The 114,180-nt window shown below is 66.3% G+C and carries 105 protein-coding genes, 2 tRNA genes and 1 pseudogene (1 of these 108 cut by a window edge); 60 read left to right on the forward strand and 48 right to left on the reverse strand.

Going from position 1 to position 114,180, the window contains the following annotated elements:
* A protein-coding gene (rpsP, locus tag Verru16B_RS16440; protein ID WP_069963308.1) for a 30S ribosomal protein S16 crosses the window boundary here: on the reverse strand, positions 1-144 show its 5' portion. The gene continues 126 nt to the left of window position 1, outside the view; the window shows 144 of its 270 coding nt (coding positions 1-144); it begins with the start codon at positions 142-144; its stop codon lies beyond the left edge, outside the window.
* Positions 145-272: 128 nt separating this feature from the next.
* Here rpsP and ychF point away from each other — a divergent pair, with 128 nt between their 5' ends.
* The 4 genes from ychF (at position 273) to Verru16B_RS16460 (ending at position 7,484) form a co-directional block, all read left to right on the forward strand.
* Positions 273-1,376, forward strand: a complete 1,104-nt coding sequence (gene ychF, locus Verru16B_RS16445; RefSeq protein WP_069963789.1) for a redox-regulated ATPase YchF — start codon at positions 273-275, stop codon at positions 1,374-1,376.
* A 182-nt stretch (positions 1,377-1,558) separates the two neighbouring features.
* Positions 1,559-3,496 (forward strand): beta strand repeat-containing protein, encoded by a 1,938-nt coding sequence (locus Verru16B_RS19150; protein WP_169829305.1) that lies wholly within the window; start codon positions 1,559-1,561, stop codon positions 3,494-3,496.
* A gap of 146 nt (positions 3,497-3,642) precedes the next feature.
* A complete protein-coding gene (locus tag Verru16B_RS19155; RefSeq protein ID WP_169829306.1) occupies positions 3,643-6,771 on the forward strand; it encodes a beta strand repeat-containing protein in 3,129 nt (1,042 codons plus the stop codon).
* A 71-nt stretch (positions 6,772-6,842) separates the two neighbouring features.
* On the forward strand, positions 6,843-7,484 hold the full coding sequence (locus Verru16B_RS16460) for an autotransporter-associated beta strand repeat-containing protein (protein WP_069963311.1): 642 nt from the start codon (positions 6,843-6,845) through the stop codon (positions 7,482-7,484).
* Here the strand turns inward: Verru16B_RS16460 and Verru16B_RS16465 are convergent.
* The 3 genes from Verru16B_RS16465 to pxpB are packed head-to-tail and all read right to left on the reverse strand — an operon-like array spanning position 7,465 to position 9,912.
* Positions 7,465-8,214 (reverse strand): 5-oxoprolinase subunit PxpA, encoded by a 750-nt coding sequence (locus Verru16B_RS16465; RefSeq protein WP_069963312.1) that lies wholly within the window; start codon positions 8,212-8,214, stop codon positions 7,465-7,467. The two genes, Verru16B_RS16460 and Verru16B_RS16465, sit on opposite strands and share 20 nt — an antisense overlap.
* Before the next feature lie 4 nt (positions 8,215-8,218).
* Positions 8,219-9,208, reverse strand: coding sequence for a 5-oxoprolinase subunit C family protein (locus Verru16B_RS16470; RefSeq protein ID WP_069963313.1), 990 nt, complete (start codon positions 9,206-9,208; stop codon positions 8,219-8,221).
* Positions 9,205-9,912 (reverse strand): 5-oxoprolinase subunit PxpB, encoded by a 708-nt coding sequence (pxpB, locus tag Verru16B_RS16475; protein ID WP_069963314.1) that lies wholly within the window; start codon positions 9,910-9,912, stop codon positions 9,205-9,207. The genes Verru16B_RS16470 and pxpB overlap by 4 nt, the downstream gene beginning before the upstream one ends.
* Before the next feature lie 127 nt (positions 9,913-10,039).
* Between pxpB and Verru16B_RS16480 the strand changes: the two genes are divergently transcribed.
* The 3 genes from Verru16B_RS16480 to Verru16B_RS16490 are packed head-to-tail and all read left to right on the forward strand — an operon-like array spanning position 10,040 to position 13,792.
* Entirely contained in the window at positions 10,040-10,705 is a 666-nt protein-coding gene (locus Verru16B_RS16480) for a hypothetical protein (RefSeq protein ID WP_069963315.1), read from the forward strand.
* 4 nt (positions 10,706-10,709) lie between these two features.
* Positions 10,710-11,876 (forward strand): cytochrome c biogenesis ResB family protein, encoded by a 1,167-nt coding sequence (locus Verru16B_RS16485; protein ID WP_069963316.1) that lies wholly within the window; start codon positions 10,710-10,712, stop codon positions 11,874-11,876.
* Complete coding sequence (locus Verru16B_RS16490; RefSeq protein WP_069963317.1) at positions 11,873-13,792, forward strand: cytochrome c biogenesis protein; 1,920 nt, start codon at positions 11,873-11,875, stop codon at positions 13,790-13,792. The genes Verru16B_RS16485 and Verru16B_RS16490 overlap by 4 nt, the downstream gene beginning before the upstream one ends.
* Here Verru16B_RS16490 and Verru16B_RS16495 read toward each other — a convergent pair whose 3' ends face one another.
* From Verru16B_RS16495 to recN, 11 genes are all read right to left on the reverse strand, one after another.
* On the reverse strand, positions 13,793-15,331 hold the full coding sequence (locus Verru16B_RS16495) for a methyl-accepting chemotaxis protein (RefSeq protein ID WP_069963318.1): 1,539 nt from the start codon (positions 15,329-15,331) through the stop codon (positions 13,793-13,795).
* Between the two features lie 142 nt (positions 15,332-15,473).
* A complete protein-coding gene (locus Verru16B_RS16500) occupies positions 15,474-17,642 on the reverse strand; it encodes a cytochrome b/b6 domain-containing protein (protein WP_069963319.1) in 2,169 nt (722 codons plus the stop codon).
* Between the two features lie 90 nt (positions 17,643-17,732).
* The gene (locus Verru16B_RS16505) at positions 17,733-19,931 is read right to left on the reverse strand and encodes a cytochrome c3 family protein (RefSeq protein ID WP_069963320.1); all 2,199 of its coding nucleotides are present in this window, start codon (positions 19,929-19,931) and stop codon (positions 17,733-17,735) included.
* Positions 19,932-20,216: 285 nt separating this feature from the next.
* Positions 20,217-21,716 (reverse strand): NapC/NirT family cytochrome c, encoded by a 1,500-nt coding sequence (locus tag Verru16B_RS16510; RefSeq protein ID WP_069963321.1) that lies wholly within the window; start codon positions 21,714-21,716, stop codon positions 20,217-20,219.
* Between the two features lie 82 nt (positions 21,717-21,798).
* Positions 21,799-22,140: a c-type cytochrome gene (locus tag Verru16B_RS16515; RefSeq protein WP_157772507.1), complete on the reverse strand. Its 342-nt coding sequence runs from the start codon at positions 22,138-22,140 to the stop codon at positions 21,799-21,801.
* A 28-nt stretch (positions 22,141-22,168) separates the two neighbouring features.
* Positions 22,169-24,274 carry a hypothetical protein gene (locus Verru16B_RS16520; RefSeq protein ID WP_069963322.1) on the reverse strand — a complete coding sequence of 702 codons (2,106 nt, stop codon included), beginning with the start codon at positions 24,272-24,274 and terminating at the stop codon, positions 22,169-22,171.
* A 21-nt stretch (positions 24,275-24,295) separates the two neighbouring features.
* Entirely contained in the window at positions 24,296-25,075 is a 780-nt protein-coding gene (locus Verru16B_RS16525; protein ID WP_218918789.1) for a cytochrome c3 family protein, read from the reverse strand.
* A 225-nt stretch (positions 25,076-25,300) separates the two neighbouring features.
* Complete coding sequence (locus tag Verru16B_RS16530) at positions 25,301-26,221, reverse strand: ThuA domain-containing protein (protein ID WP_069963323.1); 921 nt, start codon at positions 26,219-26,221, stop codon at positions 25,301-25,303.
* A 108-nt stretch (positions 26,222-26,329) separates the two neighbouring features.
* Positions 26,330-27,244, reverse strand: coding sequence for a hydroxypyruvate isomerase family protein (locus tag Verru16B_RS16535; RefSeq protein WP_069963324.1), 915 nt, complete (start codon positions 27,242-27,244; stop codon positions 26,330-26,332).
* A 65-nt stretch (positions 27,245-27,309) separates the two neighbouring features.
* A complete protein-coding gene (locus tag Verru16B_RS16540) occupies positions 27,310-28,491 on the reverse strand; it encodes an aminotransferase-like domain-containing protein (RefSeq protein WP_069963325.1) in 1,182 nt (393 codons plus the stop codon).
* 176 nt (positions 28,492-28,667) lie between these two features.
* Positions 28,668-30,335 (reverse strand): DNA repair protein RecN, encoded by a 1,668-nt coding sequence (recN, locus tag Verru16B_RS16545; RefSeq protein WP_069963326.1) that lies wholly within the window; start codon positions 30,333-30,335, stop codon positions 28,668-28,670.
* Between the two features lie 141 nt (positions 30,336-30,476).
* Between recN and Verru16B_RS16550 the strand changes: the two genes are divergently transcribed.
* From Verru16B_RS16550 to Verru16B_RS16590, 9 genes are all read left to right on the forward strand, one after another.
* Positions 30,477-30,553 (forward strand) — tRNA-Val (locus Verru16B_RS16550).
* 329 nt (positions 30,554-30,882) lie between these two features.
* The gene (locus Verru16B_RS16555; RefSeq protein ID WP_069963327.1) at positions 30,883-32,751 is read left to right on the forward strand and encodes an ATP-binding protein; all 1,869 of its coding nucleotides are present in this window, start codon (positions 30,883-30,885) and stop codon (positions 32,749-32,751) included.
* 3 nt (positions 32,752-32,754) lie between these two features.
* Complete coding sequence (locus Verru16B_RS16560; RefSeq protein WP_069963328.1) at positions 32,755-33,432, forward strand: SOS response-associated peptidase; 678 nt, start codon at positions 32,755-32,757, stop codon at positions 33,430-33,432.
* A 130-nt stretch (positions 33,433-33,562) separates the two neighbouring features.
* The gene (pyrR, locus tag Verru16B_RS16565) at positions 33,563-34,126 is read left to right on the forward strand and encodes a bifunctional pyr operon transcriptional regulator/uracil phosphoribosyltransferase PyrR (RefSeq protein ID WP_069963329.1); all 564 of its coding nucleotides are present in this window, start codon (positions 33,563-33,565) and stop codon (positions 34,124-34,126) included.
* Between the two features lie 39 nt (positions 34,127-34,165).
* On the forward strand, positions 34,166-35,113 hold the full coding sequence (locus Verru16B_RS16570) for an aspartate carbamoyltransferase catalytic subunit (protein WP_069963330.1): 948 nt from the start codon (positions 34,166-34,168) through the stop codon (positions 35,111-35,113).
* A gap of 106 nt (positions 35,114-35,219) precedes the next feature.
* Entirely contained in the window at positions 35,220-36,509 is a 1,290-nt protein-coding gene (locus tag Verru16B_RS16575) for a dihydroorotase (RefSeq protein ID WP_069963331.1), read from the forward strand.
* A 181-nt stretch (positions 36,510-36,690) separates the two neighbouring features.
* On the forward strand, positions 36,691-37,107 hold the full coding sequence (locus Verru16B_RS16580) for a DUF5069 domain-containing protein (RefSeq protein WP_069963332.1): 417 nt from the start codon (positions 36,691-36,693) through the stop codon (positions 37,105-37,107).
* Between the two features lie 84 nt (positions 37,108-37,191).
* Positions 37,192-37,620: a PH domain-containing protein gene (locus tag Verru16B_RS16585; RefSeq protein WP_069963333.1), complete on the forward strand. Its 429-nt coding sequence runs from the start codon at positions 37,192-37,194 to the stop codon at positions 37,618-37,620.
* An 82-nt stretch (positions 37,621-37,702) separates the two neighbouring features.
* The gene (locus tag Verru16B_RS16590; RefSeq protein ID WP_069963334.1) at positions 37,703-38,053 is read left to right on the forward strand and encodes a glyoxalase/bleomycin resistance/extradiol dioxygenase family protein; all 351 of its coding nucleotides are present in this window, start codon (positions 37,703-37,705) and stop codon (positions 38,051-38,053) included.
* A gap of 18 nt (positions 38,054-38,071) precedes the next feature.
* On the opposite strand, the gene Verru16B_RS16595 is transcribed toward Verru16B_RS16590, so the two are convergent.
* Entirely contained in the window at positions 38,072-38,497 is a 426-nt protein-coding gene (locus Verru16B_RS16595; RefSeq protein WP_069963335.1) for a response regulator, read from the reverse strand.
* Between the two features lie 123 nt (positions 38,498-38,620).
* On the opposite strand from Verru16B_RS16595, the gene Verru16B_RS16600 reads away from it, so the two are divergent.
* The 3 genes from Verru16B_RS16600 (at position 38,621) to Verru16B_RS16610 (ending at position 41,716) form a co-directional block, all read left to right on the forward strand.
* Positions 38,621-39,649: an ankyrin repeat domain-containing protein gene (locus tag Verru16B_RS16600; protein ID WP_069963336.1), complete on the forward strand. Its 1,029-nt coding sequence runs from the start codon at positions 38,621-38,623 to the stop codon at positions 39,647-39,649.
* Between the two features lie 112 nt (positions 39,650-39,761).
* Positions 39,762-41,039 (forward strand): phosphopyruvate hydratase, encoded by a 1,278-nt coding sequence (eno, locus tag Verru16B_RS16605; RefSeq protein WP_069963337.1) that lies wholly within the window; start codon positions 39,762-39,764, stop codon positions 41,037-41,039.
* 188 nt (positions 41,040-41,227) lie between these two features.
* Positions 41,228-41,716: a hypothetical protein gene (locus tag Verru16B_RS16610; RefSeq protein WP_069963338.1), complete on the forward strand. Its 489-nt coding sequence runs from the start codon at positions 41,228-41,230 to the stop codon at positions 41,714-41,716.
* A gap of 71 nt (positions 41,717-41,787) precedes the next feature.
* On the opposite strand, the gene Verru16B_RS16615 is transcribed toward Verru16B_RS16610, so the two are convergent.
* On the reverse strand, positions 41,788-42,960 hold the full coding sequence (locus Verru16B_RS16615; protein WP_069963339.1) for a class I SAM-dependent rRNA methyltransferase: 1,173 nt from the start codon (positions 42,958-42,960) through the stop codon (positions 41,788-41,790).
* 130 nt (positions 42,961-43,090) lie between these two features.
* Positions 43,091-43,294 (reverse strand): hypothetical protein, encoded by a 204-nt coding sequence (locus Verru16B_RS16620; protein ID WP_157772509.1) that lies wholly within the window; start codon positions 43,292-43,294, stop codon positions 43,091-43,093.
* A gap of 296 nt (positions 43,295-43,590) precedes the next feature.
* Here Verru16B_RS16620 and Verru16B_RS16625 point away from each other — a divergent pair, with 296 nt between their 5' ends.
* The 8 genes from Verru16B_RS16625 to Verru16B_RS16660 all read left to right on the forward strand — a co-directional run bounded on the left by Verru16B_RS16625 (position 43,591) and on the right by Verru16B_RS16660 (position 50,826).
* Positions 43,591-45,243 (forward strand): peptide chain release factor 3, encoded by a 1,653-nt coding sequence (locus Verru16B_RS16625; protein WP_069963341.1) that lies wholly within the window; start codon positions 43,591-43,593, stop codon positions 45,241-45,243.
* A 79-nt stretch (positions 45,244-45,322) separates the two neighbouring features.
* Positions 45,323-45,847 carry a methylated-DNA--[protein]-cysteine S-methyltransferase gene (locus Verru16B_RS16630; RefSeq protein ID WP_069963342.1) on the forward strand — a complete coding sequence of 175 codons (525 nt, stop codon included), beginning with the start codon at positions 45,323-45,325 and terminating at the stop codon, positions 45,845-45,847.
* A 28-nt stretch (positions 45,848-45,875) separates the two neighbouring features.
* The gene (locus Verru16B_RS16635) at positions 45,876-46,508 is read left to right on the forward strand and encodes a DNA-3-methyladenine glycosylase family protein (RefSeq protein WP_069963343.1); all 633 of its coding nucleotides are present in this window, start codon (positions 45,876-45,878) and stop codon (positions 46,506-46,508) included.
* A gap of 16 nt (positions 46,509-46,524) precedes the next feature.
* Positions 46,525-47,538 (forward strand): magnesium transporter, encoded by a 1,014-nt coding sequence (locus tag Verru16B_RS16640; protein WP_069963344.1) that lies wholly within the window; start codon positions 46,525-46,527, stop codon positions 47,536-47,538.
* A gap of 127 nt (positions 47,539-47,665) precedes the next feature.
* Positions 47,666-48,706: an L-threonine 3-dehydrogenase gene (tdh, locus tag Verru16B_RS16645; protein WP_218918790.1), complete on the forward strand. Its 1,041-nt coding sequence runs from the start codon at positions 47,666-47,668 to the stop codon at positions 48,704-48,706.
* A gap of 86 nt (positions 48,707-48,792) precedes the next feature.
* Entirely contained in the window at positions 48,793-49,983 is a 1,191-nt protein-coding gene (gene kbl, locus Verru16B_RS16650; protein WP_069963345.1) for a glycine C-acetyltransferase, read from the forward strand.
* Between the two features lie 89 nt (positions 49,984-50,072).
* Entirely contained in the window at positions 50,073-50,477 is a 405-nt protein-coding gene (locus Verru16B_RS16655; protein ID WP_069963346.1) for a cytidine deaminase, read from the forward strand.
* 22 nt (positions 50,478-50,499) lie between these two features.
* Positions 50,500-50,826, forward strand: coding sequence for a hypothetical protein (locus Verru16B_RS16660; RefSeq protein ID WP_069963347.1), 327 nt, complete (start codon positions 50,500-50,502; stop codon positions 50,824-50,826).
* 124 nt (positions 50,827-50,950) lie between these two features.
* Here Verru16B_RS16660 and Verru16B_RS16665 read toward each other — a convergent pair whose 3' ends face one another.
* The 3 genes from Verru16B_RS16665 to Verru16B_RS16675 all read right to left on the reverse strand — a co-directional run bounded on the left by Verru16B_RS16665 (position 50,951) and on the right by Verru16B_RS16675 (position 53,534).
* Positions 50,951-51,739, reverse strand: coding sequence for an alpha/beta hydrolase (locus Verru16B_RS16665; RefSeq protein ID WP_157772510.1), 789 nt, complete (start codon positions 51,737-51,739; stop codon positions 50,951-50,953).
* A gap of 101 nt (positions 51,740-51,840) precedes the next feature.
* Complete coding sequence (hisS, locus tag Verru16B_RS16670; RefSeq protein ID WP_069963349.1) at positions 51,841-53,151, reverse strand: histidine--tRNA ligase; 1,311 nt, start codon at positions 53,149-53,151, stop codon at positions 51,841-51,843.
* Positions 53,152-53,168: 17 nt separating this feature from the next.
* Entirely contained in the window at positions 53,169-53,534 is a 366-nt protein-coding gene (locus tag Verru16B_RS16675) for an HU family DNA-binding protein (RefSeq protein ID WP_343125092.1), read from the reverse strand.
* 82 nt (positions 53,535-53,616) lie between these two features.
* Here Verru16B_RS16675 and ubiE point away from each other — a divergent pair, with 82 nt between their 5' ends.
* Positions 53,617-54,312, forward strand: a complete 696-nt coding sequence (gene ubiE, locus Verru16B_RS16680; RefSeq protein ID WP_069963351.1) for a bifunctional demethylmenaquinone methyltransferase/2-methoxy-6-polyprenyl-1,4-benzoquinol methylase UbiE — start codon at positions 53,617-53,619, stop codon at positions 54,310-54,312.
* Between the two features lie 67 nt (positions 54,313-54,379).
* Here the strand turns inward: ubiE and erpA are convergent, their stop codons facing one another.
* Entirely contained in the window at positions 54,380-54,697 is a 318-nt protein-coding gene (gene erpA / locus Verru16B_RS16685) for an iron-sulfur cluster insertion protein ErpA (protein ID WP_069963352.1), read from the reverse strand.
* A gap of 132 nt (positions 54,698-54,829) precedes the next feature.
* Between erpA and Verru16B_RS16690 the strand changes: the two genes are divergently transcribed.
* Both Verru16B_RS16690 and rpoN read left to right on the forward strand, forming a co-directional pair.
* Positions 54,830-55,813, forward strand: a complete 984-nt coding sequence (locus tag Verru16B_RS16690; protein WP_069963353.1) for a serine/threonine protein kinase — start codon at positions 54,830-54,832, stop codon at positions 55,811-55,813.
* A gap of 20 nt (positions 55,814-55,833) precedes the next feature.
* Positions 55,834-57,291, forward strand: coding sequence for an RNA polymerase factor sigma-54 (gene rpoN / locus Verru16B_RS16695; protein ID WP_069963354.1), 1,458 nt, complete (start codon positions 55,834-55,836; stop codon positions 57,289-57,291).
* A 140-nt stretch (positions 57,292-57,431) separates the two neighbouring features.
* Here rpoN and Verru16B_RS16700 read toward each other — a convergent pair whose 3' ends face one another.
* Both Verru16B_RS16700 and Verru16B_RS16705 read right to left on the reverse strand, forming a co-directional pair.
* Positions 57,432-59,042 carry an ABC transporter substrate-binding protein gene (locus Verru16B_RS16700; protein ID WP_069963355.1) on the reverse strand — a complete coding sequence of 537 codons (1,611 nt, stop codon included), beginning with the start codon at positions 59,040-59,042 and terminating at the stop codon, positions 57,432-57,434.
* 16 nt (positions 59,043-59,058) lie between these two features.
* The gene (locus tag Verru16B_RS16705; RefSeq protein ID WP_069963793.1) at positions 59,059-60,132 is read right to left on the reverse strand and encodes an ABC transporter ATP-binding protein; all 1,074 of its coding nucleotides are present in this window, start codon (positions 60,130-60,132) and stop codon (positions 59,059-59,061) included.
* Positions 60,133-60,315: 183 nt separating this feature from the next.
* Here Verru16B_RS16705 and hpt point away from each other — a divergent pair, with 183 nt between their 5' ends.
* Positions 60,316-60,885, forward strand: coding sequence for a hypoxanthine phosphoribosyltransferase (gene hpt, locus Verru16B_RS16710; RefSeq protein WP_069963356.1), 570 nt, complete (start codon positions 60,316-60,318; stop codon positions 60,883-60,885).
* A 96-nt stretch (positions 60,886-60,981) separates the two neighbouring features.
* Here the strand turns inward: hpt and Verru16B_RS16715 are convergent.
* A tRNA-Ser gene (locus Verru16B_RS16715) sits at positions 60,982-61,071 on the reverse strand.
* A gap of 208 nt (positions 61,072-61,279) precedes the next feature.
* Between Verru16B_RS16715 and Verru16B_RS16720 the strand changes: the two genes are divergently transcribed.
* Positions 61,280-62,077, forward strand: a complete 798-nt coding sequence (locus Verru16B_RS16720) for an ABC transporter ATP-binding protein (protein WP_069963794.1) — start codon at positions 61,280-61,282, stop codon at positions 62,075-62,077.
* Positions 62,078-62,251: 174 nt separating this feature from the next.
* Here the strand turns inward: Verru16B_RS16720 and ahcY are convergent, their stop codons facing one another.
* Both ahcY and metK read right to left on the reverse strand, forming a co-directional pair.
* Complete coding sequence (ahcY, locus tag Verru16B_RS16725) at positions 62,252-63,679, reverse strand: adenosylhomocysteinase (protein WP_069963357.1); 1,428 nt, start codon at positions 63,677-63,679, stop codon at positions 62,252-62,254.
* 9 nt (positions 63,680-63,688) lie between these two features.
* Positions 63,689-64,861 (reverse strand): methionine adenosyltransferase, encoded by a 1,173-nt coding sequence (gene metK, locus Verru16B_RS16730; RefSeq protein ID WP_069963358.1) that lies wholly within the window; start codon positions 64,859-64,861, stop codon positions 63,689-63,691.
* A 137-nt stretch (positions 64,862-64,998) separates the two neighbouring features.
* On the opposite strand from metK, the gene Verru16B_RS16735 reads away from it, so the two are divergent.
* The 6 genes from Verru16B_RS16735 (at position 64,999) to Verru16B_RS16760 (ending at position 69,633) form a co-directional block, all read left to right on the forward strand.
* Complete coding sequence (locus tag Verru16B_RS16735; protein ID WP_069963359.1) at positions 64,999-66,120, forward strand: hybrid sensor histidine kinase/response regulator; 1,122 nt, start codon at positions 64,999-65,001, stop codon at positions 66,118-66,120.
* Positions 66,117-66,518 (forward strand): response regulator transcription factor, encoded by a 402-nt coding sequence (locus tag Verru16B_RS16740; protein ID WP_069963360.1) that lies wholly within the window; start codon positions 66,117-66,119, stop codon positions 66,516-66,518. The genes Verru16B_RS16735 and Verru16B_RS16740 overlap by 4 nt, the downstream gene beginning before the upstream one ends.
* Positions 66,515-66,718 carry a hypothetical protein gene (locus Verru16B_RS18475; RefSeq protein WP_069963361.1) on the forward strand — a complete coding sequence of 68 codons (204 nt, stop codon included), beginning with the start codon at positions 66,515-66,517 and terminating at the stop codon, positions 66,716-66,718. The genes Verru16B_RS16740 and Verru16B_RS18475 overlap by 4 nt, the downstream gene beginning before the upstream one ends.
* Positions 66,693-68,405 carry a GspE/PulE family protein gene (locus Verru16B_RS16750; RefSeq protein WP_069963362.1) on the forward strand — a complete coding sequence of 571 codons (1,713 nt, stop codon included), beginning with the start codon at positions 66,693-66,695 and terminating at the stop codon, positions 68,403-68,405. Before Verru16B_RS18475 ends, Verru16B_RS16750 begins: the two co-directional genes overlap by 26 nt.
* A 20-nt stretch (positions 68,406-68,425) precedes the next feature.
* Positions 68,426-68,770 carry an Hpt domain-containing protein gene (locus Verru16B_RS16755; RefSeq protein WP_069963363.1) on the forward strand — a complete coding sequence of 115 codons (345 nt, stop codon included), beginning with the start codon at positions 68,426-68,428 and terminating at the stop codon, positions 68,768-68,770.
* A 215-nt stretch (positions 68,771-68,985) separates the two neighbouring features.
* Complete coding sequence (locus Verru16B_RS16760) at positions 68,986-69,633, forward strand: DUF1573 domain-containing protein (RefSeq protein WP_069963364.1); 648 nt, start codon at positions 68,986-68,988, stop codon at positions 69,631-69,633.
* Between the two features lie 15 nt (positions 69,634-69,648).
* Here the strand turns inward: Verru16B_RS16760 and Verru16B_RS16765 are convergent, their stop codons facing one another.
* The 6 genes from Verru16B_RS16765 to Verru16B_RS16790 all read right to left on the reverse strand — a co-directional run bounded on the left by Verru16B_RS16765 (position 69,649) and on the right by Verru16B_RS16790 (position 76,129).
* Positions 69,649-70,158 (reverse strand): DUF456 family protein, encoded by a 510-nt coding sequence (locus Verru16B_RS16765; RefSeq protein WP_069963365.1) that lies wholly within the window; start codon positions 70,156-70,158, stop codon positions 69,649-69,651.
* Between the two features lie 80 nt (positions 70,159-70,238).
* The gene (gene mdoH / locus Verru16B_RS16770) at positions 70,239-72,389 is read right to left on the reverse strand and encodes a glucans biosynthesis glucosyltransferase MdoH (protein ID WP_069963366.1); all 2,151 of its coding nucleotides are present in this window, start codon (positions 72,387-72,389) and stop codon (positions 70,239-70,241) included.
* A 2-nt stretch (positions 72,390-72,391) separates the two neighbouring features.
* A complete protein-coding gene (locus Verru16B_RS16775) occupies positions 72,392-72,979 on the reverse strand; it encodes a hypothetical protein (protein ID WP_069963367.1) in 588 nt (195 codons plus the stop codon).
* Positions 72,955-74,541, reverse strand: a complete 1,587-nt coding sequence (locus Verru16B_RS16780; RefSeq protein WP_218918791.1) for an OpgD/OpgG family glucan biosynthesis protein — start codon at positions 74,539-74,541, stop codon at positions 72,955-72,957. The genes Verru16B_RS16775 and Verru16B_RS16780 overlap by 25 nt, the downstream gene beginning before the upstream one ends.
* A complete protein-coding gene (locus Verru16B_RS16785) occupies positions 74,541-75,527 on the reverse strand; it encodes a uracil-DNA glycosylase (protein WP_069963368.1) in 987 nt (328 codons plus the stop codon). The genes Verru16B_RS16780 and Verru16B_RS16785 overlap by 1 nt, the downstream gene beginning before the upstream one ends.
* A complete protein-coding gene (locus tag Verru16B_RS16790) occupies positions 75,524-76,129 on the reverse strand; it encodes a riboflavin synthase (RefSeq protein ID WP_069963796.1) in 606 nt (201 codons plus the stop codon). The genes Verru16B_RS16785 and Verru16B_RS16790 overlap by 4 nt, the downstream gene beginning before the upstream one ends.
* Positions 76,130-76,294: 165 nt before the next feature.
* Here Verru16B_RS16790 and leuS point away from each other — a divergent pair, with 165 nt between their 5' ends.
* From leuS to Verru16B_RS16830, 8 genes are all read left to right on the forward strand, one after another.
* Positions 76,295-78,865, forward strand: coding sequence for a leucine--tRNA ligase (gene leuS / locus Verru16B_RS16795; RefSeq protein ID WP_069963369.1), 2,571 nt, complete (start codon positions 76,295-76,297; stop codon positions 78,863-78,865).
* 110 nt (positions 78,866-78,975) lie between these two features.
* Positions 78,976-79,959, forward strand: a complete 984-nt coding sequence (locus tag Verru16B_RS16800; protein ID WP_069963370.1) for a FecR family protein — start codon at positions 78,976-78,978, stop codon at positions 79,957-79,959.
* Between the two features lie 2 nt (positions 79,960-79,961).
* Positions 79,962-81,122, forward strand: coding sequence for an outer membrane beta-barrel protein (locus Verru16B_RS16805; RefSeq protein ID WP_069963371.1), 1,161 nt, complete (start codon positions 79,962-79,964; stop codon positions 81,120-81,122).
* 8 nt (positions 81,123-81,130) lie between these two features.
* A complete protein-coding gene (locus Verru16B_RS16810; RefSeq protein ID WP_069963372.1) occupies positions 81,131-81,730 on the forward strand; it encodes a polysaccharide biosynthesis/export family protein in 600 nt (199 codons plus the stop codon).
* A 9-nt stretch (positions 81,731-81,739) separates the two neighbouring features.
* A complete protein-coding gene (locus Verru16B_RS16815) occupies positions 81,740-83,917 on the forward strand; it encodes a GumC family protein (protein WP_069963373.1) in 2,178 nt (725 codons plus the stop codon).
* Positions 83,918-84,110: 193 nt separating this feature from the next.
* Positions 84,111-84,950, forward strand: coding sequence for an LpxI family protein (locus Verru16B_RS16820; protein ID WP_069963374.1), 840 nt, complete (start codon positions 84,111-84,113; stop codon positions 84,948-84,950).
* Positions 84,951-85,176: 226 nt separating this feature from the next.
* Entirely contained in the window at positions 85,177-85,647 is a 471-nt protein-coding gene (locus Verru16B_RS16825; protein ID WP_069963375.1) for a bifunctional nuclease family protein, read from the forward strand.
* 211 nt (positions 85,648-85,858) lie between these two features.
* Positions 85,859-86,872 (forward strand): tRNA-dihydrouridine synthase, encoded by a 1,014-nt coding sequence (locus tag Verru16B_RS16830; RefSeq protein ID WP_083270546.1) that lies wholly within the window; start codon positions 85,859-85,861, stop codon positions 86,870-86,872.
* A 35-nt stretch (positions 86,873-86,907) separates the two neighbouring features.
* Here the strand turns inward: Verru16B_RS16830 and Verru16B_RS16835 are convergent, their stop codons facing one another.
* Positions 86,908-87,450, reverse strand: a complete 543-nt coding sequence (locus tag Verru16B_RS16835) for an iron-sulfur cluster assembly protein (RefSeq protein WP_069963376.1) — start codon at positions 87,448-87,450, stop codon at positions 86,908-86,910.
* Between the two features lie 9 nt (positions 87,451-87,459).
* Positions 87,460-89,307, reverse strand: coding sequence for a signal peptide peptidase SppA (sppA, locus tag Verru16B_RS16840; protein ID WP_069963377.1), 1,848 nt, complete (start codon positions 89,305-89,307; stop codon positions 87,460-87,462).
* A 181-nt stretch (positions 89,308-89,488) separates the two neighbouring features.
* On the opposite strand from sppA, the gene Verru16B_RS16845 reads away from it, so the two are divergent.
* The 5 genes from Verru16B_RS16845 (at position 89,489) to dapF (ending at position 94,001) form a co-directional block, all read left to right on the forward strand.
* Complete coding sequence (locus tag Verru16B_RS16845) at positions 89,489-91,003, forward strand: nicotinate-nucleotide adenylyltransferase (RefSeq protein WP_069963378.1); 1,515 nt, start codon at positions 89,489-89,491, stop codon at positions 91,001-91,003.
* Between the two features lie 55 nt (positions 91,004-91,058).
* Positions 91,059-92,006 (forward strand): alpha/beta fold hydrolase, encoded by a 948-nt coding sequence (locus tag Verru16B_RS16850; protein WP_083270442.1) that lies wholly within the window; start codon positions 91,059-91,061, stop codon positions 92,004-92,006.
* A 361-nt stretch (positions 92,007-92,367) separates the two neighbouring features.
* A complete protein-coding gene (locus Verru16B_RS16855; protein ID WP_069963380.1) occupies positions 92,368-92,757 on the forward strand; it encodes a glycosyl-4,4'-diaponeurosporenoate acyltransferase CrtO family protein in 390 nt (129 codons plus the stop codon).
* A gap of 39 nt (positions 92,758-92,796) precedes the next feature.
* The gene (locus Verru16B_RS18145) at positions 92,797-93,051 is read left to right on the forward strand and encodes a hypothetical protein (protein WP_179947400.1); all 255 of its coding nucleotides are present in this window, start codon (positions 92,797-92,799) and stop codon (positions 93,049-93,051) included.
* Between the two features lie 98 nt (positions 93,052-93,149).
* Positions 93,150-94,001, forward strand: coding sequence for a diaminopimelate epimerase (gene dapF / locus Verru16B_RS16865; RefSeq protein WP_069963382.1), 852 nt, complete (start codon positions 93,150-93,152; stop codon positions 93,999-94,001).
* Between the two features lie 41 nt (positions 94,002-94,042).
* Here dapF and Verru16B_RS16870 read toward each other — a convergent pair whose 3' ends face one another.
* Positions 94,043-94,564: a DUF192 domain-containing protein gene (locus Verru16B_RS16870; protein WP_069963383.1), complete on the reverse strand. Its 522-nt coding sequence runs from the start codon at positions 94,562-94,564 to the stop codon at positions 94,043-94,045.
* 90 nt (positions 94,565-94,654) lie between these two features.
* Between Verru16B_RS16870 and Verru16B_RS16875 the strand changes: the two genes are divergently transcribed.
* From Verru16B_RS16875 to Verru16B_RS16890, 4 genes are all read left to right on the forward strand, one after another.
* Complete coding sequence (locus Verru16B_RS16875) at positions 94,655-95,791, forward strand: M24 family metallopeptidase (protein WP_069963798.1); 1,137 nt, start codon at positions 94,655-94,657, stop codon at positions 95,789-95,791.
* An 83-nt stretch (positions 95,792-95,874) separates the two neighbouring features.
* The gene (locus Verru16B_RS16880) at positions 95,875-96,720 is read left to right on the forward strand and encodes an Fpg/Nei family DNA glycosylase (RefSeq protein WP_069963384.1); all 846 of its coding nucleotides are present in this window, start codon (positions 95,875-95,877) and stop codon (positions 96,718-96,720) included.
* A gap of 68 nt (positions 96,721-96,788) precedes the next feature.
* A complete protein-coding gene (locus Verru16B_RS16885; protein WP_069963385.1) occupies positions 96,789-97,550 on the forward strand; it encodes a TlyA family RNA methyltransferase in 762 nt (253 codons plus the stop codon).
* Between the two features lie 102 nt (positions 97,551-97,652).
* Positions 97,653-98,495 carry an NAD(+)/NADH kinase gene (locus Verru16B_RS16890; RefSeq protein WP_069963386.1) on the forward strand — a complete coding sequence of 281 codons (843 nt, stop codon included), beginning with the start codon at positions 97,653-97,655 and terminating at the stop codon, positions 98,493-98,495.
* Positions 98,496-98,572: 77 nt separating this feature from the next.
* On the opposite strand, the gene Verru16B_RS16895 is transcribed toward Verru16B_RS16890, so the two are convergent.
* The 3 genes from Verru16B_RS16895 to Verru16B_RS16905 all read right to left on the reverse strand — a co-directional run bounded on the left by Verru16B_RS16895 (position 98,573) and on the right by Verru16B_RS16905 (position 102,210).
* Complete coding sequence (locus Verru16B_RS16895; protein ID WP_069963387.1) at positions 98,573-98,935, reverse strand: hypothetical protein; 363 nt, start codon at positions 98,933-98,935, stop codon at positions 98,573-98,575.
* Between the two features lie 71 nt (positions 98,936-99,006).
* A complete protein-coding gene (locus Verru16B_RS16900) occupies positions 99,007-101,565 on the reverse strand; it encodes a M16 family metallopeptidase (protein ID WP_069963388.1) in 2,559 nt (852 codons plus the stop codon).
* Positions 101,566-101,781: 216 nt separating this feature from the next.
* On the reverse strand, positions 101,782-102,210 hold the full coding sequence (locus Verru16B_RS16905; RefSeq protein ID WP_069963389.1) for a Minf_1886 family protein: 429 nt from the start codon (positions 102,208-102,210) through the stop codon (positions 101,782-101,784).
* A 147-nt stretch (positions 102,211-102,357) separates the two neighbouring features.
* Here Verru16B_RS16905 and Verru16B_RS16910 point away from each other — a divergent pair, with 147 nt between their 5' ends.
* Complete coding sequence (locus Verru16B_RS16910; protein WP_083270443.1) at positions 102,358-102,888, forward strand: Fur family transcriptional regulator; 531 nt, start codon at positions 102,358-102,360, stop codon at positions 102,886-102,888.
* On the opposite strand, the gene Verru16B_RS16915 is transcribed toward Verru16B_RS16910, so the two are convergent.
* Positions 102,880-103,248, reverse strand: a complete 369-nt coding sequence (locus Verru16B_RS16915) for a (2Fe-2S) ferredoxin domain-containing protein (protein WP_069963390.1) — start codon at positions 103,246-103,248, stop codon at positions 102,880-102,882. The genes Verru16B_RS16910 and Verru16B_RS16915 overlap by 9 nt on opposite strands.
* A 77-nt stretch (positions 103,249-103,325) precedes the next feature.
* Positions 103,326-104,060 (reverse strand): superoxide dismutase, encoded by a 735-nt coding sequence (locus Verru16B_RS16920; protein WP_083270444.1) that lies wholly within the window; start codon positions 104,058-104,060, stop codon positions 103,326-103,328.
* Between the two features lie 277 nt (positions 104,061-104,337).
* Here Verru16B_RS16920 and Verru16B_RS16925 point away from each other — a divergent pair, with 277 nt between their 5' ends.
* Positions 104,338-105,087 (forward strand): PilZ domain-containing protein, encoded by a 750-nt coding sequence (locus Verru16B_RS16925; protein WP_069963391.1) that lies wholly within the window; start codon positions 104,338-104,340, stop codon positions 105,085-105,087.
* A 50-nt stretch (positions 105,088-105,137) separates the two neighbouring features.
* Here Verru16B_RS16925 and gatB read toward each other — a convergent pair whose 3' ends face one another.
* The 3 genes from gatB to gatC all read right to left on the reverse strand — a co-directional run bounded on the left by gatB (position 105,138) and on the right by gatC (position 108,448).
* Complete coding sequence (gene gatB / locus Verru16B_RS16930; protein ID WP_069963392.1) at positions 105,138-106,583, reverse strand: Asp-tRNA(Asn)/Glu-tRNA(Gln) amidotransferase subunit GatB; 1,446 nt, start codon at positions 106,581-106,583, stop codon at positions 105,138-105,140.
* A gap of 102 nt (positions 106,584-106,685) precedes the next feature.
* Positions 106,686-108,155, reverse strand: a complete 1,470-nt coding sequence (gene gatA / locus Verru16B_RS16935) for an Asp-tRNA(Asn)/Glu-tRNA(Gln) amidotransferase subunit GatA (RefSeq protein WP_069963393.1) — start codon at positions 108,153-108,155, stop codon at positions 106,686-106,688.
* A gap of 2 nt (positions 108,156-108,157) precedes the next feature.
* On the reverse strand, positions 108,158-108,448 hold the full coding sequence (gene gatC, locus Verru16B_RS16940; RefSeq protein WP_069963394.1) for an Asp-tRNA(Asn)/Glu-tRNA(Gln) amidotransferase subunit GatC: 291 nt from the start codon (positions 108,446-108,448) through the stop codon (positions 108,158-108,160).
* Positions 108,449-108,575: 127 nt separating this feature from the next.
* On the opposite strand from gatC, the gene Verru16B_RS16945 reads away from it, so the two are divergent.
* The 3 genes and pseudogenes from Verru16B_RS16945 to Verru16B_RS19325 all read left to right on the forward strand — a co-directional run bounded on the left by Verru16B_RS16945 (position 108,576) and on the right by Verru16B_RS19325 (position 109,674).
* Positions 108,576-109,379, forward strand: a complete 804-nt coding sequence (locus Verru16B_RS16945) for a hypothetical protein (RefSeq protein WP_069963395.1) — start codon at positions 108,576-108,578, stop codon at positions 109,377-109,379.
* Between the two features lie 58 nt (positions 109,380-109,437).
* Positions 109,438-109,557 (forward strand): annotated as a pseudogene (locus Verru16B_RS19320) (L-type lectin-domain containing protein); the annotation flags it as partial.
* A 33-nt stretch (positions 109,558-109,590) separates the two neighbouring features.
* Positions 109,591-109,674, forward strand: a complete 84-nt coding sequence (locus Verru16B_RS19325) for a PEP-CTERM sorting domain-containing protein (protein WP_425483044.1) — start codon at positions 109,591-109,593, stop codon at positions 109,672-109,674.
* Here the strand turns inward: Verru16B_RS19325 and pheT are convergent.
* The 4 genes from pheT to rpmI all read right to left on the reverse strand — a co-directional run bounded on the left by pheT (position 109,658) and on the right by rpmI (position 114,096).
* A complete protein-coding gene (pheT, locus tag Verru16B_RS16950; RefSeq protein ID WP_069963396.1) occupies positions 109,658-112,123 on the reverse strand; it encodes a phenylalanine--tRNA ligase subunit beta in 2,466 nt (821 codons plus the stop codon). The genes Verru16B_RS19325 and pheT overlap by 17 nt on opposite strands.
* Positions 112,124-112,221: 98 nt before the next feature.
* A complete protein-coding gene (pheS, locus tag Verru16B_RS16955) occupies positions 112,222-113,265 on the reverse strand; it encodes a phenylalanine--tRNA ligase subunit alpha (protein WP_069963397.1) in 1,044 nt (347 codons plus the stop codon).
* Between the two features lie 173 nt (positions 113,266-113,438).
* A complete protein-coding gene (rplT, locus tag Verru16B_RS16960; RefSeq protein WP_069963398.1) occupies positions 113,439-113,819 on the reverse strand; it encodes a 50S ribosomal protein L20 in 381 nt (126 codons plus the stop codon).
* A gap of 79 nt (positions 113,820-113,898) precedes the next feature.
* On the reverse strand, positions 113,899-114,096 hold the full coding sequence (gene rpmI, locus Verru16B_RS16965) for a 50S ribosomal protein L35 (protein ID WP_069963399.1): 198 nt from the start codon (positions 114,094-114,096) through the stop codon (positions 113,899-113,901).
* Between the last annotated feature and the right edge of the window lie 84 nt (positions 114,097-114,180).

The raw sequence follows: 114,180 nt of genomic DNA on the forward strand, positions 1-114,180 counted from the left end.
CTGCTTGCCCTTGGCGTTGGGATTGTAGGCGCCGATCTGCTCGACGGCATCGCCATCACGGCGGGAGCGTTCCTCGGCGACGACGACGCGGTAGTGCGGTTCGTTCTTGGTGCCGACGCGGGAAAGACGGATTTTAAGGGCCATTTGATGTATCAGTTAACGTACGGGAGACGGGATTTGGTTTGGAAAAGGGTCAGAATGGACGGAACAACTTTGCCCTTGTCAAGCCCCCAGTGCCCCCGCTGAGTTCGACCCTTAACGCCTCCTATTTTATGCTTAAAGCCGGTATCGTCGGTCTCCCCAACGTGGGCAAGTCCACCCTTTTCAACGCCCTCACCCGCTCCCGCAAGGCCGAGGCCGCCAATTATCCGTTCTGCACGATCGACCCCAATGTCGGCGTGGTGATCGTCCCCGACGAGCGCGCCTACGTGCTCAAGGAGATCGCCAAGACGAATGTGGTCGTCCCCGCCGCCATCGAGTTCGTGGACATCGCCGGCCTCGTCGCCGGCGCCAGCAAGGGCGAGGGCCTGGGCAACCAGTTCCTGGCCAACATCCGCGAGGTCGACGCCATCGTGCAGGTGGTGCGCTGCTTTGAGGATTCCGACGTGGTCCACACCATGGGTGGCGTCGACCCGGTGCGTGACATCGAGGTGATCACCACCGAGCTCGTGCTGGCCGACCTCGATGCTGTGGCCAAGCGCATGACCAAGACGCAAAAGGCGGCGAAGGCCGGTGACAAGGACGCCGCCGCCGAGCTCGCCCTGCTGCTGAAGCTCGAGCCGCACCTCAACGCCGGCAAGACCGCCAATACCCTTCCTGCCACCCCCGAGGAGGTCGCGCAGATGAAGCTCATCCAGCTCCTGACGGCCAAACCTGTGCTCTTCGCCTGCAATGTCGCCGAGAGTGATCTCGCCACCGCCGAGCAAAATCCGTTCGTCCAGAAGGTCGCCGAGTACGTGCGCACCCATCACGACGCCGCCTACGTGCCGATCAGCGCCAAGATCGAGGCCGAGCTCATCGACCTCCCGCCCGAGGAAGCCAGGGCTTTCCTCAAGGACCTCGGCGTCGACGACTCCGGCGTGTCCTCCCTCATCAAGGGCACCTACGGCCTCCTCGGCCTTCAGACCTACTTCACCGCCGGCGAAAAGGAAGTTCGCTGCTGGACCATCGTGAAGGGCTGGAAAGCCCCCCAGGCCGCCGGCGTCATCCACACCGATTTCGAGAAGGGCTTCATCAAGGCTGAAATTGTCAGCTACGAGGATCTTACGCGCCTGGGCAGCGTCGCGGCCGCCCGTGAGGCCGGCAAATACCGCCTCGAGGGCAAGGAATACGTCTTCAAGGATGGCGACGTGGCCCTCTTCCGATTTAACAACTAATCGAGCTGGTCAGGCTTATACCGTGGATTACCCCGGTTAAACATAGGTACAATTACCTATGTTTACATTTGAGATTTAGCGGCCTGTGCCGATAATGGCCATAGCAGTCCCTGATTGCTGCTATGATCCGCTGTCTTTGTGCATTAAAGCAACGCCCCCTTTCAACCTGCTGGTTGCAAGGGTTGCTCCTGCTTTTAATTTTAAGCTCCTCTTTATCAGCGCAAAGCACGCTTTACTGGGACCTCAACGGCACGACCTCCGGTGCTGGCAGCACACCCACCGGGACCTGGTCATCGGCCACAAGCAATTGGAACAGCAGCTTCTGGGGCACATCTAGCACGGTCAAGTGGACCAGCGGATCCAACGCGGTCTTCAGCGCGGGCTTCGATGCGACCAATGCCTACACCGTCACGGTTTCGGGCACGCAAAACCTCTCCAGCCTGACTGTTTCCATGGGACAACCGACGTTCACCGGCGGGACCCTGAACTTCAACGACACGTCACCCGACATTTGGACGATCTCCGGGAGCACGGCGACCATCAACAGCGCTATCACGGGGACCAATGGCCTCACCAAAAGCGGAGCTGGCACGCTCTATCTCGGTGGCTCCGCGAAGACCTACACCGGGACCACGACGGTCAGTGCCGGCACCGTTCAGCTCAATGCCAGCAACATTCTCGCTGACACCACGGCCCTGTCCGTGGAAACCGATGGCACCTTCTCCCTCGACTGGGGCGTCAGCGAGACCATCGGCTCCCTGTCCGGCAGCGGCACTGTGAATTTCCGGACCGGCACGTTCACCACCGGAAACTCGGCCAACACCACCTTCTCCGGCACGCTGGAGGACAGCTACGGCACGTTCGTCAAACAGGGGACCGGCACGCTCACGCTCTCCGGAGCGAATACCTACAGCGGGGTCACCACCATCAACGCGGGTGCCATCGTGGCGGCCAGCAATACCGCCCTCGGTTCCTCCACCTACGGCAATAGCATCGCGAGCGGCGCCGCCCTCCACCTGCAGGGAGGCATTGCGGTGACCGAGGGCCAGTTTTCCGTGGCCGGCACCGGGGTGGGCGGCACGGGCGCCATCCGCAATCTCAGCGGGAACAACTCGCTCGATGCCGCGTTGGATCTCACCAGCAACACCACAATCTCCGCCGACGCCGGCACCCTCACCGCCTCCGGCCAGGTCAATCTCGGCGCCAACACCCTCACCGTGTCCGGTGCCGGCAACACCACGCTCAGCGGCAGCATCACGAACAGCGGCGCCCTCACCAAGACCGGCACCGGCACCCTCGCGCTCACCGGTTCCTCCGCCAACTCCTTCGGCGGCGCCCTCAACCTGAACAGCGGCACCGTCGCTCTGGGCAAGACCGCCGGCACCGTGGCCCTCGCCGGCAGCGCGATCAACATTGGCGACGGCGCGGGCGCCGCCTCCTCCGCCGTGCTCCGCCTCGACGCCAGCAACCAGATCGCCGACTACGCCGGCCTGATCACCGTCAACACCGACGGCGTCCTGCAGGTGAACAACTTCACCGAAAGCATCAACACCATCGGCGGCACCGGCCTCATCGACCTCTCGACCAGCGGCTACCTCACCGTCGGCATCAACTCCGGCTCCTCGACCTTCGGCGGTTCGATCGCCGGCACCGGCACCCTCGAAAAAGCCGGCGCGGGCACCCTGACTTTCACCAGCGACATCGCGATCGCGGGCACCCTGACCCTCAGCGGCGGCACCCTCGCCCTGAGCAACGCCGATCTCTCCGCCGGCACGCTGCTCGTCACGGGCAACTCCATCATCGACTTCGGCGGGACCTCCTCCCTCGACATCACCAACCTGACGATCAGCGCCGGCGTCACGCTGACCATCCAAAATTGGGCCACGGCCACCGATTATTTCTTCACCCAATTCTGGACCGGCGCGACCTTCAACACCGCGGGCTCCAGCCCCATGAACCAGGTCGTTTTCAGCGGTTTCTCGGGCAACAACACCTCTTGGCATGCTTACGATAACCAGATCACTCCGGTCCCCGAGCCCGCCACCTATGGCGCCGGCCTGCTGGCGTGCCTGGTCGCCACCACCCTGATTCGCCGCCGCCTGGCCTTACGCCGTCGTTAAACCCCGGTTTCGCCCTCTCAAAACGATCCTTGTCGGCACCCCATACCGGAGGTATAGTATAGACGTCCCTCCGGTTAATGCTCGTCGCTTCCCAACTGCTTGGTCGTACGTTTACTGCGCCCAATCGAGGACGCAGACTCTCCTTCGTGGCAGCGCTGCTTGGCTCGTTGCTCTGCGGCACCAGGTTGCTCGCCCAAATCTGGACCGGGGCCACCGACGCAACCTGGTCGACGGCAGGCAATTGGACCGGCGGGGTTCCCGGCGCCGCCGCCACCGCCACCTTCAACAGCACCACGCCCAACGACCCGAACCTCACCGGCGCGGCCGCGGTCGGCCAAGTGCTCTTCGCCAGCGGGGCGGACGCCGAGATTTTTACCGGTCTGGCCCTCACCCTTAACGGGGTCAGCACCATCGGCCTCGATAACCAGTCCGGTCTCACCCAGACATTCAACAATACGCTGATCGTCGCGACCGCCCAGACTTGGAACGCCACCAGCGGCAATCTGGCTTTCAGCGCCGTCACCCTGAACAATAATCTGACCCTGGCTGGGGCCGGTGATTTCACCTTTAACGGTTCCTTGCTGCTCAACGGGGGCAGTCGCACCCTGACCAACGACGCCACCGGCACGGTGCTCCTGGCCGGCGGCATCACTGGCAACACCCGCACCCTGACCGTGGCCGGTTCGGGCGATACCGCGATCACCGGCGCGATCACCACCACCACCGGCGGCCTGAACAAGACCGGCACCGGCACCCTCACCCTCTCCGGGGCCAACACCAACACCGGTGCCACCACCGTCGGCACCGCCGCCGGCACGTCCGGCGGCACCCTTCGCCTCGGAGCCGCCAACATCCTGGCCAACGCCACCACCACCGTCTTTGCCGGCACCCTCGACCTGAACAACCACGACGAGACCATCGGCGCCCTCACCCTCGGCGGTGGCGCCGCCGGCACCACCGCCACCGTCACCACCGGCTCCGGCACCCTCACCCTCGGGGGCAACGTCACCTACACCAACACCAACAATCCCGACGGCGCCACGATCGCCGGCAACCTCGCCCTCGGCGGCGCCAACCGCACCTTCACCGTCGGCAACAGCACCGCCGTCACGGACGACCTCCTCATTTCCGCCGTCATCTCCGGCACCAACGCCCTGAACAAGGCCGGCACCGGCACCCTCGTCCTCACCGGCGCGAACACCTACACCGGTGCCACCAACGTCAACGCCGGCGTGCTCAACATCCGTCACGCCGACGCCCTCGGCACGACCGCCGCCGGCACCACCGTCACCACCGGCGAGGAACTCCAGCTCCAGGGCGGCATCGCCGTCGGCGCCGAGGCCCTCAACCTCACCGGCTCCGGCGTGAGCAACACCGGCGCTCTCCGCAACATCTCCGGCACCAACTCCTACGCCGGCGCTCTCACCCTCGCCGGCGCCACCCGCATCACCGCTGATGCCGGCGCGCTCACCCTTTCCGGCGGCATAACGGCGGCCAACCAGGCCCTCACCCTGGCCGGAGCCGGGGACCTGACTCTGAGCGGCGCCATGAACCTGGGTAGCGCCACCCTTACCAAACTCGACGCCGGTGCCCTCACCCTCTCCGGCACCAATTCGTCCACCGGTGCCACCACCATCGGTACCGCGGGCGGCACGGCCACCGGGACCGTCCAGCTCGGCGCGGCCAACGCCCTCGCCAGCGGCACGCTCACCCTCTACGCCGGCACCGTCGATCTGAACAACTTCAACGACACCATCGGCGCCCTCACCCTCGGCGGCGGTGCTGCCGGCACCACCGCCACCGTGACCACGGGCTCCGGCACCCTCACTCTCGGCGGCAACGTCACCTATACCAATACCAACAACCCCAACGGCGCCTCGATCTCCGGCAACCTCGCCCTCGGCGGGGCGAACCGGACCTTCCTCATCGGCAACAGCACCGCCGTGGCCGACGACCTCGCCATCGCCGCCGTCATCTCCGGCGCCAACGCCATCACCAAGACCGGCACCGGCACCCTCGTGTTCACGGGCGCCAACACCTACACCGGCGCCACCAACATCAACGCCGGCGTGCTCAACATCCGCCACAGCGACGCCCTAGGCACGACCGCCGCCGGCACCACCGTCACCACCGGCGAGGAACTCCAACTCCAGGGCGGCATCGCCGTCGGCGCCGAAGCCCTCAACCTCACGGGCACCGGCGTGAGCAACACCGGCGCCCTCCGCAACATCTCCGGCACCAACTCCTACGCCGGCGCTCTCACCCTCGCCGGCGCCACCCGCATCACCGCTGATGCCGGCGCGCTCACCCTTTCCGGCGGCATCACGGCGGCCAACCAGGCCCTCACGGTGGCCGGCGCCGGCGACCTGACCCTGAGCGGTGCCATGAATCTGGGCAGCGCCACCCTCACCAAACTCGACGCCGGCACCCTCGCCCTGGCCGGCACCAACTCCTCCAGCGGTGCCACCACCATCGGCACCGCAGGCGGCGCCACCACCGGGACCGTCCAACTCGGCGCGGCCAACGGTCTCGCCAGCGGCACCCTCACCCTCTACGCCGGCACCGTCGACCTGAACAACTTCAACGACACCATCGGCGCCCTTGCCCTCGGCGGCGGCGCCACGGGCACGACCGCCACCGTGGCCACCGGCTCCGGCACCCTCACTCTCGGCGGCAACGTGAGCTACTCCGCCACCAACAACGCCAACGGCGCCACGATCTCCGGCCAGCTCGATCTGGGCGGCGCGAACCGCACCTTCAACATTGGCAACAGCACCGCCGTCGTCGACGACCTCGTCATCTCCGCCGACATCTCCGGCGCCAACGCGATCAGCAAGATCACCAGCGGGGGCACCCTCGTGCTCTCGGGCGCCAACACCTACTCCGGCGCCACCACCGTCAGCAACGGCGTGCTCAACCTGCGCTCCGGCACCGCCCTCGGGGCGACCACCGCCGGCACCACCGTCAGCTCCGGCGCGGCCCTCGAGTTGCAGGGCGGCATCAACGTCGGCGCCGAGGCCCTGTCGGTCGCCGGCACCGGGGTCGGCGGCACCGGCGCCCTGCGCAATATTTCCGGCAGCAACACCTACGGCGGCGTCGTGACCCTGACCAACACCACGCAGATCGCCGCCGACGCCGGGGACCTCACCCTCTCGGGGGCATCACCGGCGCCAACCGCACGCTCACGCTCACCGGCGCCGGCGATTTTTCCATCAACGGCATCACCACGGGCACCGGCTCCCTCAATCACAATGGCAGCGGCACCACCACCCTGACCGGCGCCAGCACCTACACCGGGGCCACCACCCTCAACGCCGGCACGCTGCGGCTCGGGGCCGACAACCTCTTGTCGAACTCCACCGCCGTCACCGTCGCCAGCGGGGCCACGCTCGCCGTCAATGGCTTCACCGACACCATCGCCACACTCGCCGGCGCCGGCACGGTCGACTTCGGCTCCGGTGGCACCCTCATCGCCGCCGGCGCGGGCTCCACCACCTTCTCCGGCGACCTCGCCGGCAGCGGCACGTTCACCAAGCAGGGCGCGGGGATCCTCACGCTGACCAACGACCTCACCTTCGCCGGCACCTTCAACCTCGCCGGCGGCACCCTGCAACTCAGCACCATGAACCTGGTGCTCGACACGCTGAACATCACCGGCAACAGCATCATCGATTTCGCGGGCGTCTCCACCTTGGCCCTGACAAACTTCAGCATCAGCGGCGGCGTCACCCTCACCGTCCAGAACTGGGCCAATGCCTCGGACTATTTCTTCACGCAGTTCTGGACCGGCGCGACCCTGGATGCCACCGGCGCCGCGCCCATGAACCAGATCACCTTCACCGGCTTTCCCGCCGCCGACACCAAGTGGCAGTCGTATGACCGCCAGGTCACGCCGGTGCCCGAGCCGTCCACCTATGGCGCGCTGCTGCTCGCGACCGCCGGCGGCCTGCTCGCCTGGCGCCGCCGGATCAGGCGCCGGGCCGCCTGATCTCGATCCCCGCGGCCCGGAGCGCCGCGCTCAAGCCACGCGCCCATCCCACCGGGTCGGCGCCGTCGCCGTGGAGGCAGATGGTCCCGGCCACGAGGGCCACGTCGGTGCCGTCCGTCGCCCGCACCCGCCCGGTGCGGATCAGGCGCAAAACCTGCGCGACGGCCGCGGCTTCGTCCCGGATCAACGCATCCGGCCGGTCGCGCGGGGTCAGCGTGCCATCCGCCTGATAGGTCCGGTCGGCGAACACCTCGCTGACCACCACCAACCCCTCGCGCGCCTGCGCCGCCCGCACCAGCTCGCTGCCGGCGAGGGCATACAGCCGGAGATTTTTATCCACCTCCCGCACGGCCTGCACGACCGCCGCCGCCAGTTCGCGGTCCCGCGATACCTGGTTGTAGAGGGCGCCATGCAATTTCACGTGATGCAGCGCGACGCCGGCCTGGCCGGCGATCCCCTGCAACTGTTTCACCTGCGCCTGGACCAATGCCGCCGCCTCCTGGGGTGTCACCGGCCATTCGCGGCGTCCAAAGTTTTCCGGGTCCGCAAACCCCGGGTGCGCCCCGACGGCGACCCCGTGCCGCTGCGCCAAGGCCACCGTCGCCCACATCGTGGCCACGTCACCCGCGTGCGCGCCGCACGCGATGTTGACCGAGGTGAGGAACGGCATCAGGGCCGCGTCGTGCCCCCCACCCTCGCCGAGATCCCCGTTGAGGTCGACCGGGGGCATGGCGTCAGCCGGCCAGTCGCGCCAGGCCCAGCCGCACGCGGGTCAGATCACGCTCGCGCTTCAGCTGGAGATCCAGTGCCACCACGAGCGGAATCCGCGAGAAGGTGACTTTCTCCCCCGGCCGCAGCTGGGTGAACCGCCCGATGTCCACGGCCGCCACCGCCGCAATCCGCGGGTACCCGCCGACCGACTGCCGGCTCGGCAGCAGCACGATCGGCTGGCCGGAGGGAGGCACCTGCACGAGGCCGGTGTTCACTGCGGCGGAGATCATTTCGCGCGGCGGCGCCAGCAGCAGCTCCGGCCCATGCAAGCGCACACCCATGCGGTCGGCCTCGCGCGTGGCTTCCCACGCCGAGGCGAAGAATGCTTTCTGGGCCTCGGCCGCAAACCAGTCCCACTCCGGACCGCACATCGCCCGCACCACGCCGGCCGGCGCGGGCTGGCCCAGTGTCTCGGGGCGCACGGTCCAGACTGTGCCGCGCTGGCCCCGCACTTTCAACGAGGCGAGCACCGCGGCCGACCGCTCGCCCGGACCATAACACGGCAGGACATCGCCCGCCGCGAGCGGGCGGCCTTCATGGCCGCCGATCCCGGCGCGCCGGTAGGTGGAGCGGCTGCCCATCACCAGCGGCACGTCAATGCCGCCCGCGACGGCGAGCCACGCCCGCAGGCCCGCCCGGGCCACGCCAAAAACCAGCTTCTCCCCCGCCGCCACGCGCACCGCGCGATCCCGGGGCAACGGCTCGCCTCCGATCGTGGGCTCGAAATCCCCGCCGTTCCACGCCACGAGGGTCTCGCGCTCGAACTGCAGCTCCGGCCCCGTCTGCGCGATCTCGATCAACGCGGCGTTCTCGTCGTTGCCCACCACCAGGTTCGCCACGCGCGCGGCAAAGGCATCGAGCGCTCCGCCGACCGCCACGCCGTACTGCTGGTAACCCGGCCGGCCCAGGTCCTGCACCGTCGTCAACAACCCCGGCTTGAGCACGCGGATCATGCGCGGACCTCCTGCCACTGGGCGAATTCCGCCGGCGTGATGGGCTTGAAGGTCACTTCATCCCCGGCCTGCAGCAGCACCGGCGGATTCTGCTCCGGCCGAAACAGCCGCAGCGGCGTCCGGCCGATGAGATTCCACCCACCAGGCGTGGACTGCGGATAAATTCCGGTCTGTTCCCCGCCGATCGCGACCGAACCGACCGGCACGGACATGCGCGGCTTGGCGTGACGCGGGGTCACCAGTTCCTTCGGCAGTCCGCCCAGATAGGGAAAGCCCGGCGCAAAACCGATCAGGTGCACCCGGTAACTCGCCCGGCTGTGCCGTTTCACCACCTCGTCCGGAAACAGTTTCGCCTGCGCCGCCACCCGCCCCAGGTCAGGGCCGTATTCTCCGCCGTAACAAACCGGGATCTCAACATGCCGCGGCTTCACCTTGGCGGACTTGGGCGGATCCTTCAGGCGCTCGCGCACGCGGGCCGAAAGCCAGTTCACAATCTCATTCTCCGGAGCCCCTGCCTCGACCACCCGTCTTACGTCGTAAAACACCGTCACCGTCGTGTAAGCCGGAGCCACTTCACTCACCCCGGGCAGCGGCTCCGCCGCCAAAGCCCGCCACGCCGTCTGCACCTGACGGTGGATCGACTCGTTGATCCAGTCGCCAAAGACGAGCATGAGCGCACTGTCGCCCAAGGGTGTGATCTGCATGCCTCTGCCTTAAGGGTTGTTGCGCGTTTCGCAGCCAAAATCTCCATCTAATTCCAACTTGCCGCCCCACTCATACATTTCTGTAAAGATTGCGGTTCATCCGGGATTGTTATGCTGTCGTACCAGCATGTCACCACGCCTTACCCCATTCATCCTGCTCCTGACCACGCTCGTGCTGCTCACCGGCTGCAAAGACCGGCAAATCACCGCCTACCGCGCCCCGAAGGATCCCGCCGCCCCCGTGCCGGTCGCCCCGGCGATGACCCCGGGCAACCAACTCCCGCCCGATCACCCGCCGGTCGGCGGCGCGAGCGGAACGCCCGCCGCGATGCCGGGTGGTGACATGGCCACCATGGCCAACACGGCCGTGCCCACGGCGGGCGGCAACGACCTGAAGTGGATCGCCCCGGCGGCCTGGACCCCCAAGAGCGGTTCCTCGATGCGCAAGGGCAGCTACGCGGTCAAAGGCAACGGCGCCGAGGCCGATTTGGCCATCACCGCCTTCCCTGGCGACACCGGCGGGCTTCACGCCAATATCAATCGCTGGCGCGGCCAGGTTGGCCTGGCCCCGGCCAGCCCCGCCGAACTCGACGCGGCCGTCCAGCACCTCGATGGCCAGGGCCTCCACTACGACGTGGTCGACCTCGCCGGCCCCTCCGGCACCCGCCTCCTGGGCGCCATCACCTCTTTCAATGGCAACAGCTGGTTCTTCAAGCTGATGGGCCCCGACGCCCTCGTGGCGGCCGAGAAGCCCGCCTTCCTCCAGTTCCTCCAAACCGTGCAGGCCCCCTGATCCGATGACTCCACTCATTCGCCAGTTCCGCGATTTCTTCGTCTCCCTCCAGCTCACGGTCGTGCTGCTGATCCTCTCGCTGCTGCTCGTCTTCGTGGCGACCCTCGACCAGGTCAACCTCGGCATCTGGGCGGTGCAGGAAAAATACTTCCGCAGCTTCTTCGTCCTCTGGCGGCTGCCGGATTCCAACCTCGCGCTCCCCGTCTTCCCGGGCGGCTACTTCATCGGCGGGCTGCTGCTGATCAATCTCATCGCCGCGCACATCTACCGCTTCAGCCTCACCTGGAAAAAATTCGGCATCCAGCTCACCCACGGCGGCCTCATCGTCCTGCTCGTCGGCGAATTGATCACCGGCATCCTGCAAAAGGACAGCTCCATGCGCCTCGAGGAAGGCCAGACCAAGGCCTACTCCGAGAGCTTCCGTGACCACGAGCTCGCGCTGCTCGACCGCACCGATCCGGCCTTCGACGAGGTCGTCGCCGTCCCCGAGGCCGTCCTCGCCGACCAAGGCAGCATCCAGCACCCGAAGCTTCCTTTCCAGGTCAACGTAAAGGCCTTCTACGCCAACGCCTCGATGCAGATGGGCGCACCCGCCGCCCGGCCCGGCGATCCCGTCGCCACCCAGGGTATCGGCAGCCGCGTGCAGGTTGTGCCGATGCCGCTCACCTACAAACCCGATGAGATCAACACGCCCGCCGCCTTTGTGGAGATCGTCGGGCCCTCCGGCCCGATCGGTACCTGGGCCGTCTCGCCGCTCGTCGGCATGCCCCAAACTTTCTCCTTCGAGGGCCGCACCTGGGAAATCGTTCTGCGCCTCAAGCGCCACTACTATCCCTTCTCCATCAACCTGCTCCAGGTGACCCACGACAAATACCCAGGCACCGAGATCCCCAAGAACTTCGCCAGCCGCATCCGCCTCAAGGACGATGCCGGCCATGAGGACCGCGAGGTCGTGATCTTCATGAACAACCCGCTCCGCCACGGCGGCCACACGTTCTACCAGTATCAGATGAACGCCGCCGGCAAGATGTCGGCTTTCCAGGTCGTCCGCAACCCCGGCTGGCTGATGCCCTACATCGCCTGCATCCTCATGGGCATCGGCCTCACCTGGCAGTTCAGCTACTCCCTTCTTGGTTTCATCAAAAAGCGCTCCGCCGCCGCCGCCCAATGAAAAAGTTCCTCCCTCTCATCGTCCTGCTCCTCGGCGTCGTTTACCTCGCCTCGACGCTGCGCCCCGAGAAAAACCCGACCGGGTTTGACCTCGCCGGCTTTGGCCGCGTCCCCGTCCTCGTCAACGGCCGCATCAAGCCGCTCGACACGGTCGCCCGCACCTCCCTGCTCACCATGCAGGCCCGCCAGCGCGTCAGCTCGCCGGAAACCGGCACGTTTGTCAGCTCGCCCTCCGAGTGGCTCGCGACGGTCTTCTTCGATGCCGCCAAGGCCGACACTTTTCCCATCATCAAGATCGACTCCCCCGAGGTGCTGAGTCTCCTCGGCCTGGAGGAAAAGGACATCCGCATCGAGTACGACAGCGTGGCCAAGCGCACGATGGCCGTGCTCGGCTTCCTCCCCTCGACCAAGTCCCGTTTCTCCTACGCCCAGCTGAAGCCCAGGCTGCCCGAGCTCGACCGCCAGGGCCGCCTGGCCGAACCCGTCGAGTCCCAGCTGCGCACGCCGTTCCAGAAGCAGGTCATCGCCGTCCGCAACCGCGTCATCCTCTACCTTCAGCTGCGCCTCTCCGTGCAGATGCCCGAATCCACGGACTTCCTCACCGAGCTCGAGCTCTTTGAGAAGGCCTTGCCCGCCGGCATCGCCGCCGTCCTCGCCAAGCAGCGGGGCGAAGCCCACAGCACCGAGGCCCTCGGCGTCATGAAGGAAATGGCCGACCGTTTCGCCTACATGGAGCAACTGGGCCACCTGCGCCTCGTGCCGCCCGCCGACGGCGACAACGATCCCAGCCACTGGGAACTTACCGGCACGACCCTCCTCGGGTCCTTCGGCACCGGCAAGATCAACCCCACCGTCATGGAGTACGCCCGCCTCGGTCAGGCCTGGCGCAAGGGCGACACGGCCACTTTCAACCGCATCGTCGCCTCCCTGCATGACCAACTCGAGCCCCGCTACCCCGAGGCCATGCGCAAGAGCGACATCGAGTCCCGCTTCAACGCCGCCGGCCCGTTCTACAGCAGCATGACGCTCTACGTCTGGGCCTTCCTGCTCGCGGTCGTCTCCTGGCTCAAGTGGCCGGAACAGCTCGGCCGCGCCGCGTTCTGGCTCCTCACCCTCGCCTTTGTCTCCACCAGCGCCGGCATTTTCGCCCGCATGTGGCTGGAGGGCCGTCCGCCGGTCACCAACCTCTACTCCTCTGCCCTCTTCGTCGGCTGGGGTGCCGTCTTCCTCTGTCTCTTCCTCGAGAAATTCTACCGCAACGCCATCGGCAGCGTGGCCGGCGGCCTCATCGGCTTCGCCACCCTGCTAATTGCCCATCACCTCTCGCTGAGCGGTGACACCCTCGAGATGATGCGCGCCGTCCTGGATTCCAACTTCTGGTTGGCGACGCACGTGATCATCATCACCATCGGCTACTCGGCCACCTTCCTCGCGGGCTTCCTCGCCGCGATCTACGTCGCCCGCGGCCTGCTCACCCGGACGCTGGACAAGACCACGGCCGACGCCCTCACCCGCATGGTCTACGGCATCGTGTGCTTCGCCACCCTCTTCAGCCTCGTCGGCACCGTGCTCGGCGGCATCTGGGCCGACCAGTCCTGGGGCCGCTTCTGGGGCTGGGACCCGAAGGAGAACGGCGCCCTGCTCATCGTCATCTGGAACGCCGTCATCCTCCACGCCCGCTGGGGCGGCATCGTGAAGCAGCGCGGCCTGATGGGCCTCGCCCTCTTCGGCAACATTGTCACGAGCTGGAGCTGGTTCGGCACCAACATGCTGGGCGTCGGCCTCCACAGCTATGGCTTCATGGACGCCGCCTTCTACTGGCTCATCGCCTTTGTCTCCAGCCAGCTGCTGCTGATCGCGCTGACGTTGATCCCGCTCGAGAAATGGCGGAGCTTCCGGACGCCGGCCACGGCCTGATTAACCAGCGGCTCCGGTCAAGCTGAGGGACTCGCGCACCGGCTGGCGGAAAACATCTGGGCCGCCACCGAGTGCTTCCTCTGTGGCGGGGGCGCCCCCATCGATCAGGCTGGCCAGCGCCTGCACGGCGGCATCGAGCTGCTCGGACTGCCCGGCCAGCTGCTGCGCCGAAGCGGCGTTCTGGTCCGCGCCCGCCGCATTCCGCTGCGTCACCTCATCCATCTCGCGCGCGGCCTGGTTGATCTGGCCGACGCCCGCCGCCTGCTCCCGGCTGGCCTGGCTGATGCCGGCCACCAGCTGGCCCAGCCGCTCCGTGGCCTGGGCGTTGCCCACGATTGCAGCACGGACCTGGGCGAAATCACGCTGGGTTTCCTGCAGATGCTGGCGCGAGTTTTCCAGCAGCCCCTCGGTGGTCTTCGCCGCCTCGGCGGAGCGCCGGGCGAGGTTGCGGACCTCCTCGGCCACCACAGCGAATCCGCTGCCGGCCTCGCCGGCGCGCGCGGCCTCGACCGCCGCATTGAGGGCCAGGATGTTGGTTTGGAAGGCGATCTCGTCGATCGTGCGGATGATCTTCGCGGTCTCGGCGCCGGCCGTGACGGCCTGCGCCAGCGTCCCTTCCATCTGCGCCGACAGGCCGGCGATGCGCTGGTAATTGGGGGTGACCTCGTCCCGCACCGTGGTCTCGGCCTGGCTGGCCGCCTCGGCGTTCTGCTTGGTCATGCCGGACAGCTCCTCCAGCGAGGCGCCGGTCTCCTCGATGGCGGCCGCCTGCTGGCTGGCCCCGGCGGCCATCGACTGGCTGGACGTCGCGATGGTGCGCGCCGCCTCCCCGACCGCCCCGGCCTGCACCCCGAGCCGGGTCGCGATGGCCTGCAACGGCCGCACCACCTGGCGGCGGATGAGATACAGCGTGAGCAGGGCGACGCCCCCCAGCAAAAAGACCGAGGTCAGCACTGTGCTGCGCAACATGTCCGACTGCAGGCGCTGCGCCGCGCCGGTCCACTGCACACGGCTTTGCTTGAGCGACTCATTGCTGAATTGATAGGCGATGATTCCCGCCACCGCCCGCCCGCGGTAGTTCTTATGGCACTCGAAGCACGATTCCGTGACGGCCATGGGACGATAAATGATGAAGGAGTCGTCCGTCTGCTGCTTCACCACCTCGGGCGATTTCAAGAGGCCCTGCAGCGCCTCGGGCAGGGGCCGTTTCAACGCCTCCGGGCGGGAGCTGTAGAGGACCTTGCCCTTGGTGCCGTAGACCGAAAGCTCCTGCACCCCCTGCACCTTGCGCTGTTCCTCGACGAGGAAGCGCACCTTGTCCATCTCGCCCTCCGACATGGCGTCGACAATCGCGCTTTCCGTGGCATGTTCCAGGGTCTCGATCCACTGCCACTGGTCGGCTTCCTCATGGCGCAGGTTGTCGGCCGCGAGCGCCTTGACCAGGCTGTTGCTGCGCTGCCACTGCACGGCCTGCGAGCCGAGGTAGATGGCCGAGATGCCACCGAGGAGGGAGAGGAGGATTTTGCCGTTGAGGGTCATGGTTGTTCCATCGGCCCGCGTGAGCGGGTCGCTGACAGGCAACCGGACAGCGTGGAATGCTGTTACCTCTCGCAGGGATTAACGGCACAACCGGCCTGGGACTGAAACCCAGCCGGCCTTTTTTTGAACTCCGCGCCGGTCCTCAGTGGACCAGACGGGAAACCATGGCGTAGACGATGAGCGCGAGCAGGATCAGGCCGGTGCCGAAGAAGATGAAGCCCCAGGTCTTGGCGATGTGCTTGCGGCCTTCCCAATCGTCGGACTTCACCCGGAAGACTTCGAGCCGGCCGGCGGCCACCAGGCGGTCGTACCAGCGCTTCCGCTCATGGAGCATCTCGGTCTTCGAGATGCGGCCGGAGAAGATGACGGTGTCCATCGGGAATTTCTCGATGCGGAAATGGGTGTTGAAGAAGTGGAACGAGAAGATGAAGCCGGCGGCCAGCAACGCCTCGTCGGAGTGCACCACCAGGGCGATGTTGATCACCCAGCCCGGCAGGAACTGCGTAAAGAAGCCGGGGAACCACATGATGAGGCCGGAGAAACCGATGATCGCCACGCCCCAGAAAACCGCGAAATAGTCAAAGCGCTCCCAATAGGTCCAGCGGTCGAACTGCGGCTTCGGGCCCTTGCCGAAGAACCACTTTTGGTGCGCGATGAAGTCGCGCCAGTCCTGCGGTGAGGGAACCATCGAGTCGGGGTGGAAGATGATCCCAAAAAGGCGCGCCAGCGTGAACTTGCCCGTGACCGGATCCTTCAGGCCGCCGCGATTCCGCCAGAAGCCGCGCACCAGCGCGCCAAGGTGCAGGCCGAAGTACGCAAAGGTGACCACCGCCGCATAGTGGTGCAGGGTGCGCGCCACCTCGGCGTTGCCCAGCAGGCGGAACATGAGCTTCGCCCAGTCCGTGTAGTAGAACTTGAGCGGCATGCCGGTGATCACCAGGGCCAGGAAACTCGTCACCATCATCAGGTGCAGGAAGCGCTCAAAGGGCGTGAAGCGGGTGTAGTTCTCATCATCCACGTGCGTCTGCACCACGGCCGCGCGGAAGGTCTTCGTGTCGTGCAGGTAGAGGTAGATCGAACGGAAGAGCCAGAACGCCGTGTGCAGCCCGAAGAAGCTGAACACGCCGATGAGCAGCGAGGTCATGAACCAGAAGACCTTGTTCAGAATCGGGTAGTTCTCCTTGTCCAGCGGGTTGGCGTGCGGCTGGTACTCGGTGAACTTTGGCCCGACCCCCGGATGGCACTGCTGGCAGGTCGTCAGGATCTGGTCCTTGGACAGTCGCGAGCGCGGGTCGCTGACCGGGAAGACGTCGTGGTGGCCGTGGCAATCGTAGCACGCGGCGACATCGGAGGCCACGTTCGGCTGGCCGAGGGCCATGGCCTTGCCGTGGTAAGTCTCGCGGTAGTGCTCCAGCCGATCCTCGTGGCACTTGCCGCAGCTCTGGTCGCTGTTGGCCTTGAAGTGGGCGTTCGCCGGTTTCTCGATGTCGTGCGCGCTGTGACAGTCCGTGCAGACCGGACCCTGCTTGTCGCCTTTCAGCAACAACTGGCCATGCACGCTCTCCTTGTAGGTGTCCTCGATGCCCAGGTGGCAGGTGCCGCAGCTCTTGGCGATGTTGGCGTGGTTGGTGTGCGACTCCTTGTCGACACTGCGCTTGATGTCGTGGACGCCATGGCAGTCGTTGCAGGTGGGCGCCACCACCAGACCCATCTTGACGAGGGCCCGGCCATGGATGCTGTCGAGATAATGGCCCTCCGCCTTTGACTGGCCCATGCGGTAATCCTTGGTGATCTTCGCGTCGTCGTGGCATTTCGCGCAGGTCTTCGCCAGGTTGAACACGAACACCGGCGAGTCCGCCTGCTTGACCGGCACCATGTCGTGCGTGCCGTGACAGCTGGCGCAGGTGGCGGCGTCGGACGAGCCCATCTCATGGCTCACCCCGTGGATGCTGTGGTTGAACTGGGTGACCGCATCCGCGTGGCAGCTCGCGCATTGGGCCGGCGGCAGCTTGGAGGGATGCTCGGGTTCGGTGATCGAGGCGTGGCAATCCACGCAGTTGATTTTGCCATGCACCGATTTGGTGAAAATCTCAGGCCGCACGCCGACCCACTCCTTGGGCTGGCCCCGCTTGCGCGCCTTGAACTCGGCCTCGTGACAATCCAGGCACTCGCTGTTCGGGATGACCGCCGGAGCGGCCGCCAGCGCGACGGGCTCAGTCGGCTCGGCGCCCCGGACCGTCCCCCACCCCAAGGCCCAGACGCCGACCAGCGCCAGCATGATCCGGACCCACGATGAGGAGACCTTGTCCATGTTGGCCAGTATGCCTCAACCGGAGCGTGGCGACTCCGCAGTCCTTGCGTGCCCGTGGGCGTATCTTGCAGGAATTGCGCAGTGCCGCGCTCAAGCCGGGTCCGACCCGCCCGGCGGTGGGCCCGGCGGCGGGGTCTGCTCCGCCGCTTTCATCGCCTCCAACTGCAGCGGATGCTCCTCCCGCATCTCGGCCTCCGACATCTGCCCGGTGAGCCAGGCTAGGTTCATCGGATACACATCCGGGTTGAAGATCACGAAATAGAAATGCCAGCAGATGATCGCCAGCGTCGCCAGGATGGCCTCGTAGTAGTGCACCGTGCGCGCGACGTCGAAACCGAGCTTGGCGAAGAGATTCATCGAGGTGTTGTCGAACCAGAGGACGGCGCCGGTGATGCCCATCAGCAGCGTGCCCCAGACCATGGCCCAGTATTCGACCTTCTCGATGTAGCTGAACCGCCCGAAAGCAGGTTTCGTCGGCGCCAGGCCGAGGTTGTACCGCAACACCCGCCAGGGATCGGTCACATCGCGCCACCGCGGCAACAGATCGAGGAAGAGCTGCCGGCCCGGCCGGGTCCCGGCGAGGTACCAGACATGCCAGGCGCCGCCGGCCAACATGATGACGCCGGCCACCCGGTGGATCAGGCCGCGCCACTCAAAGGCCCGCGCGCTGAGGCTGCGCAGCCCCACCACCCACCACGCCTCGGGGAAACGCAGCATGAAGCCCGTGACCACCAACACGACAAAGCTGATCACCAGCACCAGATGCTGCAGTCGCTCATGCCCGGTCATGCGGACGTAGAGCCGGTGGGCGACGTGGGGCTCCACCAGCTCGCCCTTCTGGATGGCGAGCTTCCGCCGGATCTTCTTCAGGAAATCCAGCCCGTTGTGCACGAGCATGCCGCCCACCGTCCCGGCGATCAAAATCAGATAGAACGTGGCGATCCAGTACAACACGGGGGAACCGTCGCGGTGCTCGTCGCTGGAGTGGACCGCGCCGATCGTGAACCGGTCGCCGGCGCCGGGATGACACTCGCCGCAGGTCTGCACCAGGTTCGCCTTGTGCACGCTCGAGGTCGGGTCTTCCTGTGACTTGATGATGTGGCTGCCGTGGCAGCTGGCGCAGTTGACGACACTCACCGCGCCCCCGCGCACGGCGAGGCCGTGGTAACTGTCGGTGAAGGTTTTGAAGGTGTCGCTCGAAAGCCCGTAACGGCGGGTAAGCCGGACCGAGTCATGGCATTCGGCGCAAACCTGCTGAGCCAGGTTCGCCGAGTGGACCCGGGAGGCCGGATCCTTGTGCGGCTTGATGTCATGCTCGCCGTGACAGCTGGTGCACCCGGCGGAGTCCAGGTTGCCCTGGCCGAGGGCGATGGCATGCACGCTCTGGCGGTAGTCGTCCGCCTGCTTTTCATGACAGCGCGCACAGGTTTCCGTGAGGTGCAGCCGATTGATGGACGCCGAGCCCACCGCGGCCTTGTTCATGGCATGCGCGCCGTGACAGTCCACGCAGCTGGCGGCGTCCGCCTTGCCGGCCTGCAGCGCGGCCCCGTGCACGGAAAGATCAAAACCGGCCACGAACTTCGCGCCAGCCGTCGGCTGCTCCCCCGCCCCGGGATGGCCCACGTGGCAGGATTCGCAGAGGACAGCCTGGGCCAGCTTCAGCTCCACCGTCGGGCTCTTCAGCGCCTGCGCGCTGATCGGGTCGCGGTGGCAGGACAGGCAGTTGGGGGGGCGACGGTCGGAGCCGGGTACATTCAGGGCGTGCGCCGAGGCGAGGAATCCCTGTTGCGCTTCCTGGTGACAGCGCCCGCAGGCCTCCGCCTGGACGCGGGCCGCAAACGGAAAGTCCGGGTGCTTCCCCGCCAGCATCTCATGCGGGTCGTGACAGGACGCGCAGCTCGTGTCCTCGCCCTCCGGCCGCGGGTTCAACGCCATCCGGGGATGGAAGGCATGCTTGGCCGCGGTGTCCTCGTGGCACGACAGGCAGTCCACCTTCGGCAGTTTGGACGGATGTTCCGGCTCGGTGATGCTCGTGTGACATTCCACGCAGGCCAGCCCCCAGTGGGCGGACTGTTCGTAGGCGGCGGGTTTGATCCCGATCCATTCCTTGGGCTGACCCTTCTTGCGCGCCTTGAATTCCGCCTCATGGCAGTCGAGGCACTCGCTGTTGGGCACCACCGGCGGCGGCTTGCCGCCAACGATGGCTTCCTCCCCGCGGACCCAGACGGCCGCGCTGAGCCCGACCCAAACAACGCCGGCAAAAAGCCGGAGCAGAGCTGAAGTGTTCATCGTCCCTTGCGGAACGACAAAGTGCCACATCCCGCGACCGCCGGCTGCGCAGGAGTTGGCAGGCGCGGAGCGTATCTTGTGAGTGGCACCCCGCCGCGGCCGCCCGGTAGCGGAAAGCGTAAGCATTTCGTCTCGCGCGCAAACGAAACGCCCCACGTGCCACGAGCGAATGCTACGCTAGCTTGGTCTCTTGCCGTGAACGCACGGGATCAGGCCTGGCAAAGGCTGAAGGGCGGGCTTCCACCCTTCAGCGAGATTAAACGGATCCCCTGCCCGACCGGCCGGCTACTTGCCCTGGATGCCGCCGTTGTGACAGTCGGCGCAGGTCAGTTCCTCGTCGTACTCACCGTTGGGGTGCACGAACTCAAGGCCGGTGGGACTGATGGAGGCGAGCTCCTCGCCCTTGCCCTGCGCGATGATGGTATGGCACGAGGTGCAGTCACTGGCGCGCACGGTCTCGCCCTTTTCCGTCTTGTGCTTGTCATCATGGCAGCGGAAGCAGCCGACCCAGTCCTTGTGCCCGATGTTATTCGGGTAGACGCGCCAGTCGGCCTTGCGCTCGGGGAAGATGGTCGTGGCGTAGATCTCCTGCACCGCGGCGATGGTGCCGGGCAGGTCCGCGTGGTCCTTGTATTTCGCCTGGAGGAATTCGGCGATCTTGGCGGGGGCCTCGGCGGAGGTGGTGATCTCCTCCTGCATCATGGCCTGGACCGCGCTGCGCTTGATGTTGGGCAGCTTGGTGCTGACCTTGCCGAGGGCCATGGCGTGCTCCACGGTCTCGTTGGCCGTGGGGAAGACGTGGGCCGGACGGTTGTGGCAGTCCATGCAGTCCATGGCGCGCACCAGGTCGGCGGGCGGCTCGCCCTTGAATTCCTCGTTGCGGAAGATCTTCACCGTGCCGGCCTTCTTGTCGGTCACGCGCATCCAGACGATGTCCTGGCGCTTGGTGTCCACGGCGTAATACTCGACCACGTTGTCGGGGCTCACATGCCAGTGAATGCCCCCGATCGGGCTCCCGGGCCGGCCGGCATTCACGTGCATGAGCATGCGGATGGTGTGGGTGTCATTTTTCCGGTTGGAGAGGTAATGGTCATAGACCAGCTCGACGTTGCCGTGGAACTTCTCCGGCCAGTGGCACTGCTCGCAGGTTTCGCGGGCCGGGCGGAGGTTGTGCACGGGTGTCGGGATCGGGCGCTGGTAGTTGTCGAGGGTGTAACCGATGAGCTGGCGGGTGCCGTTGAGCTTGGCCTGAATGAAGGCCGTCGCCCCCGAGCCGACATGGCACTGCACGCAATCCACCCGTGCATGGGCGCCGCGCTGGTACGTCTGGAATTCGGGATTCATCGCCGTGTGGCAGACCTGGCCGCAGAACTGGTTGGACTCGGCGTAATGGTAGGACTGGTAGCTGCCGAAGGCGCTGAGCAGCAGGAAAACCACCCCGCCGGCGCCAAACAGGACGAGCAGGCGGCGCTGCGCGGCGTTGCTGAAATCCAGCCGCCACTTGTCGGGCTTGGTCGCCGCATGCTTCGCCGCCCAACGGCGCTGAGCCCAGGCCCCAAAGAAAGTCAGGGCGATGCCGGCAATCAAAAAGCCGGGCGCGACGATGTAGCTGAAAATGCCGAGGTAGGGATTCTGGTTGGACCCGGTGAGGTCCATCCAGGTCAGCAGGGCAAAGGAGAACAGGGACCCGAGCGAGAGCACCGCGCCGATCGCGCTGATCCAATTGTTGAAATCCGAACGGGGTTTGGATGCGGCGGCGGGCGGCGGGACGGGAGCGTCACTCATGGCGTGGATCGTTGGGTGATAAAAGAATTTTCCCGGCGTGAACGGCTGGGCTCACGTCGGGAAAAGAGGAATCGGCAAAGGCTCAGGCCTTCAGCTTGCGGATGAAGTCGACCAGGTCCTTGGCCTCCGTGTCAGGCTTCTCGAGTTCGTCCTTGAACGCCTTCATGCGCTCCTTGCCGTTCTCGGTGACACCCTCGAGGATGGCCTTGAGCATCTCCTCATCCTTGAGTTCGGCCTGGACCGCAGCGTCGGAATAGTCGCGGATCTTGAGTTTCTTGCCCTGCTTGGTCTGGGCCTTGCCATCCTCACCGTGACAGGAGGCGCAGAGGTTTTCCCAGTTTTCCGCGGCGGTGGCGGCGCGGCCGGCAACACAAACGGAGGCCAGCGTGAGGCCGAGCAGAGCGAGTTTCGTGGTGGTTTTCATCGGAGTGAATCGGAGGGGGTGGAGCAGATCAGAACCGGTATTGCAGCTTGCCGTAGAGCATGTGCGCCTCGTAGTCGGCATAACCGCCATTCGGCACGTCATCGTTCTTGGCGTAGGCATACTTTAGCGTCACCGAGGTGCGGCGGTCAAGCCTGCGGGTCCAGGTGACGGAGGCCAGCTGCGTCTTCGCATCGGAACCATAGGCGACCGTGCGATTCGAGTTGTCCACAAAGCTGTCCTTGGACTCGGTGACCGCGTAGTCGAAGTAGACATCGCTCTGCTCGTCGAGCACGTAGCCGCCACCCAGGCTGAGGTAGATGTAGTTGGCGTCGGAGTTCTTCACCAGGCCGCCGGCGGCGCCCGTGAGCGGGGCGGCGGGGGTGCGCAGCGTGTCCCAAACCATGTTGGCTGCACCCTGCACGTACCAGCGCGGACGCGGGGTCCAGCTGATGGTCTCGGAGATGATGTGCGTGGTCATGCTGCCGCTCTCGTTGAAGGCCAGGCCGATGTCCTGCGAGGTGATCGAGCTATCCTGATAATCGTAGCGGGTGACCGAGCGCAGCTGGGCACCGAGCTTCGTGCTGAGGCGGACGTTGAAGTCGTTCGTCTCGAAGTCCTGGTTCGCCAGGTAGGCGGGATAACGGTCGGCCGAGCTGACGGTATTGTCGCGGGTGTTCCGGTAATCGTTGGTGCGAACCTTGTAGTAGTACTGGGCCGCCACCGTGGTGCCGGGCATGACATACCAGGTCGCCGTGGCGGCGTACTTCTCGCTCATGCGCTCAAAGCGGGTGTCGCGGTCGATCGAGACGATGGCATGAGTCGTGCCGGGCTCGAGGATGCGTTCTTCCGTGAGATCACCTTCGGAATCGGTCCAGTCGGCCTTGAAGTTCAGGGAGACCTTTTTGATGCCGGTGTAGCGGGTCTCGATGCTGGCCGCGACGACTTCCCAGTCCTTCTCGCTGTCGGCGCCGACGAGCTCGACCGCGGGCGGGCGGGTCGTGCCGCCGCCGAAGTTGGTCTCCTCGAACTCAACCTCGTTGGTCCAGTCGATGGTCTCGAAGCGGACGGAAGGGACGATGACCAGGGTCTCGCGCGGCTGGTAGCGGGCGCTGAGTGTGCCAATGGTCTGCTTCATCTCGGACTTGCCGTGCAGGGCGAAGAAACCCTCGTCGCGCTGCTGGCGGTTGACGAAGGCACCGTCATACACCGGGTCGTAGTCGGCACCGTAGATGCGACTGCCGCTCAGAGTGGTATCGATGGTCGTGGTCGCGACGGCCGTGGTGACCATCAGCTTGTCGTGAATCTTGTTCTCGTAGGAGCCGCGCACCTGGAAGAGGTCGTAATCCTGACCTTCCTTCGCGGTAATCTTGCGGTCCAGCCCCGCTTCGCCGGCGCGCCGGTTGATGTTGCGGGAGTTGGTGTAGTCACCTTGGTCGACGCGAACACCCAAGGCCCAAGCGCTGTTGTCCTTGGCCTGGCTGACGTCAGCCGAGAGCTGGTGGCGCTTCTCGTCGATGCCGAGGAAGGTGGGCAGGAGACCGCGGGTGTTCGCCGCGTTGACGGCCAAGCCGGTGTCACCCCAGGAGGTGGAACTCTTCGTGCCCTTGCGGGTGAAGAGGTCGTACCGGACGTTGAAATGCGGCTTGTCCTCGGGGAGGAAGCCGGCCTCGAACCAGAGGTTGCCCCGGTCGATGGCGAGGTCCTCGTCATAGAGCGAGCGGGTGAACATCCGGGACGGCAGGTAACCGCCGCGGCCGTCATACCAGACCCGGAATTCCTTGTAGCCGAGCTTCACGAATCCGACGTCGTCCTTGGTCACGGTGAGGTCGAAGAGGTAGTCGTTGTTGCCCGCCAGCGCCCGGCCCTTGAGGACCAGGGTCGTGGTGTCGTTGAGCGACTTCGTGAGGTAGAGATCCTCGACGCCACCAAACCCGTTCTTGTCGAGCAGGTTGTGTTTTTGAAAGGCCGGGCTGTGGCCGTCGGTGTCGACGTAGCCGTAGGCGAAATCAATGTTGTTCTCGAGCGGGGCTTCTTTCGGTTCGGCAGCCGGCAGTGCGCCGGCGGCGAGAAAGAGGCCCGCGCACACCAACACGACAGGCCGGCTAAGGGAGGGGATGGAAGAGTTGAGGTTCATCGCGGTATCCTGGGTTGGCGGTTAGAAGCGGAGGGAGGAACTGACATGCGAGCCGTGGATGGCCTCGTGGCAGCCGGCGGACCAGCAGGTGCCGCGGGAGAGGAAGGAGGCGTGGTCGCGGCCGCCGATCAGGATGACGCCGGGGGCGGTCTGCTGCTGGAAGTGACATTGCAGACAGAGGTTGGCGTTGCGCGCCTTCAGCATCTTGTCGTTGAGCGAGCCGTGGGGGCTGTGGCAGGTGATGCAGCCTTCGCGGGAGGCCTCGTGCTCGAACACGTAGGGGCCGCCTTGCTGCACGTGGCACTTCACGCAGGACTCGTTGAGCGCGGTGAAGTTGGTGCCGCCCTCGGAGATGGCGTCGCCGGTGTGCGGGCTGTGGCAGTCACTGCAGTTCATCTTGCCCTCGAGCACCGGGTGCGCGTTCGGCAGGGCGAACTCGCCGCGCTTGTCCAAGTGGCACTGGAAGCAGGTCTCGGGGGAATTCTTCGGGTTGACGATGTTGTCGCGCCCGCCGCCGGCCTTGGCGTGCAGGGAGCCGGCGCCGTGGCAGGACTCGCAACCGATGGCCTCGCCCTTCACGTCCTCGGCGAACAGCTTGGCGTGGGTCGCATCATGGAACTTGGAGGTCACGTCCTCGTGACACTGGGAGCATTTGCTGTCGCCGACGTAGGTGGCGCCCGCGATCGTGGGCGGCGCGACGACGGTGCGTTGCACGACAACACAGCCAACGAGGAACATTCCCCAGAGGGCGGTGCCGCCAAAAATCATCGTGGTTTTGGACCAGCTTGGTTTGTAGCTCATGGTGAATTCTTGTCTAAGGTTGGGGGTATTTGGTGCAGTAAGCCTGATTGCTTGTGCGACATCATGTCAGAACATCGTCTAAAGGGCTGCGCATCTGTTGCGACCACGTGCGCAAGCCTTGTCAAAATATGCGCCACAAGGAACCCCATTCATCTGGGGTTTGTACCTCCATCCGGGTGGGCGATGCGAGCGGGTCACGATCGCCGGCCGTCAGGCGAAACCAGCCTATTGCTTCATCTCCGGGGGCGGCGCCTGGAGCGTCGCGTGGCCCGGGGCCACGGCCGTCAGATTGGGCGTCAGATCCGCCTCAATCCGGCCCGCCGCCCACTGCAGCATGCCGACCACCATCGCCTGAAAATAAGCACTGTCCCAGACGTCGTCCCGGTGACCCATCGCGTTGTAGGCGACGCGCCCCTGCCCGTGCGGCCGGGCCCATGCCAGCGGGTACGGCGGGCGCGCATAATCGGTGCCTTCCATCCCGGCCGTCTGCATCACCAGCAGCACGTGGAGATCGGGCGCGAAATCCTTCAGCGTGTACCACTCCTCGTTGACGTTCAGCTCGGCCCCGGCCTCGCCGAAGCCGGGGAATTTCGGGTCGGTCACGGTCGCCTTCGCGACCTGCTGCGGACCGTGGCGGATGAACTCGCCGCCGAGCATCCGTGCGTAGGGATCCCCGCCCTCGCCATAGCTGCGGTAACGCGGAAGACGCCGCTGGTTGTTGCCGCCACCACGCTCGTGCGTGTGGAAGGTGTCGCTGCAAGCGTGCAGACCCACGAACCCGCCGCCCGCCGCCACATAGTCGAACAACGCGTGCAGGCCCGGATTCGTGATCCCCGGATGGCCGTCAGTCCCGGTGCTGGTCAGGTCGCCGCTCGTGTAGAACATCAGCGCATCAAACTGCGCCAGGTAGTCCTTGCTGAAGAGCGAGCCGTCCTTGCTGAAGGTGAATTCGATGCCGTGTTTCGCCCCGAGCGCCGTCAGCACGTTCTCCGAATAACTCGGCTTGCCCTCCGTCCACTTGACCACGCTGTGTTCGAAGCCGGAGGACTTCGTGAAATACAGCACGCGCAGGGGCGCGGCGACGGCGGACAGGGCGGCCAGCCCAAAGGCCAGACCGATGAACAGACGGGGGGTACGGGGTTGCATCGGCGGCGATTGAACCACCCCACCCCGCCGGTGCAACCGGCAATCCAAGGCCGCCGACTCCGTTCCCTCCTATTGCGGCGGGCATAGACCGCCGCGACAGGGAAAACATCACACGTCACACACGCGCACGCCGTGCTGTAACGCCGCGAGGGCCGCGGCCGTTTCCCGGGCGCGAGGAATGAACTCCTGGCCGACATAACCCTGATAACCCGTCTCCACGATCGCCCGCATGATCGCCGGATAGAACAGCTCCTGGTTCTCATCGAGCTCGTTGCGGCCGGGGACGCCGGCCGTGTGATAATGCCCAATGTACTGATGGTGCCGGCGGATCGTGGCGATCACATCGCCCTCCATGATCTGCATGTGGTAGATGTCGTAGAGCAGCTTCAGGCGCTCCGAGCCGGCCCGCCGGCAAAGTTCGACGCCCCACTCCGTCCGGTCGCACATGTAGTCGGCGTGGTTCACGCGGCTGTTGAGTAGCTCCATGACGACATTCACGCCCAGCTTCTCGGCGAGAGGCAGGATCCGCTTCAGACCGATCACACAATTCTCCAGCCCCTGGGCGTCGGACATGCCGGCGCGGTTGCCGGAAAAACAGATCACGCTCGGATACCCGGCCTCGGCCGCCGCCTGCAGCTGCGCCTCGTAGGCCGGCACCAGCGCATCGTGGTACTCCAGGCGGTTCCACGCGTGCGAGATCCCGCCGACCGACAGGTTACCGACCTTGGCGGTCGGGTTGGTCACCATGGCGCAGATCAGCCCGTGTTTCTTGAGCGTGGGAAAATCCTTCGGGCCGAGCAGCTCCACCGACTTCAGCCCCATGCCCGCGGCCGCGGCGCACAGCTCGTCGAGGGGCATGCCGCGAAAACACCACTGGCAGACCGACTGCTTGATCCGGCCCTTGGGCGCGGTAGACGGAACGGCGGCAACTTCGGATGCCTGCAGCAGGCCGAGGCCGCTGGCGAGGACGGTGCCGGCGCCCAGCTGTTTCAACGCGGTGCGACGGGAGACGGGGTAGGTCATCCCACCAACCTAGGACGATCCGCCCGTCCAACGCAACCGCGCGTTGGCCGGACCGCTTCGGACCGTCAGCCCCGGCACAGCGCCGCGAGCCGCCCCACGCCTTCCCGAATGCGCTCCGGGGTGGCGTTGGAATAGTTCAGCCGCAGGAAATTCCGGCCGCCCTCCGCGGGGAAAAAGTCCCGCCCGGGGACAAAGGCCACCTTGTTCCGGATCGCCCGCTGCAGCAGCTCCAGGGCGTCGAGCTGGTCCGGCCCGGTGATCCAGAGGAACATCCCGCCCTCGGGCTTCGTCCAGCTGAAGCCCGGCGGCATCGCGCTCCGCAGGGCGCCGTCGAGCACCTCGTAACGCTCGCCGTAGGCCCGGCGGATCTTCTCCAAATGCGCCGCCTGGTCGTGCCGCGTCAGGTAGGTGTAGGCCACGAGCTGGTCGAAGCTCGAGGTGTGCAGGTCGGAGGCCTGCTTGAGGATGAGCATCCGGCTGAAGACCTCCGGCGGCGCCACCACCCAGCCCAGCCGCAGGCCGGGGGCGATCGTCTTGGAAAACGTGCTCGCATACATCACCCGCCCGGCCTCGTCCCAATGTTTCACCGGGGGAATCTCGGTGCCCCGGTAGCGCAACTTGCCGTACGGGTCGTCCTCCATCACCATGAGGTTGTGCTCGGCCGCGATCCGCGCGAGCGCCTGGCGGCGGGCCGCCGAGAGCGTGATGCCCGTGGGATTCTGGAAATTCGGGATCGTGTAGAGGAACTTCGGCCGGTGCTGGCGGATCAGTTCGGGCAGCGCCTCCGGGATCAGGCCGTGCTCATCCGTCGGCACCGGCACAAACTTCGCCTCGAAGGTCTGGAACGCCTGGATCGCCGCGAGGTAGGTGGGGTTCTCCGTCAACACCACGTCGCCCGGGTTCAGGAACAGCTTGCCCGCCAGGTCGAGCACCTGCTGCGAGCCGTTGGTCACGAGCACGTCATCCGCGGCGGCCTTGATCCCGCGTCGCGCCATCTCCTCGGCGATCCACCCACGCAGCAACGGGTACCCCTCGCTCTGGCCGTATTGGAGGGCCCGGCTGCCATGCTCCGCCAGCACCTCGTCGGCCGCGGCGCGCACCTCCGCCACCGGGAACAGTTCCGGCGCGGGCAGGCCGCCGGCAAAGGAGATCACGTCGGGCTGCGCCGTGACCTTGAGGATTTCGCGGATCGTCGAGGGGCGCATCTGGTCCATGCGACGGGCGAAGAGCGGGAGAGGATCGGACATGGCCCTAACGCATCATATTCCCCCGCGGCGCGCCAGCCCCGTATCACCACAGCCGCGGCAAAAATTAAGTCATAGCTGCCCGGGATCGGTGCAGCTCCTTGGCCAGGTGGGCGGCCAGCTCGCTGGCGCCACGCGGGCGGCATCCGGTTCGTGGCGCCAGCAGGCTCGCCACCCCCTCACCCCCGCAACTTCAGGAGTTCCTCCGCGTGGGCCTGCGCACTCTTGGCGCTGCGGTCACCCAGCATGCGGGCAAGCTCCCCCACCCGCTCCTTGCGGCTGCCATGGATCGACTCGATGCTGACCGCGGCGCGGTCGCCGCTCTGGTCCTTCGTCACGAGAAAATGATTCGCCGCCTGCGCCGCCACCTGCGGCAGATGGGTCACGCACAGCACCTGGTGGCGCTCCGCGATATCGGCCATCTTCTCCCCCACGATGCGGCCGATTTCACCGCCCACGTTGGCATCGACCTCGTCAAAGACCAGCAGCGGCACGTCGTCGATCTCGGCCAGCACGGCCTTGAGCCCGAGCATCACGCGGGCCAGCTCGCCACTCGACGCGATGCGGTGGAGCGGCAGCGGCGCCTCGCCGACATTGGGGGAAAACAGGAACTCCACGCCCCCGTCGCCGTGCGGGCCGGGCGCAGGCAGCGGGATGAGCTGCACCCGGAAATCCGCCTTCTTGAAGCCGAGCTGCACGATCACGCGTGCCGCCACCTTCGCGAGCTGCTGCGCCGCCTTCTCGCGCGTGGCACGGAGCTCGGCCGCCGCCTGCCGCACGGCCTTTTCCGCCGCCGCGATCTCCCGGTCCAGCCGCGCCAGCGAGCCCTCGACGTCACCCTGCAGCTCCAGCCGGCGGCGCATCTCGTAGCCCGCGGCGACCACCGTCTCGACTTTCGCCCCGTGCTTCCGCTTCAGCTCGAGCCAGGCATTCATCTTCGTCTGCAGCGCCTCGGCCTGCTCCGGGTCGAAATTCAGCGAGGTGGCCAGCGAGGAAAACTCCGCGTCCAGGTCACCCAGCTCGAGGGAGGCCGACTGCAGGCGGTCGGCCAGCGGCTTGCTGGAGGCATCAAAGGCCTCAAGCTGCCGCGCGTCCCGCAGCAGTGCCGACAACTGCCCCAGCAATCCTTCCTCGCCGCTCAGGCCATGGCTGAGCCGGGCGGCCAGCTGCACGATCTCCTGCGCGCTTTGCTGGCGCTGGAAATCCCGTTCCAAGGCCCCGATCGCCTCCTCGGTCAGCTCCAGGGCGTCAATCTTCGCCAGCTGCAGCTTCAAAAACTCGATCTGGTCGGGTGAGAGCTTGTCGGCACCGGCCAGCCGCTCGCGTTCCGCGATGAGGTCGCGCCAGAGGCCGTACCGTGCCTGGTACTGCTCCAGGACCCCGCTGTTGCGGGCAAACAGATCCAGCAGTTCGCGCTGGCCGTTTTCCTTCAGCAGGCGGCGCGGTTCGCCGGGACCGTGGAAATCGATCCACTGCGCGCCCAGCTCCTGCAGGGCGCTGAGGGTGGCGAGCCCGCCGTTGACGGAGAGCTTCGGCGCCTTCTCGCGCGGGAGGCTGCGTTTGATGATCAGCACGCCATCGTCACAGGCCGGCAAGCTCAGGTTGGCCAGCACCATGTCCAGCCGCCGGGTGTCGGCGAAAAACAACGCGGCCTCCACCTCACAGGCGTCCGCCCCCTGGCGGATGATCGTCTTGTCGGCCCGGGCCCCGGCCAGCAGCGAGAGCGCCCCCAGGAGGATGCTCTTGCCCGCCCCCGTCTCCCCCGTCACCGCCGTGAACCCCGCCTCAAAATCCAGTTCGACCTCATGCAGGAGGGCGAGATTGCGGATGCGGAGCGATTGGAGCATTTTCTAATCACGAATGGACACGAATTAACACAAATTCAAGCACCGCAGCGCCCCCCGGGCAACCCTCCTGACATATTCTGCCGTGCCCCCAGATTTATCCTTGCACCACCCCCGTCGAACCATTCACTCCTGCCTCTTTGCGGACCTTTAGCTCAGTTGGTTAGAGCGTTTCGTTGACATCGAAAAGGTCACTGGTTCGAGTCCAGTAAGGTCCACCATCCTTCGCCTTCGTGTACCGAAGGGGAGCATGATTCCGCAGGTTTTCCGTTAGAAGACATTGGGTATCATCGTCAGGCCGGGCTACGGATGGCAGGCCAGTCTTCGCCCTTTGGGCTACGACTCGGCAAGCCGCAAAAAGGTACTCCTGGTTTTCATCCAGCAACCGATTGTTACGGCGAAGACTGCCGCGCCGAAGCGCAGCGAAGGCGGTCCCGCTCGATCCCCAGCCAGCCCCCGGTGTCCACCGGACGCCCAGCCCCCGCACCCGCCTGTTTCGAGGCTGGATAAAGCTTTCCCCGCGGGGCCCTCTTTCCCTACGCTGCACCTGATGGAACCCAGCGTCCCCACGACCGCTCCCGACAGCGCCCAGCGCGTCGAAGCCGAATTGGTCCGCCAGGGTTACGCGGATCTGCCCGCCGGACTCGGGGCCACCGTGCTTGCCACGGGCGGCCTCGCCTGGGTCGCAGCCAAGCCCGACACCGGGAACCTCGTCTGGGTCTGGTTGGGCCTGATGACCCTCCTGAGCGCCAGCCGCGGCCTCTCCGTCTACCTCTACCGCCGCACCGCCCACGGTCCGGGGCGCCACCGGCCGTGGAACCGCCTCTTCATCCTGGGCTCGGCCCTGGCTGGCCTCGGCTGGGGCTTCGCCGCCTGGGTCTTCTACCCGATCCTCTCCGTCGAGGAACTGCCGCTGCTGATCCTCATCGTGGCCGGCATCACCGCCGGTGCCACCCGCTCCCTCGGGCCGAACCTCCCCGCCTGCTGGGCCTTCCAACTCCTGAGCATGGCCCCGCTTATCGCCCGCATGCTCCAGGGCGGCGGCACCGCCCATTCCATCATGGGCGTGCTGGCCGTGCTCTACACGGCCTTCCTCATCGCCATGGGCCGGAGCTACCACCGCAGCCTCAGCAACTCCCAGCGCCTCGGCTTCGAGTTCGCCGATCTCGCCGCCGAGCTGCGCGAGGAGAAAATCCAGATCGACGCCCTCAACCGCGACCTGATCGAGGAGGTCGCCTCCCGCCGCCAGGTCGAAGCCGAGCTGCGCGCCGCCAAGGAGCGCGCCGAGGCCGCCAACCAGGCCAAGGGCGAGTTCCTCGCCACCATGAGCCACGAGATCCGCACGCCGATGAACGGCATCCTCGGCATGCTCGACCTGCTCAACACCCCCGCCCTCACCCCCGCCCAACGCGAACAGGTCGACACCGCCGCCGCTTCCGCCGACTCCCTCCTTCGCTTGCTCAACGACATCCTCGACTTCTCCAAGATCGAGAGCGGCCGGCTCGACTTCGAATCCATCCCGTTCCGGCCCGCCGCCGTCGCCGAGGACACCCTCGACCTCCTCCGGCCCCGCGCCGCCGCCAAATCCCTCGAACTCGACTTCGCCGCCGAGCCCGCCGCCCGCCTGCGCGTCCTCGGCGACCCCATGCGTTTCCGCCAGGTGCTGCTCAATCTCGTCGGCAACGCCGTGAAATTCTCCGAACACGGTCAGGTCGGCCTCCAACTCCTCGGCGCCGAGGCCGAGCCCGGCCGCGTGCGCCTGACCGTCCGCGTGCGCGACCACGGCATCGGCATGAGTGAGGAAACCCGCGCGCGCCTCTTCGAGCCGTTCCGTCAGGCCGACAGTTCCATGAGCCGCCGCTACGGTGGCTCCGGCCTCGGCCTCGCCATCTCGCAGAAACTGGTCGAGGGCATGGGCGGCCAGATCACCGCCCGCAGCGAACTTGGGCAGGGCTCCCTTTTTGAATTCACCCTGACGCTGCCCACCGCGAAGGAACGCAACACCCCGCTCCCCTTCGCCGTCAACTCCACCCTCCCGAAGCAATTCGACGCCCGTATCCTCGTGGTGGAGGACGACGTCGTGAACCAGCGCGTCATCACCCTGATGCTCCAGCGCCTCGGCCTGCACTGCCAAGTGGTGCCCGACGGCCCGTCCGCCCTCAACGCGCTCGAGGCCGGCGCCTGGGATCTCGTCTTCATGGACTGCCAGCTGCCCGGCATCGACGGTCTCGAGACCACGCGCCGCGCCCGCCTCATGCTCGGCGGCCGCGAACTGCCCATCGTCGCCCTCACCGCCAACGCCCGCGCCGAGGACCGCACCGCCTGCCTCGCCTCGGGCATGGATGACTTCCTCGCCAAGCCCGTCCGCTCCGACGCCCTCCAGACCTGCCTCGCCCGCTGGCTCCACCCGGCGTCCTGAGCCATGTGCACCCGCTACACGCTGGCGGCTTCCCGCGCCGCGCTGGCCGCCCTGCACGCCGTCCTCGCCGACGCCCTCGCCGAGGACTGGACCCCGCGCTACAACGTGGCCCTGACGCAGCGTATGCCCGTCCTCACGCGCCGCGACGGCCGCGCCACCCTCGACCTGCTCGCGTTCGGCCTGCTCCCGCCGCCCCACCCCGACCGCCCCAAGCCCGCCCCCCTCGCCAACGCCCGGGCCGAAACCGTGCTCGAGAAACCCACCTTCCGCGGCGCCGTTCGCCACCGCCGCTGCCTGGTCCCAGCCGACGGTTTCTACGAATTCGAGAAACAGGGCCGCACCCGCCTGCCCCATTACTTCACGTTGGCGGACCGCCGCCCCTTTTTCTTCGCCGGCCTCTGGGAACCCGCGACCGACCTCGCGCCCGCCAGCTTCTGCATCGTCACCACCACGCCGAACCCGCTGGTCGCCCCCGTCCACGATCGCATGCCCGTCATGCTCGGCCCCAACAGCGGTCCGGCCTGGCTCGGCGACGAGCCCCTCGACCCCGCCCGCCTCGCCCAACTCTGCCGCCCCCTCAATCCCGATCTCATGGCCACCCACCGCGTGGACTCGGCGGTAAACCACGTTCGCCACGAATCCCCCGACTGCATCGCCCCCGTCGCCGGATTGTCGGGTTAATGCGGGAGGCTCCCAGCCCCTTCGGATTTCAGTTTTAAGACCTCACGTTTCAGGTCTCTCCTCCAGCCCGCGTCCGCCATCCCCCTTTGCGCTTTACGAGCCCAACCCCACTCCCCACAACCTTGGGCTCGTGGCCACACCCCCGCAGCACGACGCCCAGAGCATCCACCAAGCGATTGACCGCGTTGCCTCCGCCATTGCCACCCGCCACGCCGGCACCGAGCGTCTCCTGATCCTCGGCATCGCGAACGGCGGCATCGAGTTCGCCCGCCGCCTCGCCGCCCGCCTCAAGCAGGCCGGCCTGAAGCCGGGCACCGGCACCCTCGACACCTCCTTCCACCGGGACGACATCGGCGCCAACCCGATTCCGAAGGAACACGCCCCGACCCTCATCCCCCACGACGTCAACGGCGCCACCGTCATCCTCGCCGACGACGTGCTTCACTCCGGCCGGACCCTGAAGGCCGCCCTGGACGAACTTTTCGACCACGGCCGCCCCACCGCCGTCGAGCTCGCCATCCTCGTGGACCGCGGCGGCCGCCTCCTCCCTTTCGCCGCCACCTACTGCGGCCTCACCCTCGCCGCCGGCCCCACTGAGAAAGTCCGCGTCCGCCTCGACCCCGCCGACCCGAAAAAAGACACCCTCGTCACCGAGCCCGCGAAAAAAGCGAAGCCCGCGCCGGCCCGCCCCTGACTTAAACTTAAACGTCCTCCTTAAACTCTCCCTTTCCCCGTGCCCTGGCATCGCAAACACCTTCTCACCATCGAGGAACTCAAGCGCGCCGAGATCGAGCAGATCCTCGCCACCGCCGCCGCCTTCCGCCGCGTCCTCGACCGCAAGGTCAAGAAGGTCCCCGCCCTCCGCGGCAAGACCATCGTCAACCTCTTCCTCGAGCCCAGCACCCGCACGCGGATCTCCTTCGAGATGGCGGCCAAGTTCCTCAGCGCCGACGTCATCTCCTTCGACGCCTCCGCCTCCAGCACGACCAAGGGCGAGACCCTCCGCGACACCGCCCAGAACATCCAGGCGCTCAACGCCGACATGATCGTGCTCCGCCACGCCGCCAGCGGCTCCCCGCTCTACCTCAGCAAGGTCCTCGGCATCCCCGTCGTGAACGCCGGCGACGGCGCCCACGAGCACCCCACCCAGGCCCTCCTCGACGTCTTCACCATGCGCGAGAAGCTCGGCGACCTGAAGGGCCGCAAGGTCGTCATCCTCGGCGACATCCTCTTCAGCCGCGTCGCCCGCTCCAACATCCACGCCCTCACCAAGCTCGGCGCCGATGTCACCATCGTCGGCCCCTCCACCCTCGTCCCGCACTGGTTCGAGTCCATGGGCGTCCGCGTCTCGCACAACCTCCGCACCGCCCTCGCCGACGCCGACGTCGTCATGCTCCTCCGCATCCAGCACGAGCGCCAGGGCGTGAGCCACTTCCCCTCCCTCGGCGAGTACACCAGCATGTTCGGCCTCAACTACACCCGCGCCAGCTGGGTGAAGCCCGACGCCATCATCATGCACCCCGGCCCGATCAACCGCGGGGTCGAGATCGACAGCGACATCGCCGACTCCCCCCGCAGCGTCATTCTCCAGCAGGTTACCAACGGCATCGCCGTCCGCATGGCCGTCCTCTACCTCTGCGCCGGCGGCCAGCCGGAGCAAGTCCTCACCCCGGTCGAGTGATTTCCATCCCAAGCCAATTTCCCCGCGGATCACACGGATGAACACGGATAAAAACACCGCCAGCATCCCTCCGCGACCATCCGCGTAACCCGCGGTAAATTTCCTCATGCCTTCCCTGATCATCAAAAACGGCCGCGTCATCGACCCGGCGTCCAAGCGCGACGCCAAGGGCGACGTCTTCATCGCCGACGGCAAATTCGTCAAGACCCTGACCCCCGCGCAGAAGAAGCAGGCCAAGGTCATCGACGCCAAGGGCCTCGTCGTGTGCCCGGGCCTCGTCGACATCCACGTCCACTTCCGCGAGCCCGGCCAGACCCACAAGGAGACCATCCTCACCGGCTCGCAGGCCGCCGCCGCCGGCGGGTTCACCACCGTGGTGTGCATGCCCAACACCTCCCCCGTCGTCGACAACGCCGGCACCGTCGCCCTCATCAAGTCCGTCGCCGCCGCCGCCCCCGTCCACGTCTACCCCACCGGCTGCATCACCGTCGGCATGAAGGGCCAGGCCCTCGCCCCCCACGGCTCCCTCCAGAAGGCCGGCGTCGTCGCCCTCACCGACGACGGCCTCTGCGTCCAGTCCAACGAGCTCATGCACCGCGCGGTCGAGTACGCCAAGATGTTCGGCCTCTCCATCCTCGACCACTGCCAGGACGAGTCCATGACCGAGAAGGCCGTGATGAACGAGGGCGTCGTCTCCACCCGCCTCGGCCTCAAGGGCTGGCCCCACGCCGCCGAGGACATCATCGTCGCCCGCAACATCATCCTCTCCCGCTACACCGGCGCGCACATCCACATGCAGCACATCAGCTCGGCGCACTCCGTCGAGCTCATGCGCCAGGCGAAGAAGGACGGCATCAACGTCACCGCCGAGGCCACGCCGCACCACATCGCCTTCACCGAGGACGCGCTCGCCACCTACGACACGCATTTCAAGATGAACCCGCCGCTCCGCACCGAGACCGACCGCCTCGCCATCATCGGCGGCCTGCGCGACGGCACGCTGGACTGCATCGGCACCGACCACGCCCCCCACGCCCCCGAGGAGAAGGACAAGGAATTCGACTACGCGCCCAACGGCATCATCGGCCTCGAGACCGCCCTGCCCGTGTGCCTCGATATCCTCGTCAAGAAATCCAAATTTCAGCTCAGCCACGTCATCGACCTGATGACCCGCAAGGCCGCCGACATCCTGAAGCTCCCCGCCGGCACCCTCACCCCCGGTGCCTGCGCCGACGTGTGCATCTTCGACCCGGGCGAGGCCTGGCTCTACAACACCTACGGCGCCTTCTCGAAGTCCATCAACTCCCCCTGGGACAAGCAGACCCTCACCGGTCGCGTGAAAACCACCATAGTCTCCGGCCAGGTCGTCTACCAAAACGGCAAGATGCTGGTGTGAGCCTGGAGCCGCCGCCACGGGTAAACCGGGGGCCGCGGCCCAAGCTACTGGTGCAAAGTGGCGCCCGCGCCGTCTTCGCGTTGCGTGATTTCCCCGTTTAGCGCCCTCATCCTTGGTGTCGCTCCACTCCACGCTCGCCCGCTCGTTTCTGATCCGTCACGATTCACCAAACGCGATTACCATGTTTGTCAGTCCATACGAAAAAGTGGGAGGGCTGGTGTGGTTTCCTCGCATGCTCCGGAAGATCCGGTTGCGCGCCGAGGGCCGGCTGCCCGAGGAATACCACGCCTACATGGGCCTCGGCTTCGATCGCCGGTGTTTGCGGTTCCTGCGGATCGAGCATGAGGCGCTGGTCGCCCGCGTCCTGGCGGGCGGTTCCGATGATGAGATCCTCGAATGGGCTTGCACCCACGGCCATCGCCCAAGCGAGACCGAGATCCTCGTGTGGAACGAGTATATGATCAAACGGGGCTGGCGGGATACCGATGCCCCCGCCAGCGAGTTCCCCGAATACAAGGAGCAGTACGGCCTGGGACATCGCAGCGATATCCTGACGTTCTTCGATTTCTATGAGGTGGATGAAGGCAGAAGGCCCTGAACCGCACCGGGCCCAGGCGCCCCATCCCCTCGCCCCGGCCCACTCGCGGGGACGGGACGTGGGGTCCCGCCCATCATGCGCCCGATGAAAACCGTGTACCCCACGCGGGTAGATACCTGGCTCGCCTGCCTCCTCATCGGCGCACCGCTGTTCGCCGTCACCCTGGGGCTCTTTACCCTCACCTACTCGATCGGCGCCGGCGTCGTGGTGATAGCAACCGGCCTGCTCGTCGGCGGAATGATCGCCGCCCTGACCCTCCCGTGCCGCTACACGCTGTCTAACGAATCATTGAAAATTCAATCCGGCCTGATCGAAGAGGAAGTGCCGCTGCGCGCTATCCGCGGCGTCGAAAAAACCATCTCCCTGTTCGGCGCCCCGGGCCTGTCCCTCCGCCGAGTGAAGGTCACCTTGCAGGAAGGTTCGCGCGTGATTTCCCCAGAAAATCGAGACGCCTTCATCGCTGACCTCGAAGCCAGACTTCATCCCAAAAACCACCGCGATCCCTCGGTTTAGCTTTTGCGCTTTTTGCGTTTTTAGCGGCCAATCCCCCCATGCCCGCAGCCCGCCTCACCGCCTCACCGCCTCCGCGCCCGTCCTGCTCGTCCGCGATGTCGTCGCCGCGGCCCACCACTACCGCGACGCCCTCGGCTTCGCCTACGACCGCTTCTGGGGCGAGCCGCCGAATTTCGTCATCCTCCGCCGCGACGGCCTCCAGCTGATGCTGAGCCAGGCCCCGGCCAACGCGATCCTCACGCCGCACTGGAAAGTCAATCATGGCATGTGGAACGCTTATTTTTGGGTGAACGATGTCGACGCCCTTCACGCCGAGTTCACCCAGCGCGGCGCCAGGATCGACTACGGCCTCGGCAACAAGCCCTACGGCATCCGTGAATTCGGCGTCCAGGACCTCGACGGTCACGACCTCGCCTTCGGCCAGCCGGCCTGATTACGCCGCGGCGAAACCTTATTTCGGCGCCACGCTCTGGTCGTGCAGCTTGGCCGCCTCGACCACCGTCTTCACCAGCTCCGGCAGGGACACCGGCTTCAGCAGATAACGGTACAGCGCCGCCTCATTCACGCTGCGCAGCAGCATCTCGGGCTTCATGTAGCCGGTGACGAGCACCCGCTGCATATCCGGATATTCCTCCCGCGCATCCACCAGGAAACTCAGGCCATTGCCGCCCGGCATCAGGTGGTCCGAGACCACGACCTTGAAGGCCCGCTTGTGCAGCAAAAAGCCGGCTTCCTTGGCACTGGTCGCCGCCGCCACGTCGAAAAACGGGGACAACGCCTCCGCATACAGGTCGAGCAAGGGCTTCTCGTCATCCACCAGGAGGACAGCCCCGCGCGAAGATTTGGGGGCTTCCGGGGTCGGGTTCTCCATGGTCATGCCCCGGCATGCTGGAAGTGCTTTACCGCATGGCAAACCCAAATGCGGCTATTCGCCCCTATCCACCTGCGGGGCCGATGATTGCTTGCCACTGGCCCGGCGAAATTTATTCGTAAGGGAGGAATGGACAACGTTGACCTGCATGCCGCTGCCCGCCGGGGCAGTTTCGCCGAGTTTCCGCCGGACTATCTCTCCGCGGCCAGCCTCACGGCGCGCAACGCCTCCGGCAACACCCCCCTGCATATCGCGGCCAAATACGGCCACCTCGGCCAGCTCCCGGCCGCCGTCCTCACCCCCGCCCTGCTGCTCGTCAAGAACGACGCCGGCTACACCCCCCTTCACCTCGCCGCCCGCGAGGGCACCCTCACCGAGTTTCCCGCGGCCCTGCTCACCCGCGACTATCTGCTCACCCGCTCCAACAGCGGCCTGACCCCTCTCCACCAGGCCGCCGCCGCCGGCCACCTCGACCAGCTGCCCACGGGCCTGCTCACCCTCGATCTCGTGCTCACCAAGACCGATTCCGGCAACAGCCTCCTCCACGAGGCGGCCGAAAACGGCGCCCTCGATCGCTTCCCCGCTCAATTTCTCACGCACGCCACCCTCGTCTCCCCCAACATCAGCGGCGAGACCGTCCTCCACACCGCCGCCCTCAACGGCCATCTCGACCAGATCCCGCCCCACTTCCTCACCGCCGAGACCCTCCTGCAGAAGACCGCCAACCACGACACCTGCCTCCACGCCGCCGCCATCGCCGGCCACCTCGACCAGATCCCCCCTGAGGTCCTCACCCACGACCACCTCGTCCTCGCCAGCAAGTCCGGCCACACCCCGATCCATGCTGCCGCCGAGTCCGGCTTCCTCGGCCAGATCCCCCGCGAGCGCCTGACCCTCGACCTGCTCATCTCCCGCAACGACTTTGGCGACACCCCCCTCCACGCCGCCGCCGTCGAGGGCCACCTGAAGGATGTCCCCCGCGAATTCCTGAACCGCGCCACGCTCATGATCCGCAACTACACCGGCGGAACCCCCATCGGCGCCGCCATCCACAACGGCCACGCCGACCAGTTGCCCGAGGAGTTCCGCCCCAAGCCGCCCACCCCCTTTCAGAAGTTTCTGTACCGCACCGGTTTTTCCCGCCCGCCCTACTCCTGAACCGGCCGGAAACCGGTCCTGTGCATATCTTGGCTGAAACGAGTGATAAGCGTTTTGCCGCTCGCCTCGCCCCCCGGTTTTCCCTCCAATCCGGCCTCCTTCTTTTCACCGAATGAATACCAGCATCACCGCCATCACCGCCCGCGAAATCATTGATTCCCGCGGCAATCCCACCGTCGAGGTCGACGTCAAGCTCGCCTCCGGCCACTTCGGCCGCGCCGCCGTCCCCTCGGGCGCCTCCACCGGCGAACACGAGGCCATCGAGCTCCGCGACGGCGACAAGGCCCGCTACGGCGGCAAGGGCACCCTCAAGGCCGTCGGCAACGTGAAGGGCAAGATCGCCCCCGCCCTCCTCGGCTTCGACGCCTTCGACCAGATCGGCGTCGACCAGGCCATGCTCAAGCTCGACGGCACCAAGACCAAGGCCAAGCTCGGCGCCAACGCCATCCTCGGCGTCTCCATGGCCACCGCCAAGGCCGCCGCCGCCGCCGCCGGCATCCCCCTCTACAAGTACCTCGGCGGCCCGAACGCCAAGGTCCTGCCCGTGCCCCTCATGAACATCATGAACGGCGGCGCCCACTCGGACGCCCCCATCGACTTCCAGGAGTTCATGATCGTCCCGAAGAACTTCAACTCGTTCGCCGAGGCCTTCCGCGCCGGCGCCGAGGTCTTCCACTCCCTCAAGAAGGTCCTCAAGGCCAAGGGCCTCCAGACCGCTGTCGGCGACGAGGGCGGCTTCGCCCCCAACCTCGCCTCCACCACCGACGCCCTCGACGCCATCGCCGAGGCCGTGAAGGGCGCCGGCTACAAGCTCGGCAAGGATATCTTCCTCGCCCTCGACGTCGCCGCCTCCGAGTTCTACGTGAAGGAGAAGAAGACCTACGTCTTCAAGAAGTCCGACAACCGCTCCTTCACCGGCGACGAGTTCGTCAGCTACTACCAGGACCTTTGCGCCAAGTATCCCATCGTCTCGATCGAGGATGGCTGCGCCGAGAACGACTGGGTGACCTGGAAGAAGCTCACCGACGCCATCGGCTCCAAGGTGCAGCTCGTCGGCGACGATCTCTTCGTCACCAACGTCGAGTTCCTCCAGAAGGGCATCGACACCGGCACCGCCAACTCGATCCTCGTCAAGGTCAACCAGATCGGCTCCCTGACCGAGACCTTCGACTCCATCGCCCTCGCGCAGCGCAACGGCTACACGACCATCATCTCGCACCGCTCGGGCGAGACCGAGGACGTGACCATCGCCGACATCGCGGTCGCCACCAACGCCGGCCAGATCAAGACCGGCTCCGCTTCCCGCACCGACCGCGTCGCGAAATACAACCAGCTCCTCCGCATCGAGGAAGAGCTCGGCAAGAGCGCGATCTACGCCGGCCGCCTCTGAGGCGCACCCTTTACGGGACGGTACTACCCCGCCGCCCCGTAAGTACACACACAGCAAGGAAAGGCCGGACGCCGCAAGGCGCCCGGCCTTTTCCATTTTAGTTTTGTAGGGCGGAGTCGCCCGGAACCATTTCCTCCCGCCGCCATCTCACCCTTGCCCGGCCCGCGCCAACACCCCAACCTCATTCCGTGCCCGCTCATCCCCGCTTTCTCCTGTCCTGCCTCTGCGCCATCGCCCTTCCCGCCCTGCTGGCCGCAGCCGAGCCCACGCCCGCGCCCCCGGCCGAGCCCAAACCCGCCGTCGCGCCCGCCGCCGACCAGCCGCTCGTCCTGCCCAAGCTCGAGGTCACGGCCCAGCGAACCAAGCAAATCGACAAGGATCTCAAGCGCCTCGACAAGATGATCAACCGCGAGCGCAAAAAAGTGAAGGCCACCGACCTCGACAAGGCCCTCAACAACGAGAAGGTCTCGAGCGCCGCCGCCATCTTCGGCGGCAACTCCGCCACCCACCTCTCCGCCGTCGCCGCCAGCCGCGTCATGCTCATGGAGCAGGAACGCATGGTCCTCGAGGCCATGAAACGCCCCGCCACCCTCGAGGAACGCGCCATGATGGACGCCGAGATCGAGCAGCTCCGCCTCACCCGCCGCAACCTCGACGACCCCGCCGCCCAGCGGTGAAGCGAGTGGTCCACGGCGAGGTCGCCGTGGCTCCAGATTATGGCGTGCGGGCGACCCCGCCCGCGGGGTTATCACTCCACCCGCAGCACATACCCCCGCAAGTACTCGCTCTCCGGCATCGTCACGAGCACCGGGTGATCCGCCGGCTGGTGACAGAATTCCAGCACGTGCACGCGCCGCTTGGCGTCCGCCGCCGCCTCGCCGATCACCTCGCGCAGCTGCGTGTCCTGCATGTGGTGCGAGCAGGTGTACGTCGCCAGCACGCCACCCGGCGTGAGCGACTTCATCGCCCGCAAATTCAGTTCCTTGTACCCACGCATCGCGCCGTCGAGGGCGCTCTTCGACTTCGCGAAGGGTGGCGGATCCAGCACGATCAGGTCCCACGCCGCCGGTTCGTCGCGCTTCGCGGTGAACCAGTCGAACACGTTCGCGCCCTGGAAATCCGCCTGCACGTCGTTGCGCTCGGCGTTCTTCTTCGCCTGCGAGACCGCGTCAAACGCGCTGTCCAAGCCCAGCACCCGCGTCGCGCCGGCCTTCGCGCAGTGCAGCGCGAACGAGCCCTGGTTGCAGAACGCATCCAGCACCCGCCGCCCGGCCGCGTATTTCGCCACGACCGCATGCTGCGCGCGCTGGTCGAGGTAGAACCCCGTCTTCTGCCCGTTCTGCAGGTCGAGCCAGTAGTCGAAGCCGTCGATGGTCACCCACCGCGGCTCCCACGCCGCGCCCGTCCGCGTGTGCACCTCGCTCGCGAGGCCCTCGAGCTTGCGGATGTTCGCATCGTTCCGGAAAATAATCTCCGTCGCCCCCGTCAGCTCCGCCAGCAGGTCGCCGATGAGACCGCTGCGCTGCTCCATCGCCAGCGTCTGGATCTGCGCCACCAGCGTGTCGCCGAACTGGTCCACCACCACGCCCGGCAGATCATCCGACTCGCTCCACACCAGCCGCTGAAACGCCTGGTGCGGGAGGGGCTTTGCGCCCCGACGTTCCACCGCCCGCGTGATCGCGCCCCGCAAATACGCCTCATCAAGCTCGACGCGCTCCCGGCTCAGCCGCCGCCACACGATCTGCGACTTGCTGTTGTAGATGCCCGTGCCGATGAAACGGTTCGTCCGGTCACGCAGTTCCACGACCGCGCCATCCTGCTCGGCGGGCAGCAGGGCCTCGCATTCGTTGGCAAACACCCAGGGGTGGCCGCCGAGGACGCGGGAATTGGCATTGGGCTTGAGCTTCAGGCTGGCAGACATGTCCGGACTGTTTCCGGCTTACCGGGCCCTGGGAAGCAAAAACCCCGCCCCAAGGTGGAACCCGGCCTCCGGACGGGTTTGCCTAGCCCCAGGCAGCCTAACGACGTCCCGCGCCGCAACCTGCCGTCGCTCAGTTCAGGTGAAAATAGCACAGCCCGCTCGGTGGGCTCACGCGCGGCGAAGAGTCCTGCCCCTCGGTAACCCGCACCTGCACCAAACGGTCCGACGACCAATCCGCCGCCTCCACCGGAGGCTGGTGCCGCCACGCCCGCCACAGGTCGGCCAGCACGATGCCGGCATCCGCCTTCAGCTTGGCCATCACGGGGTCTTTCATACCTCTCTCCATCGTCTCATTCCACCCTCGGCTTGAGCCGGATTTCAGCGCGTAATCCGCGCATGATTGACCGAGGCCAGCAAGGCCCCGCTCAGGGCGACAATGAGTAAAATGATCACAGCGGCGGTCATGCCCCCTCCTACGGCACACCTGGCCGGCACTTTACCCCAAAAGTGCCCCGCCCGCCCCGACGCCCCCCGGCTCAAATTTGGCTTCCCCTTCCCGCCCCACCCCCGTTTCCTGTCCAACTCTCCCTCTCCAACCGCCCTCTGTCATCCGTCGTCCGCCCTCCGTCCATGTCCCCCGCCCAGGAAATCGCCCGCCGTCGCACCTTCGCGATCATCTCGCACCCCGATGCGGGCAAGACGACGCTGACCGAGAAGTTCCTGCTCTACGGCAACGCCCTCCACCTCGCCGGCTCCGTCACCGCCCGCAAGAACCAGCGCGCCACCGCCTCCGACTGGATGGAACTCGAGAAACAGCGCGGCATCTCCATTTCCTCCACCGTCCTCCAGTTCGACTTCGCCGGCTGCGCCGTCAACCTCCTCGACACCCCCGGCCACAAGGACTTCTCCGAGGACACCTACCGCGTCCTCACCGCCGTGGACGCCGCCCTCATGGTCATTGACGCCGCCAAGGGCGTCGAGACCCAGACCCGCAAGCTCTTCGAGGTCTGCCGCCGCCGCGGCGTGCCGATCTTCACGTTCATGAACAAGTGCGACCGGCCGACGCGCAACGCGCTCGACCTGCTCGACGAGTTGGAAAGCGTTCTCGGCCTCCAGTCCTCGCCCGTCATCTGGCCCCTCGGCAACGGCCCCACCTTCAAGGGCGTCATCGACCGCCGCACCAAGGAGGTCCACCTCTTCGAGCGCGTCCCCGGCGGCAAGTTCCAGGCGCCCGTCAATGTCACCTCGCTGGAGGACCCCGCCGTGCGCGACAAGCTCGACGACTACACCTACAACGAGGTGAAGGAACAGCTCGAGATGCTCGACGGCGCCGGCCACCCCTTCGACCTCGACGCCGTACGCCGCGGCAAGCAGACGCCCGTCTACTTCGGCTCCGCCGTGAACAACTTCGGCATCGAGCTCCTCCTGAACGGCTTTCTCCAGGACTCCGTGCCGCCCGCGCCGCGCACGTCCGTCAGCGTCTCGGTCCCGGGCATGGCCCAGCCGACTACCGCGCGCGAGGTGCCCGTCGACGACCCGAAATTCTCCGCCTTCGTCTTCAAGATCCAGGCCAACATGGACCCGAAGCACCGCGACCGCATCGCGTTCTGCCGCGTCTGCTCCGGCAAGTTCGAACGCGACATGGTCGTCACCCACCAGCGCACGGGCAAATCGGTCCGCCTCTCCTCCTCCCACAAGCTCTTCGGCCAGGAACGCGAGACCGTCGACGTGGCCTGGCCGGGTGATGTCATCGGCCTCGTCGGCCACGACGCCTTCGGCATCGGCGACACCCTCACCACCGACCGCAGCATCGTCTACGACGCGATCCCGCGCTTCCCGTCCGAGGTCTTCACCTACATTTCCAACCCCAACACCGGCGACGCCAAGAAGTACCGCGCGGGCCTGGAGCAGCTGTTGCAGGAAGGCGTCGTCCAGTCCTTCTCGGCCAAGAATGCCCCCGCCGGCGCCACCCTGCTCGCCGCCGTCGGTCCGCTGCAATTTGAAGTCGTGCAATGGCGCCTCCAAAGCGAATACGGCGCCGAGTCCCGCCTGACCCCCACGCCCTGGACCGTCCTACGCTGGCTGCAGATCCCGGATTCCATGCAGACCCCCAACAAGGGCTTCGACTTCACCCGCCTCATCGTCGCCACGGGCGTCAGCTTCGGCTCCGACAAGTTCGACCACCCCATCGGCCTCTTCCCCAACGAGTGGACGATGCGCTACTTCACCGAGAAGAACCCCGAGATCAAGCTGCTCGAACTCCCGCCCGAACAGGCGACGTAATCGGTTCGATCTCTGTAGAGCCGGGTCGCCCCCGCCTTTTGCATCGCCTCCCGCCCCGCTTTCCCCAGCCTGCGGCTTCATGCCCCACACGCTCTTCCCCACGGCCTTCGGCACCTGTGGCCTTGCGTGGAACGACACCGGCCTGACCGGCTTTCAGTTGCCCGAGGAAACCGAGGCCCTGACCGAGCAGCACCTGGGCGCCAAGGCCCGCAGTCAGCGCGCGACCGAGGCGGCTCCCGACTGGGTTCAGAAACTCATCCGGCGCGTCCAGTTACATTTCGAGGGCACGCTGCAGGATTTCACCGACGCCCGGCTGGACTGGTCCCGTGTGACCGATTTCCAGCAGGCCGTCTACCTGCACGCCCTCGCGATCAGGCCGGGTTACAAGAAAAGCTACGGCGAAATCGCCAAGCTCATGGCCCTGGGTCACGAGGCCGCCCGTGCCGTGGGCACCGCTCTCGCCACCAATCCCTGGCCGCTGATCGTCCCCTGCCACCGCGTCGTCTCCGCCAGCGACAAGATGACCGGCTTCTCCGCCCCCGGCGGCGTGCGCACCAAAACGCGCCTCCTCACCCTCGAAGGCGCGGAGTTGCTGTCGGAATGACCTCCTCCCTGTGGGCCAGCCACCTGGCATGAAACCCGCGCTTCCCTACGACCCCGCCGCCGCCGTCGCCCACCTCCGCGCCGCCGACCCTGTCCTGGCCGCGCTCATCCACCGGATCGGCCCCTTCTCGCTGCAACTCACCCCGACCCGCAGCCTGTTCGAGGCCCTGCTCCGCTCCATCGTCTACCAACAGCTCCACGGCAAGGCCGCCGCCTCCATCCACGGCCGGGTGCTGGCGGAATTGAAAAAAGCCGGCGGCCCGACCCCGGCCGCCGCCGCCGCGACCTCCGACGAGGCCCTGCGGGCCGCCGGACTCTCCCGCAACAAGCACCTCGCCGTGCGCGATCTCGCGGCGCGCTGCCTCGATGGCACCGTGCCCACGCTGGCCGCCGCGCGGAAACTGCCCGACGACGAACTCATCACCCGCCTCACCGCCGTGCGCGGCATCGGCCCGTGGACCGTCCACATGCTGCTCCTCTTCCACCTCGGCCGGCCCGACGTCATGCCGACGGGCGACTTCGCCATCCGGCTCGCCTTCCAACGGCTGTATCGCCGCCGCACCGCGCCCACGCCCGCCGCCATCCTCCGTCACGCCCGCGCCTGGCAACCCTGCCGCTCCGTCGCCAGCTGGTACCTCTGGCGCTCCCTCGACACCCCCTGACCTTCCCTCCACGTCCATGAACCAAACCACCGCCCCGTTCCGCGCCGACAGCTACCCCGAGCACACCATCGGCCGGCTGATGGAAAATCCCGTCGCCGTTTTTCCCGGCCACCTGAGCGTCGCCGAGGCGGTCGAGCGCGTCCGCGAACTCGCCACCAAGCGGCTCTTCACCTACTGCTACATCGTGGACGAGGCGGAAATCCTGCAGGGCGTCGTCACCATGCGCGATCTCCTCCTGCACGACCGCGAGGCCCGGCTCGACGCCTTCATGCTCCGCAATCCCTTTGTGCTGCGGCCCGAGTACCCGCTCATGGAGGCCATGCGCCAGACGGTGAACCGCCACTATCCTTCCTACCCCGTCTGCGACGACCGGGGCATGCTGCTCGGCATCGTGCGCGGCTCGCGCATCTTCGAGGAACAAGCCGTCGAGATCAGCGCCCAGCCCGGCGCCATGGTCGGTGTCGAGCGCGAGGAACGGGTCAACACCCCCTTCCTCCGCAGCCTCAAGTTCCGCCACCCCTGGCTGCAGTTCAACCTCCTCACCGCGTTCATCGCCGCGGGTGTCGTCGGGCTTTTTGAGGGCACCATCGACCAGATCGTCGTGCTCGCCGTGTTCCTGCCTGTGCTGGCCGGCCAGTCCGGCAACACCGGCTGCCAGGCGCTCGCCGTCTCGCTCCGCGGTCTCACCCTCGGGGAGCTGAAACCAGGCCGCGAAAACCAGTTCCTCGTCAAGGAGGCCGCCCTCGGCCTCGCCAACGGCGCGCTCGTCGGCATCACCGCCGGCCTCGGCATGTTTTTCTACGCCACCTGGCAGCAGACGGCGGTCTCCCCCTACGTGCTGAGCGCGATTGTGTTCCTCTCCATGGTGGGCAGCTGCTTCCTCAGCGGCGTCTCGGGCGTCATGGTCCCCCTCACCCTCAAGAAATTCGGCGCCGACCCCGCCACCGCCTCCAGCATCTTCCTCACCACCGCCACCGACGTGGCCAGCATGGGCTTCTTTCTCGGCATCGCCACCCTTTGGCTCATGTAGGGCCGGTCTCCGACCGGACCAGCCAGGGGCGCGGGCTGGCAGGCTCCCTGCGGGCCGCCCGCCCCCCGGCGCGTTCGCTGTTGTGTCATAATCCGCCGGCCCTAGCGTCGGGACAATCTCCCGCCCCATGCCTCCCAAAATGCGCGCCATCGTCAAACCTGCGCCCGGCCCCGGACTCATCATGACCGAGGTGCCCGTGCCCCGGCCCGGCCTCAACGATGTCCTGATCAAGATCCGCAAGACCTCCATCTGCGGCACCGACGTCCACATTAACAAGTGGGACGCCTGGGCCGCCCGCACCATCAAGCCACCCCTCGTCATCGGCCACGAATACGTCGGCACCGTGGCGGACGTCGGCGCCGGCGTGAGCGGTTTCACCCTCGGCCAACTCGTCACCGGCGAGGGCCACATCGTCTGCGGCCACTGCCGCAACTGCCTCGCCGGCCGCCGCCACCTCTGCCCCAACACCATCGGCGTGGGCGTGAACCGCGACGGTGCCTTCGCCGATTATGTCTGCGTGCCCGCCTCCAATGTCTGGAAGATCCCCGCCGGCCTCGACCCCGATGTCGTCTCCTGTTTCGACCCGCTCGGCAACGCCGTCCACACCACCCTGTCGTTCGACATGGTCGGCGAGGACGTCCTCATCACCGGCGCCGGCCCGATCGGCTGCATGGCCATCGCCGTCGCCCAGCACGCCGGCGCCCGCCACATCGTCATCACCGACATCAACGACGGCCGCCTCGAGCTGGCCAAGAAACTCGGCCCCATCCGCGCCGTCAACGTGGCCCGCGAAAACCTCTCCGAGGTCTGGCACCAGGAACTTGGCATGACCGAGGGCTTCGACATCGGCCTCGAGATGTCCGGCAGTTCCGCCGCGCTCAACCAGATGATCGACAACATGGTCATGGGCGGTCGCATTGCCCTCCTCGGCGTACACCCGGCCGAGGCGATGGTGGACTGGAACAAGATCGTTTTCAAAATGCTCCACCTGAAGGGCATTTACGGCCGCGAAATGTTCGAGACCTGGTACAAGATGACCGCCCTCGTGCAGGGTGGCATGGACATCACCCCCGTCATCACCCACCGCCTCCCCGTCGCCGACTTCCAAGAGGGGTTCGAGCTGATGGGCTCCGGCCGCTCCGGCAAGATCATCCTGAATTGGGAATGAAAAAGAACCCACGCAAAGGGTGAACCCTGGGATATCCGGAATCTCCGTCTCTGTGTCCTCTGTGTCTCTGTGGTTAAATCAATAGCATGAACCCCGCCTTCACCGCCCACCTCAAGCAAACCCTCGCCGGCATCGACTCCGCCGGCCTGACCAAGCGCGAGCGCATCATCACCACCCAGCAGACGGCGCATATCGCCGTCTCAACCGGCCAGGAGGTCCTGAATCTCTGCGCTAACAACTACCTCGGCCTCGCGAACCACCCCGACCTGATCGCCGCCGGCCACGCCGCCCTTGACCGCTGGGGCTACGGCCTCGCCTCCGTGCGCTTCATCTGCGGCACCCAGCAGATCCACCGCGACCTCGAGACCGCCCTTGCCCGCTTTCTCGGCACCGACGACACCATCCTCTATTCCTCCTGCTTCGACGCCAACGGCGGCCTGTTCGAAACCCTGCTCGGCGCCGAGGACGCTGTCATCTCCGACGAACTCAACCACGCCTCGATCATCGACGGCATCCGCCTCGGCAAAGCCCAACGCTACCGTTACAAGAATACCGACCTCGCCGACCTCGAGGCCAAGCTGAAGGAGGCCGACGCCGCCGGCGCCCGCTTCAAGCTCATCGCCACCGACGGCGTGTTTTCCATGGACGGCACCATCGCCCCGCTGCCGGGCATCTGCGACCTCGCGGACAAATACCAGGCCCTCGTCATGGTCGACGACAGCCATGCCGCCGGCTTCATGGGCGCGACCGGCCGCGGCACGCATGAGCACTGCGGCGTCATGGGGCGCGTGGACGTCTTCACCGGCACGCTCGGCAAGGCCCTCGGCGGCGCCAGCGGCGGCTACACCAGTGGCCGGAAGGAAATCATCGACCTCCTCCGCCAGCGTTCCCGCCCCTACCTGTTCTCCAACACCATCCCGCCCGTCGTCGCCGGCGCGACGCTGAAGTGCCTGGAAATACTCACCGCCTCGACCACCCTGCGGGACAAACTCCACGCCAACACCGCCTACTACCGCGCGGGCCTGACCTCGGCCGGCCTGACCATCAAGCCCGGTACCCACCCCATCGTGCCGATCATGCTCGGCGACGCCGTGCTCGCCCAAAAGGTCTCCGCCCGCCTGCTCGAGAAAGGCGTCTATGCGGTCGGCTTCTTCTTCCCCGTGGTTGCGCAGGGCCAGGCCCGCATCCGCACGCAGGTCTCCGCCGCCCACAGCCGCGAGGACCTCGCCTTCGCCATCAACGCCTTCGCCGAAATCAAAGCCGAGTTCAAATTGTGATCCCCACTGTCCGACCGGAGCGCGAGCGAGCCGCCCACTCGTCACGTGACATCAGCTAGTTTCTTCCCTTCCATCTCCCAAAACCCGCCATGCCCTCCGCCGCCAAACTAAAGCTACTGAAGGCCGCCGCCAAAACCGCCGCCGGCCGGGCCTACGCGCCTTATTCCAAATTCCGCGTCGGCGCCGCCGTCCTTACGGAATCGGGCAGGATATTTGCCGGCTGCAACGTGGAGAATGCCTCCTACGGCCTCTGCAACTGCGCCGAGCGCTCCGCGATCTTCAGCGCCGTCTCCGCCGGCGAGCGCAAATTCAAATGCGTGGTCGTCTACACGCCCACCCAAACGGCCACCGCCCCCTGCGGCGCCTGCCGGCAGGTGATCTTCGAGTTCGGCCCCAAGATCCGCGTGATCTCCTTCTGCGCCGGCCTCGACCGCATCGACACCGCGATCAAGTCCCTCCTCCCCGCCGCCTTCGGCCCCGCCGACCTGGCTTGAGGAGTTCGATCACTCTGGATCCATGGAAACCAAGCATGCCGTGGTCGACGACATGCAGGTGCATTACTCCTTCACCGGAAACAATGACTGTCTGATTATTGTCACGGCACCAACGGCGACTGGGGCCTTGATGTTTTGCTGGAGACCCGAGGATGGTTTCAGAGCTGAATCCCTCTGGGAGGACAACCGCTACGGGATTGGCACTAGGAAAGACATTCCACTGAGCGAATTTCCCATTGAAAGCACCCTCGCCAAGTTCAATCAAATCCGACCCCCGCTCGAATCAGAAGACTTGGAGCGGATTATGGCATTGCTGCATCAAGCAAAAGCAGTCGACGGAGCCCACTGATACCGCGCCCCCTTCCTTATTCCTAATTGAATCGGAACGCATGTAGGGCGGGATCGCCGAATCCCGCCTTGTTCGAGGATGAAACGCATTCAAGGCAGGGTTCGAAGACCCCCGCCCTACATGCTCACAGCGAATCCGTGAACTTCCTCAGCTCCTCCGCGTACCGCGGGCCCGTGAAATCCGCGAGGCCGCTGTGCGGTCCGCCGTCCACAAACAGGTACGCTTTGCGGCTCGTGGCCGCCTCGTAGAGCTTCCGCCCGTGCCAGAAGGGCACCGTGCCGTCCGCAGTGCCGTGGATCACCATCACCGGACACCGCAGCTCCGGCATCTTCCGCAGATTCACAAACTTGTCCCCCGGGAACACCGGGATATGCGTCATCACGCGATAGGCGCTCACAAACGCGCCCTGCAGCACCAGGCCCGCCACCGGCTGCTTTAGGGCCAGCTCCACCGCCGGCCCGCCGCCGAGCGAGTAGCCAAACGGCACGATGCGGTCCGCCGGCAGGCCGAGCTTGGTCCGCATGTAGTTGTAACCCAGCTGCGTGTCGGCATACAAATTGCCCTCGTCCGGCGTGCCGCCGCTGAGTCCGTACCCGCGATAATCAATCGCAAACACCGCATAGCCCGCCTGCACAAATGCCGGGATGTAGTCGTTGAGGCTGCCGAGGTCCTCGTAGTTGCCGTGCAGGTAAAGCAGCGTGTGCTTGGCCGCCGGATTCGGCCAGTGTCGCGCGTACACCGTCACCCCATCAGGCGCTTTCAGCGCGATGATCTCCGGCCCCGGCCCGTATTTCAGCGGCGGCCGCGGGAACATCATGCTCAGCGACAAATGGTGCGCGCCCACGGCGCACACCACATACAGGCCCGCCAACAGGAGCAGGATGCGACCAACGCTGGAAAGGAGTTCAGGCATTTTCCGCATGTCAGCCAACCCGGGCGACAATCTCCCTCCCGCGGGACCCGGCAACGCTTCGGCTGAATTCCACGCGGTGCACGTCAGGGATCCGCCGGCGACTACTTGCCCACGAGCACCACCACCGCGGCCAGCACCCCGGCCCGCGGCACCTCGTGCTCGCTGCGATCGGCCATGGTCCGGATCTTCACCACACCCTTGGCCAGTTCGTCACCGCCGTAGATCAGCGCGAATTTCGCCCCCGACTCCGCGGCCGCCTTGAACTGCTTGCCGAAGGCCAGGTCCTTGAAGGGATAGTCGACCCGCATCCCGGCCGCGCGCAGCCGCTGGATGTCGGCAAAGGCCGCCGTCCGCTCCGCCTCGCCGCCGATCACGACGTACACATCCGGCGCATTCACGAAGGCCGGCGCCAGGCCGCGCTGCTCCAGCAACAGCCCCGTCGTCACGTCACCGATGGCAAAACCCACCGCCGGCAGGTCCGGGCCGCCGAGCTTCTTCACCAGATCATTGTAGCGCCCGCCGCCGGCCAGCGCCCGCAGGTCGCCCTTCCGGTCAAAGGCCTCGAACACGAAACCCGTGTAGTAGGCCAGGCCGCGCACTACGCCGAGGTCCACGGCGATGAAATCCTGCAAGCCCATCGCGCCCACGCCGCCCAGCACCTTGCGCCAGTCGGCGAGGCGGGCGGTGATCTTCTCGGACGGGAACGGCGCCAGCGCCGCCTCCAGCTCCGCCAGGCTCTTGATCTTCAGAAATCCCAGGATCCGCTGCTTCTTGCCCTCATCGAGCGCGCCGTGCGCCTCGCTGTAGCCCTTGAAGGCATCGTCGCCCATCTTCTCAAAACGGTCCACCGCGCCCAAAATGCCCCGCGTCTGGGCCTCATCAAAACCGAGCGCCTCCAGGAAAAAGAACCACAGGTTCCGGTCACTCAGCCGCACGTAGAAATCATCCTTCGTCAGGCCGAAACCCGCCAGACACTGGATCAGCAGGGCGATCAGCTCGATCTCCGCCTCCGGGCCCGCCTCGCCGAAGATATCCGCATTAAATTGATTGAAGGCCCTTAAGCGGCCCTTCTGCGCGCGCTCGTAGCGGTAAAACTCGCCGATGCTGAACCACTTGATCGGCCGCTTCAACGCGTTGGCATTGGCCCCGACCATCCGGCACACCGTCGGGGTCATTTCCGGCCGCAACGACACCTCGCGACCGCCCTTGTCCGTGAAACTGAACAACTGCCCCTCGATCTCCTCTCCCGACTTGGTCGTATACAGCTCAAGGGGTTCCAACACCGGGGCATCATATTCCTGAAACCCAAACGCGGTGGCAGCCGAACGCCAGCCACGGAAGATGTGCTGACGACGGGAAAAATCTTCCGGATAAAAATCCCGGAAGCCTGGGAGCGACTGAAAGCCGGCCATGCCTGACGGCGGGGGGCTTAGTCAGCCGAGGCGGCCGGCGGCGGATTGGACTTCAGCTTCTCGAGGCTCAGCGCCTTGATCTTCTGCTTCAGAATCTTACCCGACTTGAACTTCACCACGGCCCGCTCCGGAATGACGACCTCGGTCTCGGGCTTGTTCGGGTTGCGGCCCACCCGGGCTTTGCGCACCTGAACCTCCAACACACCGAAGTTACGGAGCTCGACGTTGCGGCCGGCGGCCAGCGCATCCATCACGATATCAAGGGTCATCTGGACCGTGTCTTGAATTTGTTTCTGCGGAAACCCGGTCTTCTCGTAGATTTCCAGGACGATCTCACGTTTGGTCAGGTTGGTGGACATGGCTTGGCGGGGGTTAAATTTGATCCGTGGAGCTTTCTGGCCCAAATAATTCACCACCCAGTGCTTGCGTCAATCGCAAAGCCGCACAAAGGCTAGGACTCCTCCCATGCCCGATCCCAAGGCCGTCAACACCATGTTTGCCCGTATCGCGGGGCGTTATGACCTCGCCAACCACCTCCTGAGCGGGGGTGTGGACTTCTGGTGGCGGCAAAAACTCGTCCGGGCCGTCCATGACTCGCACAGCCGGGTGATTTTGGATCTCGCTACGGGTAGCGGAGATGTGGCTTTCGCTTTGGCCGACGGCCTCCCGCCTGGCACCCGCATCACCGGGATGGACTTTTGCCAGCCCATGTTGGACCAAGCCGTCCTCAAACAGGCCCACAACCCCCGCTGGGCCCCCCTGGCCTTTAAACCGGGCGACGGCCTGGCCCTCCCCCTCCCCGACCACGGTTTCGACGCGGTCACCATCTCCTTCGGCCTGCGCAACATGGCCGACCGGCACAAGTCCCTGACCGAGATGCGCCGGGTCCTGCGGCCCGGCGGCCGGCTCTTCGTCCTCGAATTCTCCCAACCCTACTTCTGGTTCCGCCCGTTCTATTACGCGTACCTGAAATTCATCCTGCCCACCGTCGCCGGCCTCGTGACGGGCGACCGCTCGGCCTACGAATACCTGGGCGGGTCGATCGAACAATTCCCCGACCGCGCCGCCATGAGCGCCGAGATCAGTCGCGCCGGCTTCACCTCGGTCCGCGCCACCCCCCTGACCTTCGGCATCGTGGCCCTCCACGAGGCCACGGCCTGAAGGTTGAATTTTCGGGATCCGCGGGCGTCCGCGTTATCCGGGGCAATGTTCCCGCCGGACCGACGCCTCAGTTAAACGACTTCCCGCACCCGCACGTGCTCTGCGCGTTCGGATTGCGGATCTCAAATCCCTTGCCCTGCAGACCGTCGTCGAAATCGATGCTCGTCCCGCTCAGGTAGGCCAGACTCGTCGGATCCAGCAGCACCTGCACGCCTTCGCTCTCGATCGTCTGGTCCTCGGCCTTCGGCAGGTCGAATGACATGCCATACTGGAACCCGGAACACCCGCCGCCTTCGACGAAGACCCGCAATTTTTTCTGCGGATCGCCCTGGGCGGCATGCATGGTCTGCACCTGGCGGGCGGCACGGGATGTCAGGGTGATCATGCGGCGCAACGTAGGCCCGCCGACCGCCCTGTCAACCTGCCCTTCCGTCCGCAATGCAAGCCGGAAGCAGGAACCGTGCAATATTCTCGCAGAATTCTTGCCACTGGTCGGAGCCCGCGCTTTCCTGAACGCGTGTCAGCGCTCAAGAACATCTTCACCGAACTCCAGTACGACCTGACCCGCAAGCTCGCCGAAGGCGGTATGGGCGTCGTCTACGAGGCCACCCAAAAGGGTTCGGGTAATTTCCGCAAGACCGTTGCCATCAAGCTGATCCGCGAGGAATACTCCAGCATCCCCGAGTTCCAGAAGAACTTCATCGGCGAGGCCCGCCTTGTGGCCGACCTCATCCATACCAACATCGTCCAGACCTACCACCTCGGCCAGATCGGGGGGCAGTATTTCATGACGATGGAATTTGTCCGCGGCGTGAATTTGGAGCAACTGATCGAGCGCCACGCCGAACTCGGCCGCCAGATCCCCGTGGACATGGCGGTCTTCATCGCCTCCCGCGTCTGCCGCGGTCTCAGCTACGCCCACAACAAGCGCGACGCCGACGGCCGCCTCCTCGGCATCGTCCACCGCGACGTCAACCCGAAGAACGTCATGCTCGCCGTCGAGGGCGACGTGAAGCTCACCGACTTCGGCATCGCGAAGGCCCTCGACCTGATGTATAACGAGGAAGGCAAGGTCATCCCCGGCAAGGATGAGTACCTCTCCACCGAGGGCGCCAGCTACGCCGTCACCGACGGCCGTTCCGACCTCTTCTCCCTCGGCATCGTGCTCACGGAGACCCTGCTCGGCCGCAATATTTTCCGCGGCGCCAGCCGCCTCGAGTCGCGCCGCAACATCCTCACGATGCCGCTGCCGAAGTTCGCCACCCTGCGCAGCGACATCGACCCCAAACTCGAGGCCATCCTCGCCCGGATCCTCCAGCGCGACCGCGACAAGCGCTACCAGTCCGCCTACGAGCTCCTCACCGACCTCGAGCTCTACCTTTACAGCGACCGCTATGGTCCCACCAACGAGAAGCTCGCGGTCTACCTGGCCGAGATCTTCCCCCCTGATAAACCCGGCTCGGCCCCGTCGTTTCCCAGCATCTTTCAGGCCCGGGCATAACGGGACGCCCCCGTGATCGTATGAGCGGCCCAGGACTCAACCAGAGCTTCCAACAGCGGCAGACCCAGCAGCTCATGCTGGCGCCGCAGATGCGGCAGTCGCTCAAGATCCTCCAGGTCGCCGCCCTCGACCTCCGCGCCACCATCCAGGAGGAACTCCAGGCCAACCCCACCCTCGAGGAGATGCCGATGGACGACATCAGCCTCGAGAAAAACGCCACCAGCGGCGACGAGAACACCGGCCGCGAGGACGACCCGCGCGAGGAAATGGACTTCTCCAAGGACCTCAAGATGCTCGAGCGCATCGGCCAGGACTGGCACGACCACCTGTCCGATACCGGCGGGGTCCGCCAGACCACCGGCGAGGAGGACGAGCGCCGCCAGCACTTCTTCGATTCCCTTACCACCGACACCTCGCTGCAGCAGCACCTGATGGAACAGGCCGAGATGGCCGATTGCTCCGTGCCGGCCCACGAGGCGCTCCGCTACCTCATCGGCAGCCTCGATGACCGCGGTTACCTGACCGCCACCCTGCCCGACCTCGCCCTGCTCGCCAGCCTGCCCCTCAGCACCGTCCAGGAGGCCGCCAAGCTGCTCAAGACCTTCGATCCGCCCGGCATCGGCGCCGAGAACCTCGGCGATTGCCTCCTCATCCAGCTCAACCACCAGGGTCGCGGCAAGACCGTCGCCGCCCGCATCGTCCGCGACCACTTCGAGCTCCTCGTCCGCCGCCGCATCCCCGATCTCTCCCGCAAGATGGGTCTCTCCCCCGAGATCATCCAGGAAGCCATCGGCATCATCGGCGCCCTCGACCCGGCCCCGGGCCGCCGCTTCGCCGACGACTCCAACCGCGTCGTCGTGCCCGATGTCACGGTCGAGAACGACAACGGCATCTGGATCGTCCTCCTCAACCAGGATTACATCCCCCGCCTCCGCCTCAGCAGCACCTACCGCGACCTCATCGCCAAGGGCAAGCTGAGCAAGCAGGAGAGCGACTACCTCCGCGAGAAGCTCCGCTCCGGCAAATTCATCATCAACGCCATCGAGCAGCGCCAGCGCACCATCGAGCGCATCACCCGCGAGATCATCAAGCACCAGAGCGAGTTCTTCGCCGAGGGCGTCTCGAAGCTCAAGCCGCTCACGATGACCCAGATCGCCGACATCATCGGCGTTCACGAGACCACCGTCAGCCGCGCCCTCGCCAACAAGTACATCAAGACCCCGCACGGCGTCTTCGAGATGAAGTTCTTCTTCACCTCCGGCTACCAGTCCGACGCCGGCGCCTCCGTCGCCAACACCAGCGTGAAGGAGATGATCGCCGACATCATCGCCGGCGAGGACCCCGGCGCCCCCCGCAGCGACCAGGAGATCGTCGGCCTGCTCCAGGAAAAGGGCCTCAAGATCGCCCGCCGTACCGTCGCGAAATACCGCGAGGAACTCGGCCTCCTCCCCAGCAACCTCCGCCGCCGCTACGACTGAGGTGGCTATAATATGTAGGGCGGGGGCGCCGACGGAGGCTTGGCGGAGATGGCGAAGCAACCTCGCCTCGGGCGCGGCATCGCGTCCGGACAAAGGCGGGGTTCGGCGACCCCGCCCTACAGCTCAAAGCACGCCCTCCCTCAGCGCGCCAGCTCCTCCGCCCGCCGGTACTGGGCCCGGAAATGATCCGCCAGGTCGCTCGCCAGCCGCACCTCGTCCACCTTGTTCTTGGCGTTCAACGCCACCTTCACGCGGCTGAACATCTCCGCGTAGTTCACGACCGACAAATCCGTCAGCACCGCCAGCGCCTGCTCGCGTTTCGCCGGGTCGAGGCCCGGCGCGTTGATCGCCCGCCAGGCGGCGGCCAGCTCGTTGTGCGTGTCGATGGCCATGACCCGGATCACGAACGCCATTTCGCGAAACAGGCCGCCGGTCCAGGCCGCGTTGTAGACGAGCGGTGACTCACCCGCGTACGGGTTGACGTCCGGATCGGAGCGGTGGGCGGCGAACGCCGGGTTCGTGTAGAAATCCTTGCGGATCGGCAGCCGGCGCAGGGCGAAATGACCGGGACCGCCCGGGGTGCCGGGTTTGAAATTCCAGAGCTTCTGCCCCTCGATCGACATCACGTATTCCAGAAAAGCCACCGCGATCGCCCGGTTGGGCGCGCCACGCATCAGCGCGATCGGATCGGGTGACAGCGTCGTGCCGTCCACCGGCATGTGGAACCCCAGCCGCTGCCGCCCGCTGCGCTCGGCCGAGCTCTGCTCCTGGTAACGCCCGTAGAAATCGATGCACATGCCGACGGCACAGTTGCCCGCCGCCACGTCGATCGGCGGCTTCTGCGAGGAATCCGTGAAGTAGCGCGCATTGGCCCCGATGAGCTGCAGCAGCCGCAGTCCCTGCTCCCACCCCTGTGTCACGGCCTGTTTTTCGAGGGACGCCTTCGGTTGGCCCGTTGCCGCGGCCAGCCGCGCCCACTCCCGGTAGATCTGCTCCTGGATGATCGTCTCGAAGGACTTGGCGATCGAACCGCTCTTGGTCGGGTCGCACACGGCCACCTCGCCGAAGAGCCGCGGATTCGTCAGGTCCGCCCAGCCCCGGGGCGCAGGGACGCCCAGCCGCTCCAGCGAATCCAGATTGTACAGCATGCCGTGGCCGCTGAGCACGGGCCCAAGCCAGCGGCCCGCCTTGTCGCGATACGGCTCCCCGGTGTAGCTCGCCGGGATCACGTCGTCGGTGAACCACTCCGGCTTCGCCTGCAACAACCCCGAATCCACGATGCGGCCGGCATCGGCCTGCCGGATGAAATCATAGGTGCCGCCGCCGAAAAACACATCGATCCCACAGCCGACTTCCGAAGCCATGAATTCCTTTCGCGCCGCGAGCGCCTCGGGGCTGGCGTCCTTGGCCAGCCGGCCGTTCGCAAACGCCGCCTGCACGTCGATGCTCCAGGCCTTGCCCAGCTTCCGCGTCCAGTGGTTCTGAAATGACGACACATACTCCGACTCCAGAAAGCGCGCGATCTCGCTCGTGCCGCCGATCACCCGCCAGTCGATCGTCACCGTCTGCCCGGTCCTCGCCCGGTACCACTCCTGGAAGCCCTGCGCATACTCCTGCCGGATGGCCTCGTTGTGCGGCGTGATGATCACCACCGTGCCGTCGGCCTTGCTCGCCGCCGCCTTTTTCGGCCGCAGCACAAAGGGCAGCGCGACGACGGCCACCAGCGCCAAAATGATCAGCACGCGGTTCATGGCGCGGGGTCAGCCCTCACTCCGTCAACACCACCACATCCTCCGGCTCGACCGTGGCGTAGAGTTCCCCGCGGCTGCTGCCGTCCACAAAGCGCGGGTTGCGCTCGAAGATCTTCAGCTTGGTCCCGTTGGTGGTTACGAAATCATACTGCGCCACCTCGCCGAGGTACACCGAGTCGCCGATGCGGCCCCGCACGACGTTGCGCGCCTCCGCATTCCGGTGCAGTTCCCAGCACTCCGGGCGGATGGAAACCGTGACCTCGGCCCCCACCGCCGGCGGCTTGGCCGGATCGCCGAAGATGCCGTCAAATTTGCCCACCTCGGTCTCCACGGTCACAAAGCCCGCCGCGATGCCCAGCACCTTGCCGGGCAGGAAATCCGTCTCCCCGATGAAATGGGCCACGGTCTTCCGCGTGGGTCGCTTGTAGACGTCGCGCGGCGTGCCCACCTGCAGGATATGGCCGCTCTCCAGGATCGCCATGCGGTCGGCGATCGAAAGCGCCTCCTTCTGGTCATGCGTCACGTAGACGGTCGTGAGCTTGAATTCCTTGCACACGCGCCGGATCTCCGTGCGCATCTCGAGCCGCAGCTTCGCGTCAAGGTTGGACAGCGGCTCGTCGAGCAACAGACAGCGCGGCCGGATGACCAGCGCGCGGGCCAGGGCGATGCGTTGCTGCTGGCCGCCGGAAAGCTGGTTGGGTTTGCGCTCGGCGTATTTCTCCATGCGCACGGATTCCAGCGCCTCGCCCACGCGCCGCTTGATCTCGTCGGCCGACACCTTGCGCTCCTCCAGTCCGAAGGCGACGTTCTCCGCGACGCTCATGTGCGGCCACAGCGCATAGCTCTGGAACATCATGCCGGTGTTCCGCTTGTGCGGTGCCAGCCGGGTTACGTCCTCGTCCCCGAACAGGATCTGACCCTTCTCCGGGATGTAGAACCCGGCCAGGCTGCGCAGGAGCGTTGTCTTGCCGCACCCGCTGGGCCCAAGGAGGAAAAACAGCTCCCCGGGGTTGATGGTCAGGTCGAGCCCGTGGAGCGCGACCACGCTGCCGAACTGCTTGGTGAGTTGCTTGACCTGGATGGAAATCATGAGGTGCTCGCGCTTCCCGAGGCAACCCACGCCCCCGGCCAAGTCAAAGCGATTAACCCGCCGCCACTTGGATCCCCCCCGGCACCACGGCATCGGCCCCTGATCCCTGGTCCTTGAAACTTGTTACATGACCCCCGGCACTTGGCACTTGGCACTTGTTCCCCGGTACTTTGATGTACCTCCATGCCCTCCCTGAAAGGCCCGCCCGAGCTCAAGCACCTCGATCACGTCCTCGTCACCCCGCTGGCGATCAAGCGCCGCATCGCCGGCCTGGGGGAACAGTTGAATGCGGACTACGCCAAGAAGGACCTGATGGTGATCGCCATCGTCAACGGCGCCCTGATCTTCACCGCCGACCTCCTCCGCCAGATGCGCAGCCCCCTGCGCCTCGACTGCCTCCGCGCCTCCAGCTACCACGACGGCACCAAGGCCGTCGGCGAGCCCCGCATCGTGGACTCGATGAAACTCGACGTGCGCGGCCACAACGTGCTCCTCGTCGACGACATCCTCGACACCGGCAAGACCCTCGCCGCCGTCGCCGGCATGATCAAGGACAAGGGCGCCCTCTCCGTGAAGACCTGCGTCCTCCTCGACAAGAAAGCCCGCCGCGCCGTGCCCTTCGAGGCCGACTACGTGGGTTTCGAGATCCCCAACGAGTTCGTCGTCGGCTACGGCCTCGATTTCAACGAGCGCTACCGCAACCTCCCCTGCATCGGCGTCCTGAAACCCAAGTACTACGCCGGCCTGGTCTGATTGGAGGGCCCGCGTCCCTGCGGGACGCATGGCGGCGGCGGGTTTCGCCCGTGAGCACCGGCGTGGCCCCTGCTGCACGGTTCGCCTGCGTAAAAGTGGCGGAGAGAGAGGGATTCGAACCCTCGATAGAGTTTCCCCTATGCAGCTTTAGCAAAGCTGTGCCTTCAGCCACTCGGCCATCTCTCCGAAACTGAACCGGCAGGCAATCGGGCGGGCGCGGCGAGTGCAAGGGCTTTTTCCCAAGGGCAGGAATACCCTTTCGCCCCGGATTGCACCGCTATCCCGGGCTGGTCAGCGCCGGATGGGATAGCGCCCCTTGGCGCAGATTGGCGGTAAACCGGATTGGTCTGATTTTATCCGTGTTAATCCGTGCCCATCTGTGGTTAAAAAATCCGTGGCTGCCCCCCTCCTGCTCGATTTCGCCCACCTCACCGTCCCGCGCGGCGACCGCTACATCCTGCGCGACTTCTCGCTCCAGATCCGCCGCGGCGAGCACGTCGCCCTCCTCGGCCCCAACGGCTCCGGCAAGTCCACCCTCGTCAAGGCCATCACCCGCGAGATCTACCCGGTCGACCGCCCGGGCCTCCGCTTCCAGCTCCTGGGCCAGGACGACTGGGACGTGAACGACCTGCGCGGCCACTTCGGCATCGTCGCCCTCGACCAGCTGCACAACCTCTCGCACGAGGTCACCCTCCGGCGCGTCACCGCCCGCGAACTCGTCCTCTCAGGCTACTTCAACAGCCTTGGTCTCTGGCCGCACCACCGGGTGAAGCCGGCCCAGGAAAAACACGCCCGCGCGATCCTGCGCTTCCTCGAGATCAGCCACCTCGCTCACCGGCCCGTCTCCGAGATGTCCTCCGGCGAGCAACGCCGCGCCATGATCGGCCGCGCCCTCGTGCACGATCCCGGGGCCCTCGTTCTCGACGAGCCCACCAACAGCCTCGACCCGGGCGCCGTGCGCGAATTCCGCGACCTGCTCCGCCGCCTCGCCCGCGCCGATCGCACGCTCCTGCTCGTGACGCACCACATCGCCGACGTCATCCCCGAGATCGATCGCGTGATCCTCCTGCAGGACGGCCGCATCGTCGGCGACGGCCCCAAGGCGCAGCTGCTGACCTCGGCCCGCCTCTCGCGGCTGTTCGGAGCGAAGCTGCAGGTCGTGCGGAAGGGCCGGAGTTACGACGTGACCTGATAGCAGGGCGGGGTCTCCGCCTGCGACCGCCATAGCCTTGGCGACGGCTGAACCCCGCCTCGAGCGTGGCATGACCTTCGAACGAAGGCGGGATTCGGTGATCCCGCCCTACAAAGACAAAGCCCGCGCTTGCGCGCGGGCTTTGGTGGTTTGCTTGGTCAGGCCTGAATTGGCTTAGTAACGGTAATGCTCGGGCTTGTACGGGCCCTCGACCGGGACGCCGAGGTACTCGGCCTGGGCCTTCGAGAGGACGGTCAGCTTGGCGCCGATCTTCTCGAGGTGCAGGCGGGCGACTTCCTCGTCGAGGTGCTTCGGCAGGCGGTAGACGCCGACCTTGTAGCTGTCCTTGTTCTTCCACAGGTCCAGCTGCGCGAGCGTCTGGTTGGTGAAGGAATTGGACATCACGAACGACGGGTGGCCGGTGGCGCAACCGAGGTTCACGAGGCGGCCCTCGGCCAGCATGTAGATGCTGTTGCCCTTCGGGAACGTGTAGAGGTCGTACTGCGGCTTGATCGTGACGCGCTTGGCGTCGGACGTGTTCAGGCGGTCGATCTGGATCTCGTTGTCGAAGTGGCCGATGTTGCAGACAATGGCCTGGTCCTTCATCGCGCGCATGTGCTCGAGCGTGATGATGTCCTTGTTGCCCGTCGTGGTGACGTAGATGTCAGCCGTGCCGAGCGTGGACTCGATCGTGTTGACCTCGAAGCCCTCCATCGCGGCCTGCAGGGCGTTGATGGGGTCGATCTCGGTGACGATGACGCGGGCGCCAAAGCCCTTGAGCGAGAACGCGGAGCCCTTGCCCACGTCGCCGTAGCCGCACACGCAGGCGACCTTGCCGGCGATCATGACGTCGGTGGCGCGCTTCAAGCCGTCAGCGAGGGACTCGCGGCAGCCGTAAAGGTTGTCGAACTTCGACTTGGTGACCGAGTCGTTGACGTTGATGGCCGGGACGCGGAGCTTGCCCTTCTCCATCATCTGGTAGAGGCGGTGCACGCCGGTGGTGGTCTCCTCGGAGACGCCGCGCCATTCCTTGGCGATCGTCGTCCACTTGAGCGGGTCCTCCTTGTGGACCTTCTTGAGCAGGTTCTTGATGACCTGCTCCTCGTGGGAACCGGACGGGGTGTTGACCCAGTCGCTGCCCTCTTCGAGCTCGCAACCCTTGTGGATCAGGAGGGTGACGTCGCCGCCGTCATCGACGACGAGCTGCGGGCCCTTGCCACCCGGGAAGGTCACGGCCTTCAGGGTGAGGTCCCAGTATTCCTCGAGCGTCTCGCCCTTCCAGGCGAAGACGGGCGTGCCGGTCGCCGCGATGGCCGCGGCGGCGTGGTCCTGCGTCGAGAAGATGTTGCACGAGGCCCAGCGGACGTCGGCGCCGAGGCCCTTGAGGGTCTCGATCAGGACGGCCGTCTGGATCGTCATGTGCAGCGAGCCGGTGACGCGCACGCCCTTGAGGGGCTGCGACGGACCGAACTTTTTGCGGACGGAGACGAGGCCGGGCATCTCATGCTCGGCGACGGAGATCTCCTTGCGACCCCACTCGGCCAGGGTGATGTCCTTGACGTGGTAGTCGTTGGTCGGAGCGGGGGAAGTGGTGGTGGGCATGGTGGCGGGTTACTTGATGGCGGCGCGCAGGAGGGCGGCCTTGTTGGTCTGTTCCCAGGGGAGGCCGCTCTTGCCAAAGTGACCGTAATTGGTCGTCTGGCGGTAGATCGGGCGGAGCAGGTTGAGCTCGCTGACGATGTCGGCGGGCTTGAAGCTGAAGGTCTTGGTCACAGCCGCCGTGATCTGCTCGTCGGAGATGCCGAGCTTGGCGGTGCCGAAGGTCTCGACGCGGACGGAGACCGGCTGCGGGTGGCCAATGGCGTAGGCGAACTGGATCTCGGCGTGGGTGGCCAGGCCGGCCGCCACGATGTTCTTGGCGACCCAGCGGCCCATGTAGGCGGCGGAACGGTCGACCTTGGACGGATCCTTGCCCGAGAAGGCGCCGCCGCCGTGGCGGCCCCACCCGCCGTAAGTGTCGACGATGATCTTGCGGCCGGTGAGGCCGGAATCACCCTGCGGGCCGCCGATGACGAAACGGCCGGTGGGATTGATGAGATACTCGGTCTTCTTGGTCAGCATCCGGGACGGGATGACCTTCTTGATCACGTTCTCGATCAGGTAGCTCTCGATCGTGCTGTGCGCCACGTCCGCCGTGTGCTGGGTGGAGATCACGACGTTCACGACCTCAACCGGGATGTCGTTTTCGTAGCGGACGGAAACCTGGGACTTGGCGTCCGGGCGGAGCCACGGGGCCTTGCCGGACTTGCGGATCTTGGTGAGCTCACGGCCGAGGCGGTGGGCGAACATGATCGGGGTCGGCATGAGCTCGGGCGTCTCGTTGCACGCGTAACCGAACATGATGCCCTGGTCGCCGGCGCCCTGCTCGGCCGTCTTCTTGCCCTTCGCCTTCTTGGCGTCGACGCCCTGCGCGATGTCCGGGGACTGGCGCGTCAGGTAGTTGTTGATGAACACCTGGTCGGCGTGGAACACGTCGTCGTTGTTCACGTAGCCGATGTCGCGGATCGCGGCCCGCACGATGGCTTCGTAATTGAGCTTGGCGCTGGTCGTGATTTCGCCGGCGAGGATGACCATGTTGGACTTAACCATGGTTTCGCAGGCGACGCGGCTGTGCTTGTCCTGCGTCAAGCAGGCGTCGAGCACGCTGTCGGAGATCAGGTCGGCAACTTTGTCGGGGTGGCCTTCGCCAACCGACTCGGAGGAGAAAACAAAGGAATTAGCCATGCCCCTTACAACGGCACAAATCACCCTCAGGCAAGTAAAATATCATCGCATCGGGATTCCATGATATATCTGCCACATAGGTCTGTTTATCCTTAAGGCCCACCCGGCTTTGTGCCGTTCAGGGGGGAGCACATCCCATGACGCCTACCCTAGAGACGTCCAAGCCCAGCCAGGTTGGTCGCCGGATCCTGATCGTCGATGACGATCGGTTGAATGTTCGCATCCTGACCAGCATCCTGCGCCCCGAAGGCTATGAATTGCTCTCCGCCCACTCCGGCGAGGAGGCGCTGACGTCTTACGACGCGTTCAAGCCCGACCTGGTCCTGCTTGATGTGGTGATGCCCGGCATCAACGGCTTCGAAACCTGCCGCACCCTCAAGGCCCGCCACGGCGACCTGGTCGCCCCTGTCATTTTCATCACCGCGAAGTCCGAGTCGGACGACATCGTCGAGGGGCTCGCCGCCGGCGGCGTCGACTACCTGCCGAAGCCCTTCAAAGGCCGCGAGGTCCTCGCGCGCCTCCGCACCCACCTGCAAAACCGCCAGCTCGTCGCGCAGCTCAGCGCGGCCAACGCCGCCAAGAACAAGCTCCTCGGCATGGTCGCCCACGACCTGCGCAACCCCCTCGCCTCCATCCGCGGCCTGGCTGACTTCCTCAGCGACGGCACCGTCGGTCCCCTCTCCGCCGACCAGCTCGACCTGGTCCAGACCATCCAGGAAACGAGCCAGGGCATGCTCGCCATGGTCAACGAGCTGCTCGACCTGTCCGTCATCGAGTCGGGTGAGCTCCGCATCCACCCCGAGCCGCGCAGTATCGCCGAGCTCCTGAAAAAATCCGTCTACCTCAACAATATCCACGCCGCCAAGAAGGGCTCGCGCATCGAGCTTGCGCCCCCCGACCCGCAGGTGGAACTCAGCCTCGACGGCGACAAGGTCCGTCAGGTCATCGACAACCTCCTGAGCAACGCCATCAAGTTCTCTCCGCCCCGCTCCGTGATCTCCGTGAGCGCCGGCTACGGCGAGACCGGCTACGCCATCCTGGTCCGCGACCAGGGCCCGGGCATCCCCGAGAACGAGCGCCACAAGCTCTTCCAGGACTTTGGCCGCACCTCCGTCCGCCCCACTGGCGGCGAGAAAAGCACCGGCCTCGGCCTCGCCATCTGCCAGCGCATCATGCTGGCCCACGGCGGCAGCATCGGCGCCGACCGCCACCCCGCCGGCGGCAGCGTGTTCACCATCGCCTTCCCCACCGCCGCATGAGCTCGCCGCGCACCATCCTCCTGACCGACGACGAACCGCACATCCGGAAGTTCATCGGCCTCGTCCTGCGTCAGTTCGACCAGCCCCGCATCCTCGAGGCCGCGGATGGCGCCATCGCCGTCCAGCTCTACGCGCAGGAAAAACCTGACCTCGTTCTCCTCGACGTGAACATGCCCAACCTCGACGGGCTCCAGGCCCTCGCGCAGATCAAGCAGCACGATCCCGACGCCCTCGTCGTCATGCTGACCTCTCTCGCCAACCGCCACACCGTCGAGGAGTGCCTCCGCCTCGGCGCTGCGGACTACATCCGCAAGGACACCCCCCGCGATGAGCTGACCGCCCGTTTCCAGGAAATCATCAGCGATTGCTTCGGCGAACAACCGGTACCCCCCGTATGAGCGCCGCCCGCCCCACCCCGGCCCCCACCGGTTACGCCGGACTCACCGAGGTCCGCTACTCCCTCCCCGACCTGCTGCGCGAGGTGCAGCTCGAGCGCGATGCGCCCGCCTTCGCCATGGAAAAACTCGAGCAGGTCGAGATCGCCAAACTGTTCCAAAAAAACCGCCCCCGCCGTGCCGCCAAATCCGTCAAACCGTGAGTTCCTGCAGCTGGTCCGGGACCACCCGGGCTTCACCGCGCTGACCGAGCTCGAATCCACCGGTTCCAATCACGGCGCCGGCACCCTCGCCCACCTGCAGGCCATTATCGACCACAAGCTCCTGTCCAAGGACGAGGCCTGCCGACTCTGGGCCAACTCCATCGGCATCGCCTACGTCGATGTCCTCGCCTCGGCCATCACCGACGAGGCCGTCGCCAAGATCCCGTGCGCGGTCGCCCAGAAGGTCACGGCCCTCGGCCTCTACCTCATCGACGGCGTCCTCACCGTGGCGCTCGCCACCCCCGCGGACAAGGAACTCGTCCGCCGCCTCGAGCAGATCACCCAGGTCACCATCAGCCCGGTCTTCTGCCTGCCCTGCGAGATCGAGGATGCCGTCGCCATCCACTATTCCACCGAGAAATCCCTCACCGACAGCCTCGCCGGCCTCGAGCAGGACAGCTTTTTCAGCCGCCCGGACGGCACCGGCGACCGCTTCGAAGCCGTGGCGGAATCCGAGTCGCTCATCCGCGTCCTCGACGAACTGGTCTACTTCGCCCTGCGCGAGCGCGCCACCGACATCCACATTGAGCCGCAGGAATTCCAGTCGCGCATCCGCTTCCGCGTGGACGGCATGATGCGCGAGGTCCTGACCTTCTCCCGCAAGCTCCACCGCGCCATCGTCGCCCGGCTCAAGATCCTCTGCAGCCTCAACATCTCCGAGACCCGTTTCCCGCAGGACGGCCGTTTTTCCCTCACCATCGGCACCAACCAGGCCAACTTCCGTTTCTCCGCCCTGCCCACCGTCCACGGCGAGAAGGTTGTGGTCCGCATCCTCGCCGGCACCGGCAAGAAGTCGATGATGACACTCGACAAGATGCTGATCTCGCAGCCGGTCCTGGCCCCGCTGCGCCGCCTGGTGCAGAACCCCAGCGGCATCATCTTCGTCACCGGACCGACCGGCAGCGGCAAGACCACTACCCTCTACTCCGCGCTCCACGAGATCAACCAGCCCGGCATCAACATCTCCACCATCGAGGACCCGGTGGAGATCCAGCTCGCCGGGGTCACGCAAAGCCAGGTCAACTCGCACATCGACCTCAAGTTCTCCACCGTCCTGCGCTCGCTGCTCCGCCAGGATCCCGACGTTATTCTCATCGGCGAGATCCGCGACCTGGAGACCGCCAAGATCGCGACCGAGGCCGCCCTCACCGGCCACCTCGTCTTCGCCACCCTCCACACCAACACCGCCGCCCAGGCCATCGTCCGCCTCATGGAGATCGGCGTGGAACCCAGCATGGTCGCCCCCTCCGTCATCGGCGTCCTCGCCCAGCGCCTCGCCGCCCGCATCTGCGAGCGCTGCAAGGAGGCCTACTACCCGCCCCGGGAGGTGCTCACCAAATACTTCCTCGATGAGGGCCTCGCCGAGGTGCCGTTTTACCGCGGACGCGGCTGTCCCCACTGCCGGGGCACCGGCTACAAGGGCCGCATTGCCTTCCACGAGCTCATCCTCATCACCGAGGAGATCCGCCAGCTCATCACCGAGGGCAAGAGCGCCCAGGAGATCACCCGCGCCGCCTCCCGCGTCGGCTACAAGCCCCTCCGCTACGACGGCCTCCGCAAGGTCCTCCTCGGCCTCACCACCATCGATGAAATTGAGCAGAATTCCTCGTTTGAATGGGCGTCCTGATTCCTCCACGCTGCCGCCGCATGAATCCCGCCGTCGACCCCCAGGCCATCGCCGCCCTCCGCGAGCTCAACCCTGAGGACCCCGCCTTCCTCCGCGAGCTGATCGATGTCTTCCTCGAGGATGTGCCGCAGCGCATCGCCGAGATCGAGCGCGCCCTCGCCACCTCCGACGCCCCCCTGCTCACCCGCGCCGCCCACACCATCAAGGGCAGCGGCAGCAATTTTGGCACCGCCGGTCTCGGCCATGTCTCGTTTGAAATGGAGAAGCAGGGCAAGGCCGGCGCCTTCGCCGACGCCGCCGCCACCCTGCCCGCCCTCAAGACCGAGTTCGCCCTCGTCGCCGAGGCCCTGAAACAATACCGCTGAGACCCTCAGGTTTTCCGCGGATATCGCGGATGACCGCGGATGAAAACCGGCGGTTCCTCAATCCGGTCTTTATTGATCCGCGTGAATCCGCGCTCTCCGCGGAAAATGTCTTGGTCCCTCCCGTGAATACCTGCCAACCGCGGGCGGCGTCAGACCCCACTTCTGCTAGGTTGAGTTTCCGCCCCCGCCCACTTTGCTGGTGTTGCCTCCCCCTCATGAACCGCCGCCTTCTTGCCCCCCTGTTCCTCCTGCTCGCCGCCGTCACCGCGCCTGCCCTGGAGTGGCCAGCCACGCACCTGACGCTGAGGTCCGTTCCGCTCCAGAAAACCGCGGACACCGGCTTTGATTTCAAGAATACCAGCGACCGCCCCGTCACCATCACCAGCGTGGACGTGAGTTGCGACTGCACGGAAGTCACGCCCAGCGCGAAGGTCATCGCCCCCGGTGCCACCGGCCGTCTCCACGTCCGGTTCACGCTCGGCGACCGTCTCGGCGTGTATCGCCGCAGCATCATCGTCAGCACCGACGAGGGCACGCCCCCGGTCGCCCTCACCGTGGAACTCGACGTGCCCGAGGTCGCCACCCTCACCCCCCGCAGCCTCGAGTGGCCGCTCCACTCCGCCGCCACGGAACAGACCGTCGACATCACCGTCATCCCCGGGATCGAGCTGACGATCTCCCATGTCCAGGCCACCAGCGACGCTTACACCCACCGCCTGGAGACGGTCACGGCCGGGCGCGCCTACCGCCTGCACCTCACCCCTCGGTCCACCGCGGAAGTCGCCAACGCCGCCTTCCGCCTGCACGCCACGGCCGGCACCGGCGAGGAACTGATCTTCAGCGCCTACGCCAACGTGCGCTGAGCCGGCCGCACCGGCTCAACCCCCGCCCGCCGCCACGCGGTCCGCTGCTCCCAGCGCCGACAGCGCATAGATCGCGATCATCGCCCCGGCACAGGCCAGCTTGGCCACCCCCGAGACGAGGAAGCCCAGCGCGGCGCCCGCCCCGGCGCGCAACGCCGCCTCGTCGGTCTTGCGCGCACCCCATTTCTCGCCGACGAACGCACCCAGCAGGGTGCCCAGCAACAGCCCCGGCAGCGAAAAAAACATCCCGGCCAGCGCCCCGCCCGTGGCCCCGGCCATGCCCCACTTCCCGCCCCCCAGCATTTTCGTGCCCACGAGCGTGCACCCCAGGTCGGCCAGCACCGAGGCCAGCCAAAACGCCGCGATCCCGCCCACGGCCAGCCCCGTCAGCGTGTCCGGCAACAAGCCCTTCTGCAGCAACACGGCGGCGAGGATCAGCGTCGTCCCGGGCAGCAGGGGCAGCACGCAGCCCACCAGGCCCACCAACATCAGCAGGAAGACAAAGGTCCAGATGGCGATTTCCATGCCGTCAGGACACGGTTCCGGCCCCGGCGGTTGCAAAAACCACCCCTCGCGTGGGTCCGCGACCCGGGGCGACCCGCCCTCTATCGGTACAGCGCGGTCACCGGCGTCGCCGTGAGCACGTTGTACTGGCGCATCGCCAGGCGCCACCACGGCGAGAGCTTGTCGGGCGGCTGTTTCCACAGCTGCTCGTGCAGCCAGTTCATCGACTCCGGATCGAGCAGCAGCGCCAGCTTCTCGCGCGTCGTCAGCTTGTCCGGGCCGTCCGCCAGCAGGCGCCGGCGCAGCTCCACGAAATAACGCCGCACCGAGTAGCTGCCGGGCCGGCGCTGGCGCAGGAGCGACACGTGCACGGCGTTCACGTACGGATCGAGGATGGCCTGCATCAGCCCGAAATCACGCCGCAGCTCGCGGATCGGCAGCATGTGCTGGTAACACTCCCCGAGGTTGCGCTCGAGCTCGGTCAGCTCCGGCGCGGGCTCGGTCTCGTCCGGCGTCAGGAAGAGCCCCAGTTCGCGCGCCCGGCGCCCGAGCTGGGCGCGGCTGAGCAGGATCGAGAGCGGCGCCGACAGCACCAATCCCAGCAGGATCGGCGACAGCCACCAGAAAAAGGTTGGCGCGAGCACGTAGGCCGAGGCGCCCCACACCAGGCCGAAGAGCGTCTGCCCCCAGTGCGTGATGATCGCCTCCCGCCAGTCGGGATCGTCGCTCGCCGTGCGCTGCTGCGTGACCCACGAGACGCCCTGCCCCAGCAGGATGTAGATCACGAACTTGGCGTGGAACATCATGTTGATCGGCGCCAGCAGCGCCGACGCGAGGGTCTCCAGCACCGCGCTGATGACCAGCCGCACCGGGCCGCCGTAGGCCGCGCTGCGCCCGTGCTTCAGCACCAGGCCCACGCTCAGCACCTTCGGCAGGAAGATGAGCGTCATCGTGAGCCCGAACAGCGCCAGCGCCTGGGGCACGGGCACCACGTGGTCGAAGATCATCATGAAGCGTGCGGGATCCGCCGTCCCCTCGTCCATGCGGCCAAACAGGCGGAGCGTGCTGACCAGCATGAAGAGCAGCCAGATGGGCGAGCTCACGTAGCCCATGATGCCCTGGAAGAGATGAAACCGGTTGATCGGGTGGAGATTCGGGGCCGACAGCAGCCAGCTGTGCTGCAGGTTGCCCTGGCACCAGCGCCGGTCGCGCTTGGCGGCGTCGATCAGCGTGGGTGGTCCCTCCTCGAAGCTCCCTTCCAGGTCGTAGGCGAGCCACACCTTCCAGCCCGCCCGGCGCATCAGCGCGGCCTCCACGAAATCGTGGCTCAGGATGCGTCCGCCGAACGGCTCGCGCCCCGGCAGGTCCGGCAGCGCCGCATGCTGGATGAAGGGCGCCACCCGGATCACCGCGTTGTGCCCCCAGAAATTGCTCTCCCCCTGGTGCCAGTAGTTCAGCCCCGCGAGAAACAACGGGCCGTAAAGCCGGCTGGCGAACTGCTGCAGGCGGGCGTACGGCGTGACGCCGTTCACGATGCGCGGGGCGGTCTGCAGGATGCCCACCGTGGGGTTGCGCTCCATCATCGCCACCAGCTTCACGATCGACCCGCCTGTCATGATGCTGTCCGCGTCCAGCACCACCATGTAGCGGTAGTTGCCGCCCCAGCGGCGGAGGAAGTCGGAGACGTTGCCGCTCTTCTTGTTCAGCGCCATGCGCCGCTTGCGGTAGAAGATGCGGCCGAAGCCGTTCAGCTGCTTGCAGAGCTCGGCCCAGGCCACCTCCTCCTGGATCCAGCGGTTCGGGTCGTTGGAATCACTGAGGATGAAGAAATCGAACTCGTTGAGCCGGCCCGTCTGCTCCAGCGACCGGTAGATCACGCGCAGGCCCTCGAAGATGCGGCTGGGGTCCTCGTTGAAGACCGGCATCACGATCGCCGTGCTCCCCAGCGGCAGCTGCGCCAGCGGCTCGTCCCGCAGCGTGCGGCTGATCCGCGCCGTGTCGCCGCGGTTGATGACGTAGAGCCCGAGCAGCGCCGTGCAGAAGCCCGACGCGATATGCGCGAACAGGATCGTGAACAGCACGAGCAGCGGCAGGTCGGCGAGGTTCTCGATCTTGAACGGCCCCTGCCAGAGCAGGTCCGCCATGAACCACGCCGCCAAGGTGGTGAGAAGGAAGATGAGCGAGAAGAACGTCGCGCGCCGGCGGCTCACGCGCGCCTTGTCCACCTGTTCGACTGTGAAGGCGGTGGGCATGGTCAGCGGGTGGCGTAGAAAACCAGGGCCAGCGCGGAGAGGAAGACCGCCCACAGGAGGCTCACCCGCAGGATGGGCCATTTCTCGATCTGCTCGAAGGTCTGGCCCGCCACCTCGGTCAGCGTGCCGAGTTCGATCTCACGCGGCACCATGCTCGTCACGGTCATGTCGGGCCCGGCCTGGATCGAGCGCCGCTGCATCTCCGACGCGAACTCGGGCGGCACGTGCTGCTCGTCCAGAAAGGCATACGGCCAGCGCTCCACGCCGTCCGACAGCAGGAGCGCCACCCGGCCCTCCACGGCTATGCGCTCGTGCGGCAGGTTCTTGTCGCCGAGCAGTTCGCCAAACCACTCGTCCATCATCCGGTCAATCTCCTCGGCTGCCAGCGTGGTCGGGTCGAGCGACGGGTTCTGCTCGTGGCGGGCCGCGGCCCGGGCGATCACCTTCTGCAGGACGGTGATCTGCTGCAGCCGGTTGTGCACGCGGTGGGCGCGCAGGTAGTCCTCGACGCGGATGAAAGCCGCGTTCCACTGGTCTGCTGTGCCGGTGCGCGGCCGGAAGGCGTTCAGGGGGTCCAGAGGTTGCTCCATGTTTCGGTGAGGGTTTGGTCGCCGCGCCGCAGATAGCAGCGCAACTCGATCGGTCGGCGCGAGCCGTCGGCCGCGATCTCAAAAACAGCCCGCCACAAACCTGTGGGCGCAATCCGTTGCACATCGCCCACGCCGATGAGGCGCGCGCCCTCGCCCACGGAGACCACGGCCTTGAGCGGCTCGCCGTCGGCTGCCGTCTCCAGCCCCGGCCCGGCGAAATCCACCACCATCCGCCGGCGGGCCGGCTGGTGCAGCACGGCGCCTTCCCGGGTCGCCGCGACGTAACCGCCGGGCGGGCGCCCGCCCTCCGTGCCGTACCAATGCAGGCGGTACTCATAGCTCAGCGGCTCGCCGGGCACGGGCCGGCGCGCGGGTACCCAGCACGCGACGATGTTGTCGTTGGTTTCGTCGGGCGTCGGCAGCTCCACCAACCGCACCGCGCCCTCCCCCCAATCGCCCACCGGCTCGACCCACGCACTGGGCCGCAGGTGGGAATTGGCTTCGAGATCGTCGTAGTGCGCAAAGGTCCGGTCCCGCTGCAGCAGGCCGAACCCCTTGGGCGACCGGTCCGCAAAGGCACTGGCGCGCGCGTTGCTCGGATTGGACAGCGGGCGCCAGATCCACTCCCCCGCCCCGGTGTGCATCAGGAGGCCGTCGGAATCATGCACTTCGGGCCGGTAATCATCGCGCGACCAGCCGGTGTTCTCGCCATGCAGGAACATGCTGGTCAGCGGCGCGAGGCCGATGACCGCCTCCACCTTCCGGAAATAGAGGGCGACTTTCACCTGCATCACCGTCGCATCGCCCGGCGTGATCACGAAACGGTAAGCCCCGGCCACGCTCGGGCTGTCCAGCAGCGCATGCACGGTGACCGCGGCCGCGCCGGCGACCGGGCGCTCGATCCAGAATTCCGTGAAGCGCGGAAACTCCTCCGGCACCGGCTCGCCGCTGTTCAACGCCAGGCCGCGCGCGGACAGGCCGTAGTGCAGCCCCCGCGCCACGCTGCGGAAGTAGCTCGCCCCGAGAAACACCGCGAGCTCGCTCATCTCGTCCGGCCGGTTCAACGCGTGGTGCACCCGCAGTCCGGCAAACCCCATGTCCGCGGGCACCGCCTCGGGCAGCCGGTTGGGACCGTAGTTGAACAGCGCGGGATCGAAGCGGATGAGCTGCTCCTCGCCCGCCGCCACCTCGTGGATCTGCACCGGCTCGTTGAACAGCCAGCCGGGGTGGAAAAACTGCAGCTGGAACGGCAGGCCCTCCGCCTGCCACCACGCATGGTCGTGGTCAAAATGGATCGCGCGGTGCTGCTCGTACGTCAAGGCCGCCACCCAGGCCGGCACGCGCCGGACGGTGGGAGCGTAGGGCTGCGCGGCGACGTCTTTCGCGCGTTGCTGCAGCAGTTCAAAGCTGAACTCGGCGGCGGTGGTGCGTGGACCGTCAATCAACGCCACGGTCAACGCCAGGAGCTGGAGGACCAGCGTCCCGGCGGACCGGCGCGATCGCCCTCGGCGCGCCGAGACGCGCGCCCTCCAACCATACACCGCCGGCATGATCATTTTCATCACAGGAAATAATTCCGCTGCTTCTCGGAGATCGGCAGCCCGGCCCGCTCCATCACGGCCAGCAGGTCCTCCCAGGCGTCGCGCTTGATCTTCTTCGCGGCGGCCGAGACCAGGCCCTCCTGCCGCAACAAATAGGACGGGTGATAGGTCGCGCGCAACGGCGTGTCCGCGTAGGCGTGCCACGTGCCGCGGGCCGCCCCCATCGACTTGAAGCGGTCGGCGCCGAGCAGGCCGTCCACCGCGGTCTTGCCGAGGGCTACGATCACCTTCGGCTGGATGATGGCGATCTGCGCACGGATGAAGGGCAGGCAGTAATTCATCTCCTCCGCCGTGGGCGGACGGTTGCCGGTCTGGGCCCCGTCGGCGTCCCGCGGGCCCATCTCGGGGCGCCAGTTCAGGATGTTCCCGATGTAGACCTGGCTGCGTTCCACGCCCATCGCCTTGATCATGCGGTTGAGCAGCTGGCCGGCCCGGCCGACGAACGGCTCGCCCTGGTCCTCCTCGTCGGCCCCCGGGGCCTCGCCGACGAACATGATCGCCGCCTCGAGCGCACCCACGCCAAACACGATCCGCTTGCCGGGATGCACCCGTGCCAGGCAGACGGGGTCGTTGAGCACGATCTCGCGCAAGGCCTGCCACTTCGCCGCCTTGTCCCCGTCCGGCAGCACCACGTCGGCGCGGGGCGGCAACGCGGGCTTGGCCACGGTCGCCGGCCGGGCGGGGGCCGGGCGGGCCTCGGCGAGTGGCGCCGATCTCGCTGCGGCCGGTTCGGCATCCAGCACCACGGCTCCGGCCGCGATCGCCTCGCGGAACGCCCCGGCACCGCCTCCGGAAAATTCCGCCCGCCCCACCTCCACCGGCTCATCCGCAAGCACAGCCCGCAGGTCGTCGAGGCTCTCCTGCGAAATCGACACCGTGCGCCGTCCCTCCGCCTTCAGGCGGCGAAGCTCGTCATTCAGCGCCAGCAGTTGTTCGCGGGTGTTCAAGACGAGGCGGCGGTCCGCGTGGCCAGCAGCTTCTCCACGTATTTGCCGAGCAGGTCGAACTCGAGGTTCACCCCCGAGCCGGCCCGTTTCTCGCGGAGGTTGGTCGCAGCCAGCGTGTGCGGGATAAGCCAGACGGCAAACGTGTCGCCCGCCACCTCGGCGACCGTCAGGGAAATGCCATCCAAGGCGATCGATCCCTTGTGGATGAGATACCGGCCGGCACCCGCCGGGGCGGCCACCCGCAGGTAGTGGTCCTTGCCGCGGGCCTCAAAGACCTCGACCCGGCCCAGCCCATCGATGTGGCCGGACACGAAATGCCCGCCGAGCCGCGCGTCGGCCCGGAGGCTGCGCTCCAGGTTCACGGCGGATCCGGGCTTGAGTTCGGAAAAATTCGTCAGCCGGCGGGTCTCCTCCAGCATTTCAAACCCCAGCTGCCCATCCCCGCAGCGGGTGACCGTCAGGCAGCAGCCGTTCACCGCCACGCTGTCCCCCACGGCCACGCCGGCCGGCACGACCCGCGCCGCCAGCTGCAACCCCCACGCGTTCTGCGCGGGGGCAAAGCTCACCACCTGGGCTGTTTCCTCGACCAAACCGGTAAACATGCCCTGATCCTTAAGTGAACGGATCGGCCAGCACCAGAAAAAGTCCGCCGGCATGGTCATTTTGCGCCGCGCTCCGGTTGCGCGGCTCGTGAATATGGACCTCCCATCAGCCATTTCCCGGGGTTGACGGTCGGGGCGAACCTTCCAAAGTGACCGTTTACCCACATGGCCGCCACTTCCTGCAAAGAATACGACTTCCTCACGATCGAGCCGCACTGGCAGGCGGTCTGGGAACAAGCCAAGCCCTTCCGCGCCGAAAACGGCTCGACCAAGCCTAAGTTCTACGTGCTGGACATGTTTCCCTACCCGTCCGGCGCCGGCCTGCACATCGGCCACCCCGAGGGCTACACCGCCACCGACATCCTCGCCCGCTATAAGCGCGCCCGCGGCTTCAACGTGCTCCACCCGATCGGCTGGGACGCCTTCGGCCTGCCCGCCGAGCAGCACGCCGTGAAGACCGGCACCCACCCGGCCGCCAACACCCAGAACAACATCACCAACTTCCGCCGGCAGATCAAGGCGCTGGGCTTCAGCTACGACTGGGACCGCGAGGTCGACACGACCGACCCGAAGTACTTCCGCTGGACCCAATGGATCTTCCTCCAGCTCTTCCGCAAGGGCCTGGCCTACGTCGACGAGCGCCCCGTGTGGTGGTGCCCGGAACTCCGCACCGTCCTCGCCAACGAGGAGGTCGTGGACGGCAAGTCCGAGGTCGGCGGTTTCCCCGTCGAGCGCCGCAACCTCCGCCAGTGGGTGCTCCGCATCACCGCCTACGCCGAGCAACTGATTGACGGCCTCAAGGACGTCGACTGGCCCGACTCCACCAAGCGCATGCAGGAGGCTTGGATCGGCCGCAGCGAGGGCGCCGAGGTGCTGTTCAAGCTGGCCGATGCCACGCTCGGCGACCTGAAGATCTTCACCACGCGCCCCGACACGCTCTTCGGCTGCACCTACATGGTCCTCGCCCCCGAGCACCCGCTCGTGCCGTCGCTGACCACGCCCGCCCAGCGCGACGCCGTCGAGGCCTACCGCAAAAAGACCGCCGCCAAGAGCGACGTCGAGCGCATGTCCGACGCCTCCAAGGAAAAGAGCGGCGTCTTCACCGGCAGCTACGCGATCAATCCCGTCAACGGCGCCCAGGTCCCGGTGTGGATCGCCGACTACGTTCTCATGGGCTACGGCACGGGGGCCATCATGGCCGTGCCCGCCCACGACGAGCGCGACTACGAGTTCGCCCGGCAGTATGACCTGCCCATCCCGCGCGTCATCGCCGCGGCCGACGGCAGCGACACCCTGCCCTACACCGGCGACGGCACGCTGATCAACTCGCCGGGCTACGACGGCCTCGCCTGGCCCGAGGCGAAAAAGAAAATCTCCGCCGACCTCGCCGCCCGCGGCATCGGCCGGGCCACGATCAACTACAAGCTCCGCGACTGGCTGTTCTCCCGCCAGCGCTACTGGGGCGAGCCGTTCCCCATCGTCTGGGTCAGCGAGGCCGACTACCGCCGGGCCGCCGTCCTGCGCCCCGACCTGCCCGCGCAGCCGGTCACCTTCATCGAAAACGGCGCCACCCAGTTCGCCCTGCCCCTGCCGGAATCCTCGCTCCCGCTCGTACTGCCGGAGGTCCAATCCTACCTGCCCAGTGGCACCGGCGAGAGCCCGCTGGCCAACGTCACGCCCTGGCTCGAGATCTGGCTCAACGTCACGACCGGCGCCAGCCTGCCCGCCACCGCGGCCCAGCCCGCCGGCGAGGCCTGGGTCCGCGCCCGCCGCGAGACCAACACCATGCCGCAATGGGCCGGCTCCTGCTGGTATTACCTGCGCTACCTCGACCCGCAGAACGCCGGTGCCCTCGCCAGCCCGGAGGCGCTGAAATACTGGGGCGTGCCCGACCTCTACGTCGGCGGCGCCGAGCACGCGGTGCTCCACCTGCTCTACGCCCGCTTCTGGCACAAGGTGCTCTTCGACCTCGGCCTCGTGCCCCAGGCCGAGCCGTTCACGAAGCTCTTCCACCAGGGCATCATCCTCGGCGAGGACGGGGTCAAGATGTCCAAGAGCCGCGGCAACGTGGTCAACCCCGACGACATCATCCGCGCTTACGGCGCCGACACCCTGCGGCTTTACCTCATGTTCCTCGGGCCGCTCGACGCCATGAAACCCTGGAACCCCAAGGGCATCGAGGGCGTGCACCGTTTCCTCAAGAAGGTCTGGCGCGAGTGCCTCGACGCCGAGGGCGCGGTCAACCCCCGCATCGCCCCCGACGCCACGCTCACGGCCGAGACCGCGAAGCTGCTCCACGAGACGATCAAGAAAGTCGGGGACGACTACGAGAACCTGCGCTTTAACACCGCCATCTCCCAGCTGATGATCCTGGTGAACGCCCTGCAGAAGGAGCCCTCCCTCCCGCGGCCGGTCGTCCTGGACCTCGTCCGGCTCCTCGCCCCCCTGGCCCCGCATCTCGCCGACGAACTCTGGGCCCGCCTCGGCGAATCCGGGGCCGTCATGGCCGCCGGCTGGCCGGTTTTTGACCCGGCCAAACTGGTCGCAAGCACCATCACCATCGTGATCCAGGTGAACGGCAAACACCGCGGCGATGTGCTGGTCGACCCGGCCATTAACGAAGAGGCCCTAATGGCCCTAGCCTTGGCCCATGAAAAAGCCGGCCCCCATCTGGCCGGAAAAACTATTCGCCGTACAATTTATGTAAAAGGCCGGTTGATAAATTATATTGTATGAGTAGGTTAGGAATGTATCTACGGGAATACACGTATTTGATCTTGTCATAGGTGTAACACCCTAGTTCTGTCGGGAGGAATCAAGGGTCAGCACCTCAACAAGCATCGGCTATGAAAACGAATCTCCCTCATCTCCTCGTGTTCTGCGCGCTGTCCGCGCTCGTCGCCGCTCCCGTGGCGCTCGCCCAGCGTTCGCTCGGCAAAAAGAAAGGCCCGACCAGCAAGCTCTACCTCGCGGAGACCGTCGGCGAGAGCCAGATCCAGAACGGCGACAAAATCTACACCGCCCGCCAGGCCACCGCCTTCGACGCCCCGGGCACCGTGATCGAGACCAAGGCGGGCGCCCACAACGCCCTCGTCTACTCCAACGGCACCGGCATGTTCGTCGACGAAAACACCCGCGTGGAAATCGACCGCTTCGTGCAGGAACCTTTCCGCCCGGACCGCGACAACCAGCGGCTCGACACGCCCATCGAGCCCTCCATCTCGCAGAGCCAGGTGCACGTGGCGACCGGCGCCGTCGGCATCTGCACCAGCCAGCTGATCTCGGGCAGTTCCATGAATTATTCCACGCCGCACGGCAACGTGAACATCCGCGGCGGTCGCGTCTCGATCGAGACCAGCGATGATGTCACCTTCGTCGATCTCCTCGACGGCGACGTCACCGTGCGCGGCAGCGGCGGGCGCGACGTCGGCGGGCAGATCCTCCGGGCCGGAGAACGCGCCACCATCACTCCTTCCCGCACCGGCGGCCAGCCCACCATCACCGTCGGCCCGATCCCGCAGGCCGCCCAGCAGGCCGCCGACAACCGGACCGAGACCGCCTGTAACGCCAAGAAGACCGTCACCTTCGATGTCATTGAGAAGAAAGCCGAGCAAGGCCTCGACGTTCCGGAGGAGACCCCCGTCACCGAGGACCCCGCCGCCCCCGCCCCGCCCCCCGCCGAGGAAGGGACCGGCAACGGCGAGACCGAGGCCGCCGGGGATGAGGCCGCCGGCGCCGAAAGCGATCAGGAGATCGTCGTCCGCCCCACCGTGCCCGAGGAACCGCCCACTAACATCGTGATCAGCCCTGACCGCCTCCCCGGTACCTGAGCTTGAAAAACCCACGCCCATCCGCCTCTCGCTCCGACCGCGGCCTTCTGGCCCGAGCGTGCACCGTCGCCCTGCTCCTGGCCCTGCCGCATACCGCCAGCGCCCTGCTGAATATTGATGGCTCGCGCAACCAGGTGTTCGTCTTCGGCGGCGTCACCTTCGGCTACAACTCCAATATGTTCGCCGAGGCGGATGGCCGGGGCGACTACTCCGTTTCCGCCAGCGCCGGCGTGGAACTCAAGCGGCGCGCCGGCATCATCGCCGTCAACCTCACCGCCAAGGCCGACTACGTCACCTACGGCACCTACCGCGACGAGAACAGCCTGAATCCCAGCCTCTACCTGGAATTCAACAAGACCACCGGCCGCACCACCGGCGCGCTCACCCTCAACGCCTACCGCGAGACCCGCTCCGACAGCGCGGTCAACCTGCGCACCACCACCTGGAATTTCCCGCTCGGCCTGAGCCTCAAATACCCGGTCAACGACAACCTCTACCTGACCTCCGCCACCGGCTTCCTCAGCCGCAGCTACAGCGACAACTCCACCCTCGTCGACTACCGCGATTACAGCCAGGCGGTCGACGCCTACTACGTCTACACCTCCAAGCTCGACCTGCTCGCCGGCTACCGCCTGCGCAACTCCACCACCTCCATCGGCGGGCGCACCACCGACCACTGGTTCAACGTCGGCGCCACCGGCGGTCTCTTCTCCAAGCTCTCCGGCACCGTCCGCGTCGGCTACCAGGTGCGCGATGTCCGGGCCGGGCTCGGCGAGACCTTCGACCACTTCAACGCCTCGGCCTCCATCAACTGGCCCGTCACCCGCAAGTTCATCCTCGGCGGCTCCCTCAACCGCGACTTCAACACCATCGCGACCGGCGCCTCGGTCGACTCCACCAGCGCCGCCCTCCGCGCCAACTACACCTTCTCCCGCAAGCTTGAGTTCTCCGCCGACACCGCCGTGGGCCGCAACGAGTTCCTCGGCCGCAACGAGCTCCCGCGCACCGACACCTTCTTCACCTGGGGCGTTGGCGCCTCCTACCGCACCAACGAGCATTTGCAGATCGGCGCCTCCTACACCTATTTCCGCAACTGGTCGTCCCTGAGCTTCTCCGACTACGACAGCCACGGGTTCTCCCTCGACGTCTCCAGCCGCTACTGATCCCGCCCATGAAACGAGCCTCCGTCCTCCCCCTGTTCCTCCTGCTCTGCCTCCCCGCCCTCGCCCAGGTGGCCGACAAGAAGAACTACGTCCACACCCTGGCGCTCGCCGATCGCGTCCGCATCGCTGTGTTCCAGGAGGATGACCTCACCAGCCTCAGCCGCGTCGACGCCCGCGGTCGCGTCAACCTCCCCCTCATCGGCGAGATCGCCATCGGGGGCCTGACCGTCGTCGAGGCCCAGGCCGCCATCGAGAACGCCTACAAGGAAGGCCGCTACCTCCGTAATCCTCAGGTCACCGTCAGCGTCGAGGAATATGCCCCGCGCGAGGTCTCCATCCAGGGCCGCATCCGCAACGCCGGCCGCTACACCCTGCCCATCGAATCCACCCTCTCCGTCGTCGAGCTTGTTACGAAGGCCGGCGGCATCGACGACATCGGCAAGGGCTCCGCCGTCACGGTCACCCGCATCATGCCCGATGGCTCAAGGAAAGTCTTCACAGTGGACGTGGATAGTGTCATCAAGGGCAAGAAAGACAGCAAATCTGATGACTCGACCATGCTCCTCCAACCCGGTGATATCGTGTACGTGCCCGAGCGTCTGATCTAAAAACCACCGATGTCCGTCCCGGATTCCCCGCCATCCAGCTCCGCCGCCCAGCGCGCCGCGTCCTTGCATGGCAACGACCATCAGGTCGTCGAACGCCGCTCTCTCCGGGACTATTACATCATCCTGCGCGAACGCCTCTGGATCGCGCTGCCCGTCGCCCTCCTCGTCTCGCTCTCCGTCGGGTACTACAAGGCCCAGGAGACGCCCATGTACTCCAGCGTGGCCACCATGCAGTTCGAGCGCCCCGAGCGGGTCGTGCAGAACGAGCAGGTCGTCGACACCTCCGTCCGCTCCGACGTCGACCTTAACACCTACATCCAGATCCTCACCAGCGGTCGCCTCCGAACCATGGTGTCCCAGTCGCTGACCCCCGAGGAAATCAAGATCCTCCAGCGCCCCTACCTCAAGGACCTCGCCCCCGGCGCCAACCCGCCCCCGGTCGGCGGCCTCCTCGGCAGCATGGCCCCCCAGTCCGTCCGCAACAGCTTCCTGATCAACATCAGCGTCACCAACCGCGACCCCGAGGGCGCCGCCCTCCTCGCCAACCGCTACGTCGAGCAGTTCATGCGCTACCTGCTCGAGAACGTCGGCGGCAAGAACGAGTTCGCCGTCGACTACCTCAAGACCCGCGCCGAGGAGCTCCGCAAGGAATCCGAGATCGCCGAGGGCCGCCTCCAGGACTACCGCCGCAAGCACAACCTCGTCTCCCTCGACAACAGCATCAACATCATCAGCGAGCGCCTGCGCACCATCAACGCCACGCTGACCAGCGCCCGCCTCAGCCGCATCGACCTCGAGAACCTCCTCGGCCAGATCGAGCGCATGCAGCAGGCCGGCGGCAACCTGCTCGAGATCGGCTACATCACCGCCTACGGCAACATCGCCGCCCTCAAGACCCAGCTCGCCGAGCTCCAGAACCAGCAGTCCCTCCTCGCCGAGCGCTACCTCGAGCGCCACCCCAAGATGATCAGCGTGGCGAACTCCATCGACGTCATCGCCGCCCAGATCCAGAACGACATCGCCCAGTCCCTCTCCGACCTCCGCACCCAGTACACCAAGGTCAAGGAAACCGAGGCCTCCTATCAGAAGGAATACAAGGAGGCCGAGATGGGCCAGCTCCGCCTCGGCGAACTCTCCGTCGAGTTTAAGAGCCTCGAGAACCAGGCCACCGTCGCCAAGAACAACTACATCGAGATCCTCAACCGCCTCAACCAGGTCACCACCTCGAAAAACCTCGAGAACATCCCGGTCAAGCCCCTCGACCGCGCCCTGCCCGCCGGCGCCCCCTTCACCCCGAATATTCGCAGCATCATCAAGACCAGCATCGGTCTCGGCCTCCTCGTCTTCGCCGCCGTCGCCATCGGCCTCAGCTTCATCGACGACCGCGTCAAGAGCGCCTGGGACATCGAAGGCTTCATCGGCGCCCACCTCCTCGGCATCATCCCCGAGCTCGGCGACGTGCCCGACACCGAGAAACACTCCCTCGTCAACAGCAACAAGACCTCCCCCGGCTCCGAGGCCTTCCTCAGCGTCTACAGCGCGGTCAAGATCCAGTCCAAACTCGATTTCCCGAAGTCCGTCCTCGTCACCAGCACCATCCCCGGCGAGGGCAAGACGATGATCAGCTGCAACCTGGCGGCCTCCTTCGCCCGCCACGGCAAGCGCGTCCTCATCATCGACTGCGACATGCGCCGCCCGATGCTGCACCGCCACTTCAAGCTCACCAACGAGGTCGGCCTGATCGCCTGGTTCGAGGCCGGCGCCAAGATTCCCGCTGACCCCTTCACCGACGCCGCCCTCGGCCTCGCCAAGGTCGACGAAAACCTCTACCTCCTCCGCTCCGGCGGCCGCTCCAAGAGCCCCACCGAGCTGCTTGAGAACCCTGTCTTCGGCCAGTTCATCGAGGCCATGAAGCAGCACTTCGACCTTATCGTCGTCGACTCCCCGCCGATGGGCGCGGTCACCGATTCCCTGCTCATCTCCGAGCGCACCGACGAGATCATCTACGTGTGCCGCTTCAACCGCGCCTACCGGAAACACATCCGCCTTTACATCAAACAGCTTCGCGAGAGCAAAAACGAGCTGCTCGGCATCGTCCTCAACGGCCTCTCCCCCCGCCGCATCGAGTACTACTCCAACTACCGGTACTACCGTAGCTACAAGAAATACTACGGCTCCCAGTCTTGATACTTGTAGGGCGGGGTCTCCGAACCCCGCCACTCCCCGCCGCACCCCGCCCGGTGCGGCTTTTTTATGCCTCCTGTAGGGCGGGATCGCCGAATCCCGCCTGCCTCCCTCCTGGAGCGCGGCGACCCCGCCCGCGTCTTCCCCCCGCCGGACCCTGCTTGCACGCCATCCGTTCCCCCGCCATCACGTTACCGTGCCCTCCGCCTTCCTGCCCCCGGATTTTAACCCCGCCCGCCCCGTCGTCCTGATCGCCGGCCGCGGCAACTACCCGGTCATCACCGCCGCCGCCATCCGTGCCGCCGGGGTCCCCCTGCGCTTGATCGCCATGGACGATGAGACCGAGCCGGGCCTCATCGCATCCTTCCCCGCCGCCGAACGCGTCACCCTCAACGTCGGCCAGATCGGCAAGATGCTCGACACCCTGAAAGCCTTCGGCGCCGGCTACGCCCTCATGGCCGGTCAGGTGAAACCCAAGAAACTCTTCCACGGCCTCAAGCCCGACCTCAAGGCCGCCTCGATCCTCATGGGCCTCAAGCGCCGCAACGCCGAGACCATCTTCGGCGCCATCGCCGCCGAGATCGGCAAGCTCGGGGTCACCCTGCTCGATGCCCGCGCCTTCATTGACGACCAGCTCGCCACCCCGGGCAACATGGCTGGCCCCAAGCTCCCGACCGATGAGGAATACCTCCACCACGGCATCACCATCGCCCGCGAGATAGCCCGCCTCGATATCGGCCAGGGCTGCGTCGTCCGCAAGGGCACCGTCCTCGCCGTCGAGGCCTTCGAGGGCACCGACCCCATGCTCCGCCGCGCCGGCACCTTCAAGACCGACGAAACCCTCTTCGTGAAGGTCGTGAAACCCGCCCAGGATTTCCGCTTCGACGTCCCCGTCTTCGGCCTCCGCACGCTCGCAACCATGCATGAGGCCGGCCTCGCCGCCGCCGCCCTCGAGGCCGGCAAGGTCATCGTCCTGGAAAAACCCGCCGTCCTGAAACAAGCCAAGGCCCTCGGCATCTGCCTCCACGGCTTCTGAGTCCCGTCCGCCCGTTTAGGGCCAGTCTCCGACTGGCCCAGATCGACCCCCCTGTGGGAGCATGCTCGCACGCGACTGTGATTTGCCCCCAGCCAATCCCCCTGAGCCCAGCCGAAGGCCTCCGCCCTCCGTCCTCTGTATTCCCCCCAACAACCAACAACCAACAACCGCGCGCGCAGCGCGCACCCCAGCTTGCACTTTCCCCCCGCGCCCGCATTTTCACCCCATGCCCGCTGATATCACCGAGGTTACGATCAAAGGCCTGATGCCCACCGCCAATGGCTGTGCCGTCTTCCTCGGCAACGACGACAAGACCTTCGTGATCTACGTGGACCCCAGCGTCGGCAGCGCAATCTCGATGACGATCAACGGCGTGAAAAAAGAGCGTCCGCTCACCCACGACCTCATCGGCCACCTCTTCCTCGGCTTCGAGATCAGCCTGGAGCGGATCATCATCAACGACGTCAACGAGGGCACCTACTTCGCCCGCATCATCCTGCACATGCAGAACGAGCTCGGCCGCAAGTTCCTCGAACTCGACGCCCGCCCCAGCGACTCGATCGTCCTCGCCCTCCAGCAGAAGCGCCCGATCTTCGTCGCCGCCAAGGTCTTCGACGCCGTCGAGGACATGAGCGAGATCCTCGAACGCGTCCTCAAGCAGCAAAAGGAAGAGGGCAAGGAAGAGTCCGACGAGTAGCCGGCCCTTCCCGTGGGCCCGCGAGCTCGCTCGCGCTCTTCCCGCCGCCGGCGCATCCCAGCTCGCCGGCCCAGCCCCCCGCCAAACTCTCCTTGCCTGTCATTCCGGGCGCAGCGAAGAATCCCGCCGCTTGATTCCCGCCCCCTCCACGCCCTCCCGCGCCCTCCCCGCCGGCCACCTCCCCGGCCAGCCCCTGTCCGCGCTGGCCCCGATGCAGGACGTCACCGACCTGGCCTTCATGCGCGTGATGGCCCACTACGGCGCGCCCGACTACTTCTTCACCGAGTTCTTCCGCGTCCACGCCCAGTCCCGTCCCGAGAAGCACATCGTCCGCTCCCTCGTCGAAAATCGCACCGGCCGCCCCGTCTTCGCCCAGCTCATCGGCGAGGAAATCCCCCACATGGTCCGCACCGTGCAGGACCTCCTCCGCTACCCGGTCGCCGGCATCGACCTCAACATGGGCTGCCCCGCCCCGAAGATCTACAAGAAGAACGTCGGCGGCGGCCTTCTCCGCGACCCCGCCAAGATCGACGAGCTCATCGGCCGCCTGCGCGACGCCGTGCCCGGGCTATTCACCGTCAAAATGCGCATCGGTTTTGACTCCACCGAGAACTACGAGCGCATCCTGGCCCTGATCAACAAGCACGGCGTCGACCTGCTCAGCGTCCACGGCCGCACCGTCAAGGAAGGCTACCGCAGCGAGGTCCATTACGATTTCATCGGCACGGCCGCCCGCACCGTGGGCCGCCCCGTCCTGGCCAACGGCAACATCACCTCCGCCGCCAAGGCCTCCGCCGTCCTCGCCGAGACCGGCGCCGCCGGCGTGATGATTGGCCGCCACGCCATCCGCAACCCCTGGATCTTCCGCCAGTGCCGGGAGCGTTTCGCGCACACCGCCGTCTTCTCTCCCACCCTCGCCGACGTCCGCGAATACGTCGACCGCCTCTACCGCGAGACGCAGACCCCTGACATCCCCGAGGCCGCCCACGTGGCCAAGATGAAGAAATACCTGAACTTCGTCGGCCAGAGCGTCGACGCCGAAGGCCGTTTCCTCCACGACATGCGCCGCGCCATGACCGAGGCCGAACTCTTCGCGGTCTGCGACCGCCACCTGCTCACTGAGCCGGCCAAGACCTTCGCCGACGAGCCCTACCCCGGCATCATTGCCCGCCCGAACTGCGAGACCCCCACCGAGAGCTGCTCGCTGGACACGGTGACCGCCTGACGTTGGAGGAGCCGGCGCGGAGCGCCGGTTCCTCCTCACTCAATCCCCAGTACCTTCCGCCCCGTCTCGGAGATCATCGTCGGCACCCACTGCGGGTCCCACACGATATGCACCTTGGCCGACTCGACCGTCGGCAGTTGCGCGATCTTCGACCGCGCATCCTCTGCGATCACCGGCCCCATGCCGCAGCCCGGCGCCGTGAGCGTCATCTTGACCTCGATGCTGTGCCCGCCCGCCGCCGTCTTCTCGATGGCGAGATCGTACACCAGCCCGAGATCCACGATGTTGACCGGGATTTCCGGGTCGAAACAGGTCTTGAGCGAGGCCCACACGGCCTCTTCCGAAAACGTCGTGGGCGCCGCGCTCGCCGCCGCCCCTTCCGGCGCCGGGACATACCCCTCGATCAACCCCGCGTTCTCCTTGGCGATCTGGAACAACCCCTGGTCGGTCCGCACCGTGACGTTGCCGCCCAGGGTCTGGGTGATGAACACCTTCGTGCCGGCGCTCAGGCGCACCTTGTCGCCGGCGGGGATGACCGTGGCGGGACAGTTCTGGGATAGCGTCAGCTCTTGATTCATGCCCCCAACTTAGTTCAGCCGGAGGTCAAAAGGCAACCGGGCATAAAGGCCCTGCGGGTCGTTGAACTTCCCGAGCGCCCGCAGTTCTTGCATGGCATCCTTGATCAACACCCCGGCCGGGCCGCCGAAGGTCTTTTCCCGCTGCCGCGGGTCCAGCGCCTCGGTGAAGGACTCCGCAAACTGCTTCGGCCGCGGGTACTCGGACACCCGGAAGCCATCCCCGAGCTTCGCCTCCCCGGCGGCATGCTTCAGGGCGGCATCGAGGCCGCCGATCTCGTCCACCAGGCCGAGCTTGAGCGCCTCGCTGCCGGACCATACCCGGCCCTGCGCGATTTCCTCGACGGTCTTGCGTTCCAGTTTCCGCTCGGCGGTCACCTTGCTGATGAACTGCTCGTAGATCCAGTCCACCGAGCCCTGGATCAGCGCCATTTCCTCGGGCGTCTTCGGCCGCGTGACCGTCAGCGCATCGGCGTATTTGCCGGTCTTCACCGTGTCAAAGGTCAGCCCGAGCTTGTCCGTGAGGAGGGTTTGGAAATTCAAGAGGATGCCGTACACGCCGATCGAGCCCGTCACGGTCGTCGGCTCCGCGAAGATGCGGCCCGCCGGCGCCGAGATCCAGTACCCGCCCGACGCGGCATAACTGCCCATCGACACGACCACGGGCTTGGCCGCCTGCAGCAATCGCACCTCGCGGCCGATGGCCTCGGACGCGGTCACGCTGCCGCCGGGACTGTTCACCCGCAGCACCACCGCCTTGATCCCGTCGTCCTGCCGCACTTGGCGCAGCAACCGCGCGGTCTTGGCGCCGTAGACATACCCTTCCTCGTTGCCCATGCCGTCCACGATCACGCCCTCGGCGTAGACGATGGCGACCCGGCCTTTCTCGCCGGAGCCGAGCTCGATCTTCTCGCCCGACGACCGCCGGGCGGCCAGCCCGCTGCCGCCCACGAGCCGGGCATATTCCTTCAGGTTCACCTGCTTGAAGGGCTCCTTGGATCCCTTCCGGCCCGTGGCCGCCTTCAGGTCGTCGAGCACCTCGTCAAAATAGGCGATGCGGTCCACCAGCCCCGCCGCCTTGGCGTCGTCGGCCCGGATGAACCCATGCGCGTCCACCACGCGCTGCAGCGACCCCGCGGGCAGCTTGCGCCCGGTCTCGATCGTGACCGTCAGGTCCTGCCAGAGATCGTCGATCAGCTTCTGCACCTGCTCGCGGTTCTCGGCGCTCATGTCCTTGCGCGTGTAGGGCTCGACGCCGCTCTTGTACTTGCCCACCCGCGTGACCTGCACGCCGACGCCGAATTTCTCGAAGGCGCCCGCAAAAAACATCGGCTGCGACGCCAGGCCCGGCATGGCCAGCGCGCCATACGGATCGAGCGTGATCTCGTCCGCCGCGGACGCCAGGTATACATCGCGCGTGCGCGCCACGCTCAGGTAGGCCTTCACCGGCTTGCCGGCGGCCCGGAAGGCCGCGATGCCTTCGTGGACCTCCTTCAACGCGGCAAAACCCGAACCATAGGATCCCGCCTGCACCGATCCGACGAGAAACAGCCCCTGGATCGACTTGTCCTGTGCCGCGGCCTGCAGCGCCCGGGTGACCTGGCGGAGCTGCAGGTGCCCGCGGGACTCGCTCCCCAGCGCCTCCATCAGCTCCTCCAGCCCCTCGTTCTGGGCCGGCGTGTCGAGGATGTTGGCCGACAGGTCAAAGACCAGGTAGGAGTCGTCCTGCACCGCCACGGGCTTCTTCTGGCCCAAGGCGACCAGCGCACCGAGGAGCAGGAAGCTGAGCACGACGCCCCCCAGCAGGAGGACGAGCAGCGCGGACAGGGTGGCAAAAAACGAGGTGAAGAAATTCTTCATGGCCGGAAGCTAAGCCGCCCCCCCGCTCCCGCCAGCGAAAAACGCCCCGCGGCCGGTCCCTCGGGACGGGCGGGGTCGCTCCGCGATAAGCGGTTGTGTTACCTATCGGTCAAATTTTCCCGCACCTTAACCTGGCTAGACATTTGCTTGTGCCGATAATACCTTTCCCACCCGTAAAGCCATGAGCGACAAACAGGAACTGCTGACCACCAACCGTAAGGCGCTGACCATCAATCTGGACGGCACCCACTACGGCACCATCGCCGAGATCGGGGCCGGTCAGGAGGTCGCCCGGGTCTTTTTCCAGGCCGGTAGCGCCTCCGGCTCCATCGCCAAGACCATGTCGGCCTACGACATGACGTTCAGCGACGCCATCTACGGCAAGGCCCCCCGCTACGTCTCCCGCGAGCGCCTCGAGACCATGCTCGGCACCGAGTACAAGCTCCTCAAGGAGCGCCTGGCCGAGAAACGCGGCGAACGCACCTGCTTCTTCGTCTACGCCGACACCGTCGCCACCGCCAGCGCCAAGAGCGGCACCAGCGGGCACGGCTGGCTCGGCATCCGCTTCCAGACCAAGCCCCACGAGGAACCGAGCGACATCCTGATCCACGTCCGGACCCTCGACAAAAAGAACATCCTCCAGCAGGAGGCCCTCGGCATCGTCGGCACCAACCTCATCTACGGCGCATTCTACTACCGGGACCAATCGGAGAAATTCATCCAGTCGCTCGCCGACAACGTCGGCACCGACCGCGTCGAGGTGGACATGCTGAAATTCAGCGGTCCCGCCTTCACCCACATCGACAACCGCATCCTGTCGCTCCACCTCGTGAAGCACGGCCTGACCAACGCCGTGATGTTCTCCCCCAGTGGCGACGTCCTCCAGCCCTCCGAAGTCATCTACAACCGCCCCGTCCTCGTCGAGCGCGGCAGCTTCCGGCCCGTCACCCACGTCAACGTCGACATGCTCAACTGCGCCACCGCGCAGTTCCTCCAGGAGCCGATGGTCAAGGGCAAGGACGTCGTCGTGCTCATGGAGATCACGATGAACAACCTCCTCGCCGAGGGCTCCCTCGACGAGCAGGACTTCCTCTCCCGCGTGGACATGCTCGGCCACATCGGCTTCACCGTCCTCATCTCGAACTATTCCGAGTTCTACCGCCTCGTCTCCTACTTCCGCCGCTACACGAAGGAGATGATTGGCGTCGCCATGGGCATCAACAACCTCCTCGAGATCTTCAACGAGAAGTATTACGAGAACCTCGAGGGCGGCATCCTCGAGTCCATGGGCCGCATGTTCCGCCACGCCGTGAAGCTCTACGTGTACCCGATGCAGCAGGTCGCCTACGACAGCTACCTCAAGACCGGCCAGCCCTCCGAAGCCGGCCAGGCCCATGTTGCCCACGCCTTCGCCGCCAAGGTCCTCATCACCGCGCGCAACCTCACCGTCGCCGACCGCCTGCGCAACCTCTACGCCCACCTGCTCGAGAACCACTACATCGCCTGCATCACGGGCTTCAACGAGGACTACCTCAGCATCTTCTCCCGCGACGTCCTCCAGCGCATCAAGCACAACGACCCCGCCTGGGAGAAACTCGTCCCCGCCAAGGTTGCGGAAGTCATCAAGCAGCGCGGCCTCCTCGGCTACGGCAAGCCCGCCAAGCCCGTCGCAGCTCCCGAGACGGTCTCCAAGTAGGGCGCGTCTCCAACTGGCCCTGACCGCACAGTTCGCCCCCCTATAGCGGCGGTCTATGCCCGCCGTCTGTTTCCGAAAATCAAAAGGCGACGATGATCCACCTAGCCAAAGGGCACGAATGCCATTCCGCGCGCGCAGCCTGCTGAAGGCAACTTTGGCTGTGGCCATTTTCGCAGGTCTTGCGATCGCGATCATCCACCAACTCCGCGCCAGGGCGGAACTCGCCCAGGATTGGTATCAGGGCAACACCGAGGAGATCCAGCCTCCCAAGGCCCAGTTTTATGTCACCGTGGATAAGGATGTGCGCGTTCAAGTCGTGGATTGGGGTGGCTCCGGACGTCCCCTCGTCTTTCTACCGGGGCTGGGGTCCACCGCCCGCTCGGCCTTCGATCGGTTCGCCCCGAAGTTTGTTTCCGGGTATCACGTGTATGGCATCACCCGACGTGGATTTGGCAGCTCCAGTCGCCCGGACACCGGTTACTCGGCGGACCGACTGGGCGATGACGTCGTCGCCGTGCTTGATGCGCTGAAGCTCCACCAGCCTGTGCTGGTGGGGCATTCCATCGGCGGACAGGAGTTGAGTTCGGTCGGGTCCCGCTATCCGGAACGCATTGCGGGATTGGTCTACCTGGACGCCGCCTACGATTACGCGTTCTACTCGCCGACGATCCCCGAGAGAAATACCCCGCTAAATCCAAAACTTCCGGCCCCGGTCAGGGCAATACTCGAGGGCAAGAAGCGGTACACCGACCTCCGCGTTCCCGTCCTCGCCATCTACGCCATCCCGACGGATTTAAGCTGGCGGTATCCGAACGATCCCTCGGCCTTGGCGAAAGCGGAAGCGGAAGAAATCGCCCGAAACGGCCCCCAGGCGCAGGCGTTTGCAAAGGGCGTTCCGTCGGCGCGCGTGATCAACATTCCTCGCGCCAATCACTTTGTGTTCTTTTCCCATGAAGATCGGGTCTTGCACGAGATGCGGACATTCCTTGAAACGCTCCGTTAAGTTCCATGCCTGCGATTTTCGGCCAGGAAGGGACAGAATTAGCTGAAAGAGGCAACGCGCGGTAATTCACCGCAATCCGTATCGCCAAGCTCCACTCAGCATTTCCCGTAATTCATCAGCCTTCGCCAAGGCTACGGCTGACAAGAAAGGACTCACTCCGCACTCGCCCGCGCTTGTCTCATCGGTGATGCTCAGCCAAATCCGCAAAGGCAAAAGCCGAGTATAAAAATGAAGGTCCCCCTGACTGCCTTGTCCATGACCGCCTTCGCGATCACTCAGGCGAGTGATCAAGCTTTCGACCGGCCGAGTCCTGTTAGCCGCAGATCCCCTACCGTGCCGCCGGAGCCGACATTCGACCGCCATGCCTGATTACTTCGAACCAAGTAAGCTCGAACAATGGCGCGGGAGATCCGTGTACGAGTTCTTGGGCATAAAGTTTTTCAAACGATATCTCCTGTTCACTGAGCTCCTGCTTCTTCGTCTGCGGGGCGGGAAGGCGGTGCAGGGAGGCCGGGGAGCGCTTTATTCCGAACTGAAACGGCTGGAATGGGAGACCCGGCGAAACGAAGTTATCCACTTGGTGGCTATGCTGCTGATCGGTTGCCTCTTAACCGTGAGAATGGCGCCGCTGACCGGGACGCAATTTGCCGGCATTTTTGCGATCAATCTGTATTTGAATGTCTATCCCATCTTTTTGCAGCGCTATAATCGCTTTCGACTATTGAGGCTGTTGAGGGAACTTGAACCGTAAGGCCGCACCCGTCGCTTCAGCCACGATCAGCCTAGCATCATGACCCTCGATAATTTCCTGCCGCTATTCCTGATCGCAGGAGCAGCGCTGATGATCGCGAACGCGATTTGGGGGTTCCGCGACGGCCGGCGCCGGGGCCGGTCCGGTATTCTGGTGGCCATGCTGGTGATGTGGACCTTCCCCCTGGGCGTCCTCCTCTGGCTGCTCTTCCGCCCCGACCTCGTCGGGGAACCCGATCCCTCGGCCGACCCCGACCTCGAACTGAAGCGCCGCGCCAACCAAGGCAGACTGTAAGGTTTGGGCCCTGATCCGGGCTGGCCGGATATGACGCCGGCCCACGGATTTTTTTCGTGTCAATCACACCATTCGCGGGCAACCCTACCCCCTTGCCCATGCGCTTTCACAAATACCACGCCCTCGGTAATGACTACATCGTGATGGACCCGGCCGATTTCCCCGGCTGGACCGCCCCCACCACCGAGCAGACCCGCGTCATCTGCCACCGCAATTTCGGCGCCGGCTCCGACGGCATCCTCTGGGGCCCCCTGCCCACCGCCAAGGCCCAGTTCGGCCTCCGCATCTTCAACCCCGACGGCTCCGAGGCCGAGAAGTCCGGCAACGGCCTGCGCATCTTCTCCCGCTACCTCTACGACCAGAAGAAGGTCGGCACCGCCCCCTTCACCGTCGACACCCCGGGCGGCGTGGTGGACGTCGTTATCCAGCCCGGCGGCCAGCAGCTCACCATCGACATGGGCCACGTCAGCTTCGCCAGCGCCAAGATCCCCGTCGCCGGCCCGGCCCGTGAGGTCATCAACGAGAAGATCACCATCCTCGACCGCGAGTTCAGGTACTGCGCCGCCACCATCGGCAACCCCCACTGCGTGATCCCCCTGCCCGCCATCACACCCGAGCTGGCCCATAAATACGGCCCGCACCTCGAGACTCACCCGAATTTCCCCCGCAAGACCAACGTCCAGTTCCTCCAGGTCCTCGACCGCGCCAACATCCGCATCGAGATCTGGGAGCGCGGCGCGGGCTACACCCTCGCCTCGGGCAGCAGCTCCAGCGCGTCCGCCGCCGTCGCCCACCGGCTCGGCCTGGTGGACCGCAATATCACCGTCCACATGCCCGGCGGCCGGATCGGCATCGAGATCGGCGACAACTTCTCGATCCGCATGACCGGCCCCGTCACCCGCGTCGCCGAAGGCACGCTCCACCCGGAGCTCTTCACGACCAAGGTCTGAGCCCGATCCGCGGGCGGAGCCGCCCGCACTCCAGGGCTCGCTTACCGCAGCCCAAAACTCTCCGGCTTCAACCCGCGGGCGCGGATCGCCGCCACCACAGCCGCCAGGTCGAGTTTCGCCCCGGGCTTCACCCCGGCCGTGCGATACCACCCCTGGTTCATCTCCAGGGCAAATTGCAGCGTCCGCCCGCGCGAGGCCACGGGGTTCTCATCCCGGGGGTACATCGGGTAGATTTCCTTCAGGACGCCGGTGTTGTCGAAAAACCCGATATCGAGCGGGATCAGGGTGTTTCGCATCCAGAAGCTCATGGGCTGGGGCTGGTCGAAAACAAAGAGCATGCCCTCGTTCTCCCCCAGCGCCTTCCGGTGCATCAGCCCGTTCTGCGTCTCGGTCGGGAGCAGCGCCACCTGCATCTGCACGGTGCGGTCGCCGACCTTGACGGCAAAGCGTTCCTCGAAGCTGCGCGGCGCCGCCGGGGTCTTGGGGTCGTTGTTGCCGCAGCCGACCAGCAGCGTGAGCAGGCCCAAGGCGGCAAGGGACAGAAACCGGCGGCGAAAAACCATGCCCCGATTCCCCACCTTGCCCCGCAAAGCGCAAATCATAAATTGCCCGCCCTCACCTTCCCTCTCACTCTCACTTTCACTCTCACCCCCATGGCCGCCCTCCCTCCTCCCCTCCTCTACGCCAGCACGCACCACTGCGCCGATCTGCTCTACTTCGGCCAGGTGGAGGTCCACGACCCCTTCATCGCCTTCGGGCGGCTGGACGGCAAGAAGGTCACCGTCCAAAGCCCGCTGGAATTCGGCCGCGTCAAAAAGACCGGCGGCTTCGATCTCGTGCTGCCGCTGGAAGAATGCCGGTCCCGCGCCCGGGCCAAATTCGGCCCCAAGGCCGGCACCGCCGAGATCATCGCGACCGTCGCCCGCGAGCAGGGCGTCCGCCGCTTCCGCGTGGCCGACACCTTCCCCGCCGCCCTTTACCTCAAACTGACCGCCCTCGGCCTGAAACTGGACCTCGTCGGCGGTCTCCTCTTCCCCGAGCGCGAAATCAAGACCGCCCGGGAGGCGGAACACATCCGCGAGGGCAATCGGCTCTGCTCGGTCGGCTTCACCGTCGCCGAGCGCATCCTCCGCGCCGCCCGCATCAAGGGCCGCACCCTCGTCCACCGCGGCACGGTGCTGACCTCTGAGAGCCTGCGTTTTGCCCTCGAAACGGCGATCCGCGAGCAGGGCGGCGACCCGCGCGACACGATCGTCGCTGGCGGCGACCAGGCCTGCGATCCCCACGAACGCGGCTCGGGCCCGCTGCGGCCGCACGAGCTCATCATCATCGATGTGTTCCCGCGCGTGCTGAAAACCGGCTATTTCGGCGACATGACCCGCACCTACCTGAAGGGCCGCCCCCGCGAGGTGCAGCGCCGGATGGTCGCGACTGTGCGCGAGGCGCAAAAACAGGCGCTCCGAGCAATCACCGCGGGCGTGGACGGCCGCGAAGTGCACGGCCTGATCGTCGACCATTTCACGGAGTCGGGCTATGAAACCCGGCATGGCAAGGGTGGCTCGGTCGGTTTCTTCCACGGCACCGGCCACGGCCTGGGCTTGGAGGTCCACGATCCGGGCCGCATCTCGCCGGCCGTGTCGGCGCCGCTGAAAGCCGGCGCCGTGCTCACCGTCGAACCCGGCCTGTACTACCCCGGCCTCGGCGGCTGCCGCTGGGAGGATGTCGTGCAGGTGACCCAGGGCCCGGCCAAGATGCTCTCAAGGCACCCGTATCAGTGGGAAATTAAGTGACCATGCTGGAGCGGCAGCGACCTCTCTGCCGTCTGCGGGCGAGGTCGCCCGCACTCCAGTGACCCAATCCGAAATCCTAAAAGATGCCCGAGCTCGCCGAGGTTGAATTCTTCCGCAAACGCTGGAGCGCCGGCCACGGTGCCAAGGTGCTCGCCGTGCGCCTGCACGCCGGGAAGAAGATCTTCCGCGACTGCGACCCGGCCCAACTCACCCGCCACCTGACGGGGGCCAAACTCCTCTCGTCCACCACCGCGGCGAAGCAGATGCTATTTGAATTCAGCGGCACTGGCCTGCCCCGAGCGGAGTCGAGATGGCTCGGCGTGCATCTGGGCATGACCGGTGAACTGCGGGTCGAACCGCCCGGCTATGAGGCGGCGGCCCACGACCACCTGATCCTCGTGCAGCGGGAACGCCTGCTCGTCTTTAAGGACCCGCGCATGTTCGGCGGGGTGCGCTTCCATCACGGCAAGACGGCGCCCGTCTGGTGGACTAGGATTGCGCCGGCGATCCTGTCGCCCGCGTTCACGGTCGAAGTCGTGGCTGCCTTTTTGCAACGGCGGGCCCGGGCCCCGATCAAGGCCGTCCTCCTCATGCAGGAGCGTTTCCCCGGCATCGGCAACTGGATGGCCGACGAGGTGCTCTGGCGCGCGGCGATCCACCCGCAGCGTCCCGCCGGTTCGCTGTCCGTCGCCGAGGTCCGCACGCTGCACCGGGAGTGCCGGAAAGTCTGCCGCCTCGCCCTCGACACCATCGCCGGCGAGGGCGACTACCTGCCCCCTGACCTCAACGCGCACATCCCCAAATCGTGGCTCTTCTGGCACCGCTGGTCTGACGGTGGTCGCTGCCCCCGCACCAAGCAGCCGCTGGTCCGGGAAGAAGTCGGCGGCCGCACCACCTGCTGGTCCCCCGCCCGGCAGAAGCGGGGCTGAGTGCTTTGGTCTTTGAACCCGGGGTTTATGGCGTGGACGAACCGGCGGACAGGCTGTTTTCTGCCGCCATGGCCGGTTCCAAACAACGACTCGATGAACTGCTGGTGACGCGCGGGCTCTCCCCCACCCGGGCGCAGGCCAAGGCACTCATCATGTCGGGTCGCGTGCGCCACGGGACCGACCGGCTGGACAAGCCGGGCAAGGAATACCCACCCGATTTTGACCTGAGCGTGGACCAGCCCCCGCGTTTCGTGAGCCGCGGCGGCGACAAGCTCACGGCCTGGCTGGAACAATTCCCGCTCGATCTCACCGGCGCTCACCTGCTCGACGTCGGCGCCTCGACCGGCGGTTTCACCGATTGCGCGCTCCAGGCCGGCGCCGCCAGCGCCACCTGCGTGGATGTCGGCCACGGCCAGCTCCACGAGAAACTCCGCCGCGACCCGCGCGTGACCAACCTCGAGAAAGTCAACGCCCGCCACCTCAAGCCCGGCGACCTGCCGCGCCCCGATTACGACGTGATCGTCATGGACCTGTCCTTCATCTCCCTGAAAAGCGTGCTGCCCGCCGTGTGGGCCTTCCTCCGCCCAGGCGGGACGCTGGTCGCGCTGGTGAAGCCCCAGTTCGAGGCGGGCAAGGCCGAGGTGGACCGCGGCCAGGGCATCATCCGCGACGACACCGTGCGGCTGCGCGTGCTGACCGAGATCCGGGAATTTGCCCTGCGGGAACTGCCGGGCGCCGGCCTGGTCGGCGAACGCGAGTGCCCGGTCCACGGCGCCGACGGCAACCGGGAATTCCTGCTGGGTCTGACCAAGACGGCGCAGACCAGGTGAGCGCCCCTGGCGCGGCTTGATACAACCTGCAGCAGCGCCGGGAGTCATAGCCCAATCCGAATTCGACATTAGTGCCCATTCGTGTGCACTAGGGCTTAAAGCATGTCCCCCATTCGCAGACTCGCCTTTGTCGTCAACACCGAGAAGCCCGGCGCCGCCCAGCTGGCGCGCGAGCTCATCGCGATTGCGCGGACGGTGGGCGTCCGCCGGATCAAGAGCCGCCCCGCGCACAAGCTCCCCCGCGGCTACTTCAAGGGTTCCGACGCCGGATGCATCATCGGCGGCGACGGCACCTTGCTGGGCGCCGTGACAGAGGCCGCCACGGCCGGCGTGCCGCTCATCGGCGTGAACCAGGGCAGCCTCGGCTACCTCACCAGCTTTTCCCCGGAGGAAGCCCGCGCGTGCTTCGGCGAGGTGCTCCTCGGCCAGTACCGCGTCGCACCGCGCACCCTGCTGGAATGCCGCACCGCCCCGCGCCGCCGCGACCTCGCGCTCAACGACGTCCTGATCAAGGCCGAGGTGAATTCCCAGCTCGTGCGCCTCGAGGTCCGCGCCGATGGCGAACTCGTGACCGACTACCTCTGCGACGGTCTCGTCCTCTCCACCCCGACGGGCTCGACCGCCTACAACCTGTCCGCCGGCGGCCCGATCCTGCACCCGGCGGCCGGCGTGATTGCCATGACCCCGATCTGCCCGCACACGCTGAGCAACCGCACGATCGTCTTCAACGACGGCGTGAAGCTGAGCATCCGCAACTGTTCCCCCGATTCCCGCCTGCTCGTCGCCCTCGACGGCCAGCGCAACCGCAGCGTGGTCCACGGCTCGTCGGTCGAGGTCACGATCGCCAAGCGCCACCTCGGCCTGGTGCAGCGCCGCGACTACCGACATTTCAGCGTCATGCGCGCCAAGCTCAAGTGGAGCGGCGGGCTGACGGATAAGAAGTAAGACCGCAGCCGGTTTGATGGTAGGACGAAAAAAGCCCGGGATTGCTCCCGGGCAGAGTGGCCGCTGATCGCCGGCACCTACTTCGTCGCGGCTTTCTCGGCCTTCTTGGCTTCGCGCTCGGCCTGTTTGGCGGCCTTGGCGGCCTCCTCATCGGCCTTCTTCTGGGCGCGCTCCTGGTCGTCGAGCTTCCCGTCGTCGTTGGCGTCGTACTTTTCCTTGTTCGCCTCCCGTGTCGCCTTGGCCTTCGCCTTGGCGGCATCGTCGGCGGCCTTCTGCTCCGCCTCGTTCAGGCGGCCGTCGCCATCGGCATCGTACTGCTGTTGATTCTTGGTGAGCTTCTTCTCGGTCTCTCCCCCGGCCCGGAGGGAGAGCGGAACAACCAACACGACCAGCGCCAGCAGAACCGGCGCGACACGGGGCAAGTTGTGTTTGCTTTGCATAACCCCGCCAGCCTACCCGGGCGCCCGGCTAACCGCGGCACCCGGCTAACGCCTAAATTCAGGCGCGGGGCTCAGGGCTTGACCACCAGTTGCACGCGTTGACCGCCCACAAAATACCGGAGGGCAAAGGCCTGGAGGTCGGCGAGCGTGACGGCGTCGACGCGGGCGTCATAGTCGCGCCAGTCGTTGACCGGCAGCCCGTACACGGCGTTGAGCGCGGCCTGCATGGCGCGGGCGGAATTGGTCTGCATGCCCATGCGCTTGCCCGCCTTGAGCCGCACCTGGCAGCGGTGCAACTCGTCGGGCTTCACGCCGCCGGACCGCACGCGCTCGATCTCGAGGTTGAGCTCGGCGATAACCTCTTCGTAACGCTCGGGGCTGGTGCCCGCATAGAAATAGAACATCCCGTGCGCCTGGCCGACGATGCGGCTGGAGCGGACGAAATACGCCAGGCTCTTCTGCTCGCGGACGCGCTCGAAGAGATTCGACGACATGCCGCTGAACAGCTCGTCGGCGACCTCGCTGACGGTGTAGTCGGGGGCGTGCATGCCCGGGCCGGGAAAGGCCTGGAACACGATCGCCTGCTGGCGCGGCTGGGTCTCGGTGAAGTCGCCGGGCACGACCGTGAGAGCGTGCGTGGCCGCGGGGACTTTGCCCTTCGGAAGCTTCGTGAGGAAGGCCTTGAGCTTCGGGGCGAGCTTCCGGGCGTCGAAGTCACCGGACACCGCGAGGACCGCGTTGCCCGCGACCACGAGGCGGGCGTGCAGCGCGCGCAGGTCCGCAACGCTGATGGCCTGGAGGCTGGCCTCGTCGCCGCTGGTCTCGATGGCGAAGGGATGGGCACCGAAGAATTTCTCGCGGAGCTTCTTGCGGCCGACCGTGACGACATCGTCGAGGCTTTCCTTGAGCGCCGCGAGGGAGGACTCGCGCTCGACCTCGAGGCGGGCGGGTTTGAAGGCGGGGCGCAGGATGGCGTCGGCCATCAACCCGAGGGCGAGATCGGCGTCGCCGGGCAGCACCTCCGCCGAGAGGCCGAAACTGTTATTGCCAGCGAACTCGTGGAACGAGCCGCCTACGGCCTCGATCTGGCGGGCGACCTCCTCGGCGGAGTGGCGCTTGGTGTCCTTGGTGAGCAGGGTCGCGAGCAGCGAGTTGAGTCCGCGGCGACCGGCCGGTTCGAACACGGGCCCGCCGGCGAAGGCCAGGCGGAAGTGCAGGTTGGGCAGGTGCGCGTCGGGCTGGAGCAGCAGGCGCGCGCCGTTGGGGAGCTTGATCTCTTCGAAATCCAGCGAGGCGGTGGGCTTGGCGGCGGCTCCCGTCGTGGCCGCGGCCGCGGCCACGGGATTGGAGGAGACGACGGTCAGGCGCTCGGGGACGAGGTAGGTGCGCATCACCCGCTGCAGGCTGGCCGGCGTCAGGGCGAAGAGGCGGGTGAAATACTGGCGGGTGTAGTTGATATCCCCGACCACGACCTCACCGGCACCGAGGCGCGAGGCCTGGCCGGACATGGTCTTGCGCATGTTGATCTCGGCGGTCACGGCCTGGCGCACGGCCTTGGCCAGGGCGGCGGCGCTGATGCCCTTGGCGGCGATGCGGGCGAGTTCGCGCAGGATCGCCTGCTCGGCGGGTACGCGTTTGTCGGGATCAGCCAGGAACGAGATGTAGAACAGACCGCTCGTGCCCGGGCTCCAGGACATGGCGTCGATGGAGTGGACCAGCCGGGATTTCTCGCGGATGGCCTGCCAGAGGAGCGAGCTGTCGCCGTGGCCGAGCACCATCGAGAGCAGGTCCAGGGCGGGCGTGTCGGGGTGCGCGAGGCCGGGGATCTGCCAGCCGAGGCCGGCGCGGGCGACCTGCACGTCCTCGTGCAGGTGCTGGTCGCGGCGCGAGAGCTGGGCCGACTCGTCGGGCACGAGCACCGGGGCGAGGCGCACGCGCGGGGCCGGGCCGAAATGCTGGGCGATGGCGGCGCGCGTGGCGGCGACGTCGATGTCACCGACGATCACGACCACCAAGTTGTTGGGCACGTAACGGGCCTGGTAATAGGAAAGCAGGTCCTCGCGGGTGCAGGCGGCGAAGACATCGCGGTGGCCGATGATCGGCTGCCGGTACGGATGGGTGCGGTAGGCGGTCTCGAAGAGTGCCTGCGAGAGGCGCTGGTCGGGGTCGTCGAGGCACATGTCGATCTCTCGGAGGATGACTTCCTTTTCCTTGGCCACCTCGCCGGCCGGAAGCGTGGAGTACAGGACGGCGTCGGCGAGCAGGTCAATGGCGACGGCGGTGTGGACCGAGGGCACCTCGATGTAATAGACGGTGCGGTCGAAAGTGGTGTAGGCGTTGATGTAGCCGCCGTGGGCCTGGACGGTGGCCGAGATCTCGCGGCCGGCGCGGCGCGTGGTGCCCTTGAAGAGCATGTGCTCGAGATAGTGCGAGAGGCCGGCGCCAAGGTGGGAGCCCTCGTGGATGCTGCCGGTCTTGACCCAGACCTGGACGGAGCTGACGGGGGCGGCGTGGTCGGGCTTGAGCAGCACGGTCAGGCCGTTGGGCAAAGTGTAGCGTTCGATGGATTCGCGCCAGAGACTCTCGAGCAGGGCGAGGTCACGCGAACGGACGGAGGGATTTTTCGGCATTGAGCGGGGTCGGGATGAGGAGCGGAAGAACGTGGCGTATTCTAATGCAGGTTCAAGAGGAGATGGATCCCGCCTGGTAGGTGGAGCTGCCCGTTCGACGAGTTCCGGGCCCCGAGCCAGTCGTAGGGCTTCCCGACGATTCAGGGCGTCGTGGGTGGGCGGGCCTTCCCGATCGCCTGTAAACAGGCTCCTGCGGGGGGCTGCACCCAACCGGCCTTAGGACTGGTCGGCGGTGCGGCGGGAGCGGCGGCCGGTGGGCGGGAGGAAGGGTTTCACGAACGCCTCGTCGAAGTCGTAGATCTCGGCAAAGTCCTCGCGGCGGTCGCTCTCCGTCTTGCTGAAAACGCTGTACTCGATGAGGTTGAACACGATGTCACCGAAATCGGAGCAGCGTTTGACGCCCCAGGTATTGAGCACGGTCTTGGCCAGCGGGCCGTACTGGTCGAGGGCGTAATCCCGGATCCCGGCGAGGAGCTCGGCGCCGGTCACGTGCTGGGATTTGCCGGTGCGATCGGGCTGCTTGCGTTTGACCTCCTTGACCGTGTGGTCGAGGCCCTGGCGCACGAAATTATAGGCCTTCCGGTCGAACCGGGGGTCTTCCTTGCAAATCAAGCCGACGATTTCGCTGAATTCAAGATCCTGCATGTAAATTGGGTGAGGGACGTAGCTAGCACAGGGTATTCCGGGCTGCAACCATGCAGGCGTCCGGAGCCCAAATCGATCATCCGTCATAGGGTGGATTACTGACTAACTTCCCCTCGCCATCGGGGGATTTTGAGCCATGGTGGCCGCATGATCTCCGCCACTCAGTCGAATCACCCGCTTGGCCTGGTTACGAACCGGGAACCCGAGGATGTGACCCTGACCGTGGCCTGCACTCGCATCCGGAATTCCGGCATGCGCGTCACCAAACCCCGGGTCGCCCTGCTCGCCGCCCTGCTGCGTTTCCCGGGCCCGGCCAGCATCGAGCGGATCCACCAGGAGGTCGGCACGAAATCCTGCGACCTCGTTACCATTTACCGCTGCCTCGCTGCCTTTGAAGGTCTCGGGCTGGTGCGCCGCAGCTACCTGCACAACGGCACCTGCCTGTACGAGCAGACGGTCAACGCGGCGCGGCGCTATCACATCATCTGCAAGGAATGCGGGCGCACCGATCCGGTGGACTATGAGCTGGCCGAAGGCTTGGAGCAGAAAATCGCCGAACGGGGCTACACCCAGGTCAGCCATGTCGTGGAGTTTTTCGGGGTATGCCCGATCTGCCAGCAGGCCGCGAAAGCGGCGGCCAGCCGCGTCACGGCGGTCAAGATCGTGCCCTCAGTCTGAGGACCCGGCCCGGCCGGTCCCGTCGGCCGCGCCCGTCAAGGGCTGGACCGCCCTCACCCACTCCGCCACCGGCGCGCCGCCCACCAGGTGTTCGCGGCGGATGCGATCGAAGCGCTCGGGGGTGACCCGGTCATACCACACGCCATCCGGGTAGACCACGAGCCACGGGCCGTCGCTGCACTTCCGCAGGCACGCGGCCTTCGTGCGCAAGGCCGGCACGCCGTGTTCCTTGAGCGCGCCTTTCAGGTGCTCCCAGGTCGCGAGCCCCGCCTCTGACGCACAACAATCCGGTCCCACGCACAGGAACAGGTGATGCCGCGCGCCGGGCAGGCCGATTTCGGAGAATGACTTTGTTTTCATTTGAACCACAGAGGCACAGAGACACGAAGCAACAATCCGATTTGGAGTGCCGGGGCGGAGGAGAAGCCGGTGGTGAACTAGCTTTTCCGGGCCTGGGCGAAGTTCACCTCGGCCTGGGTCCAGTTCACGACGTTCCAATAGGCCGCGACAAAATCCGCGCGGCGGTTTTGGTACTGCAGGTAGTACGCGTGTTCCCAGACATCGAGGCCGAGGATCGGCGTGGCGCCCTCGCTCAGCGGCGAATCCTGGTTGGCCGTCGAGTGAACCAGCAGCTTGCCGTCCTTCAGGCTCAGCCAGGCCCAGCCGCTGCCAAAGCGTTTCATCGCCGCGTCGGCGAAGAGTTTCTTGAACTCGTCCATGGAGCCGAAGGCCTCCGCGATCGCCACGGGGAGCTGTTGGACGGACACGCCCGAGCCCGGCGCGATGATCTTCCAGAAAAAATCGTGGTTCACATGGCCGCCCGCGTTGTTGCGGATGCCCGTGCGGATCGCCTCGGGCACGCTCGCGAGATCGCGGACGAGGGCCTCGGGGCCGCGGGCGAGCAGGTCCGGGTGGTCCTTGAGCAGGTTCCGGGCGTTCGTGATGTAGGCCTGGTGGTGCTTGGAGTGATGGATCTCCATCGTGCGGGCATCGAAGTGCGGCTCGAGCGCACCATAGGCGTAGGGCAGCTTGGGCAGATCCCAGCCGAGGGCGACGGGCGCGCTTTCCGCGGCGGTGAGCCGGTGCAGCCCGAGCCCGGCGACGGCGGCGGTGGTGCCCAAAATTTTCAAGGCTTCGCGGCGAGACAGGGAGGCGGGGTCGACGGGGTTCATGCCCGCACGATGGCCGATTTAACACCGGGTGCAAGGGCCCTCCACCCTGATGCCGCCTTCATGAAAAACCTGTCCGGAGGGCGCATGCCATGCGCAGCGAGGTCGCTGTGGCCCCAGAGTGACGTTCGCCCGGTAACAATCCCATGAGGGCGAAATAAGGGGCCCGCCCTGCCCGTCCGCCCTAGCGCCCCGCGCGACGGCGGAAGCCTTTCGAAGGAGCCTGCCCTGAGCCTGTCGAAGGGCTTGTTTTCTCCCCGCAACCCGCTACCAAAACGGGGTGCTCCTCTTCCGCCGCATCTTCAATTTCGAGAAAGCTAAGGTCGACAAGATGGAACAGCGGCTCAACCAGCGTTATACGCCGGGCGCGGCTTTTCCGCTACAGGCCTGGCTGGTCACCGGGGGCCGGGAATGGCCGGCGCGCGTGCTCGACCTATCCGGCAACGGCCTCGGCCTGCTGGTCGAGGCGGCGGCCAAACCCGAAGCCGGTCTGCCCGCGCGGGTACGCGTGGCCATGGGGCACCACCAGCAGGTCCTCGAGACCAAGCTCGTGCAGGTCCGGCCCGAGCCCAAGGGGCTGTATTGCGGCCTCGGCCTCGTGTTCCGGGAGTTCCCCGGGCAAAAGATCTGGCTGCAGCTGATCCAACCCATCGCGATCGGGCAGTCCCTCCGGGCCGTGCCGGCGGAGCGCGTGGTCCAGAACGAGCCTCAGTTCATCAAGCAGGTCTTCCGCGGGGACGAGCAGTCGATGCTCACCGTGTGGCTCGAGAAGTCCTTCGGCACGCCGCTGCACAGCTTTGAATTCGAGATGCAGGGCTACTTCTGCCGGGCCGATGCCCAGTCCGGCACGCTGGAGGCCTACACGCTCGAGGAAGGGGATTCCCACAAGGGCAAGATCAGCAACCCGGTCTTCGACTCCTCGGGCGACCTCAAGGCCGAGATCCGGCAGCTCTTCCGGTGGATCCTGCCCAACCTGTCCCCCGCCGTGCCCGACGACGTGCGGGCGTTTCTGCAGCGTTTCGCCACCTGACGCGGCCGGGGGCAGCGTATTTCAGATTTCAAATCTCAAATCTGAGATTCTCACGACCCGAGCTGCTTCCGCACGATCTGGTCCACGAGTTGCGGATTGGCCTTGCCGGCGGAGGCCTTCATCACGGCGCCCTTGATGGCGTTGAGCGCCTTCTCGTTGCCGCCCTTGAATCCCTCGGCCGCCTTGGGATTCGCGGCGATGGCGTCGGCCACCCATTTCTCCAGGGCGCCAGTGTCGGTGGATTGCTGGAGGCCTTGTTTCGCGACAATGGCGTCGGGCAATTCGCCCGACTGCGCCATCGTGACGAAGACTTCCTTGGCGATGGAATTGGAGATCACCCCCGACTCGACGAGTTTCACGAGGGCGGCGATATGGGCGGGCTGGACCTTGGCGTCGGCCAGGGTCACCTGGGCCGCACCCAGCTCGCGCAGCAGGTCGTTGGCGATCCAGTTGCCCGCGGCCTGCGGGGTGGCGCCGAGCCGCACGGTCGCCTCGAAATAGTCGGCCAGCGCGCGATCGGGCACGAGCACCGAGGTGATGGTGTAGGGCAGCTGGTAATCGGCCAGGAAGCGGCGCTGCCGGTCGAAATGATGCTCCGGCACGGTGGCCTGGATCCGGGCCTGCCAGGCCGCGTCCACCCGCACGGGCATGAGGTCGGGATCGGGGAAGTAGCGGTAATCGTGCGCCATCTCCTTCGAGCGGAGCGACTGGGAGGCGCCGGTCTGGCCGTCATAGTCGCGGGTCTCCTGGACGATGGTGCCGCCGGACTGCACGACGGCGACCTGCCGGCGGATCTCGTGGGCGATGCCGTCGCGCACGAACGAGATGGAATTGAGGTTCTTCAGCTCGACCTTGGTGCCGAGCTGCGCCTGCCCCACCGGGCGGATCGAGATGTTGGCGTCGCAGCGCATCTGGCCCTTCTCCATGTCGCAGTCGGAGATGCCGCCCTGCACGAGGGCGATGCGGAGCGAGGTGAGGAAGGCGAAGGCCTCGTCGGCGCTGCGCAGCGCGGGATCGGACACGATCTCCATCAGCGGCGTGCCGGCGCGATTGTAGTCCACCAGGGAGTCGGTGGCGCCGTGGTTGAGCTTGCCGACATCCTCCTCAAGGTGGATGCGGGTGAGCGGCACGCGCTTGTGCTCGCCCATGACGTTGCGGGACGGCCCCGGCAGTTCGATCTCGACCGTGCCGCCGACGCAGATCGGCTGATCGTATTGCGAGATCTGGTAGTTCTTGGGCGAGTCGGGATAGAAGTAGTTCTTCCGGTCCCATTTGCAGACCGGGGCGATCTGACAACCAAGGATCAGGCCAGCCTTGATGATCTGGTTGAGGGCTTCCTTGTTCAGGACCGGCAGCGCGCCGGGGAGTGCGAGCACGACGGGATCAACGAGGGTGTTCTCGGGCTGGCCGTAGCCGGCGGCGACGCGGGTGAACATCTTCGACGCCGTGCGCAGCTGCACGTGGACCTCCAGGCCGATGACGGCTTCGTAGTTCATGGTGAGAGTAGCGGGTCGCGGGTAGTGAGCCGCGAGTAGCGGCGCCGGCGAAGTTGGTTTGGAGATTTCATGCTCACTACTCGCTCCTCGATGCTCGTTACGTCACAGCACCGGATGGCGCTGGGACCATTCATGGGCCTGTTCGTAGGCGCGGGCGATGGCGAGGAGTCCGGCCTCGTCGAAGGGGCGGCCGATGAGCTGCAGGCCGATCGGCAGGCCGCCGGTGGTGAAACCGCAGGGGACCGAGAGACCTGGCAGGCCGGCGAGGTTCACGCTGATGGTGTAGATGTCGGTGAGGTACATCGCGAGCGGGTCGGCGGACTTCTCCCCAATCTTGAAGGCCGGGATCGGCGACGTCGGCGACAGCAGCGCATCACACTCCTGCAGCACGGCGGCAAACTCGTTGCGGATGAGGGTGCGGACCTTCTGCGCGCGCAGGTAGTAGGCGTCGTAGTAGCCGCTGCTCAGCACATGCGTGCCAAGGATGATGCGGCGCTTCACCTCGTCGCCGAAGCCCTCGGCGCGCGACTGGAAGTAGAGATCGACGACATCCTTCGCCTTCGCCGCGCGATGGCCGTAGCGGATGCCGTCGTAGCGGGCGAGATTCGACGAGGCCTCGGCGGTGGCGATGAGGTAATACACCGCGATGGCATGCTCGGCCGCCAGGGGCAGGGAGACCTCGCGGATCTCGCAGCCGGCTTCGCGGTAAAACGCGATCGCCGCCTGCACCGCCGCGCCCACCTCGGGATCGAGGCCGGCGCCGAAAAACTCCTTGGGCACGCCGAGGCGCCATGGCCCGCGGCGTCGCGCGATCTCCGCACCGTAATCGGGCACCGCGGCCTTGAATGAGGTCGAATCGCGTTCGTCGTGGCCGGCGATGGCGCCGAGCAAAAGCGCCGCATCGTCGACCGTGTGCGCCATCGTGCCAATCTGGTCGAGCGACGAGGCATAGGCGGCCAGGCCGTAGCGGGAAACGAGACCGTAGGTGGGTTTGAGACCGACGATACCGCAGAGGGCCGCAGGCTGACGGATGGAGCCGCCGGTGTCGGAGCCGAGCGTGAGCGGGAGTTCGCCGGCCGCGACGGCCGCGGCGGAGCCGCCCGAGCTGCCGCCGGGCACGCGGGTCAGGTCCCACGGGTTGGCGGTCGGGCCGAAGGCCGAGTTCTCCGTCGAGGAACCCATGGCAAACTCATCCATGTTGAGCCGGCCGAGCGGGATGGCCCCGGCGGCCTTGAGGCGCGTCGTGACGGTCGCGTCGTAGGGCGAAATGAAATTCGCCAGCATCTTGCTCGAGCACGTAAGCGGCTGGCCCTCGACGGCGATGACATCCTTCAGGCCGACAGGGATGCCGTCGAGCGGTCCCCTCGCCTGCCCGGCGGCCCGGCGCTCATCGGAGGCCCGGGCGGCAGCGAGCGCGCCGGCCTCATCGCGGGAGTTGAAGGCCCGCACGCGTCCGTCGACGGCCTGCACCCGGGCGAGGCAGGATTGCACGAGCTCGACCGAGGAAAGCTGGCCGGAGCCGAGCAAGCCGGTCAGGTCGGTCGCGGAGAGATAGGCGAGATCGCGGGCCATGGTCAGTCGAGCACCTTGGGCACCGCGATCATCTGGTCGCGTTGCGCCGGGGCGTTGCGGAGGGCCTGCTCCACGGTGAGGCCGGCGCGCGCGACGTCATCCTGCCAGACGTTGAACACCGGGGCGGCGTGGGCCATGGGCTCAACGCCGGATACATCCACCTGTTTGAGCTTCTCCACGTAATGCAGGATGTCGCCCAGTTGCCGGGCAAAACGGGCCTTTTCCTCGTCGGTCAGGGCGAGGCGGGCCAGGTTGGCCACGTAGTCAATGTTGAGGTCGGAACCGGCGCTCATGGGAGTGGTAAATACCACCCCGAAGCAGGCGGTGCCGGGCCCGGTTGGCAACCGGCAAAACGCGGCCGGGGCCAAACAACCCGGGTGCTGGCTTGACGGGCAGGGTCAATCGGCGTCCGCTGGCCCCATGCTGCTTTTCAAGAAGATCCTGGATTTCAAAAAGACCGACAGCGGCGTGGCAGACAAACGCGGGGCCAAACGCTACCCGGTGGGCGCCAAGTATCCGCTCAAGACGAAGATCTCGCTTTCCCCCCGGGACGGGGAAGGCAACGCGTTGCCGCCCGGCAAGGGCGTGCCGATGGATTGGGGCGGCCAGCTGGCCGACCTGTCCCACACCGGGCTGAGCATCCGGCTGCACCCCGCCGCCGTGGCCGCCGCGGGTGAGACCTGCACCATCAAATTCGAAATGGACAACCGCCTGTACGAGAATGCGGCCACGATCGCCTACTTCCGCAACGGCGCGCAATACGTGACCTGCGGCGTCGTCCTCACCTTTTCCGACCACTACACGCGCAAGGCCTATCTGCAGCTGATGGAACCGCTGGTCATCGGGTCGACGCTGGCCCCGCTCCCCGCCGCGAAGGTGAAGCAGGACCTGCCCGGGCTCGTGAAGGAGCAGTACACCGGCGAATCCGAGGGCGTGCTCAGCATCTGGCGCGACGCCACCGGCAAGAACCTCAAGATGTTCGAGCTGCTCCTGCACGAATACTCCATCCGCGGCAACACGGAGATGCCCGGCATCAAGGTCAGCTACCGCGACGGCGCCAAGGTGGGCAAGCGCGTGTCGCGACCGGCCTTCCCCATGACGCTGTCGCCCAGCCTCAAGGCGGAGGTGCGCCAGCTCTTCCAACTCATCGTGCCCAACCTGACAAAGTCCGTGCCGGCGGAAGTCCGAAAATTCCTCGAGCTGTTCACCGTCGCGCCGTCCTAGGGCCGGATGACCCGATCGGGCCCGGCCGAGCTTTACCGCCTTCTGGCGCCCCTCCTCCGCCCTCCTCACCCACACTCTGGATATCGCCGCCACGATTGGCTCACCGGACGCGTACCTCGGCTTCACCGCCGCCACCGGATCGGCGTTCGGCAGCCACCAGGTCCTTGGCTGGGCTTATTCCGACACCTATCTCGCCACCGGCATCACCGCCGTGCCCGAGCCGGACACGCTGGTCCTCCTCGGTCTTGGCGGAATGCTGCTGATCGCGGCGCGCCGGTTCAGGCGCGCACGCTGACGGTGCCGTCGGCGGCGATCGCCTGCTGGATCTGGGCGAACACCCCGTTGACCTCGTCGTCGTTGAGCGTGCGCTCGGCGGAACGGAAGGAGAGCGCGTAGGCCAGGCTCTTCTTGCCCGCGGGCAGACCGGTGCCGGTGTAGACGTCGAAGATCGCGACGCTCTCGACGGCGAAGGCGGTCCCCGCGGCGGTACGCGCCACCTGGAGGAGCTGCCGGCGCACCTCCTCGGCCGGCCGCCCCGCGTCCACCACCAGCGCGAGATCGCGCAGGGTGGCCGGTTGCAGGCTGAAAGGCTGGTAGCGCCGGCGGGCGCCCGCCGCCGGGAGCGTGGCCGGCACAATGGCGAACATGCCCGCCCAGACCTTGCCCTCGACGCCCGCGGCGCGGACCATGGCGAGGTTCAGGAGGCCGAACCGTGCGGTCCAGCCGTGCTGCAGGTCGCCGGCGGCGGCGGCCTGACCTTCCTGCCAGCCCCAGAAACCACCGGTGACCGGCACAAGGGCCTGGGCGGAGAGGTCGATGCCCGCCTCGGCCGCGATGATCTCCACGTGACGCTTGACCGCATAGAAATCGGGTTGCGCGCGGCCGAGCCAGGACCGCGCCTTGGGATTCTCGGCCAGGAGGAAGCCGACGCCGGCGCACTCATGCACGGTGCCATTTTGCTCCACGAACACGCGGCCGGTCTCGCACAGGCGGGAAACCTGGTTGCCGCGCGACTGGTTCAGCTTGAGGGACTCCAGCAGGCCGAGCACGAGCGTGGGCCGCAGGTGGGACTGCTCCTCGACAAAGGGATTGAGGAGCGCGAGCTCCTGCACGGCGGCGTCGGACACCCAGGTCTTGAGCTCCTTGGCGGAACGCAGCGTGTAGTTCACGCACTCGTGGAAGTGCTGGCCGACAAGGTAGTCGGTGACCCGGCGGTTGAACGCGACGGCGGGCGCATCTTCGGCGTCGACCAGCGCGGGGCCGACGGCGGGGGCGGCCGGCACCTTCTCGGTGCCGTAGACGCGGAGGACTTCCTCCACGAGGTCGATCGGGCGATCGAGGTCGGCGCGCCAGCTGGGGATGGTGACGGTCCACGCCGGGCCACGGCGCTCGGTCGGCTCCTCGTGGCGGATGACCAGGTCGAGCGCCTCGAGGGCGGCGCGCTGGTCGTCGGCCGGGATCTCGAAACCGAGTTTCTCGTTGATGTAGGCGGGCGTGACGACGATCTCGCGCTGCCACGGCACATCGCCGCCGACCTGGAAGGAAGGCCCGACGACCGTGCCGCCGGCGGTCTCCAGCAAGAGATCCACGGCGCGCTGCGCGGCCTCGAGCGTGCTGTGCGGATCGACGCCGCGCTCGAACCGGTAGGAGGAATCGGAGGCCAGGCCGAGGCGCTTGGAGGTGGCGCGGATGGACTGCGGACGGAAACAGGCGGCCTCGAGCACGATGTCGGTCGTGGTGGCGTCCACGCCCGCATCGGCGCCGCCCATGATGCCGGCCACGACGAGCGGCCGGCTCTCGTCGGCGATGACGAGGTTGCGGTGGTTGAGCACGCGCTCCTTGGTGTCCAACGTGGTGAGTTTTTCCCCGTCGATGGCGGGGCGGATGACGAGGCGGCGGCCGTTGATCTTCTTCGCGTCGAAGACGTGCAGCGGCTGGCCGAGCTCGAGCATGACGTAGTTGCCGACGTCCACGAGGTTGTTGATCGGACGCAGGCCGACGGCGGCGAGGCGTTCCTGCATCCAGGCCGGGCTGGGGCCGACCTTCACGCCAGCGAGGGCGATGGCGATGTAGAGGGGGCAGTCGGCGGGGGCCTCCACCTGGACGGCGGCGAGGATGTCGGGGCGGGATCCGTGGGTCTCGCCGCGGAACTTGATCGCGGGATAGGTGACGTCCCGGCGGAACCAGGCGGCGAGCTCGCGGGCGATGCCGATGTGGCTAAGGGCGTCGGGGCGGTTGGGCGTGATCTCGATGTCGAGGACGGTGTCGCCACCGGGCAGCGCCTCGTTGATCGGCTGGCCGATGGGCGTGGCGGGATCGAGCAGGAGCAGGCCGGCGTGGTCGCTGCCGAGGCCGAGCTCGTCGGCGGCACACATCATGCCCTGGGACTCGTGGCCGTAGGTCTTGCGCAGCGCGATCTGGAATCCGCTGGGCAGCACCGCGCCAGGCAGGGCGACCGGCACGCGCCGGCCGGGATCGCAATTGGGCGCGCCGCAGACGATGGTGCGGACCCCGCCGTGGGCGGCGCCGACCTCGACGGTGCAGAGCGAGATGTCCTTCTTGAGATTCGGGATCTTGGTCCGCGTGAGGATCTCACCCACCACGACGTGGGTGAGCGGCGCCAGGCCGGTGGTGTGCACGCCCTCGACCTCGAAGCCGAGGAAGGTGATCGCGCGCTGCAGCTCGTCGGTGGAGGCACCGTCGAGGTTCACGTATTGCTTGAGCCAGTTGAGAGAGATTTTCACGGGGAAACAGGGGAGCGAAGAGTGAGGAGCGGGGAGCGAGTAGTATGACCGGGGCTTTCGTGATGCTCACTACTCGCTGCCTGCTACCCGCTCCTGGTTCAGGCGAATTGTTTCAGGAAGCGGACGTCGTTCTGGTAGAAGTAGCGGATGTCATCGATGCCGTAGACGAGCATCGCGAGGCGCTCGAGGCCCATGCCGAAGGCGTAGCCGGTCCAGACCTCGGGATCGTAGCCGACGCCCTCGAAGACGGCGGGGTCGACCATGCCGCAGCCGCCGATCTCGATCCAGTCCTTGTTCACCTTGGGCAGGTGTTTGGCGGAGAGGTCGACCTCGAAGGAGGGCTCGGTGTAGCCGAAATAATGCGGGCGGAAGCGGGTCTTGGTGTCCTTGCCCAGGAGCGAGGCGAAGATGTAGTCGAGCAGCGCCTTGAGGTCGCGCACGGTGACGTTCTTGTCGACGTAGAGGCACTCGAGCTGGTGGAAGTTGGCGCTGTGGGTGGCGTCGGAAGTGTCGCGACGGTAGACGCGGCCGGGGGAGACGATGCGGATCGGCGGCTCGCCCTGGAGCATGGTGCGGATCTGGACCGACGAGGTGTGGGTGCGGAGGAGGTATTTCTCGCCCGGGACCTTGCGGGGGGTGTTGCTGAACACGGCGTTGCCCGGGAAATAGAAGGTATCCTGCTCGGCGCGCGCGGGGTGTTCGGCGGGCGTGCACAGGGCGTCGAAGCAGTAGTACTCGGTCTCGACCTCGGGGCCGTCGGCGATGGTGAAACCAGCCTTGCGCAGGATGCGGCACATTTCCTCGCGCACCTGGGTGAGCGGGTGGCGGGTGCCGGGGCCGGCGTCGGGCGACGGCAGCGAGGGATCGACGGCGGGCCCGAGCTGGGCGGTGATTTCGGCGGCGGCGATACGCTCGAGGGTCAGGTCGAGCTCGGCCTGGAGGCGGGCCTTGGCCTCGTTGATGAGCTTGCCCATGGCGGGGCGCTGCTCCTTGGGCACGGCGCCCATCTGCTTCATCAGGGCGGTGAATTCGCCGTTCGGGCCGACGTAGCGGGCCTTGGCGGCCTCGAACTCGGCGCGGGTCTGCAGGGTGGCCAGCTCGGGCTGGGCCTTGGCGAGGATCGCGGAAAGGGTGTCTTGCATGGGCTTAAATCGTTCTCGTTCTCTTAATCCTCATCGTTCTCTCGATTACGAGAAAGATCAGGAGAACGAGAACGATAGGGAGAAATAAAAAGGACGGGCCCGCGGGGAGCCCGTCCTTCAGAAAAACGATCTTTTGGACCGGAAAGCGAGCCTGCAGCGGCTCGCGGGGGGACTCAGGCCTTGGCGGCGGCGGCCTTCGTCTTCAGGGCGGCCTGGGCTTGCTTGACCAGGGCGGTGAAGGCGACGCTGTCGGCGATCGCGATCTCGGAGAGCTGACGGCGGTCGAGCTCGATCTTCGCGGCCTTGAGGCCCTCGATGAAGCGGCTGTAGCTGATGCCGGCCTCACGGCAGGCGGCGTTCAGACGCACGATCCAAAGGCCGCGCATGTTGGCCTTCTTCTTCTTGCGGTCGATGTAGGCGTATTGCCAGGCATGCTGGACCGCTTCCTTGGCGTAGCGGAACAGCTTGGATTTGTTGCCGAAGTAGCCCTTGGCGTAATTCAGCACTTTCTTGCGGCGCTTGCGCGACGCGGGGGAGTTTGTAGCACGAGCCATGTTATATGTGGTGTTTAGTGCCGGCGGGTCGTCTCGTTAGGATTCACCCGCCAGGCAAGTTTCGGTTTTGCGCGACAGGTTACCGGAGGCCGGTGGGCAGGCAGCGGAAGAGCGGCTTGGCATGACCGGGGGCCACGAGCTTGTCGCGGGAGGCACGTCGTTTGGACTTCGTGCTCTTCGCGGCCAGCAGGTGACGAAAACCGGGCGTGCGGCGGATCAGCTTACCCGTACCGGATATCTTGAAGCGCTTGGCAACGGACTTTTTGGTCTTTTGCATGGATGGAGTTGGACAAAACAGAGGAGCCGCCCGGGCTTGGCAAGGATTTTGTCCACCTAACTCGCGCCGCCCCCTGCCCCACCC

The sequence above is a fragment of the Lacunisphaera limnophila genome (genome assembly GCF_001746835.1).
Classification (GTDB): domain Bacteria; phylum Verrucomicrobiota; class Verrucomicrobiia; order Opitutales; family Opitutaceae; genus Lacunisphaera; species Lacunisphaera limnophila.

Coding starts and splice junctions, on each gene's coding strand:
- ychF (WP_069963789.1), top strand. CDS start 273: ATGCTTAAAGCCGGTATCGTCGGTCTCCCCAACGTGGGCAAGTCCACC.
- Verru16B_RS16465 (WP_069963312.1), bottom strand. CDS start 8,214: ATGCCCCCGGTCGACCTCAACGGGGATCTCGGCGAGGGTGGGGGGCAC.
- Verru16B_RS16470 (WP_069963313.1), bottom strand. CDS start 9,208: ATGATCCGCGTGCTCAAGCCGGGGTTGTTGACGACGGTGCAGGACCTG.
- pxpB (WP_069963314.1), bottom strand. CDS start 9,912: ATGCAGATCACACCCTTGGGCGACAGTGCGCTCATGCTCGTCTTTGGC.
- Verru16B_RS16480 (WP_069963315.1), top strand. CDS start 10,040: ATGTCACCACGCCTTACCCCATTCATCCTGCTCCTGACCACGCTCGTG.
- Verru16B_RS16485 (WP_069963316.1), top strand. CDS start 10,710: ATGACTCCACTCATTCGCCAGTTCCGCGATTTCTTCGTCTCCCTCCAG.
- Verru16B_RS16490 (WP_069963317.1), top strand. CDS start 11,873: ATGAAAAAGTTCCTCCCTCTCATCGTCCTGCTCCTCGGCGTCGTTTAC.
- Verru16B_RS16495 (WP_069963318.1), bottom strand. CDS start 15,331: ATGACCCTCAACGGCAAAATCCTCCTCTCCCTCCTCGGTGGCATCTCG.
- Verru16B_RS16500 (WP_069963319.1), bottom strand. CDS start 17,642: ATGGACAAGGTCTCCTCATCGTGGGTCCGGATCATGCTGGCGCTGGTC.
- Verru16B_RS16505 (WP_069963320.1), bottom strand. CDS start 19,931: ATGAACACTTCAGCTCTGCTCCGGCTTTTTGCCGGCGTTGTTTGGGTC.
- Verru16B_RS16510 (WP_069963321.1), bottom strand. CDS start 21,716: ATGAGTGACGCTCCCGTCCCGCCGCCCGCCGCCGCATCCAAACCCCGT.
- Verru16B_RS16515 (WP_157772507.1), bottom strand. CDS start 22,140: ATGAAAACCACCACGAAACTCGCTCTGCTCGGCCTCACGCTGGCCTCC.
- Verru16B_RS16520 (WP_069963322.1), bottom strand. CDS start 24,274: ATGAACCTCAACTCTTCCATCCCCTCCCTTAGCCGGCCTGTCGTGTTG.
- Verru16B_RS16525 (WP_218918789.1), bottom strand. CDS start 25,075: ATGAGCTACAAACCAAGCTGGTCCAAAACCACGATGATTTTTGGCGGC.
- Verru16B_RS16530 (WP_069963323.1), bottom strand. CDS start 26,221: ATGCAACCCCGTACCCCCCGTCTGTTCATCGGTCTGGCCTTTGGGCTG.
- Verru16B_RS16535 (WP_069963324.1), bottom strand. CDS start 27,244: ATGACCTACCCCGTCTCCCGTCGCACCGCGTTGAAACAGCTGGGCGCC.
- Verru16B_RS16540 (WP_069963325.1), bottom strand. CDS start 28,491: ATGTCCGATCCTCTCCCGCTCTTCGCCCGTCGCATGGACCAGATGCGC.
- recN (WP_069963326.1), bottom strand. CDS start 30,335: ATGCTCCAATCGCTCCGCATCCGCAATCTCGCCCTCCTGCATGAGGTC.
- Verru16B_RS16555 (WP_069963327.1), top strand. CDS start 30,883: ATGGAACCCAGCGTCCCCACGACCGCTCCCGACAGCGCCCAGCGCGTC.
- Verru16B_RS16560 (WP_069963328.1), top strand. CDS start 32,755: ATGTGCACCCGCTACACGCTGGCGGCTTCCCGCGCCGCGCTGGCCGCC.
- Verru16B_RS16575 (WP_069963331.1), top strand. CDS start 35,220: ATGCCTTCCCTGATCATCAAAAACGGCCGCGTCATCGACCCGGCGTCC.
- Verru16B_RS16580 (WP_069963332.1), top strand. CDS start 36,691: ATGTTTGTCAGTCCATACGAAAAAGTGGGAGGGCTGGTGTGGTTTCCT.
- Verru16B_RS16585 (WP_069963333.1), top strand. CDS start 37,192: ATGAAAACCGTGTACCCCACGCGGGTAGATACCTGGCTCGCCTGCCTC.
- Verru16B_RS16595 (WP_069963335.1), bottom strand. CDS start 38,497: ATGACCATGGAGAACCCGACCCCGGAAGCCCCCAAATCTTCGCGCGGG.
- Verru16B_RS16600 (WP_069963336.1), top strand. CDS start 38,621: ATGGACAACGTTGACCTGCATGCCGCTGCCCGCCGGGGCAGTTTCGCC.
- eno (WP_069963337.1), top strand. CDS start 39,762: ATGAATACCAGCATCACCGCCATCACCGCCCGCGAAATCATTGATTCC.
- Verru16B_RS16615 (WP_069963339.1), bottom strand. CDS start 42,960: ATGTCTGCCAGCCTGAAGCTCAAGCCCAATGCCAATTCCCGCGTCCTC.
- Verru16B_RS16620 (WP_157772509.1), bottom strand. CDS start 43,294: ATGAAAGACCCCGTGATGGCCAAGCTGAAGGCGGATGCCGGCATCGTG.
- Verru16B_RS16625 (WP_069963341.1), top strand. CDS start 43,591: ATGTCCCCCGCCCAGGAAATCGCCCGCCGTCGCACCTTCGCGATCATC.
- Verru16B_RS16630 (WP_069963342.1), top strand. CDS start 45,323: ATGCCCCACACGCTCTTCCCCACGGCCTTCGGCACCTGTGGCCTTGCG.
- Verru16B_RS16635 (WP_069963343.1), top strand. CDS start 45,876: ATGAAACCCGCGCTTCCCTACGACCCCGCCGCCGCCGTCGCCCACCTC.
- Verru16B_RS16640 (WP_069963344.1), top strand. CDS start 46,525: ATGAACCAAACCACCGCCCCGTTCCGCGCCGACAGCTACCCCGAGCAC.
- tdh (WP_218918790.1), top strand. CDS start 47,666: ATGCCTCCCAAAATGCGCGCCATCGTCAAACCTGCGCCCGGCCCCGGA.
- kbl (WP_069963345.1), top strand. CDS start 48,793: ATGAACCCCGCCTTCACCGCCCACCTCAAGCAAACCCTCGCCGGCATC.
- Verru16B_RS16655 (WP_069963346.1), top strand. CDS start 50,073: ATGCCCTCCGCCGCCAAACTAAAGCTACTGAAGGCCGCCGCCAAAACC.
- Verru16B_RS16660 (WP_069963347.1), top strand. CDS start 50,500: ATGGAAACCAAGCATGCCGTGGTCGACGACATGCAGGTGCATTACTCC.
- Verru16B_RS16665 (WP_157772510.1), bottom strand. CDS start 51,739: ATGCCTGAACTCCTTTCCAGCGTTGGTCGCATCCTGCTCCTGTTGGCG.
- hisS (WP_069963349.1), bottom strand. CDS start 53,151: ATGGCCGGCTTTCAGTCGCTCCCAGGCTTCCGGGATTTTTATCCGGAA.
- ubiE (WP_069963351.1), top strand. CDS start 53,617: ATGCCCGATCCCAAGGCCGTCAACACCATGTTTGCCCGTATCGCGGGG.
- erpA (WP_069963352.1), bottom strand. CDS start 54,697: ATGATCACCCTGACATCCCGTGCCGCCCGCCAGGTGCAGACCATGCAT.
- rpoN (WP_069963354.1), top strand. CDS start 55,834: ATGAGCGGCCCAGGACTCAACCAGAGCTTCCAACAGCGGCAGACCCAG.
- Verru16B_RS16700 (WP_069963355.1), bottom strand. CDS start 59,042: ATGAACCGCGTGCTGATCATTTTGGCGCTGGTGGCCGTCGTCGCGCTG.
- Verru16B_RS16705 (WP_069963793.1), bottom strand. CDS start 60,132: ATGATTTCCATCCAGGTCAAGCAACTCACCAAGCAGTTCGGCAGCGTG.
- hpt (WP_069963356.1), top strand. CDS start 60,316: ATGCCCTCCCTGAAAGGCCCGCCCGAGCTCAAGCACCTCGATCACGTC.
- ahcY (WP_069963357.1), bottom strand. CDS start 63,679: ATGCCCACCACCACTTCCCCCGCTCCGACCAACGACTACCACGTCAAG.
- metK (WP_069963358.1), bottom strand. CDS start 64,861: ATGGCTAATTCCTTTGTTTTCTCCTCCGAGTCGGTTGGCGAAGGCCAC.
- Verru16B_RS16735 (WP_069963359.1), top strand. CDS start 64,999: ATGACGCCTACCCTAGAGACGTCCAAGCCCAGCCAGGTTGGTCGCCGG.
- Verru16B_RS16740 (WP_069963360.1), top strand. CDS start 66,117: ATGAGCTCGCCGCGCACCATCCTCCTGACCGACGACGAACCGCACATC.
- Verru16B_RS18475 (WP_069963361.1), top strand. CDS start 66,515: ATGAGCGCCGCCCGCCCCACCCCGGCCCCCACCGGTTACGCCGGACTC.
- Verru16B_RS16755 (WP_069963363.1), top strand. CDS start 68,426: ATGAATCCCGCCGTCGACCCCCAGGCCATCGCCGCCCTCCGCGAGCTC.
- Verru16B_RS16760 (WP_069963364.1), top strand. CDS start 68,986: ATGAACCGCCGCCTTCTTGCCCCCCTGTTCCTCCTGCTCGCCGCCGTC.
- Verru16B_RS16765 (WP_069963365.1), bottom strand. CDS start 70,158: ATGGAAATCGCCATCTGGACCTTTGTCTTCCTGCTGATGTTGGTGGGC.
- mdoH (WP_069963366.1), bottom strand. CDS start 72,389: ATGCCCACCGCCTTCACAGTCGAACAGGTGGACAAGGCGCGCGTGAGC.
- Verru16B_RS16775 (WP_069963367.1), bottom strand. CDS start 72,979: ATGGAGCAACCTCTGGACCCCCTGAACGCCTTCCGGCCGCGCACCGGC.
- Verru16B_RS16780 (WP_218918791.1), bottom strand. CDS start 74,541: ATGAAAATGATCATGCCGGCGGTGTATGGTTGGAGGGCGCGCGTCTCG.
- Verru16B_RS16790 (WP_069963796.1), bottom strand. CDS start 76,129: ATGTTTACCGGTTTGGTCGAGGAAACAGCCCAGGTGGTGAGCTTTGCC.
- leuS (WP_069963369.1), top strand. CDS start 76,295: ATGGCCGCCACTTCCTGCAAAGAATACGACTTCCTCACGATCGAGCCG.
- Verru16B_RS16800 (WP_069963370.1), top strand. CDS start 78,976: ATGAAAACGAATCTCCCTCATCTCCTCGTGTTCTGCGCGCTGTCCGCG.
- Verru16B_RS16810 (WP_069963372.1), top strand. CDS start 81,131: ATGAAACGAGCCTCCGTCCTCCCCCTGTTCCTCCTGCTCTGCCTCCCC.
- Verru16B_RS16815 (WP_069963373.1), top strand. CDS start 81,740: ATGTCCGTCCCGGATTCCCCGCCATCCAGCTCCGCCGCCCAGCGCGCC.
- Verru16B_RS16825 (WP_069963375.1), top strand. CDS start 85,177: ATGCCCGCTGATATCACCGAGGTTACGATCAAAGGCCTGATGCCCACC.
- Verru16B_RS16830 (WP_083270546.1), top strand. CDS start 85,859: ATGCAGGACGTCACCGACCTGGCCTTCATGCGCGTGATGGCCCACTAC.
- Verru16B_RS16835 (WP_069963376.1), bottom strand. CDS start 87,450: ATGAATCAAGAGCTGACGCTATCCCAGAACTGTCCCGCCACGGTCATC.
- sppA (WP_069963377.1), bottom strand. CDS start 89,307: ATGAAGAATTTCTTCACCTCGTTTTTTGCCACCCTGTCCGCGCTGCTC.
- Verru16B_RS16845 (WP_069963378.1), top strand. CDS start 89,489: ATGAGCGACAAACAGGAACTGCTGACCACCAACCGTAAGGCGCTGACC.
- Verru16B_RS16850 (WP_083270442.1), top strand. CDS start 91,059: ATGCCCGCCGTCTGTTTCCGAAAATCAAAAGGCGACGATGATCCACCT.
- Verru16B_RS16855 (WP_069963380.1), top strand. CDS start 92,368: ATGCCTGATTACTTCGAACCAAGTAAGCTCGAACAATGGCGCGGGAGA.
- Verru16B_RS18145 (WP_179947400.1), top strand. CDS start 92,797: ATGACCCTCGATAATTTCCTGCCGCTATTCCTGATCGCAGGAGCAGCG.
- dapF (WP_069963382.1), top strand. CDS start 93,150: ATGCGCTTTCACAAATACCACGCCCTCGGTAATGACTACATCGTGATG.
- Verru16B_RS16870 (WP_069963383.1), bottom strand. CDS start 94,564: ATGGTTTTTCGCCGCCGGTTTCTGTCCCTTGCCGCCTTGGGCCTGCTC.
- Verru16B_RS16875 (WP_069963798.1), top strand. CDS start 94,655: ATGGCCGCCCTCCCTCCTCCCCTCCTCTACGCCAGCACGCACCACTGC.
- Verru16B_RS16880 (WP_069963384.1), top strand. CDS start 95,875: ATGCCCGAGCTCGCCGAGGTTGAATTCTTCCGCAAACGCTGGAGCGCC.
- Verru16B_RS16885 (WP_069963385.1), top strand. CDS start 96,789: ATGGCCGGTTCCAAACAACGACTCGATGAACTGCTGGTGACGCGCGGG.
- Verru16B_RS16890 (WP_069963386.1), top strand. CDS start 97,653: ATGTCCCCCATTCGCAGACTCGCCTTTGTCGTCAACACCGAGAAGCCC.
- Verru16B_RS16895 (WP_069963387.1), bottom strand. CDS start 98,935: ATGCAAAGCAAACACAACTTGCCCCGTGTCGCGCCGGTTCTGCTGGCG.
- Verru16B_RS16900 (WP_069963388.1), bottom strand. CDS start 101,565: ATGCCGAAAAATCCCTCCGTCCGTTCGCGTGACCTCGCCCTGCTCGAG.
- Verru16B_RS16905 (WP_069963389.1), bottom strand. CDS start 102,210: ATGCAGGATCTTGAATTCAGCGAAATCGTCGGCTTGATTTGCAAGGAA.
- Verru16B_RS16910 (WP_083270443.1), top strand. CDS start 102,358: ATGATCTCCGCCACTCAGTCGAATCACCCGCTTGGCCTGGTTACGAAC.
- Verru16B_RS16915 (WP_069963390.1), bottom strand. CDS start 103,248: ATGAAAACAAAGTCATTCTCCGAAATCGGCCTGCCCGGCGCGCGGCAT.
- Verru16B_RS16920 (WP_083270444.1), bottom strand. CDS start 104,060: ATGAACCCCGTCGACCCCGCCTCCCTGTCTCGCCGCGAAGCCTTGAAA.
- gatB (WP_069963392.1), bottom strand. CDS start 106,583: ATGAACTACGAAGCCGTCATCGGCCTGGAGGTCCACGTGCAGCTGCGC.
- gatA (WP_069963393.1), bottom strand. CDS start 108,155: ATGGCCCGCGATCTCGCCTATCTCTCCGCGACCGACCTGACCGGCTTG.
- gatC (WP_069963394.1), bottom strand. CDS start 108,448: ATGAGCGCCGGTTCCGACCTCAACATTGACTACGTGGCCAACCTGGCC.
- Verru16B_RS16945 (WP_069963395.1), top strand. CDS start 108,576: ATGCTGCTTTTCAAGAAGATCCTGGATTTCAAAAAGACCGACAGCGGC.
- pheS (WP_069963397.1), bottom strand. CDS start 113,265: ATGCAAGACACCCTTTCCGCGATCCTCGCCAAGGCCCAGCCCGAGCTG.
- rplT (WP_069963398.1), bottom strand. CDS start 113,819: ATGGCTCGTGCTACAAACTCCCCCGCGTCGCGCAAGCGCCGCAAGAAA.
- rpmI (WP_069963399.1), bottom strand. CDS start 114,096: ATGCAAAAGACCAAAAAGTCCGTTGCCAAGCGCTTCAAGATATCCGGT.